The following is a 91,772-nucleotide window of genomic DNA, read 5'->3' as shown; positions in this document are numbered from 1 at the left end:
CCGGGCCAATGCGCCATGGCACATGCCAACTATTTGGGGAGCGCACGCGCCATGGCGCTTAGTGCCCCGCCACTGGCCTACTTTTGCGCCGCCACGTGGCCGGTTTTGTCTCCGCCGTTGACAGTATCGCGGTTCCCGCCATCGACGCGCTGACGGCAAGGTTGACCACCGACAACAAAACGACGCTCGCGCCGCAAATTTGCGCCAGCCGGGCGCCTTCGCGCAAGGCAAGGCGCCCCTCGGTCGTGCCATCGTAAGCCAGAAGGATTGTGCCGTACATTTAAGAAAGTTCCAGGTTGATATTCCACAAATTCCGATTTAGCTAGCATCCTATCAGATAGGATGCAATCAAGGCATATGGCGGAAGACGTGGAATTTGCGGCCGAGCTCGGTAAAGTCGCCAGGCGCTGGCGGACCCGGCTGGATTCGCGCCTGCGTGCCCTCGGGCTCACCCAGGCGCGCTGGATGGCGCTTCTGGAGCTATCACGTGCGGATGGCCTGACACAGCGCGAACTCGCCGCGACGCTGGGCGTGGAGGGGCCGACGCTGGTGCGCCTGCTCGATGGACTCGAGGAACAGGGCCTGATCGAGCGGCAATCTTGTCCGGATGACCGTCGGGTGAATCGCCTCCGCCTGACCGAGGCCGCCGGTCCCGTCCTGAGCGAGATCCGCCAGATTGCCGATACAACGCGGAAGGAGCTTCTCGATGGGTTGGCCACAGATGATCTGAACGCCGCGCGACGTGTGCTTGCCATGATTGCCGAACGTTTGGAGCGGACCGAGTGAACAAGATTACCGAACTCCAGAAGGACGCTGCCGCGCAAAAGGTCGACCGGGTCGAGCCACAGGATGAGGCTGCGCCGTCAGAAATGCCTGCGGCACCGCCTCTTCGGCGTCGCGTGCGACCGCTGCGCATAGGCATTCTCGTATTGGCAATCGCTGCGCTCACCGTCTTCGGCGGGCGCTGGCTCGCCGCTCGCTGGTCCCGCGTCTCGATCGACGACGCCCGCATCGCCGCCACTCTCGTCACAGTCTCCAGCGAGGTGAGTGGCGAGATACAGGAGATCACGGTCACGGCGGGTGAGCGCATCGCAGCGGGCGAGCTTCTGGTGTCCATCGATCCGGAGCAGGCCGAGCTCGTCGTGGCGGGCACCGAGTCGCGGATCGCGGATCGCGGCACTCGGCGCGCAGATCGGGCAGCTTCGCGCACAACAGGACATGATCCTTGCGCAGATCCAGAGCCGACTTGCCGCCGCGAGGGCTCAGATCGACGCAGCCGAGGCGAACCATACCGCAGCTGAAGCGGAATTACGCAACGCTCAAAGTCATTTCGACCGGATCGCCACCTTGGCAAGTCGGCAGATTGCAACCCCGCAAAACGAAGAGGACGCTCAGGGAAGGCTCGATGCCGCGCGCCAACAGGAACTGGCGACGGCCGCAGCGATCGCGGCCGCCCGCGCCAATCTGGACATCGTCAAGTCTGACGCCGGGCAGATCGCCGTCATTGATCACCAGGTCGCGCGGATCGAGGCCGAAATGACCGGCCTCGAGGCGGAGCGGGCGCAGAGGCTGATCGACCTGCGAAACAGGGAGGTGTTGGCGACTTTCGACGGCATGGTTGATGCCACCTTCGTCGATCAGGGAGAGTACGTCACACCGGGCACCCGGCTCCTGATCTATCATCGTCCAGACGAGGTCTGGGTAGACGCGAACGTGAAGGAGACGGATCTGCGCAGGATCAGCATCGGCGCACCAGTGTTGATTTCTGTCGACGCCTATCCGGGCCGTGAGTTTCGCGGCCAGGTCGAACGGATCGGCGGCGCGGCGACCAGCCAGTTCGCGCTGCTCCCGAGCCCCAACCCAAGCGGCAATTTCACCAAGGTGACTCAGCGGGTGCCGATCAGGGTCTCGGTCGAGACGGAAGGAGTGGTTCTGTCGCCCGGAATGATGGTGGTATTGAGCATCGATGTCGCAGACTGACGCGCTTTTCCGGAAATATGGTCCAATTTACCGGGCCTATGCAACCGCCACGGTGATGATAGCGACGGTGTCGGTTGTCTTGTCGACGACGATCGTGAATGTCGCAATCCCTGACGTGATGGGCGCCTTCGGCATCAGTGCAGTGCAGGCACAGTGGCTCTCGACCGGCTTTCTCGCGGCGATGACCGCGACCATGCTGCTGGGCGACTGGGCCGACCGGGCCTTCGGTCTGCGGCTGTCGCTGAACGTGGCGCTGGCGGTGTTCATCTTGGGTTCGGTGCTTGGCGGGATCGCGCCAAACGAGAGTGTCCTGACGCTTGCGCGCGTGGTGCAGGGCGCAGCCGCGGGAGTGGTGCAGCCGTTGAGCATGATCCTGCTTTTTCGCGTCTTTCCCCCCGAAAAGCGCGGAGCCGCGATGGGCATCTTCGGCATTGGCGTGGTGCTGGCCCCGGCACTCGGACCGTGGATCGGCGGCTTGCTGATCGACGCATTCGACTGGCGCTGGGTGTTCTACCTGGGTCTGCCGCCGGGCATCGCGGCGATCGTGCTTGCCAATCTGTTCGTGCCGGGTCGTGATGCTACCGGACCGCGCCCCGGTTTCGACTGGACCGGCCTCGGGCTACTCGTGATCTTTCTCGCGTCCCTGCTCAACGCGCTCACCAACGCGCAACGGCTGGGGTGGAGTTCCGACCCGATCCTTCTCCAGTTCGCGATCGCCGCCGCTGCCGCGACCGGCTTCGTCATGTGGGAACTGCGTACGTCCAAGCCGATGCTCGACTTGCGGCTCTTCCGCAACGTGCCTTTTGCCTCAGCGGCCGTTGTCTCCTTCATCATGGGCGCCGGGCTCTTCGGTTCGACCTACCTGGTGCCTCTGTTCGTGCAAACGATCCAGGGTTTCACGCCGACCCAGGCAGGGCTTCTGCTCATGCCTTCGGGTTTCGTTCTGGTGCTCGTGTTCCCGTTGGCCGGGCGGCTCTCCGACAAGCTGCCCGCAGCCCTGTTGATCGGGGGCGGCATGGCGCTTTTCGCTTGGTCCTCCTGGCTGTCAGCGGCCGTCGAGATCAATACCGGGTTCTGGACGTTGGCGTGGTGGACGATCTTGTCGCGGGTGGGGCTCGGCTTCGTCTTCCCGGCCATCTCGGCCGGGCCGTTGAAGACACTGCCCCGCGACCTGATCGGACAGGGCTCGGGCGCCATAAACTTCATCCGGCAACTCGGCGGCGCCTTTGGCGTCAACCTGCTTTCCGTATTCATGGAGCGCCGGACGATGCTGCACGCAGACGCCCTCGCCGCGACGCAGACCAGCGACAATCCGGCCACGATGACCTTCCTTCGGGAAGTCGGCAGTCTCCTGCATGGTACTGGCCTGCCTGACTCGCAGGTGGCGGCGGCAGCTGCGCAGTTCCTTGGGAGAACTGTGGTCATCCAGGCGAACACCGCGGCGTTTCGCGACGGGTTCCTCGTTGTCACGCTGATCTTCCTGATAGCGTTGATTCCGACGGCGATCATGCACTATGCCTCTGTGCGTACACCGTCCCCCGCAGCTGTGCCACCGCTTGCGGGGAGTGGTGCAGGTGATCCTGCCCGGTCGCGGACGCTCACTCCGCAGCATAACTGAAAACCCGGCCACGAACCCTTGCGCGGTGGCTTGTTCAGCAAGATTGGCTCTTTGGGCGTGTCGTTTACGCCTGTCCTGTCAAAGCGGTTTTGTTTGCCAGCAGGAAATCCCGGACCGACTCCGCCTTCTGCCCGGTCAGTTTTTCAACCTCATGCGAGGCAACATCAAGATTTTCCGTAGCAATGGCGACGTCGAAGGATGAGAAGACATCCGCGACGAACTCCGGCAGGCCGTTCTTGACCATAGCCTCGACAAGCGCATCGCGCGTGATCGAGACATAGGGGATCTTCTTTCCGGAAACTTTGGACAGGATCGCGGCGATCTCGGCATGGCCGACGACCTCGGGTCCGGTGATGTCGCGCAGGGTCGATCCGGTCTCGGACAACAGGGCCGCGGCGGCAGCGCGGGCGCAATCTTCGCGCGTGACATAGCCTGCTTTGCCTTCGCCTGCTGCCGCGTATAGCGCCCCCGCATTGATTGCCTGCTGTCCGCTCTGCAACAAGAGATCGGCATAAAGGCAGTTGCGCAGGATCGTGTGCGGGATGCCGGTCTGCTTGATCAGCGCCTCGGTCTCACGGTGATCGGCGGCAAAGGTTATCGGGCTGCTTTCATCCGGGTTGGTGAGCGACGTATATACGATATGCGAAACACCGGCGTCCTGCGCGGCGGCGATCGCGTTACGGTGCGCGGCAAGCCGTTTGCCCGGCTCAAGGTCGTCCGTCGAGATGATCAGCAGCCGCCCGCCGCCGGCAAAGGCCGCGCCAAGAGTGGCCGGGTCATTGAAATCGCCTGCCCTGACGTCGACCCCACGCCCCAGAAGGGCCGCGAGCTTTTCCGGCGTGCGGGTGATTGCAACAAGGGGCTCGGCCCCCTGCGCCAGCAGGTTCTCGATGACTTGACTGCCGAGTTGGCCGGAGGCACCGGTCACGATGAAGGGGCCTTTGATGTCAATTGACATGACTTTGTGTTCCTGTTCCAAGTTTCTGTTCAACCGAAGCGAAAGGCGCTTTCGATAGCGCCAAGAACGTGATCCTCCAGCGTCTTGCGACCGATATCGTCGCCCGCCGCACCCGCCACGACGTGCAGCGGGATGAGATGCTCTTCGCGCGGATGGGCATCGCGGCCGCCGGGTGCGTCCGACCAGTGCGTCAGCCTGCGGTTGCGGTCCTCGGGATCGGGGCAGGTCATCGCCTCGGTCAGCCAGGCGTCGAACGCGCCGCCAACGATGTCGCCCCGCGGCCCGCAGCGCAGGCTCCGCATCATCACGCCCATGTTGTGATAGGTGTTGCCGCTGCCGAGGATCAGCACGCCCTCGTCGCGAAGGGGGGCCAGGGCCTGGCCAAGCGCGATATGGCGCCCGGGGTCGAGATCGCTGGCAACCGACAGCTGGACGCAGGGAATGTCGGCCTCTGGAAAGGCGACCTTGAGCGGCACGAAGACGCCGTGGTCAAACCCCCGTTCGGCATCCTTTGCGGCGGGGAGACCCGCGGCGCGGATCAGGTCATGCACGCGCTCCGCCAGCGCCGGATCGCCGGGGGCGGGCCAGGTCAACTCGTAGGTCTGGGGCGGGAAACCGCCGTAGTCGAACAGAAGCGGTGGGGCGGGGTTGGTCTGCATGGTAAAGGCGGGCTCTTCCCAATGACCCGAGATCACCAAGAGCGCCCTGGGGCGCTCAGGCAGCGTGCCCGGCAGATCCTGCAGGAACTGCCGGTGCCGGTCCCACTCATCGGGCGGGTTCCAGTCCATGAAGAAGCATGGGCCGCCCCCGTGGGGAATTAAGAGCGTGGGTTGGCGGGCCATGTCCGTTTGTCCTTCCCGGTTTGCAGGGAGACCTCGCGTGTCTCGTGAAGACACTGAATAGTTGATGCATGGCGAAAAATAAAGTAGGAACGGAAAAGTAACAGCATAGCCCGAGGGTGAACAGCGATGCCCAAGGTCCCGCCACAGTGCCCGATGGACTCGATTTTGCGTCTGCTCATGGGACCCTGGACCACCTACATCATCTGGGTCCTGAGTGATCAGGGGCCGCAAAGGTTCGGGGCGCTGAAGCGAGCTGTGCCGGGGATATCAACCCGAATGCTGACTGAGCGTCTGCGGATGCTGCAAGGCGCTGACGTCATCTGGCGCGAACAGGCTGAGACCATTCCGCCTGCGGTGACCTATGGCCTGACGTCGCGCGGCAACGACTTGCGAAGCGTTCTCGACGCACTGGGAGAGATTGCACATAATTGGGAACACGAGGGCGTCTTCGCAGGCGAGGGAGGTGGTCGGCATGAGGGTCAGTAAAGTTGACGATGTGCTCAGAGGGGCCAGGACCGTTTTCCTGAAATGTGGCTTCGAAGGTGCCAGCGTCGATGCGATTGCCGAGGAAGCGAAAGTATCCAAGGCAACCCTTTATGCTCATTGTTCAAGCAAGGAACAGCTCTTTCTGATCGTTGTGCAAGCGGAGTGCGACAGGCTCTCGGCCGAAATATCTCGACCGCTATCAAGCAGAGAAGATCCGCGAAGCGTCCTGGAAGAGCTCTCACGGCGCATGATCGACCTTGTGATGGATGATGACTACATTCGTCTATTGCGTTCCTGCATTGGTGCGGTTTCGGTTCTGCCCGAGGCAGGCGACATATACATGGAAGCGGGTCCGAAGCGGGCTACCGGAATTGTCGCGCGGATCCTTCAAGGCATGCGCGACGCGGGATCTCTGCACGTGCAGGATTGCCATACTGCTGCCGGTCAGTTCATTCATCTCTCCCTGTCCGGCGTCATCATGCCGAGACTGTTGGCGCTCGAGCCTCGGATCGATGCATCAGAACATTCCACGAAAGCTACTGACGCCTTTCTAGACGTCTATTCCGCGGACAATAGCTCGATTTAGCGGGAGGAGGACACCCAGGTGGCTTCATGTACTCTTGACAGCAGGCGCCACGCCTTTCTGACGCGATGTGCACCAGACGCTTGACTTAGGTGGTAACGAGACATAGCTGCCTGTCGAACCTAACCGTCCGGATGGTACAGAAATGAAAGGGCGCCTACTCGCTGCGGGAGAAGGAAAGACCTCGCGGAGGATCCTCGAGGCGGCGCGTGCGATTGCCGCGCGTGAAGGGGCTGGAAAAATAACGATTGACGCCGTCGCAAAGGAGTCCGGCCTGAGCAAGGGCGGGGTGCTATACAACTATCCGACGAAGAAAGCCCTGCTATCCGGACTTTTGAACCAAATGCTCTCGGCGCATCGCGTGCTCCTTAACGATCTGCCCGAGCGGCTGTCCTCGCGCACATTGCGAGGACATCTTGAAATCATCACCCGATCCAAGGATGTCGACGATGACCTGTCCATGGCGATACTCGCCGCCGCGGCCTCGGATCCACAGCTGCTAGATCCACTCCGCGTTGAGCTGACCGGCGATCTTGAGCGCATCCTGTCCGACACGAAGGACGCTCCGGGTGCCATGATTACCGTCCTTGCGATCCAAGGGCTGAGGTTCCAGAAGCTTTTGAAGCTTCCGGATGGCGGCGCGGACATCGGGGAACGCGTCATCGAACGATTGAGGACCATGATCAATGAACTCGAATAGAAAGACACGACGTTTGAAGCAATTAATGTCTGTTGTCTTGGTCGCAGGCGTGGCTGCCGTTGCAATTCCGTTCGCTCCGTCGTTCCTGACCGACGTGCTTGCTCAGACCGCGACGGGCACCACGGAGGCAGATGTTGACACACGGCCTGGGGGGAACGCGGAACGACCGGTCACAGTCGAAGTCACCCGTGTGATCAGTCGCTCCGTCAATCAATCCCGCACCGTCGCAGGTCGCGTCGAACCTGCCCGGACAGTGGATTTTGCGTTTCAGATATCGGGGCAGATCGTTCGGCTCGCGGTGGAGCCCGGCGATACGGTCCGCGCGGGCGACGTTATTGCCGAGCTCGATCCGGTCGATTTCGAGCTTACGGTCCACCGGGCGCAAGCGTCCTTCGATCTCTCGAAGTCCGAGCTTAATCGCGCGGCCGGTCTCGCCGCGCGGGGTGTCGCGGCCGACGCCCGGCTCGAGACTGCGCGCGCCCAATTCGCGCAGGCAGATGTCGCGCTGCGAGAGGCACGGCGGCGTCTCTCACAGACCCAGATCGTCGCGCCGTTCGACGCGATCGTGGCGCGCACCTTCGTCGAGGAATACGTCAACATTACTTCGGCCGCCCCAGTCGCACGCTTGCAGGACCTCAACGAGATGCTAGTCGTGATATCGCTGCCGGAGGAACTTGCGGCCATTGCGCGAGCGACACCCGGCGCCTTCCACATCGTGGCGAGTTTCCCAGCCGTGCCGGGCTACACGGCACCTCTCGTACTCCGGTCCTTTGCGACCGATGCCGACCAGACGGCGCAGACCTATGATCTGGAATTCGCCATCACCGGCGATATCGACCCGCGCCTGCTGCCAGGAATGACTGCGGATGTGCGCATTGCCATTGCGGCAGAAGAAAGTCGCCCACAAGCCATCATCGTTCCGGTTTCAGCGGTGGACACGACGAGCCGACCCAATCCTTCTATTTGGGTCTACAATGAATCATCCGGCCAGGTCTCGCGCAGGTCGGTCCAGCTTGGGCTTCCCGTTGATGACGAGGTTGTCATTCTGGGCGGTCTGGAGGGCAACGAACTGGTCGTGTCTGGCGGCTGGTGGCGGCTCAGCGACGATCAGGCAGTCGTCGTTTCGGGTTTGTGATCCTACCCTTTTAACAGGACGAAAATAGTTCATGGCACTCAGCATTTCACGCGCCAGCATCAAGCGTCCCGTCGCGGTATGGCTTGCGATCATCTTCTGCCTGTTCGGTGGCTACTGGGGGCTGAACACGGTCGGCCGTCTGGAAGATCCGAGCTTTACCCTCAAGACCGCGCTCGTCTTCGTGCCCTATCCCGGCGCCACGGCCGTCGAGGTCGAGGAGGAAGTCGCTGACGTCATTGAGAATGCTTTGCAGCAGATGAAGCAGCTGGACAGGGTCGAATCCAAGTCGATGCCGGGCATGGCGCAGATTACTGTTGACATCGTGGACACCTATGGTCGTGACGAAATCCCGCAGGTCTGGGACGAAATGCGACGCCGAATCCGAGATGTGGAGGGGGAGCTTCCGGCGGGCGCGCGCGCACCCATCATAAACGACGACTTTGGCGACGTCTTCGGCATGTTCTACGCTGTGACGACCGAAGGTCTGACCCCACAGCAGCAGCGTGATCTGGCGAGGTCGTTGCGAGTCGGACTCGTCACTGTCGACGGGGTCGCAAATGTCGAGGTTCAGGGCCTCGCCGAAGAATTGGTCACCATTTCGATCCCATCCGCCCGCCTCACTGGACTTGGGATTCCGCCCAACCAGATACTTGGTCTTCTTACGGACGAGAACCAGGTGTTCACCAATGGCGAGATAACCGAGGGCCCTGCTCGTATCGGCCTGTCGGTTCCGCCGGGTTATGTAACACCCGAAGGGCTTGAAGAACTGCGGCTTGGCGTGGCTGGAGAGGTCGGACAAGTGGCGGTCAACGACATCGCCCGTGTCACTCGCGATGAGGCCGAACAGCCAAGCCAGATCATCCGCCAGAACGGAGCAGCAGCCTTCACTCTCGGCGTGTCGGCGTTGACAAACCGGAACGTCGTCGAGGTCGGCGCTGCGGTCTCGGACCGGATCGAACAGCTGAGGGCCGCGTTGCCCGAGGGGGTAGAGATCACCCCTATCTATGAACAGCATGTTGTGGTCGACGAGGCGGTTTCGAGTTTTCTTGTCAGCCTAGGGCAGTCCATCGCCATCGTCGTCGGGGCGCTGATGCTGACCATGGGCTGGCGGGCGGGCCTTGTGGTGGGGGCAACGCTCGGGCTCACCGTTTTCTCCACGCTGTTCTTCATGTCGGTGTTCGGGATCCAGATGGAACGGATCAGCCTGGGCGCCCTGATCATCGCAATGGGAATGCTGGTTGATAACGCCATCGTCATCACCGAGGGAATGGTGATCGGCATGGCGCGGGGAAAGAGCGCGGAAGACGCGGCGGTCGAAACAGAAGGTTCCACATCCATCCCCTTGCTCGGCGCGACCGTGATCGGGATCATGGCCTTTTCCGGGATTGGTCTGTCGCCCGATGCGACGGGCGAGTTCCTGTTTTCTTTGTTCGCGGTGATCGCCATATCGCTGCTCATGAGCTGGGTTCTTGCCGTAACCGTCACGCCGTATCTTGGCAAGCTGCTGCTCAAGGCCCCCAAGAACATTTCGGATGATCCCTACAAGGGCGCTTTCTATGGGGTTTATCGCGGGTTTCTGTGGCTGGCGCTGCGCGCCCGTATCCCGGTCGTGCTGACAATCTTGGGGATCACCGTCTGGTCGGTGATGGCCTTCGGTCAGGTCAAGCAGGCCTTTTTCCCGGCGTCGAACACCCCGATTTTCTATGTCCAATTCCAGATGCCGCAAGGGACCGACATCAATGTCACCGATCGCGAAATGCGACGTCTGGAACAAATGTTTCTGGCCGAAGAGGGTGTAACAGATGTGACGACCCTGGTGGGGCGTGGTGCAAGCCGCTTCATGCTGACATACAACCCAGAGCAGGCGGATGCCAGCTATGGCCAGCTCATCGTCCGGGTTGCGGACGCCGCGATGATCCCGGCGATCGCCAGCAGACTCAACGAAGACTTGCCCGCTGAATTCCCCCACGCTCTGATCCGCGTCGAAGAGATCGTGTTCGGACCGCCAGCCGGTGCCGATGTTGCAGTTCGTTTTTCGGGACCCGATCCTGTCATCCTGCGCCAGCTCGCGGATGAGGCGACAAGCATTTTCGAGGATGCTGGCACGATCACCAATCCGCGCACCAACTGGCGCCAACGGGAAATTCTCATCGAACCTGTCGTAGACGAGTCGCGGATGCGGCTGGCCGGCGCTACGCGCAGCGCGATTGCGGACACCATTCGCTTTGGAACCTCCGGCTTGCGCGTTGGCGAGCTGAGAGAGGGAGACGAGGTGGTCCCGATTCTTCTCCGACTTCCCGAGAGCGAACGTGACGGCATCGGCCACGTCCGCGACCTGTCCGTTTGGTCCGCGGGGGCGGGATCCTATGTTCCAATGGCCAACCTGGTGGAACGCTTCGAAACACGCCTCGCCGAGGCGCTCATTCACCGGCGCGACCGCGAACGGACGATCACCGCCCTTGGTGGCGCGCGCAGCGACCTCACCGCTGATGAAGCTTTCCGCAGTGTCCGCGCCGAGATCGAGGCCATTCCGCTTCCGGAAGGTTACTCGATGGAATGGGGTGGCGAATTCGAAAGCGCCGGGGAGGCGCAGCAAAGCCTTGGCAAACAGCTTCCCCTAGGCTTCCTGGTCATGCTGACGATTTCAATCTTGATGTTCAACAAGATCCGCCAACCGCTGATCCTTTGGCTTGTCGTCCCCATGTCCGTGACGGGCATGGTCCTGGGGCTGTTGCTCACCGGATTGCCTTTCACCTTTACGGCATTGCTCGGCTTCCTCTCGCTATCCGGGATGCTGATGAAGAACGCGATTGTTCTGGTCGAAGAGATCGACTTGCAACGTGCAGATGGTGTTGCGGATTACGAGGCCGTGATGAATGGATCGGTCAGCCGTCTGCGCCCGGTGGTGCTCGCGGCCGGCACGACGATTTTCGGCATGATCCCACTGCTGCCGGATGCGTTTTTCGCGTCTATGGCGGTGACGATCATGGGCGGCCTTGCCTTCGCTTCGGTCTTGACGCTGGTGGCCGTGCCGGTGCTTTACGCGCTCCTCTTTCGGATCCGTCCTCCGAGGCGGGAGATGAATCCAGCCACGTTGCATTCGAAGGTGACCTCTTCCTGACTTTGCGAACTGGTCGATATCACGTGATTAAGGTGACGACTTTGTGGGTTAACATTCTCTCTGTCTGACCGCAAATTTCTAAAAGACAGCAATCATTGACCCTTTCCCGAGCCATTCGAATCGCACTCACGGCTTGAATTTGGTCCGCCTCTTCGCTAATAATCTAACACCTGTTAGATTATTAGCGAAGAGATCATATGACCTCCCCACTTCATCAGCTGAAAATCATCGAACTCGGTCATGTTATTGCTGGACCACTCTCGACCTCGCTGCTTTCTGATTTTGGGGCAGACGTCATCAAGATTGAGGCACCCAACCGGACGGACATGATGCGCGATCTCGGACCAAAGGCCGGGGACGGAGTTGGCGTTTGGTGGAAAACTCTGGGCCGCAACAAAAAAATTCTGAGCCTCGACTGGAAGTCGGGCGAAGGACGGGACATCCTGCGCAGACTGGTTGAAAGCGCCGACGTACTTGTTGAAAATTTCCGGCCAGGCGTGCTTGAACGTGCGGGTGTCGGGCCTGAAACCCTGCATAAGTGGAACCCGGATTTAGTTATTCTGCGCGTTTCGGGTTACGGTCAGGACGGCCCGATGCGGGACGTGCCCGCTTTCGGGCGCGCGGCAGAGGCGTTGAGTGGCCTAGCCCATCTGACTGGTTTTGCGGACGGGCCACCGATGCACCCCGGATTTCCAGCGGCCGACAGCACGACAGGGTTGATGGGTGCTTTGGGGATCATGATCGCGCTGTTTGCCCGGGAAAAAGGGATTGCGCGTGGTCAGGTCGTCGATCTTGCGGTGTTCGAGGCGCTGCTTCGACTGATGGACTATCCCGTGCCCGCATTGACGGGCGCGAACCTCTCGCCGCGACGCAACGGGCTGCGCCAGCCGATGGATTTTGCGCCGGGGGGCACGTTCCGAACCTCTGATGGGGTGTGGGTGACCGTTTCGGCTGGCAGCGCAGAAACAGCGCAACGCCTGTTGCGGGCGGTCGGCGGAGATGCGCTGGCCGATGATCCGCGGTTCGCTACACTCGACGAGATGTCGCAGCATATGGCCGTGGTCTTCGACGCCATAAATGATTTCGTCACGCAACACACGCTTGCGGAAGTCGAGGCGGAGTTTGCCCGCTATGATGCGGTTGCCTCTCGTGTGCTGAGCGTCGAGGAGATCATGACGAATGAGCAGATACGTCATCGCGGCGACATCGTATCGGTTGAGGGCGAGCAAACGCAGGTGATTGGACCTATCCCGCATCTCAGCGCCACCCCCGGTGAGTTGCGCTGGCTAGGGCGGCCGCCGGGCGCGGACAGCCGAAGCATTCTGCGCAATCTTGGATATGAAGATGACCGGATCACTGCCCTGTGTGAGGCAGGGTTTGTAGGTGTGGATGGGAGCGAGACACAATGACATTTCGAATGACGGGTGAACAAAAGGAAATTCGAGATCAGATCCTGCGTATATGTGCGCAGTTTGATGGCGACTACTGGCTGGACCGGGATCGGAACGGGGGTTTCCCGCATGATTTGCACAGGGCGATGGCAGATGGTGGCTGGCTTGGCATTGCCATGCCGGAAGACGTAGGCGGTGCTGGTCTGGGGATCACCGAAGCGACCATCATGATGCAGGCGATTGCCGAATCGGGGGCTGGCGCCAGCGGGGCCTCGGCCATCCACATGAACATTTTCGGGCTCAACCCGGTAGTCAAGTTCGGAACCGATGAACAGCGCGCTCGCATGCTGCCCCCTCTGATCGCCGGCGATCAAAAAGCTTGTTTCGCTGTAACCGAGCCGACGACCGGGCTGGATACCACCAAGCTGAAAACCATAGCTGTGCGGCAGGGGGACAGGTACGTCGTTCATGGTCAAAAGGTCTGGATTTCGACCGCGCAGGTGGCCCACAAGATGTTGCTTCTGGCCAGAACGACACGGCTTGAAGACGTGACTAACCCGACCGAGGGTTTGAGCCTGTTCTATACGGATCTGGACCGCAATTTCGTGGATGTTCGCGAAATCGAAAAAATGGGCCGGAAAGCCGTTGACTCGAACGAGATGTTCATCGACGGACTGCCAATCCCGGCCGAAGACTTGATTGGGGAAGAGGGCAAGGGTTTCCGACAGATTCTGCATGGGCTGAACCCGGAACGCATCCTCGTTGCCGGCGAATGCATCGGCATCGCACGCAATGCATTGGTGCGCGCCGCGCAATACGCCAACGAGCGTGTGGTCTTTGGGCGGCCGATCGGCCAGAATCAGGGCATCCAGCATCCGCTGGCAATGGCATGGGCACGGGTGGAAGCTGCCAATCTCATGGTGATGCATGCCGCCGCCCTCTATGATTCGGGAGAGGCGTGCGGAGTGGAAGCCAACGCTGCCAAGCTACTGGCCGCAGATGCCGCGGTCGAGGCGACCGAAGCAGCGCAGATTACCTTTGGCGGGTTTGGATACGCCAAGGAATATCATGTGGAGCGTCTGGTAAGAGAGGCACTACTTTTCCGCATCGTTCCCGTGACACCACAGATGCTTTTGTCGTTCATCGCCGAAAAAGCGTTAGGGCTTCCAAAGTCTTACTGACCAGAGGTGATCACTATAGCAAAACGCATTCTTGTCTTGCATAGTTTTCTAACACGCGTTAGATTATCCGCAACGAACCCGAACGGGACACAGGGAGGAGGCGTCATGACTAAGACGCAGTACGGGTCTTCGCGAGGAGACTTGGCGTCACGCGCAACCGTGTATGCAAGCGACTTGTTTGCGGGTAAAACCGTTGCTGTGACGGGCGCCGGCGGTGGCTTGGGTCTTTCCATTGCGGTGCTGTTCGCTAGGTTGGGTGCCAATCTAGCGATCAATGGACGCGACGCGGTAAAGCTGGCCTCGGCCAAGGAATTTCTCGAAACTTTTGGTGGCATGGTGTTTGCCAAGCCTATGACGATCCGGGATCCCGGACAGGTCGAGGACTTCGTTGGCGAGGTCAACCGTGAATTCGGATCGATTGACGTTCTGGTGAACAATGCCGGGGGTCAGTTTCCCCAAGCAGCGTTGGACTTTTCTCCGAAGGGCTGGAACGCGGTCATCGACACCAACCTCAACGGGACCTGGTGGATGATGCAATGCACCGCACGACACTGGGTCAAGCAAAAGCGACCCGGTTCCATCGTGAATATCGTGGCCGACATCTGGCGCGGCATGCCGGGCATCGCGCATACCTGTGCGGCGCGAGCAGGGGTGATATACTTGTCAAAATCGGTCGCGGTAGAGTGGGCGCCGCATGGGATTCGCGTGAACTGCGTGGCGCCCGGATGTTGTGAAAGCAACGGCTTTCACAACTATCCCGACGATGGCGCGGCCACCTTCCAGGACTCAAATCCGATGCGCCACGCCGGCGACGAATGGGATATCGCCGAAGGCGTTGTTTATATGGCGGCAAATTCGGGGAAATTCGTAACCGGTGAAGTTCTGAATATCGACGGTGGGCAGCAGTTGTGGGGAGATCCCTGGCCTACAGGTCGACCGGATTACTTCCGGATATCTTGATACGTGCATTGCCTGGGGGAAAACGGGGGCCATATGACGACACTAAGTAATAAGCCGATACTGGAATGCACAGGGATCGAACGCCGTTTTGGCGGTATCGTTGCTGTCACCGGTGTCGATCTTGTCATCCAGCGAGGGGAAATCTTCGGCCTTGTTGGGCCGAATGGCAGTGGCAAGACGACGCTTACCAATGCAATCACCGGGTTCTACCCGCCAAACGAGGGGACTGTCCGGTTGGCCGGAAAGAACATCACCGGCACGGCACCCCACAAGGTTGCAAAGCTCGGTGTGGCCCGGACGTTTCAGAACCTCGCGCTCTTCAATGGGATGAGCGTTCTCGATAATATCCTGCTCGGCCGGCACATTCATATGCACCCAGGAGTTTTCCGCACGGCGTTCTATTGGTGGGCGGCCCGCCCTGAAGAAGTCGAGAACCGCAAAATCGTCGAGGAGGTGATCGAGTTCCTGCAGCTCGAGAGCATCCGGTACGAACTGGTCGACGGCCTTCCGATCGGGCTGAAAAAGCGGGTCGAACTTGCGCGGGCCCTGGTGGCAGAGCCGCAGATGTTGATCCTTGACGAGCCGATGGCGGGTATGAACCAGGAGGAGAAGGGGTATATGTCCCGCTTCATTCTGGACGCGCGGGATGAACGCGGCGTTAGTGTCCTGCTTATCGAACATCATATGGACGTCATCATCGGTATTTGTGATCGGGTGCTGGCACTCAACTACGGCGAAATGATCGCCAGCGGTATCCCGAAGGATGTTGTAAAAGATCCGAGGGTTATCGAGGCATATATTGGAGGATCGCATGGTTGAAGCAGCAAAATCGCAGTTTTCCGCCAGCGAAACGATCGGGGCATTGCTGGCACGGAACGCGTCAAGCTACGGGTCGAATATTGCTATTCGCGAAAAAGAGCGTGGAATCTGGAAAGAAACCACCTGGGCAGAGTACGCCGAAGAAGTACTGGCCTGCGCTGCCGGGCTTGAGAAGATTGGCGTAAAGCCCGGCAAGGCTGTGCTCATTCTGGGCGACAACCGTGCGCGGCTATATGGAGGCATGCTCGCGATTTCGCTACTCGGGGCTTATGCAATGCCGGCTTATCCTGGCGCAACGATCGAAGAGCTTCAGCATTTCCTGAGCGAGGTCGAGATCGTAGCAGCCATAGCAGAAGATCAGGAGCAGGTGGACAAACTCCTCGAGCTACGGAGTGCGAGCGCGAGTGGCATAGCTCATGTTATATACGATGAAACACGCGGCTTGGGATCCTATGAAGACGATGGACTAATGTCATGGGATCACCTGATTAAAGTCGGACTGGATTATCTCAACTTGGATCCACACCGCCGCGATGAACTTCTGAACAGAGCAAAACCCGAGGACCCGGCAATCTTCCTGCATTCGTCGGGAACCACGGGCAAACCGAAGGGTATCGTACTGAGCCAAAAAAACGTTCTTGCCGCAGCTCGCAACGGCCACGCGGCGGGAGTGTACGGAGAGGATGAGGACATCCTCGCATATCTCCCGATGGCCTGGGTCGGCGATTATGCCATCACGGTGGCGGCGGCGCTGATGTTCCGGTTCACAGTGAACGTACCGGAGAGGCAGGAAACGGTCGTGCGGGACATGCGGGAAATCGCACCGACCTTTTATTTGGCGGCACCCAGGAGCTGGGACCAAATGTTAACTACGATCCAAGTCGGCATGGAGAACTCAACCCCGTTGAAAAAGTGGTTTTACCACTTCTTCATGGACCGGGCGATTGCCGCCGAGACGCGCAAGCTGAACGGCCACAGTGGCGGTGCGTTGGAACCACTGGGCCGTTTTCTGGGGGAGGCGCTCATTTTCGGTCCAATCAAGGATCAATTCGGCATGAGTCGCCTGAGGAGTGCGTTTACCGGTGGCGAGGCAATTGGCGAAGATACCTTCGTGTTCTATCGCGCCCTCGGGATCAAGCTGCGCCAGTTCTACGGCCAGACGGAGAACAGTGCGATCACCGCGATGCAAGCCCCTAACGAAGTGCGCCTGCATACCGTCGGTAAACCCGCGCCCGGTGTCGAGGTGAAGATCGATGAGAGCGGCGAAATTCTCTTGCGCTCGGAAAGCGTGTTTGATGGCTACTTCAACAAACCGGAGGCGAGCGCTGAAGCCTTGGTGAGCGGGTGGTTGCATACCGGTGACGCCGGCTATCTGGAGGATAATGGCCAGCTTGTGGTTCTGGGGCGCGTCTCCGAGGTCATGCATACGGCGGGCGGTGAACGCTACGTGCCAAACTATATAGAGAACCGGCTGAAATTTAGTCCGTATATCAAGGATGCGGCCGTTGTCGGAGCGGGGCGGGATGAGCTGACTGCGATGATCTGCGTGGATTTTGAAGCTGTCGGTCATTGGGCCGAGGTGAACGGTGTGCCATATGTGTCCTATTCAGATTTGTCTCAGCGCGACGAAGTCGCGGCGCTAATACGCCCGGCTTTCGAACGGGTAAACAAGGCCGTCACCGAGCCACTGCACCTGAAGCGCTTTGTCTGCCTTCCAAAGGAATTTGACCCGGACGACGGCGAGATCACTCGAACCCGAAAATTGCGTCGCAAGGTCGTAGAGGAACGCTATGCCGACGTTATCGCGGCACTCTACGACGGTTCAGCCGAGGTCCATGTGAGTGCCCAGGTGGCTTACGAGACCGGAGAAATGGGGAAGGTTGAAAGAAACCTTCCCATAAGGGAGGTTTAAATGGATTGGGTTTTTTTATCAGAGCTTGCGATCAACGGTGCCCTGACGGGTCTGTTGTATTCACTTTTTGCCATCGGCCTGGTCCTGGTCTACAAGGCATCCTCGGTGCCCAATCTGGCGCAGGGCGGGCTGACAATGGTCGGGGCTTATGTGGTTCTTGCCCTAGCGCGCGATCTGGGAATGCCGTTATGGCTAGCTATTCCGCTTGCTGCGGTCGTCATGTTCGGTCTGGGGTTTGGCATTGAAAGGGTGGCGCTTCGGCGTCTCGCGGGCCGTCCGGTCGTCATGATCCTGATGCTGACACTTGGCCTCGACATCTTCCTGCGGGGCACAACGCTTGCAATCTGGGGTGGGACGTCGCGTTCGATGGAACTCGGTGTCAGCTATGAACCATTGTTCCTGGGCGACATCTTCATCAGCCGCATCCATCTGGTCGGCGCCGGCGTTGCGCTTGCCCTGTTCGTCGCTTTCATGGTGTTCTTTCGAACCCGGACCGGGATCAAATTGCGGGCGATCGCGGATGATTACATGGCATCATGGTCTGTCGGAATTTCGGTCGAGCGCGGTGTCGGGCTGTCCTGGGCCCTCGCTTCTGTGGTGGCTGTGGCGGCAGGTGTCATTTGGGGCGAAATCCAGGGTGTCGATCAGGCACTGTCGCTTCTGCTTCTCAAGGGTCTGACTGTCGCTGTTCTGGGTGGTCTCGACAGCATATTAGGCGCGATCGTTGCTGGTATCATTCTGGGCGTAGTCGAAAATGTCGGTGCGGAATTTCTTGATCCGCTTGTCGGAGGCGGCAGCCGCGAACTCATCGTCGCCGCGGTCCTGATTCTTACGGTCATGATCCGTCCGCACGGACTGTTCGGCCGTCACGACATCGAAAGGGTGTAAAATGTTCTATCGACTCTCGGGTGTCTACCACTCCAGCTTGATCTCGGATAGCCGCATGTTCAAAGTTCCGGCAGACCGGAACTTGGCGGTGTTCCTTCTGTTGATCGGACTTGCGGCACCGTTTATCCTACCGTCACTTTACCTTAACAGTTACATTTTGCCTTGGCTGATCTGGACAGCCGCCGCTTTAGGACTGAACTTGGTGACAGGCTGGGCCGGACAGCTCCATCTCGGATATGCCGCAGTAATGGCCGTTGGTGCCTATTCGGCCATACACGCCGTGCGGCTCGGGGTGCCTTGGGAAATCGCCTTGGTCATTGGCGGGTTGGCGGCATCAGTGATCGGCAGTCTGTTCGCCTTTGCCGCATTGCGGGTCAAAGGTCTTTATCTCGCGCTCACGACCCTCGCGATGCAATTCGTGATGGACTGGGTATTGACCCACTCCCCAACGATTTCCGGCGGGTCACACGCATCACTTCAGGCTCCAACTTTGGCGCTGTTAGGACAGCAGATCACCTCTGATGCCGGCTATTATTATGTCGCACTTGGCTGGTGCGTCTTGGTCACAATCTTCATGCTAAACCTCAAGCGCACTGGGCTGGGACGTGCACTTGTCGCAGTGCGTGAGAAGGATTTTGCTGCGGCGATCCTCGGCGTAAACAGCTTCTACTACAAGATCCTAGCCTTCGCGGCATCGTCTTTCATTGCCGGTGTCAGCGGGGCCCTGCTGGTAGCGACCTTCTACTTTCTGGCCGCACCCGAACAGTTTTCGGTAAACGTATCAATCCAGGTATTGGCGATGGTGATCGTAGGCGGACTTGGCAGCATCATCGGGTCCTATTTCGGAGTTGCGTTGATCCTGCTCGTGCCGGGGCTGGTGAACGGGCTCGTCGTGACAGCGAGCGAAGAGCTCGGCATGCAGGTCAATGTGGAAACGCTCGCTCATATCCCCAATGCGGTCTACGGCGCGTTGATCGTCATCATTCTCATGATCGAACCGCTAGGTCTCGGAAAACTCTACGGCAATATCAGAGACTATCTTATGACCTGGCCCTTCGATCAGCTCAGAAAGTAAAGAGGAATGCCGATGCAAGAGAAAGCCCAAGGCCAGTCCATTCTGTCGATGAATAGCATCGAGGTGCTGTACGACAACGTAATGCTGGCGATCAAAGGCGTTTCTGTTCAGGTGCCGAAGGGCGGAATGGTCGCGCTTCTGGGCTCCAACGGAGCCGGAAAAAGCACAACATTGAAGGCGATCAGTGGTCTTCTGAAGGCAGAACGCGGCCATATCAGCCGGGGTGAGATAAAGTTTGACGGGACCGACATCACAGAGATGCTGGCGCAGAAACGTGTCGAAATGGGCATCTGTCACGTCATCGAAGGACGGCGCGTTTTCGAGCATCTGACTCCAGACGAGAACCTGACTGCGGCCGCACCGATGGGAATGTCCCGATCTGAATTGAGTGTGGAAAAGGATAAAATATACGACTATTTTCCCAGGCTTGCCGAGCGCCGTAATTCGCAGGCGGGTTATCTGTCGGGCGGCGAACAGCAAATGCTTGCCATTGGCCGAGCTCTTGTGACCCAACCGAGTCTTCTGATGCTCGATGAGCCGAGTCTTGGGCTAGCGCCATTCTTGGTGGCTGAAATTTTCGGCATCCTTCAAAAAATCAACCGCGAGGAGGGTTTGTCGGTGCTTTTGGTTGAACAGAATGCCTTGGCCGCGCTGGAAATCGTTTCGGAAGGTTATCTGATCGAAAACGGCCGCGTGGTCATGCATGGTACAGCCGAGGCGCTCAAATCCAACTCCGACATCCAGGAATTCTACCTTGGCGGCGGAGAAGGTACCAACTTTCACAATGTCAAACATTACAGCCGACGCAAGCGTTGGCTGAGTTAAGTCACTAGACAGAGATTGTTCAGGGAGGAAAAGATGAAGAAACTTACCAAGGCACTAGCTGTTTTTTCTATGATGGGGAGCTGGATGGCCGGAACACAGGCTCTGGCGGAGCCATTCAAGGTCGGGGTTTGCTATGATCTTAGCAAGGCCTATACATTCGCCACGCCGCAGGTGTCGCAGGCAGCGATGGATGTGGCGAAGCTGATCAACATGCAGGGTGGTATCGGTGGAGAGCCGGTAGAGGTTATCGTTCGTGATCACGGAAACGAGCCACAGCGCGGCATCGAGTGTTATTCCAGGCTGAGCCGGGAAGGGGTTTTCGTCTTCGACACGCTGTCGACGCCTGTATCTTTGGCGATCCTGCCACGCGCGATGGAAGACGGGCGGATTCTGATGCAGTCACTGGTGGGTCGGGGCGATGCGGTGGATGGAACCGTTTTCGAATGGGTCTATCCCGTCGGCCCGACATATTGGGGGCAGGTGGCAAACGATATCGGATATATCAAGCAGCTACATGACGACGATCTCTCGGACGTCAAGATCGGCTACATTTATTTCGACTACCCGTTCGGGCAGGAGCCGATCGAGATTCTCAAAACGCTGTCGGAGAAAGAGGGTTTCGAACTTCTGCTTTACCCCGTGCCGCTGCCGGGCAGCGATCAATCCGGTGCATGGTCGAAGATGCGTCGTGACAATCCCGACCATGTGATCTCATGGATGCTTGGTGGTGCGCATGTCGTCGCTTCGAAGGAAATGCAACGCAATCGCATTCCGATGGACAAGTATATTTCCGTAAACTGGCTGAATGAAGTCGACATCGCCAATATTGGCGCCGAGGCCGCCACCGGGCTCAAGCGCGGCACAAATGTCGTGGGTGGTCAGGACGTGCCCCTGCGTCTGGAGATCATCAATAAACTCTATGACGAGGGAGAGGGCTCCGGTCCGCTCGTGAACACGCAGGACGTCTATTACAACACAGGTCTGGCGATGTATTCGATCATCTTCGAGGCTGCCCGCAGGGCCGCAGACATGGAGGGGATGCCGATCACGGCGGAATCCTATAAAAAGGGCCTAGAGTCGCTGGAAAACTACGACGCCAACGGTCTGATGGCACCAATCACGGTCACAGCCGAGGATCACGGCGGCGGCGGCAAGACGCGTATCGAGATGTGGGATGGCGAAACCTGGGTTCCGCAGACTGACTGGATCGCGGCGTACGGAGAAGTTGTTTGGGACGTCGTTAGGGAAAGTTCTTCGAAGTACGGGGAATGAAGAATGGCAACTGAACGCAAAATGCGTGGGGCTGAGAATCAGTATTGGAACTATGAGCCCTGCGTTCAACAACGGGAGAGAGAAACATGAAAACCAAACGGAAAGTATGGACTATTGCCATCGCCGCTGCGTTGGCAACCAGCGGGGCGATCGCATCAGCTCAGGAAAATGAGCCGATCAAGTTCGGCCTCTGCTTTGACCTCAGCAAGTCATACACATTCATTTCGCCACAGGTCGCACAGGCGGCCCAAGATCTTGCGATGTACACCAATGAAAACGGTGGCATCGAGGGGCACCCGGTTGAAATCATCGTGCGCGACCACGGCAATGAGCCGCAGCGGGGCGTGGAATGCTATGAGCAGCTGAAGCGTGAGGGCGTTTTTATCTACAACTTCCTGTCTACGCCGGTCACGAACGCGGCTTTGCCGCGTGCCATGAAGGATGGAAACATTTTGATGCAATCTTTCGTCGGCCGTGGTGACGCAGTCGACGGCGAGGTTTTCGGATGGGTCTTCCCTGTCGGTCCGACCTATTGGCAGCAGGCGGCGAACGATGTTGCCTTCATCAAGGGCCAAATGGGGGGCGATCTGAGCGATGCCAAGATCGGCTTCATCTATCTGGACTATCCTTTCGGGCAGGAGCCGATCGAGATTCTTAAGACGCTTGCCGAGATGGAAGGCTTCCAACTGGAACTCTATCCGGTTCCGCTGCCGGGGTCGGATCAGTCCGGCGCATGGAGCAAGATTCGCCGAGACAAGCCTGACTATGTGATCAGCTGGCTATTGGCCGGTGGGCATGTTGTTGCGTCCAAGGAAATGCGTCGTAACGGTTTCCCAATCGACCGCTACTTGTCGGTGAACTGGATGAACGAGGTCGATATAAATAACATCGGCGCGGAAGAGGCAAAAGGCATCTTGCGCGGGACTAACGTGGCCGGCGGGCAAGACGTGCCGATCGTCAAGACGATGCTCGACACCTACTATGCAAACGGAAAGGGCAGTGGGCCGGAAAGCCTGGTTCGTGACGTATACTACAATCTCGGCCTTGCGGTCTATACGACGGGTTTCGAAGCTGCTCGGCTTGCGATCCAGGAGAACGGTTGGCCGTTGACGCCCGAGAGCATGAAATCGGGCTACGAGGCGATAGAAAACTTCGACGCCAATGGCTTGATGGCCCCTGTGACCGTAACGCCCCAGGATCACGGTGGCGGTGGCAAGACACGCATTGAACAATGGGACGGGGCAAACTGGGTTCCTTTGACCGACTGGAGCGCGGACTACATCGATGTGGTGTGGGAAGTGATCAAGGAAAGCTCGGCGAAGTTCACTGTCGAATAGATGGCAGCTCCCCCGTGGCGATCATGTCGCGGGGGAGCAACAACCGCGTGTTCAAGTTAAAACGATGCTGGAGAAACGAAGTGGAAACCATGAGCCCGATCAAGCTTACAATTGAAGACGGAATCGCGACCGTCTGTATCAATCGGCCCGAGCGCAAGAACGCGTTGTCTGTGGACGCAACGAACGGGCTGACAGATGCTTGGAAGAAAATCGGAGCGGATGACACCGTCCGCGTGGCGATACTTACCTCGACCGATTGCGGTGTCTTCAGTGCCGGGCTGGATTTGAAGGAAGCTTCGCAGATAGCGCGTGATGAAGGAGTCGATATTCTGACGAAAATGCGTGACCCGTTTCATGAAACCATGCGCGCCTGCAAGAAGCCGATCATCGCCGCGATGACTGGATCGCTGATGGCGGGGGGCATGATGCTGACCCTCAATTGCGACCTGCGCGTCGGCCTCAAGGGAACAAAGGTTGGTATTACAGAGGTGAAGATTGGCCGGGGGTCGCCTTGGGCGGCGCCGGCGCTGTCGATGCTGCCGCAACCCATTCTCATGGAAATCCTTCTGACCGGCGATCTGATGCCGATTGAGCGACTGCATGATTACGGGTTCACCAATTATCTCGAGGATACGCCGGACGCGGTGCGCGCGCGGGCGTTGGATCTCGCCAAGCGGATTGCCGGGGGCGCGCCGCTTTCCGTGATCGCCGCCAAAGGCGGCGTTCGCGCCACCATGGATCTGGGCTGCGCAGGCGGTCTGGAAGAAGGTAAGCGCCTGCACGAGGTCGTTTACGCCAGCAATGACGCAATCGAGGGCCCCAGAGCATTCGCCGAAAAGCGCGCCCCGGTGTGGACCGGAACCTGAGGGAGATTGGCATGACCGAGTTGATGCGCCTAGACCGGGACGGCCCCATCGGCATCCTACGCTTTACCCAGCCCGGGAAACGTAACCCCTACAGCATCGGGTTTGTCGAGGATCTCGTAACATGCCTGCGGCAGGCGGAGCGGGACGACACGCTACGCGCAGTTGTCATGACCGGTGGCGATCATTTCAGCAGCGGTGGGGATCTGGTCGGCTTTCAGTCTGAGATTGCCAAAGGCGCGAGAGCCACATCGGAAATGGTGGACAAGGTTCATGATGGCGGGCGCGCCGCGTATCTCTTTCGGAAACCCCTGATCTCCGCCGTCTGCGGTGTCGCCTTCGGTGCCGGCCTGAGCCTGGCCCTGTCGGCGGATATCGTCGTAGCGGCCGAAGATGCCCGGCTGTGCGAGGTTTTTGCCCGTGTCGGCGGCTGCCCTGACACCGGGTCGAGCTGGCTTCTTCAGCAACGCGCCGGCGCGGGCGTGGCGCGGATGCTTGTTCTCACGGGGCGCGAGATCGACGGGCGCACCGCCCGCGACCTGCGCGTCGTCGAGGAATGTGTGCCGGCCGGACAGGTCGAGGCCCGCGCGCTTGAGATCGCGCGCGAGATTGCACAGCATCCGATGTTCGGCGTTCAAACCGCCAAGCGTGTGATGCGCGCGTCGGCGGAATGTAGTTATCTTGAGGCTCTGGACATCGAGCGTGACTGCCAAAGTGTTCTGCTGTGCGCGCATGACTTTCCCGAAGCTATGAAAGCGTTTTCGGAGAAGCGCAAACCCCAATTCACGGACCGATAAGTCGGTCGAAACCATATCGAAGAACTCAAGGGAGACCACGCCAATGAAGGTACTCGTGCCTGTCAAACGTGTGATCGACTACAACGTGAAGGTCCGCGTCAAGGCGGACGGAAGCGGTGTCGATCTCGCCAATGTCAAAATGTCCATGAACCCTTTCGACGAGATCGCGGTGGAAGAGGCGATCCGGCTCAAGGAAGCGGGCAAGGCTGATGAGGTCGTGGTGGTTTCCATCGGCGTCAAGCAAGCGCAGGAAACCCTGCGCACCGCGCTGGCCATGGGCGCCGACCGCGCCATTCTGGTCGTGGCTACGGACGATGTTCACAACGACATCGAACCGCTGGCCGTGGCCAAGATCCTGAAAGCCGTCATCGCCGAGGAAGCCCCCGGTCTGGTGATCGCGGGCAAGCAGGCCATCGACAATGACATGAACGCAACCGGCCAGATGCTCTCGGCCCTGCTGGGCTGGTCGCAGGCGGCTTTCGCCTCGCATCTGGACATTCAGGGCGATCACGCGCTGGTCACCCGCGAAGTGGATGGCGGTCTGCAAACGATCAAGGTCAAGCTGCCGTCCATCGTCACCGCCGACCTGCGCCTGAACGAGCCGCGCTACGCATCGCTGCCGAACATCATGAAGGCCAAGAAAAAGCAACTCGATGAAAAGACCGCCGCCGATTACGGCGTCGATGTCACCCCGCGCCTGACCGTGGTCAAGACCACGGATCCCGCAGCGCGCGCGGCAGGCATCAAGGTGGGCTCGGTCGATGAGCTTGTGGCGAAACTCAAGGAAGTGGGGGCTGTATAATGGCTGTTCTTCTGATTGGTGAAGTAACCGATGGCACGCTGGCGCTGGACGCCACCGCCAAGGCCGTCACTGCGGCCAAGCAATTGGGCGAAGTGACCGTGCTCTGCACCGGCGCATCGGCCAAGGGTGCCGCGGATGAGGCGGCCAAGATTGCAGGCGTCTCCAAGGTGCTTGTCGCCGAAGACGCGCTCTATGGGCACCGTCTGGCTGAACCCGTCGCCGCGCTGATCGCCAGCATGGCCTCGGGGTATTCGCATATCGTGGCCCCCTCCACGACGGATGCGAAAAACATCATGCCGCGCGTCGCCGCTCTGCTGGATGTCATGATCCTGTCCGACGTCGTGGGCGTGGTCGATGCAGACACGTTCGAACGTCCGATCTATGCAGGCAACGCGATCCAGACCGTCAAATCCACTGACAGCGTCAAGGTCATGACGATCCGCACCTCGACCTTCGATCTGGCCCCGATGGGCGGCTCTGCCTCGGTTGAGGCCATTGCCACGGGTGACAATCCCGGCCTGTCCGAATGGGTCGAAGACAAGGTAGCCGCCTCGGACCGCCCCGAACTGACCAGCGCAGGCGTGGTCGTGTCCGGTGGGCGCGGTGTCGGCTCGGAAGCCGACTTCGCCCTGATCGAGAAGCTGGCCGACAAGCTGGGTGCCGCCGTCGGCGCGTCCCGCGCCGCGGTCGACTCAGGCTATGCCCCCAACGACTGGCAGGTGGGCCAGACCGGCAAGGTCGTGGCGCCGGATCTTTATGTCGCGGTGGGCATCTCTGGCGCGATCCAGCATCTGGCCGGCATGAAGGACAGCAAGATCATCGTCGCCATCAACAAGGACGAAGAAGCCCCGATCTTCCAGGTCGCCGACTACGGCCTTGTCGCGGATCTTTTCACCGCGGTGCCGGAATTGATCGAGAAACTCAGTTGATTCGGGGCGCACAGCGTTTGAAAGGTCCGCCTTGCGCGGAGCTTATCATGAACGGGAGCAACCAGTAGGGGAACCGGCTCTTGGGAGGATATTTGCTTAATCTGACGCATCGCTTGAACCTGTTCCTCCTCATTTTCAAGACAAGACACCTGATAGATTTCAACAGATCAAGTCGCCTTTGTAGGAAAAAAACATGTCTCTGATCAAGAACTCCCCAAACTGGGTTTCCGATGAACACAAGATGTTCGCGGAGAGTACCCGCAAACTTTTTGATGCCGAGATGGCGCCAAATGTCGACAAATGGGCGTCACAAGGCATCGTCGACCGAGAGTTCTGGAAGGTCGTCGGCGAGCAGGGCGTCATGGGCGGATCCATTGCGGAGGAGTATGGTGGATTCGGGGGCGGTATTGGGTTTGACGCGATCACTGTCTATGAACAAGGGCGCACCGGAGATACCGGCTGGGGTTACGGCATCCAGAGCATCGTAATTCACTATCTGAACACCTACGGCAGTGAAGAGCAAAAGAAAAAGTGGCTGCCGCGGTTGATTAGCGGTGAAAGCGTCGCCGCTATCGCCATGACAGAACCGGGCACCGGCTCGGACCTTCAGAGCGTTCAGACCTATGCAGAACGAGACGGCAATCACTACAAGATCAACGGGTCGAAGATTTTCATAACCAACGGTCATACCGCCGACATAGTCGTAGTGGTGGCCAAGACGGACAGAAGCGCAGGGGCCAAGGGTGTGTCGCTGATCGTTCTGGAGGCCAAGGACGCAGAAGGATTCCGGCGTGGGCGGAACCTAAAGAAGCTTGGCATGAAGGGCTCTGACACGGCCGAGCTGTTTTTTGAGGATGTGCGCGTCCCCACAGCCAACCTGCTAGGTACTGAGGAAGGGCAGGGGTTCTATCAGCTGATGAAGCAATTGCCCTGGGAGCGATTGATGATCGGAATCACCGCGCTTGGTTTCATCGACTTCGCGATCGATGAGACCGTAAAATACGTTCAGGATCGCAAGGCGTTCGGCAAGCGGATCATGGATTTCCAGAACACGCGGTTCAAACTGGCGGAATGCAAGACCAAAGCCGAACTGCTGCGTAGCTTCGTCAATGACGGCATTGCCCGAATAGAGGCTGGCGAGCTTGATGCCGCCACCGCGTCAATGGCGAAATGGTGGGGCAGTCAGACGCAGAACGAAGTCATGCATGAATGTCTGCAACTGCATGGCGGATACGGTTACATGATGGAATTCCCGATCGCGCGTCTTTACGCCGACAGCCGGGTGCAGATGATTTATGGCGGCACCAACGAAATCATGAAGGAACTGATCGCTCGTTCGCTGGATGTCTGATCGGTCCGGGTGGGGTTACTCTTCGGCCGGGCCCAAGATCTCTTCGCTGTGCTCGCCCAACCGAGGGGCTGGTCGGTGGTCGTGTCGCGCCGGGGTTGCCGAAAATCGAACCGGTGGGCGTGTTGTCCAGATGGCACCTTCCGTTGGATGAGCAATCTGCTGAAAGAAACCGGTGGCGGCAAGATGGGGGTCGCTGGGCAGATCTGACAGGTTTCGGACTGGCATGGCGGGAATATCGGCCTGCTCCATCAGGGCAAGCCATTCTTTTGTGGTCCGTGTCAGCGCGAGCTGCGCCACCATATCGTAAACCGCGCCTATGTTGCGGCTGCGGGTGTCCATGTCGGTCACCCACAAGTGGCCGAGCATGTCTTCCCGCCCGACTGCCTTGAAAAAGCGTGCCCATTGAACGTTGGTGTAGGGCAGAATAGTGATAAACCCGTCCGAAGTCTGAACCGGGCGGCGATGAGGGACAAGCATGCGGGCATAGCCGAAATCTTGCGGGTTGTCCTCGAATGTGGCACCATCCATATGTTCGGTCAGCAGGAACGACGTCAGCGTCTCAAACATCGGCACTTCGACATGCTGGGGCACGCCCGTGCGCTCACGATGGAACAAGGCGGCCATGACAGCATAGGCCGCAGTGACGCCGCCAAGCTTGTCGGCAAGGATCGTCGGGGCATAGGCCGGCGCAGCTTCGGGATCGCGCAATGATGCCAAGCTGGCCAACCCCGAGACCGATTGGACGATGTCGTCGAAGGCAGGTTTGGCCGCATAGGGCCCGTCCTGCCCAAAGCCGGTGGCGGATACCGTAATCAGTCTCGGATTCTCGCGGCGCAACGTTTCGGGGTCAAGGGACAATCTGGCAAGCGCCGCGGGCCGGATGCTGGAGATCATCACATCGGCATCGGCCAGCAGCTTGCGCAGCCGATCGCGATCATTTGGCGTCTTGAGGTCTAGAATGACGCTGCGTTTGTTGCGGTTTGCACCCAGAAAGGCGGCACCCATCAGCTTGTTGCGGGACGGCTGGACCTGGCGCAAAAGATCTCCCTCGGGGCTTTCCACCTTGATCACATCGGCCCCCAGATCGCCCAGCATTTGCGTGGCCAAAGGCCCGAAAACAACAGAAGTAAGATCGACAATCTTCACGCCATCAAGGATCGCGGGTTTCTGCGCAGCGGTCATTTACGCGCGTATCCTGTTTTATGACGAGGGTCGAACTCGGTGCGGATGGCTTTGCCGTCTGCGTCGAAAGCCGGGCAAGGGCCAAGTGTCGTCTCTCCGACGCTGCGCCGGATCGGGGGCGCAGGGACGTTGATTTCGCCAGATGGCGTGCTGATGACGGACCGGTCGAGTTGGGGGTGGTCGGACAGGGACGCCACATCGTTCACCGCCCCGTATGCAATGCCCGCCGCGTCAAGCCGCTTTAGCATCCCGGCGCGGTCATGAGAGGCGAACACGGCCTTGATGAGCGCTTCGAGCGCGGGCTTGTTCAGCAGCCGCGTCGAGTTGTCGTGAAAACGTGGATCGGTTGCCAGGGCGGTATCCCCAAGGATGTTGTCGCAAAAGCTCACCCACTCACCGCTGTGCTGTACGGCTATCACGATAAGCTGGCCGTCCCTGCACTCATAGGCGCCGTAGGGGCAGATCATCGTGTGGTTAAGACCGACGCGGGGCGTCGGTTTGGAAAGATAGTCGTGATAGAGCAGCGGAACCGACATCCAGTCGGCCATCACGTCGAACATGGCCACCGAAACGCCGCTGCCTGTGCCGGAGCGCTCACGCCCGATCAGCGCTTCGCAGATCCCGGCATGAGCTGTCATGCCCGTGGCGATGTCGCAGACCGACACGCCAACCCGCCCCGGACCGTCCGGCGTGCCGGTCACCGATGCCAGGCCGCTTTCGCATTGCACCAGAAGGTCATAAGCCTTGGCGTTGCGCATCGGGCCGTCTTCACCGTATCCGGTGATATCGCAGGTCACAAGCCGCGGGAACTTCTCTCGCAAGGTCGTCGAATCCAGACCCAGCTTTGCAAGGGCGCCCGGCAAAAGATTTTGGATGAACACATCCGCGTTTTCCAGCATTTTCAGCAGGATATCGCGATCTTCTGCTGCTTTGATGTCTAGTGCGACCGATTCCTTGCCCCGGTTCAGCCATGTAAAATAGGCGCTTTCGCCGTTGGCAACAGTATCATAGGCGCGCGCGAAATCGCCCACGCCCTTGCGTTCGACCTTGATCACCCGCGCACCGGCATCGGCAAGCCGCGAAGAGCAAAAAGGCGCCGCCACCGCCTGTTCGAGCGCGATGACGAGCTTGCCGGAAAGGGGCGCTGAATTTGAACTTGACATGGCGTTCTCTCACGTGATCCTAGGAGCTTGACAGAATCTAACAGGTGTTAGAAACATAATCAATACGATTAACCAGGAATGGGCCATTTGAGGAGAATGCCGGTGCCGGACGCCACAGGACCAGACCAGATATTCCAACGCGCGCTGACAAACGGAGAGATCGTGCTGCCCAGATGCGATGATTGCGGAGCCTATCATTTCTTTCCAAGGGTCTTGTGTCCGCACTGCCATGGGACCGCGATCTCTTGGCATCCCGCCAGCGGTAAGGGCCGGGTCCATACTACCACTGTCGTGCGTCAGAAGCTCGAGCGCGGCGGCGACTATAACGTGTGCGTGGTGGAACTGGAGGAAGGCGTTCGGATGATGAGCCGAGTCGAGGGCATTGCCCCCCGTGACATTGTCATCGACATGGTCGTGACCGCCTTCGTGGGCGGGGCCGAGGGGCAACCGGCCGTGTTGTTCAAACCGGCGGAGGTATAGGCCATGACACCCAAACTTCGGGGAAAATCCGCCATTGTGGGAACCGGGCACGCGGGTTTTGGCGAGGCGCATGGGCTTACGGCCTATGATGTCATGGCGCAATCCGCGCTTGCGGCGCTTGGCGATGCGGGGCTGAAGCTGTCTGATGTGGACGGTCTGTTCTGCACCATGATGGAAGACAGCATGCCGGCGCTGATGGCGGCCGAATATCTGGGTATTCAGCCCAGGTTCATCGACGGCACCATGACGGGCGGTTCGTCCTTCGTGAATTACTTGACCTCCGCCACAATGGCGCTGGAGGCCGGCCTGTGTGATGTGGCGCTGATCGTTTATGGCTCCAACCAGCGCACCGCGTCGGGCAGGCTTGTGACGGCATCGCGCCCGCCCGCCTATGAGGCGCCGTATAATCCGCGCTATCCGATTTCCGCCTATGCGATGGCGGCGGCACGGCACATGCATGAATTTGGCACCACCCGCGAACAGCTGGCCGATGTGGCCGTGGCCGCGCGGGCTTGGGCGCAGCACAACCCTGAGGCATTCGAGCGCGGCCCGCTGAGTCTTGAGGATGTTTTGGGCGCGCGTATGGTGGCCGATCCGTTGACGGTGCGCGATTGTTGTCTTGTCACCGATGGCGGCGGGGCGATCGTGATGGTTCGCGCCGACCGCGCCAAGGACTTCCCGAAGGCCCCGGTTTACGTTTTGGGCAGCGCGGCGGAAAGCTCGCACCGGCAAATATCGCAGATGAAGGATTTCACCGTGACCGCCGCTCGCGAGTCGGGCGCACGCGCCTTTGACGCGGCTGGCGTGTCGCCCGCTGACATTCAGGTGGTCGAGCTGTACGATGCGTTCACCATCAATACGATCCTGTTTCTGGAAGATCTCGGCTTTTGTGCCAAGGGCGAGGGCGGTGCCTTTGTCGAGGGCGGGCGCATCGCGCCGGGCGGGGTCTTGCCGGTGAATACCAATGGTGGGGGTCTGTCCTGTGTGCACCCCGGCATGTATGGCATTTTCACCGTGATCGAGGCGGCGCGGCAGATCCGTGGCGATGCGCCCGGCATTCAGTTGAGGGATGTCGACCTGGCGCTGGCCCATGGGAACGGCGGTGTGCTGTCCAGTCAGGTCACGGCAATCTTGGGTTCGCAAAACACCCTCTAAGAACAAACCAGGGAGGAAAGATCATGCCATTGGATTTCGACGCGCTATCGAACTGGGACTTCGAAGAGATCGAGCAGACACTGACCGAGCGGGATACGATCCTTTATGCGCTCGGCCTCGGGTTTGGCGAGGATCCGACCGACAGGAAAGAGTTGGCCTTTGTCTATGAAGCTGGGCTGAGGGCGGTTCCCTCAATGGCGGTCACGATGGGGTACCCGGGCTTCTGGCTGCGCGACCCCAAGACCGGCGTGAACTGGCAGAAGGTGCTGCATGGTGAACAATGGCTAGACATCTACAAGCCGCTGCCGGTGAACGGCAACATCATCGGCCGCAGCCGGATCGACTTTATTTCCGACAAGGGCGAGGGCAAAGGTGCCGTCATCTACCAGAGCCGCGACATCATCAATGCCGATAGCGGCGAAAAGCTGGCTCGCGTGGCGATGTCGGCCTTCTGCCGTGGCGATGGTGGGTTCGGTGGCGAAAACAGGCCCGGCCCGGCCCCGGCGGCCTTGCCCGACCGCGCGCCCGATCATGTCTGCGATATCGAAACACTGCCGCGCCAGGCGCTGGTTTACCGCCTTAGCGGTGACATGAACCCGCTTCATGCCGACCCGGATGTGGCGCGTTCGGTCGGGTTCGACCGCCCGATCCTGCACGGCCTTGCGACCTATGGTCTGGCGGCGCGGGCGATCCTCAAATCGCTGCTCGATTATGACGCCGCCCGGCTTGTCGGGCTGGACGTGCGGTTTTCCGCCCCGGTCTATCCCGGCGAGACCGTGCGGTTTGAGATCTGGGAAGAGGGTGGCGAGGCCCGGTTCCGCGCTTCGATCCCGGCCCGCGACGTGGTGGTTCTAAACAATGGGGCTGCGCGTTTCGCGTGAGGGAGGGAGGATGACACAGCCGCTCAAGGATATCTTGGTGCTGGATTTCAGCACCCTTCTTCCCGGCCCGATGGCCACGCTCATGTTATCCGAAGCCGGGGCCGAGGTTATCAAGTTCGAGCGTCCGGGCACGGGTGAGGACGCACGCCTGACCGCGCCGAAAATAGACGGGGAGAGCATTGGCTTCGCTGTTTTGAATCACGGCAAGCGGTCGGTGGCAATCGACCTCAAGTCAAAGGGCGCAATGAATGTTCTGCGCCCTTTGCTTGAAAAGGCCGATGTTCTGGTAGAGCAATTTCGCCCCGGAGTGATGGACCGGCTCGGTCTGGGATACGAGGCCGTGCGCGAGATCAATCCCGGTCTCATCTATTGTTCGATCACCGGTTATGGACAGACCGGCCCGAAGGCTTCGACTGCCGGGCACGATCTCAATTATGTGGGCGATGCGGGGATTCTGTCGCTGAGCCGGGGACCGGATCAGCAGCCAACCATGCCCTTCGGGTTGGTCGCTGATATCGGGGGCGGAACCTATCCGGCGGTGGTCAATATCCTGCTGGCCCTGATTGCGCGGCAGGCAAGCGGTCAGGGAACGCATCTGGATATCGCCATGTCCGAGGGGGCGTTTGCCTTTGCCTACTGGGCCCAAGCAGATGGCGTGATCGCCGGCAATGACATCGCAAGCGGCAGCAGCCGTCTGACCGGCGGCCTAGCGCGCTATCGTCTCTATACCGCGGCGGACGGCCGTCAGATCGCCGTCGGGGCGATCGAGGAAAAGTTCTGGCAGTTGTTCTGCGATGTCATCGGCCTGCCGCAGGAGCTTCGTGATGACTGGTCCGACCCCAATGCCAGTGTTGCGGAAGTGGCGCGTCGTCTGGGCGACCATCCCTCGACCCATTGGGAGTCTTTGCTGGCCGCTGCGGACTGTTGTTGTTCCGTCGTGAAAACGCCAGCCGAAGCTGCGGCCGATCCGCATTTTATCGCACGCGGCGTGTTCGCGCGGAAGCTGAACATTTCTGGTCGGGAGGTACCGGCGCTGCCGCTGCCAATTGCTCCGGAATTCCGTTGTGCGGCAACTTCGGCCGGTCGTGCTGCGGCTTTGGGGGAAGACAATACCCGCTTTGGCCAGGACTTGCGAAAAACAGAATAAATCTCGTTGACCCGCAGGTTTTCAGATTGTAATCTAACATTTGTTAGAAAAAGATGGAGAGGTCCATTGGCCCAACCCCACGACGACCTGCCGACAGAAGCTGCGCGCTTTGTCTTGCCCGCGCACTTTGTCGAGAGCGACAGCCTCGAAGTGCAGGGTTTCATCACATCGGCTTTGCGCGATCTTCCTGTGGACGCGACCAATCGAGATAAGGCGATCCGCCTGTTCGAAGCGGTTCGCGACGATATCCGTTACGACCCGTATTGTTTTGCGCTGGATGAAGATTCTTATCGTGCCAGCCGGATCGCCGGGGCGGAGGCAGCCTTCTGCGTCCCCAAGGCAATCCTACTTGCGGCCTGTCTGCGCGCCGTCGGTATCCCCGCCGCTTTGGGATTCGCGGATGTGCGCAACCACCTGAATACTCCCAAGCTGCAGGAGCTGATGGGGACCGATCTCTTTATCTATCACGGTTATGTTCAACTGTGGCTGGGTGGTGAATCCTATAAGGTCACACCCGCTTTCAACATAGAGCTGTGTGAAAGATTCGGGGTCAAGCCTCTGGTTTTTGACGGCTATCACGATGCTCTTTTCCACGAATTCGACGAGAAAGACCAGCGCCACATGGAATATGTGAACGACCGGGGTCTTTATGTCGATGCGCCGATGACGGAATTCCTGACGGCCTTCAAGGAAACCTACCCGAAACTGGAAGAGTTCAACCGGGTGAGAATCTCCAAAGATTCGAGCGGGTATGATTCAGGTTTCGCAAAGGAGGGGGCCACTTGAAATATCTTGACGATTTCGAGTCGGGCCAGGTCTTTCACTTTCGCAGCGCCCCGATGAGCTCACAGTCCATAAAGGCCTTTGCCCAGGAGTGGGACCCGCAACGGCTGCACACCGACGAAGACTATGCGACCGCGATACATGGCAGCCTGATCGCCTCGGGATTTCAGACCCTGCTTGAGGTGTTCAAACCTGTCGTGACGGAATTGTTGGTCAATGTGGCCAATATCGGCGGCATGGGCTTCGAGAATCTGCGCTGGCTGCTGCCTGTCCGCCCGGATGAACCCCTCGATATCGAAATGACGATCAACTCGGTCACGCCGTCCAAAAGCAAGCCAGATCGAGGTGTTTTGCACTATACGCTCAGCGTCAGGAACCCTAATGGCGAGGTGGTTCTTTCAGCTGACGTCCCATTGATGATGAAGCGAAAACGAAATGACACAGGTTGATATGCAATCCAGCGAACAAGAAGAAGACCTTCGCCTGCTGCGCGAAAGCGCGCGCACGCTGTTTGACCGCGCGGGCGGAAGTGGACGGTCGCGAAAGCTCCGCGATGCCGGGGGCGAATTTGACCCGGGTATGGTCCGGAAATTGGCCGAAGCCGGTGTTTTTGGCGTGGCCGTGCCCGAAGAACAAGGGGGGCTTGGCATGGGCCTGGCTGCCGGTGGCGTTATCGCCGAAGAGGTCGGCCGCGTGATCGCCCCGGAACCGGTCGTGGCGACGATTGGTCTTGGCCTAGGCCTTCTGCGCCGCCTTTGCCCGGAGCATCCGAAGCTGGAACAGCTTATCGGCGGCGAGGCATCGCTGGCCGTTGCCTGGCAGGAACGTGGTCCGGGCGGCGCTCCCGCTGATGCGACCTGCCGGTATGCGGACGGAAAGCTGACCGGCGGCAAGGCCTGGGTGGTTGGCGCGGCAGAAACGCAGGGTTTCCTTGTTGTAGCCGAAGCAGATGGTGGCCCGGTTCTGGTTCTGGCCGAGGCCAGCGCGGATGGGCTTGTTACGACCAGGCGGGCGCAGGCCGATGGCAGTTCCTTGGGCGAGCTTTCCTTTTCAGGAACGCCGGCTGCGGAGCTGGCCTGCGGTGCCGCGGTTCAGAGAGCGCTGTCCGAGGCTGTGGCCGACGCAACGGCGCTTGCCGCAGCCGAGCTTGTCGGCCTGAGCCAGCGCGCCTTCGAGATTACGCTCGACTACATCAAGACGCGCGAGCAGTTCGACAAGCCGATCGGATCCTTCCAGGTCATCCAGCACCGCGCCGTCGACCTGAACGTGATGTGCGAGGTCGCGCAGGCCGCAGTGCGCGAAGTTCTGATGCGGATGGATAGCGAAACGGACGCAAGTATCCGCGCACGTCTGGCCAGCCGGGCCAAGGCACGGGCGGTCACGGCCGCCAGGAAAGTCACCCGCGACGCCATCCAGCTGCACGGCGCGGTCGGCTACACCGATGAATTCGATATCGGGCTTTATCTGAACCGGGCGCTGGTGCTGTCGGCCTGGCTGGGCGACGACGCCTATCACCGTCGGATCTGGTTTGACGCGCGCGAAGAAGAGGGGGCCGCACAATGACCGACTGGAACGCAATGAGCGATGCGGAATTCCGCAAAGAGGTGCGCGGGTTCCTCGAGGCCGAGTACCCCGAAGAGCTGCGCCATCTGCCGCACCGCCCCAAGTTCGCCGAGATTGAACATTGGCATCGCAAGCTGCACACCAAGGGATGGGTTGCGCCGGCCTGGCCCGCGGAATACGGCGGTATGGGGCTGAATGCCGCCAAGCTGCTGATCTTCTACGAAGAGCAGCAGCGCTGGGGTGTCAATCGTGGTCGAGACATGGGTGTGCAGATGGTCGGCCCCCTGATCATCAAGTTCGGCACTCAGAAACAAAAAAACTATTGGCTGCCGCGAATCCTCAGTTGCGAAGACATCTGGTGCCAAGGGTATTCGGAACCCGGTGCCGGGTCCGATCTGGCCAACCTGCGCACACGCGCAGAGATTGACGGCGACGACTTTGTCATAAACGGACAGAAGATCTGGACCACGATGGCGCATGACGCCACGCACATCTTCATGCTGGTCCGCACCGATCCGGACGCGCCCAAAAAACAACAGGGAATCAGCTTTGTCCTTGCGCCGATGGATCAACCGGGTGTCGAGGTGCGCACGATCACCACGCTTTCGGGGGAAACGGAATTTTGCGAGGTTTTCTTCGACAATGCCCGTACACCCCGCGAAAACCTCGTGGGCGAGTTGAACAAGGGCTGGACCATGGCCAAGGCGCTCCTGAGCTTCGAGCGCATCTTCATCGGCTCGCCCAGCCTGGCCCAGAACGCGTTGGGGCAGCTTGAGAGCTTCGCACGGGGCCGTGGCGCTTTTGACGATCCTGTGTTCCGCGACCGCTTTGCGCAAGCCGCGCTTGATGTCGAGGATCACGCGGCGCTTTACTCCCGTTTCGCCGACCAACTGAAGCGCGGCGAAACGCTGGGCGCCGATGTCTCGATGCTCAAGATCTGGGTGACCGAGTGCTTTCAGCGCATCACCGAGCTGATGATCGAGGCAGCCGGACCCGATGGCGGCACCGTCGGCCCGCTTCAGGTCGGCAATGTAAGCGTCGATGTCCTTGCGAGTTTCTACAAGGCCAGACCGACGACGATCTATGGAGGGTCGAACGAGATCCAGCGAAACATCCTGTCCAAGGCCGTTCTCGGATTGCCTGACTGAACCTAATACCCTGAGGAGGAAAAGAACCATGTCCGATCGTTACGCAAAATATCACAAGATGAAATTCGACTACCCGGCTGATCGCGTCCTGCGCATCACGTTCGACCGCCCTGAGACCTTCAATTCCGTAGATGCGGAAACCCACACTCAGATGACAGATATGTGGATCGATATCGATCGTGACCCCGACATCAATGCGGTCATAGTCACCGGCGCGGGCAAGGCATTCTCGGCCGGCGGCGATTTCAGCCTGATCGAAAACATGATCGGCAATTCGTACGAGATCATGAAGACGTGGAAAGAGGCCAAAGACCTCGTCTACAACATCATCAACTGCAACAAGCCGATTATTTCCGCCATCAACGGCCCTGCCGCCGGTGCCGGCCTTGTGGTGGCCATCCTGGCCGACATCTCGATCGCCGGTAAGAAGGCCAAGATCGTCGATGGTCACCCGCGTCTGGGCGTTGCCGCTGGCGATGTCGCGGCGATCATCTGGCCATTGCTGACCTCGATGGCCAAGGCGAAATACTATCTGATGACTTGTAAGCCGGTTTCGGGCGAAGAGGCCGAGCGCATCGGCCTAGTGTCAATGTGCGTCGAAGATGACGAGTTGCAGCAAATCGCTTTGGATACGGCCGTCGAGCTCGCCAACGGCTCGCAAAGCGCGATCCGCTGGACCAAATATTCGCTGAACAACTGGCTGCGCCAGGCTGGCCCGATCTTCGATGCCTCGACTGCGCTTGAAATGCTCGGGTTCATGGGCGAAGACGTCAAGGAAGGGGTACTGTCGCATCGCGAGAAGCGCGCGCCGAACTTCCGCAAGGACTGCCCGCTTTAAGCCACGACTGAACAGGGAGGCATGATCATGTCTGAAGACATCTACAAGGACATAGCTCAAGCCTATGCCGCCGCAGCCGAAAGGGCATCTGGGCTGAAATCACGATTTGCGGCTGCCGGATTCGATCCGGCGGCCGTCAGGTCCTTGGCAGATCTGTCACGGCTGCCGGTGATGAAGAAGGAAGAGCTTCTCAAGCTCCAGCGCGCCAATCCGCCCTTCGGCGGGTTTCTCGCTGCCGATCTAAAGGATGTCGGCCGGATCTACGTGTCGCCCGGCCCGATCTTCGAGCCGTCGCTTTCGGGCGGCGGTGGCCACGGCTTGGACCTTCTATTCAGATCGGCCAGCGTGGGTGCGGGCGACATCATTCTGAACACCTGGATGTATCACCTCGTGCCGGCGGGGCTTTTGTTCGACGAAGCGGCACAGGCCGCCGGGGCCACCGTAATTCCCGGCGGCGTCGGCAATACCGAGCTTCAGGCGCAGATCATCGTCGAAACCGGCGTCACTTCGATCTGCGCATCCACCGCGTTTTTCCTGACGCTGGCGGACAAGGTGATCGAAACCTATGGCCGCGACGCTTGGAAGGTGAAAACGGCCTTCCTCGGTGGTGAGATGGGCGACTGGATGGCCAAGCGCCGCCGGATCGAGGCAGACTATGGCGTGTCGACCTGGGCTGCCTATGCCACTGCGGATTTGGGCCTTGTCGGCTATGAGGATGGCGGCGACGGCTATGTGGTTCATCCCGACCGCGTGGTGCAAATCTGCGATCCGATCAGTGGAGAACAGGTCGCTCACGGGGAACCGGGTGAGGTTGTTGTGACCGCGCGCGATGCCACCTGGCCGATGATTCGGTTTGGCACCGGAGACAGCGCCTTTGCGCTGGGGAGTAACGCGGATGGCACCGTCAGCCGAATTTCTGCACTGCAGGGCCGAGTCGGCGCAGCGGTCAAAGTGCGCGAGATTTTCGTTTATCCGCGCGTGATCGAAGAAGTTGTCATCGGTACGCCGGGCGCAAAGGCCGCGCAGGCCGTGGTAACGCGCGAGAACGATCGCGACATGATCCGCATCTCGCTTGTGCTGGAAGACGGTGCCGATGCCTCGGCCGCAATCATCGCCGCTGCCGAGGCCTTCAAGTCGCATTCCAGGATCCGCGCCGACGCGGTGAGCGTGGTGCCGGAGTTGCCGGAGAATGCCGATCTGATCGTCAACGACAAGGACGGATGAGGCGCGGACCCGGACCGCGCTGATTTTCCGGGCAGATCGCAAGGCGGCCGACCAAATCCGGCTGATATGACTGTCTTGACCGAAACGGGTTTGCGCAAAGTTGCCGGCGCTCAGCTGCAGAGCGCGTCCTTCGCGGCACGGGATTCCCGGTCGACGTAGTCCGCCGTTGTCGTCACCGCGTGAACCGCTCCGATGCCCTGACCGCAGCCCCAAATGTCGCGCCATGCCTTCGGGCGGACGTCGCCGGTGGAGAGGTTTAGCTTGTTGCCTTCGCCGGTCAGGTTTTCCGGATCCAGGCCTACTGACCGGATCGAAGGTTTGAGGTAATTAGCATTCACCCCGGTGAAATGGCTGGTGTAGAGAATGTCCTCGGCCGCGCTGTCCACGATCATCTGCTTGTAGCTTTCGGCGGCGACAGCTTCGGTCGTGGCGATGAAGAGCGAACCGATATAGCCAAAATCCGCGCCCATGGCACGAGCCGCCAGGATGGCGCGCCCGGTGGCGATGGACCCGGACAAGGCCAGCGGGCCATCGAACCATTCGCGGATTTCCTGAACCAACGCAAAGGGCGACAGGGCGCCGGCGTGCCCCCCGGCCCCGGCGCAGACCGCGATAATTCCGTCGGCCCCCTTGTCGATGGCCTTCCGGGCAAACCGATTGTTGATCACGTCGTGAAGCACGATTCCGCCGCAGTCATGCTCCGCCTGGTTGACGTCTTCGAAGCCAACCTGATGGAAATCCAGAACCGGCTGAGCTAAAAGAACAAATGAGAAATTGCGCTTCAGCGTGAGTTCACACTGCAAAGTCGCCCCGGAAGCGGCTTTCTGGCGGCAGAACGAGATTCATCATGAATGTGCTCAATCCGCGCAAGAGCCGCGAGAACGGGCCGTTCAATTGACTTTCGCCGGACTCGCTCCCTAACCTTAAAGGTGGAAGTGCTGCGGGTGCCGGACCGGCGAACGCTAATCGGCACGGTGAGTTTGCAAGGGAAAGATAACGGCATGGAAACTGTAGGTCTTGGGTTTTGCTATGAGGATCTGCCGGTGGGGCGCAAGTTTCGGACCATCGGCCGCACCGTGACCGAAGCCGACATCACGAATTTCATCAATGCCACCGGTATGCTTGAGGTGTTGTTCATCAACGCCGAATTCCGCGAGAAGGAATCCAGCATTCCGGGCTTCGCCGCTCCTGGCGCGCTGGTCTACACCTTCATGGAAGGGCTGCTGACCCAGTCCACGATGCAGCACACGGGCTTTGCCTTTCTGGAAATGGAACTCAAGGTTCTGGGGCCGACTTTTGCCGGTGACACGGTCCATTGCGAGGTCGAGGTGACGGAATCGCGTCGCTCGAAAAGCCGCCCGAACCGGGGCCTCGTCCGGACCCGCAACCGCGTGTTCAAGCAAACTGGAGAGCAGGTGCTGGAATACACACCTTTGCGGATGATCAAGGCCCGCACGACAGATAAGGAACCGGGAACAAGCTGAGCTTGTCTCTTTTGCGAGCGCAAAAGCAGTCCGGTCCGGAAATGGCGCTTGGACTGCCGCAAGGGCTCTGCTAGTACCCGGTCGCATTGCGACACTGGAGACCAACGCCATGAAAACCGCGCAGTCTGACCGAAAAGGATCTGCCGAGCGTGCGTCAGAGGGGCCACGCTCGCTGACGCGGATCCTGGCGCTCTTCGATCTGATGGGGCAAAGCAACCGGCGCATGACGCTATCGGAACTCAGCAGCGCACTGGATTGTCCCAAGAGCAGTTTGCTGTTGCTGCTGCGCCCTCTCGCAGAGAAGGGCTATCTGATGCGCGAGAAGGACACCTATTTACTAGGGCCGCGGATTTTCCAGTTCGCGCAGACCATCCTAGCAAACCACCCTTTCGAGTCAGTCCTGCGCGGGGTGATGAGCGATCTGGTCAGACAGACCGGCGAGACGGTTCTGTACGCGGTCCGGGACGGCGATCGCGTCGTCTATTCATCGGTCCTGGAAAGCCCGCAGCCGGTCCGCTACGTCGCCCAGACCGGCCTTGATCGGCCATTGTTCTGTTCGGCATCGGGCCTTGTGATGCTGGCCCATGACACGCCGCAGGAACTGGACGACTACTTTCGGCGGACGGAACTGAAGCCGCTTACGCCCAATTCGGTCACTGACGAAAAAGAACTGCGGCGCATGATTTCAGAGATCCGTATGGTCGGGTATTCTAGGACGGTGGGAACGGCCCATGTCGATGCGGCGGGGATTGGTGTTCCGGTCTTTCGTTCCGACGGGCATCTGGCAGGGGCGCTGGTGATCGGTGCCCCCGTGGAACGCGCTACCCGCAACCGGCAACTCTGCCTGGCAGCCGCCAAGGCGTGCGCCGGTCAACTCTCGACTGCACTCGGCTATCGTCCCGATCTGAACGTATCCGCCGTGCATTAGGTTCTCTCTACCGCACTCCCAGCCCGCGCGCGATGATGCCGCGCAGGATTTCGCGGGTGCCCCCCCGCAGAGAGAACGACGGCACGGCGAGCTGCGTATAGGCCAGCACCGCCGCATAGCTGTCGCGCGCGCTAGGAACGGCGGGGCGGGACAGCAGGCTGCGGGCCAGCCGCGGCATGTCCTGCTCGAAGAGCGCACCCAGATCCTTGACGATGGCAGCCTGTAGCGAGGGGTTCTTGCCCTCGTTCAGCATCCCCGCGACAGACCGCGACATTTTCCGCAGCACCATCAGATGCGCCGACAGGCGGCCGATCTCGGCCTGTTGCGCCTCGGTTGCGCCCTCGCGCAGCACGCGGATCAACTCCTCGATCAGCGCGAAGGATGACAGGAAGCGTTCAGGGCCGCAACGTTCGAAAGCCAGCTCGCTCATGACTTGGGTCCAGCCCTCGCCCTTCTCGCCCAGAAGCGCCTCCGAGGGCAGAAATGTATTGTCGAAGATGACCTGGTTGAAATGATGCTCGCCCAGCAGGTCGATGATCGGGCTGATCGCGATGTTTTCGGTGCGCTTGAGGTCAATGAGGAACTGGCTCATGCCGCCGTGGCGGTCGTCGCTCTTGCCGGTGCGGCAGAACAGGATCATGTAATCGGCCATATGCGCGTAGGTCGTCCAGACCTTGGTTCCGTTCACCCGGAACCCGCCCTCGACCTCGGTCGCGACGGTGCGCGTCGCGGCCAGGTCCGAGCCGGCATTCGGCTCGCTCATGCCGATGCAGAAACAAAGCTCGCCCGCGGCGATACGGGGCACGATCCGGCGTTTCTGTTCTTCGGTCCCCTTGGCCAAGATCAGCGGGCCACTCTGCCGGTCGGCGATCCAGTGCGAGATGACCGGCGCGCCGGCGGCCAGCAGCTCTTCGGACACGACATAGCGCTCCAGTGCGCTGCGCGCATGGCCGCCGTATTCCTTGGGAAAGGTCATGCCGACCCAGCCGCGCTGTGCCAGCTTGCGCGAAAAGTCGCGGCTGAATCCATTCCAAGACTCCGCACGCTTCTCGGGCGGGAAATCGGCAAGCTCACTGGCCAGAAACGCGCGGACCTCTTGGCGCAGATCATCATGATCGGCACCGGACGGGGGCGGGGAAAATGCGGTAGGTGTCATGCTGAGGCGCCCTTTGCAGTGCTGTCCGTGATGAAATGCCAGAAGGTGTCCCGGGGGCTCGACAGCGCGGCACGGCCCAGCTCCCTCGTCCAGTCAAGTTCGGTGCCGAACTCGTCGCGCCAGCTCCAGATCCGTTTAGTGAAATGGTGCAGTGCGAATTCCTGAGTATACCCGATCGCCCCATGAATCTGGTGGGCCAGCGCCCCGACCGTTTCTGCGGCTTCCCCGGTGCGGCTCTTGGCGGCGGCAACGGTCAGCGCAAAGGAGGGCGTGTCATAGCTGTCGGCGGCCATCTCTGCGGCGACTCGAGAGGCGGCGGTTTCTCCGGCCATGGTTGCGAGGTATTGCTGAATCGCCTGAAACTTGCCGATCGGCCGCCCAAACTGGACCCGGTCGTTGGCGTAGTCGACGGTCATCCGAAGGATGGTTTCCAGCGCCCCCGCCGTGGCTAGGCTGCGGATCATCGCGCCCAGCCCGCGCATCCCGCCAGCTGACCGGCCCAGCGGTGCGATATCGGCCCCGGTCAGATCAAGATCGACCTCGGCATCGTCGCGGGGCATCCCGGAGATATCCTGCGCCGGGCCGAGGGTCAGATGTTTCACCGGCAGCGACAGCACATGATCGGTTCCGTCAATCGCGGCGATGGTCACGATCTGGTCTGCCCATCGGGCAAAGGGCACCATCTTGAGCCGTCCACGGGCTCGAAAGCCCGTCGCGCTGCTTTCCAGCACCAGCGTGTCGCCTTCGGCGATGGTCAGCCTGCCGCCGGGCATGTCCAGCCCTGCGCGCGCCAGCACCGCGTTTGCGATCAGGGTTTCGGCAAGCGGCAAGGGCAGGCCATGCGCCCCGGCGATGCGCACCAGCCCGAGCGCCTCGGCAGCAGGCACGCCAAATCCGCCATCGGCCTCGGGCACCAGAGCCATGGTCAGCCCCGCCTCCTCAATCCGCTTCCAGAGCGCCTCGGGGCATTGTCCGGCCGAGGCGCTCTCGCGCAGTGCATGGGTGACATGGTCGCGGAAAAGCCGCTCGGCCATGTCATAGATCATCGACTCCATCAGGTTGTCCTTTCAGACGGTGCGGAATTGGCTGTTGCCGGGCTGCGCATTGATTCGGGGTGCCGCTAATCGCCGGTCTCTGAGCGCTGTAGGGAAGCGGCGGCAGATGCAGCCGCGCGCGCAGATACCGCCGGAATGCCGCGGCGGCAGGCGGCACTCCCCCGTCGCGGCCGTATTTCTCAAGGCAATCGGCGATCTTGTCCCGAATCTCGGCGGGGGTGGCCGGGTCCGAGGGCGAACCCGGATGCGCCGCAACCGCGGTTTCGGCCAGGGTCTGGTTGCCCTTGCGCAGGCGGACATGGACCTGCCCGTGATCCACGCCGAGGCGGTTCTTCCCAGCATCCGGTTCGGTTTCGATGCTGACCATGCCCATCAGGCGGCGGATCTCCGGGCGCCGGGGCCTGTCCCCTTCGAAATCCGCCAACCCGACCTGGCCCTGATGCAGCGCCACCGAAAGGGTATAGGCGGCGCAGAACTTGGCCTCCATTCCGTCCTTCGGATCGGTGACGTGAAGCGGCGCCATGACGCCTTTGGGCACCGTCATCTCGATTGCCACGCCTTCGGGCACCGCGTCTCCGCCTCGGTCGGCGTAAAGATGGCGCCCTGCGGCGATCATCCGGTGCGTGAGATAGCAGCAGGGATACAGCTTGCGGGACACGGAGCTCAGGTCGATCCTCGGCTCCACGTCCGCCGGATCCGCCGCAAGCCCCTCCGGGCTAGCGTAAAGATCGAAGAACCCGCGCGGCGCGAAAATATCGGGCGCGCCGGTGATGCCGGCCTCGGCCATGCGGGCCGCGCGCAAACCGGCGAGCGCGGCGTTTCCGACCTGGATCGGTTTCGCCATGGTGCCGAAATTGATCTGTGACCCGCCGGCCAGCGACGCTGCCAGCGAGAGCGCGTTGCGGATCGCCGCTTCGTCGAGGTCGAGTTGATGCGCGACCGCCGCCGCTGCCGCCAGAGCGCCGATTGTCGAAGTGGCGTGCCAGCCCTTGTCGTAGTGACCAAAGCCCAGGACCTGCCCCAGCGCGATATTGACCGCCGTTCCCACCGCGAGCGCGGAGGCCACGCGGCTGGCCGTGTCTGGCCGCGCGTCCGCCATCGCCATCAGCGCCGGCACGAAAATGACGCTGGGATGGGTGACGCTGAGCGTGTGGACATCGTCGAAATCGAGCGCATGACCGGCGACCGCGTTGAGGAACGCCGCCCGTTCGATGCCGTCCTTCTTGCAGGTCTCCGCCGGGTCGACCGGCCCGCCACCGTCCAGTACCGCCAACCGGCGGACTACCGGCTCGTGCCAGCCGCCATAGATGACGGCGACCGTATCCTCCACGCATAGCGCGGCCTGCTCGGCATCAGCCTCGCCCAGCCGGTGCGGTGCGGCGACGAACCGCGACAAGCGGGAGGTGAAATCACTTATCATGTCCTGATCCTCACTGAAACCGCACATTGCCTCATGTTTGGCGGCACTATCAACTCTGGTTACCACCCATTTGCACATAAGTGTTGGAGTAGGAGAATCGCGTTGTGATCCTTGCGGCGCTGAGGCAGTTTTGAAGATGCTCCCTATCTACATCCGTGCCGGATCTGACTCCAGCGTATCCAGAATTCTGCGAGTAAAGTGAAGAACTTGGCTAAAGGTGTCGGCGTGAACGGTCGGGAAGACAAGGGCGCAATCACGAAGAGACATGTAGAGATGCCGGTGTGCCGTCATCCGTCAGACGAGATTTCCGCAAACACTCCGAAACGGGGCTGGGGGCGCAGCCGGGGTGTTCGGTCGCCGTCTCTGCGCTCGCGATATGAGCGCTTTGCGCGTCCCTGCGGATGGAGATGCAATAGTCTACATCACTTACCGTGCCTTCTGCCCGACGCGCTGGCCTCAGTCGGCGATTCGCCGGCACACCGGACGCCTTTGGGAAATTGGGGCTGATGTCGTCCAGTGAGCTCCTGAAACGCTCCGGCACGCGCAACCTGATTGCCGCAGTCTGTTTGCTGTGCTGTTTGGGCGGTGCCATAGTGCAGGGTGGCTTCGGCTACAGCGGCGTTGCCATCGCGGTCGTGCCGCTTTTCGGCGTCTATCTTGCGATCGGGGCTCGCAACATCGCCCGCGTCGGATGGGTGCTGCTTGGTTTCGCCCTCGCAGTTGCGTTTCTGGCGCTGGCCGAAGGGGTCGAAACCGGCGTTTTCGTGGAATCGGCGGAGCGTGTCGTGTTCATGTCCGCGCTGCTGACGGCTGTCGCTTTCCTGCGCATCGCGGCTACCAACGACCGGGTTGTGGAAGGGGCCGGGGAGTTCCTGACCTTGCAGCCTCCGGGCCGTCGCTACGCGTCTCTGGGGGCGGGCGGGCACCTGTTCGGCGTGCTTTTGAACCTTGGCGGGCTTGGCGTGATGCTGGAGGTCATCATGAAGGGCCTGCACGCGCATCGTCAGGAGATGAATGAATTCGTCTACGCCGCGCGGAAGCGGCGTATGGTCAGCGCCTGCATGCGGGGGTTTTCCTAGCTCACTTTCTGGACACCGTTCGGCATCGCTCTCAACCTGTTGATCCTCACCATACCGGGACTCGAATGGGTGGATATGGCACCTTACGGCATCGCGTTGGCCGGGGTTCTCTTTCTGCTTGGCTGGCTTTTCGACACCGTGGAATGGCGGCGCCCACCCTCGGCGCGGGGCCGGGCGCCGGCGCTGACCGGGAATCTGCCGAGATGGAGCCGGTGGGCGGTCCTGATCGTTGCGGGCCATGTGCTTTTCCTCGGGGCCACCATATTATTCCTGGACAGGGCGACCCAATACAGCTTCCAGACCGTCCTGATCACCATCGTTCCGGTCTATGCGCTTTTATGGTCCGGGCTGCGCGGCGGTCTTGGCGGCATTTCCGACACGTCGCGCCGATTCGTTGCCCAGTCACCGGGATTCGCCACCGAGATGAGCGTGATCGCCTCGGCGGGGTTTATCGGGCTTGTTGCCCTGGAGATCGTGCCGGTCGAATGGATCGCGGATCACCTTGGCTGGATCGCCGCGCGGCCGGTCCTGACCGTTGTGCTGTTGATCTTTACGGTGTTCCTGACCGGGCTTGCGGGCGTGCACCCGATGATCTCGGTGGTTCTGCTGGCGGAAGTGGTGAACCGAATTGGCGTAGAGGGCCTGTCGCCACTCGCTCTGGGCCTGTCCCTAGCAGGCGGCTGGAGCAGCATCGTCTGCATGGGACCCGCAATCACCGCTGTTGTCTATGCTTCTGCCATCGTGCGGGAATCGCCCGTAACGATAGGAATGCGCTGGAATGGAATGTTCGGGGTTTCGAGCATTCTGCTCGTTGCTCTGATCGTCGCCACGGGTCTGCTTTAAACCGTTAGAGCGCCGGGAGGATGTCGGCGCATATCTCCGCACATATGTGTTCGATCATGCGTCGCCGGTGCCGAAGAGAGACGAAATGCGCGAAATGCAATATCTTTGATCTGCGCGGTGACCTGAATTCCCGCGCGACAACAGAAACGACGGGGCGCAACTCATACGATGGACGGCCAAAGGATACTTACGCGTGACAGCAAAGTCATGGGCATGGAGGACGCTGCGCTTCTGGCCAGGGATGCTTTGCGGGACCGTCCTGAGCTCTGCCTCGGCGGGTTGTTCAAACAGGGGCGGCCGGTCGCGTTGGTGCGCGCCTTGTTGGCGGCGGGCGCCGATGGCCTGCATCTCTATTCCTCGCCCGGCGCGGGGTATGACATCGACCTGATGATCGCCGCCGGGGCGGTCGAACAGGTGTTCATTCCCGGCGTCACGCTTGAAAACCGTCTCTGCCCCAATTTCCGAAGCGCGGTCGAGGCGGGGCAGGTGACCGCCCACGCGCTGGACGCGCTGACCGTGGTGGGCGGGCTCATGGCCTCGGCACACGGGGTGCCGTTTCAGCCGATCGACGCGCTGCGCGGCTCCGACGTGCTGAAGCACAATCCGCTGCTGCGCGAGATCGGCTGCCCCTTCACCGGGCGGCGCATTCACGCGGTCGGGCCGATCCGCCCCCGCGTCACCTTTCTGCATGCGCAGGAAGCCGACCGCTGGGGGAACCTGCGCCATCTGAGCACGATGGTCTATGCCGATCAGCTGATGGCGCGCGCGTCGGATATGGTGATTGCCAGCGTGGACCGGATCGTGCCGGACGAGGTGGTTTTGGACGATCCGTCGCGGGTCACGGTGCCGGCGCATTATGTCGATGCGATGGTCGAGGTGCCTTACGGCGCACACCCGACCGCGAGCTTTCCCAACTATGCGATGGACGAGGAGCATATCGAAGCCTACGCCGATCTTGGGGATGCCGCGCGCGCCGGCGACCGCGCGGGGCTGGAGGCCTATATCGCGCGCCATGTCACCGAGCCAAAAAGCCAGGATGACTATATTGTGGCAATCGGGGGAGCCCGGTATCTCGCGCGGCTGGAAGCGGAGGCGCAGGACAGATGAGCGCGGCGGCCTCACCCTTGGAGCAGATGGTCGTGGTGCTGGCCCGCGACCTGGCTGATGGCGAACTGGGCGCGGCGGGTGCCGCCGCCTTGGTCCCGATGGCGGCGATCGCGCTGGCGCGCGAGATGCACGCCCCCAACCTGACAGTCGGCGGAGAGATGTTCTTCAACCCGCAGCCGGGGCGTCTTTATCCCTCGATGCTGGACGACCGGGCGCTTGGCCGCTGCGAGGCGGCCGAAACATTCATCGAACTTTTTGGCCACAGCCATCATGGCCTGGACTTCTTCTTTCACAGCGGTTTGCAGCATGACGCTTACGGCAACATCAACCTGCACCATGTCGGCGGGACGCTGCACGCGCCAAAGATGCGCGGGCCGGGGGCTGCCAACCTGTCCTACTGCCACACCTCCACGCGGTTCTACATCTGCCCCACGGTGCATAGCGCGCGCAACTTCGTGGAAAAGGTGGACTTCATCACCATACCGGGGCATCTTTCTGGTCCCGAAGCGAAACGGACGGCCGGACTGACCAAGGAAGGGCCGCGGTTTGTGGTGACACCGCGCGCCGTTATGGATTTCGACGCGATAACGCTGCGGATGCGGTTAAGATCGGTCCATGCGGGCAACACGCCGGAAGAGGTCCAGCGTCATACGGGCTTCGATCTGGCGATAAGGGACGACGTGCCGCAGACGCGGCCGCCAACGGAGGAAGAACTTCGCGTCCTGAGAGAGCGGATCGACACATCGGGGGCCCTGCGCGCCTGATCGTGTCGGCTGCAACCAACTGTTCAACAACAACTGGGAGGAAGAAATGTTCGAACGTAAGTTGACCAAATACTGGGCGGCAATCGGCACCGCGGCGGCGCTGGCTGCCATGCTTGCCGGCGGGGTGGTCTCCGCCAAGGACATCACGATGGGTACGACCAGCCCGACATCCAGCCACTTCACGATTTCCGTCGCGATGAGCAAGGCGATCGAGACCGGCATTGCAGATACCACCGTCAACGTGATCGAGACCGGCGCCAGCGTTGACAATGTGCTGCGCCTGGCGCGGGACGAAATTGATCTCGGTCTTGCCACCACGGACATTCTGATTTCGGCCCGAAATGGCACTGGCAAGTTCGAAGGCAACGCCATTCCCGACACGGTTGCACTATATCCCTACAGCGCCTCAATCCTGCTGATTGCCGTGACCGAGGAGTCGGGCGTGACGACGCTCGGCGAACTGGACGGGAAGAAGTTCAATCCCGGCATCCGGGGATCCGCCGCCGAGACCTTGACGACCAATGTGCTGTCGATGTTCGACATCAACGCCGATCTGGTGCATGGTGCCGTGGGTGACGCGGTGGAAGGCATCAAGAACCGCCAGATCATCGGCTACAGCAAATACGGGGCCGCGGACGCTGTCGATGCCTCTCTTCAGGAGTTGATGACCAGTAACAAGATGCGGTTGATCGGCTTCACCGAAGAGCAGGAGAAAGCCGCGACAGATGATATGGAGGGCACCGGGTTCACAACCCTTCCCGCGGGGCTGATTCCGGATTCCGAGGCGATCCGGGTGCCCAAGCTGAACGTTTTCTTCCTGACCCGCACCGGCGTGATGGATGATGAGACCGCCTATGACATCGCCCGCAGCATTCACCAGAACATGGCGTTGCTGGTCGAAGCCTGGCCGCAACTCGCCGATTACGACATCGCCGCGGATGCCGTCGAGACGATGGAGTCGGGTGTCGCCTATCATCCGGGTGCGGAACGCTACTGGAGAGAAGTAGCCGGAAACTGAACCGGCATCTCGGTCGACTAGAAGGGTCACGCGAACTGACCAGGCGGGGTGCCGAGCACACCTCGCCGACTTGGGAGAGAACATGACACAGACTTTGACCGCCAGATCGTTCAGGGAACGGCGCGGAGAGCAGGCACTCGGTCTACTTTTCGCGGCATTCGTCGCGCTGCATTTCTACAATTCCCTGTTCGGACAGTTCGCCCCGCTGGTTCAACGCCCGATTTTCATCGGTTTCGGAATCGGCGGCGCGTTCTTTCTTCATGCCTGGCGGGTGTCCCGGACCGGCAATCGAAGCGGGCTGGAACAGATCGTGGACATCGCGCTCGGGATGTTGGCCATGGGTGTATGCCTTTATGTGATCGTGAACCGGGATCGCTTTTCCGATATTATGGTGCACTACGGACCGCTCGACAAGGTGGCCGCCTTGCTGGCCATCGTGCTGACGCTCGAAGCGGCGCGCCGGGTCATCGGCTGGTTCCTGCCGCTGCTGGCGCTTTGCACCTTGCTCTACTTCTATTTCGGCTACGATCTGATTGACGGGGGCTGGCGCCCGCCGCGTGTCTCTGCACGGACGGCGGTTGAAACGTTCTACAGCTCCACCACCGGAATCTTCGGCTATCTCGCGGATATCGGGGCTCGGGTCATCGTGATCTATGTGCTTCTGGGGGCGCTGCTGCTGTCCACGGGCGCAACAGATGCCTTCATGAAAATGGCCACATGGATCGCCGGGCGCTCTTACGGCGGCCCTGCAAAGGTCTGTGCCCTGTCTTCGGCAATGTTCGGGACGGTCACCGGTTCTGCCGTGGCCAATGTCATGGCGACGGGTTCGGTCACCATTCCCACGATGAAGCGGCTCGGGTATCCGTCGGCCTTTGCCGGCGCGGTCGAGGCGGTGGCTTCCTCTGCGGGCCAGCTTACGCCGCCCGTGATGGGGGCGGCGGCCTTCATCATGGCCGAATTCCTGAACATTCCCTATACTCAGATTGCCATTGCGGCGATCGGTCCGGCGTTTCTCTACTATCTTGCCGTATGGCTCGGGGTGGATCTCTATGCGCGCCGGACAGGGCTGCAACCGACGCCAAGGAGCGAAATACCCAGGCCGGCGGAATTCCTGGCCCTCGACAAGTCGATCCCGCTGTTTCTTCCCATCGCCGCGATGATCTATCTCTTGTTCAACGGCTACACGCCGAGCTATGCTGGGGCCGGCGCGATCATCATGCTGGTCATGGCCTGCGCTCTGGTGCGTCCTTTCGGCCACGAGGCCAGAGAGCAAGGCGTGGTGGCCTGCTGGACAACGCTGGCCCGCGATATCTACCAGGGGATGGTGGAAGCAGGACGGGCGCTGGTGATGATCGCCGCGCTGCTGGCCTGCGCCGCCATCGTCGTCAAGGTTCTGACCGCGACAGGTGCCGGGGTGAAAATCTCCAACCTGCTGTTCTCGATGTCTGATCACGGGCTGATCGTCGCATTGGTGCTGGCGGCGTTGCTGGCAATCCTGCTGGGCATGGATGTTCCGACGACAGCCTCCTACGTCCTGGCGGCGGCGATTGCCGCGCCGAGCCTCGTGCGTCTTGGCCTGCCCGAACTAACGGCGCATCTTTTCGTCTTTTATTATGCGATTCTGTCGGCCATCACGCCACCTGTCTGTTCAAGTGTATACGCGGCGGCGGCGCTAGCTGGGGCCAATTTCTGGAAAGTGGCGTGGCGGGCGCTGATGCTGGCCGGGGCGATCTATGTGGTGCCGTTCCTGTTTGTCTTCAGGCCGGGTATCCTGGCGCAGGGGAACACCGGGCAGATCTTCATGGATCTTGCGGTGGCGAGCGCTGCGGTCTTCGCCGTCAGCGTCGGAACGAGCGGCTGGTTCCGGGGAAGGCTGTCGGGATTCGGCAGGGTGCTGTTCCTGTCTGTTGCTGCGTTACTGTTCTATGCAGCGCCGTCGACCGACATTATTGGCGCGGTGGCGCTGGTCGGGCTGCTGGCGTGGCGGTATTTGCAACCGGCACCGCAAATCAACCGCATCGAATGACGCACCGATTGCCAATGCGAAGGGCCGCCGCAGACGTTCTGCGGCGGCCCTTTGATGTTCGGCCCCGAGGAGCCGCTGCGTCTGGTTTCAAGTCATCCTGAAATACGGAAAGGTGACCTCGTCGCTGGCCTTGACGAACGTCACCTCCACCTTGGCTCCGATCCGCACTTTCTCGGGATCGTCGGTTTCAATCCGGCTCATCATCCGGGGGCCTTCCTCCAGTTCGATCAACGCCACGACGTAAGGCACGTCATCCGCAAAGGCCGGGCCTGCCGGGCGGCGGGCGATGGTGAAGGTATGCACCTTGCCACGACCGCTGACCGTGTCGAAACGCAGCTTGTCGGAATGGCAGTACGGGCAGATCGCGCGCGGATAGAAATGATGCTTGCCGCAATCGCCGCAGAGCGGGATATCCAGGCGGCCCGCGCGCGCGGCCTCCCAATAGGGGGCGCTGTCATGGTCTATAACCGGAAGCGGTTTTTCAGTGCTCATCAGCTCAATCCTTCTGCAAAATCACTGTCGCACCAGAGGACAGCGTGCCCCCCGTGCCATGCACCAGGGCGGTTTCGGCGCCCTTAACCTGACGTTCGCCGCATTCGCCGCGCAGCTGTCGGGCGGCCTCGATCAGCAGGAACATGCCATACATGCCCGGATGCAGCGCGGACAGGCCGCCGCCATTGGTGTTCATGGGAAAGCCGCCGCCCGGTGCCGTGCGCTGGCCGGAGACGAAATCGCCGCCTTCGCCGATCCTGCAGAACCCCAACGCTTCGAGTGTCAGCAGGACCGTGATGGTGAAGCTGTCATAGACCTCGACAACGTCGATATCGGAATGGCTGACACCGGCCATCTTCATAGCGCGCTCCCCGGCCTTCTGCGCCGGCAGCAGGCGGGCGAGGTCCGGCATCTCGCCGATGGCCCAATGGGTGTGCGCCTCGCCATAGCCCTTGACCGCGACGGGCTTAGTCTTGAGGTCTTTCGCCCGTTCGGCTGTCGTCATCACGATGGCGCCGGCCCCGTCGGTGACAAGGCAGCAGTCCAACAGGTGCAGCGGCTCCGAGATCATCCCGCTGGACAGCACGTCGTCGATTGAAAGCGGTTCGCGCCGCGTTGCCGCGGGGTTCAGTTGCGCCCATTTCCGGGTGGCGACGGCAATTTCGGCCAGGTTCTCGGAGGTGGTTGCGAATTGATGCATGTGGCGTTGCGCGGCCATCGCGTAACCGCCCACCGGCGTCGGCATGCCGTAGGGAGTTTCATGCTGCATCGACAGGACCGAGGGGCGACCACCCAGGTTGCGGCTGCGCAGCGATTTCTGATCCGAGCTGTAGACGATCAACGCCACTTCGCAATAGCCCTCGCGCAGCGCCATCGCGGCATGGGCGACATGCGCCTCGAAGGCCGAACCGCCGATATTGGTGCCATCGACATAGGTCGGCATGATGCCGAGATACTCGCCCAGCGTCACGGTGGCGAGCTGGCCCGGTCCGGGCACCCCCCACATGCCCGCGGTCAAAAGCCCATCGACATCGTCAAGCCTCAGACCCGCTTCCTCGACGGCGGCCTTTGCCACCAGCGCGGCATGGCCCAGGACCGACGCCTTGGTGACGAATTTGCCGTCCTCAATTGGCGCATCGGCAATGCCGACGATCACCGGATCGCGTCCGTTCTTCATATGCTCCTTCTCCTTGCTATCCGGTCGTCCCGTTGAGGACCCGACGCTCAGTTGGGTCGCATGGTCTTGGCGATGAGGGTGCGCTGGATTTGCGACGTCCCGCCGCCGATGGTGCTTTGCATCCCTTCACGAAAATACCGCTCCATGTCCGAGTCCGGCAGCATGGAATGGCCGCCAAGGATCTGCATGCCGTCGCGCGTGACAGTTTGCAAGGTCTCGGAGGCGAACAGTTTTGCCATAGACACTTCGCGTGTACAGGGTCTCTTGGCCGCGGCCAGGTTGGCGGCACGATAGACCAGCAGCCGTGCGGCATCGACCTGGGTTTGCATGTCGGCGAGCATGTGGCGGATCACCTGAAAGTCATAGATCGGCCGGTCGAACTGGACACGCTCATGCGCATAGCGCAGGGCGTCGTCCACCGCGGTCTGGGCGTTGCCGACATAGGCGGCCGCCACCGCGATACGCTCCAGCTCCAGGTGGTCGGTGATGATCTTCCAGCCCTCGTTCTCCTTGCCCAGCAACGCTTCGGCGGGCAGTTTCACGTCGTCCACGAAGATTTCGGTGGTGCCGGTCGCACGCCGTGCCAGGGTTGGCAGCTTGCGAATGTCCAGACCCTCGGTGTCGTTGGGGATCAGGAAGACCGACAGCCCCTTGTGCTTGGGCGCGTCCGGGTCAGTCCGGGTCAGCATGGCGATGATCGCGTTGTCCGCCGCCGCGCCCGAACACCAGAGTTTCTGCCCCTTGACCACCCAGCCTTCGCCTTCGCGCCGCGCGCGGGTCTTGGCCGATGCCGCGTCGGACCCAGAGCCGGGTTCGGAAATCGAGATCGAGAAACGGATGTCGCCATCGAGGAATGGCTGAATATAGCGTTCCTTCTGCGCGGGGGTGCCGAACTTCTCGATATTCATCGCGGTGAAGGTGGCCACCATCAGACCGGTGGAGAAGTCGAAGCCGTATTTCGCCAGCCCTTCGCACATCAGCGCATAGTCCAAGATGTCGCCGCCAAGGCCGCCGCTCTCCTCCGAGAACAGGATGCCGAGCCAGCCCTGCTTGGCCACCTTTTCATAGGCCTCATAGGGATATTCGCGGTCGCGGTCACATTTGCGGATGTAGTCGCGGCCGATCTCTTCGTCGATGAATCGTTCGACGGTCGCCCGCCACATCTCCTGTTCGGGTGTCAGAAAATTCATGCGCTTTCTCCTTGATTCTCGCCATGCGCGGCCCGGATCTTGGGCGGCTCTCCGGGGCGGTCGAGCCGGGACTTGCGGATCAGCAGGCTGAACAGGCAGCGCATCACCGTTTCGTCGCGTTGGTTGATGGCTTCCAGCTTGCTGGTCACAACGCCGTGCTTGTCGTCGTGATCCTTCAACTTCTCGATTTCCACGCGCGCCCAGAGGGTGTCGCCAATGAAGGTGGGCCGCAGAAAGCGCAGTTTGTCGCAGCCATAGAAGGCGGCAAGCACCGAACTGTCGAACGGAATCATAGCATTGACGATGGAAAACACCAGGCTGCCCTGCACAAGCCGCTGACCATAGAGCGAGCTCTTGGCATGTTCGACATTGGAATGCAGTTCCAGCCAGTTGCCCGTGAGCATGCAGAAATTCACTACGTCCGATTCGGTCATGGTGCGTCCGATCGAGACGCCGGTCTGACCGAGGGACAATTCGCCATATGGCTTGCGTATCATGCGTCGTGCTCCTTATCACTTGCCGTCGCGGGCTCCAGGACGATCAGGGCGTCGGCGGCGATCAGTCCCTTGCTGTCGGCCCGGACCATCACAGGGTTTATTTCGATTTCCGAGATCAGGTCGGCGTTTTCGGCGAAGAAAACAGATATGCGTGAAATCAGCTGCGCCAAAGCGTCGCGATCGGCCGGTTCCTTGCCGCGCAGCCCCTTCAGCAGGCTTGCGCCGGGACCCGAGTCCAGCATCGCCGCGGTGGTTTGCATATCTGACGGTGCGAGGCGAATCTCTGCCGCGTCGATCAGTTCCACCAGAATGCCGCCCGGACCCGCCAGAACGATCGGGCCGAAGGTCCTGTCGCGTTTGCAGCCGATGATCCATTCGGCCACCGCGCCCTCCTCCATGGCCTCGATCAGCGGCGTGCCGCTGGGAATCTGTTCGCCCATCTCGGCGGCGGCCTGCCTTGCCGCCTCCGGGGAAAGCCCCAACCGCACAAGACCATGATCGGATTTGTGCGGGTAGTCGTCATGACACAGCTTTGCGACGCAGCGCCCGCCCGCGGGGTTGCGCTCTGGCACGGGCACGCCGATCTGCCGGAGCAGGTCCTTCGCGTCCGCCTCGTGGACCACCTTGCGCCCGATGCGCTGCCAATGCTCCAATGTTTCTCTGGGGGTCATGCTACTTCTCCCTGCATCGCCATCAGCGCCGCGAGGCCCGACGCCGCCCTGGCAGGCGAATCATAGACCGGAACCGCGCGTTCCCGCAGGGCCTCACCCGATGCGTTGCTGCGCGCCGCACCCGTCCATACGATCAAAATCGGCTTGTCGGTGCCGTCATAGGCCTCGGCCAGCGCGTCGATGAACTGTTGATCCGGCACAAATGTGATTATTGCGACGGCGATATCGACGCGTGGATCCGCGGCGATGGCTTCGAGGCAGCGCCCCACATAGGTGGGATTCGCCAAAACCACCCCGGTCAGATCGACCGGGTTCTTCACCGAGCCATAAAACGGGACATAGCGCGACAGTGCGGTCTGCGTCGCCTCGTCAAGCACCGGCACCTCGAAGCCTGCGACCTCGGCAAGGTCTGTCATCTCGACGCCGAGCCCCCCAGTGACAGAGATGATGCCGACACGGTTGCCCACAGGCCGCCGCCCCGCGGCCAGCGCCGTCACTGCATCGACAGCGGCCACGGATTCGCGGGCACGGATGACGCCGGTTTCGCGGAAGATCGCGCTGATGACCCGGTCATCGCCGGCCATTGCGCCAGTATGGGACTGGACCGCCCGCGATCCGGCGCGGCTGCGCCCGCCCTTGACGACGACGACATGCTTTCCGGCCTGCGTAAGGCGACGCGCGGCCTCGGCAAAACGGCGCCCGTCGCGCAATTCCTCGACGTAACACAAGACCACGCGGGTCTGCGGATCGTTCCCCAGATAATCCAGCAGATCCGCCGCTGTCAGGTCCGTCTCGTTGCCACTGGACACGATGGCATTGATGCCGACGCCACGTTCGCCAAGGCGCAATGCCATAAGGCCCGCGAGGGCACCTGACTGAGAGATCATCGCAACAGGGCCGGGCCGCAGGCCGTCGAACATCGGGCTGAAGGTTAGCTGGAGATCCGAAGTCGGCCGCACGACGCCTTCGCAATTCGGTCCGACAAGACGAAACGGCGCGTCCCGCATGATCCGGCGCAAGCGCGCCTCGTTTTCATTTCCCTCTTCGCCGGCTTCGGAGAAGCCGGAAGTCACGCCAACGACCACCTTCACTTCGAGCGTTGCGCAGATTTCCAGCGCATCCAGCGCGATATCGACGGGCGTGGCCAGAACAACCACGTCGATCGGGCCGTCGATTTCCTGCAATGTGCGCGCGGCGGGAAGGCCTTCGATCTCGCCACCGGCAGGGTTCACAGGAATGATCCGACCGCGGCAGCCATTGCTTTTCAACAAGGCGAGCACCGCTTGCCCGAGCTTTCCCTTGGTGCGCGAAGCGCCGACCACAGCAATGGTGCGGGGATCGAACAAACCATCCAGTGCCTCCGCAACCGTAGGTCGGCGGCGGGGCAATTGATTCGTGTCTGGCGCTGACATTTCTTCCTCCGTCAAGAAAATTTTTCTCTCTGTCCGCGCGATCTAACAACTGTTCGATTGCGCTCGCAATTCATTTCAAATCCGATCAGACTGACGCCGCCAGTCCCGAAAATTCGGGCTTGACGACTGCGAATTGGCGATAGGGGAGGAACTGCGTGAGCACGAGTGACGGGCCGCTGAGCGATGTGAGGGTAATTGAAATGGGGCATGTGATTGCCGCGCCGATGTGCGGCGCGCTGCTCTCCGATTTTGGTGCCGACGTGATCAAGATCGAACGGCCGGGGGAGGGCGACATGCTGCGCGTTCTGAGCGTGCGCGCCAAGGATGGGGTGGGTGTCTGGTGGAAAACACTGGCCCGAAACAAGCGGCTGCTGGCGCTGGACTGGAAATCCGACGAGGGACACAAGGTTCTGCGCCGCCTGGTGGAAAACGCCCATGTGCTGATCGAGAATTTTCGTCCCGGCGTGTTGGAGCGGGCGGGACTGGCGCCGGAGGTTCTGCATGAGTGGAACCCGGACCTGGTGATCGTGCGGATCTCGGGCTATGGCCAGACTGGGCCGCGTGCATCCTGGCCGGGATTTGGCCGGGCCGGCGAGGCGATGAGCGGGCTGGCCCACATGACAGGTTTTGCGGACGACGCGCCGATGCACCCCGGATTTCCGGCGGCGGATTCGACGACCGGGCTGATGGCGGCCTATGGCGCGATGATGGCGCTCCATGCGGTGCGCAACGGCAGCGCCCGCGGCCAGGTGGTTGATCTGGCAATATTCGAGCCGCTGTTGCGCCTGATCGACTACCACGTGCCGACGCGCACCGGCGCGGGGCTGCGGGTTGATCGCAACGGGCTGCAGGCGCCAAATTCCTACGCCCCGGCGGGGGTGTTCCGCGCCAAGGACGGAAAATGGGTCACCATAAGCGCTGGAAGCGCTGCGACGGGGCGGCGGCTGCTGGAAGCCGCAGGCGGTGCGGAATGGGCGGCAGAGCCGCAATTCCTGACGCTGGACGGCTTCGCCGAGCACATGGATGATATCGTGAAACAGCTGGGAGCTTTCGTCGCGCAGCTTGGGGCGCAGGAAGCGATCGACATCTTCCGCGAGCATGATGCCGTGGCGGCGATGGTCTATGACGTCGATGACATTCTCGCAGACCCCCAGATCGCCGCGCGGGGCGACATCGTGGGTGTCGAGGGTGACGACACCAAGGTTGTCGGCCCGGTCCCTAAACTTGACAAGACGCCCGGACGCCTGCGCTGGCTTGGCCGCAGCGAGCTGGGGGCGGACAGCCGCACGGTGCTGGAAGAGCTCGGTTACGACTCTGGCCAGATCGACGGTCTTGTCGAAATAGGAACGGTCGGCGAACCCGGCCATTGATCCAAGCATACGAAGATTGAGGAGGAAATCGTGACCTATCAGATGACAGCGGAGCAAGAAGGCATCCGCGATGCGATCCTGAAGATTTGCGCCGAATTCGACGATGAGTTCTGGCTCAACCGGGATCGGGAGGGCGGGTTCCCGCATGAATTGCACCAGAAGCTGGCCCGCGACGGCTGGCTTGGCATCGCGATACCCGAAGAATACGGCGGCGCCGGTCTTGGTATCGTCGATGCCGCCATCATGATGCAGGCCATTGCGGAATCCGGGGGCGGCAACAGTGCGGCCTCGGCTGTGCACATGAACATCTTCGGCCTGAACCCGGTGGTCAAGTTCGGCACCCATGACCAGAAGAAGAAGTATCTTCCGCCCCTGGTGGCGGGAGAGCAGCGCGCCTGTTTCGGCGTGACCGAACCGACCACCGGCCTCGACACCACCAAGCTCAAGACCCGCGCCGTGCGCCAGGGTGATCGCTATGTGGTGCATGGGCAGAAGGTCTGGATCTCGACGGCGCAGGTGGCCGACAAGATCCTGCTTCTGGCGCGCACGACGCCGCTGGAGGAGGTCAAAAAACCGACCGAAGGGCTGAGCCTCTTCTATACCGATCTTGACCGCACGTTCGTCACGGTTCGGGAAATCGAGAAGATGGGCCGCAAATGCGTCGATTCGAACGAGTTGTTCATCGACGGGCTTCCCATCCCCGCCGAGGATCTGATCGGCGAGGAGGGTCAGGGGTTCCGGCAGATCCTGCACGGGCTGAATCCCGAACGGGTGCTGATCGCCGCAGAGGCCGTCGGCATCGGGCGCAACGCGCTGCGGCGTGCGGCGAAGTACGCCAGCGAGCGGGTCGTCTTCGGGCGGCCGATCGGCCAGAATCAAGGTATCCAGCACCCCCTTGCCGCCTGCTGGGCAGAGCTGGAGGCCGCCAATCTGATGGCCATGCACGCCGGCGCCCTTTATGACGCAGGCAAACCCTGCGGCAACGAGGCTAACGCAGGCAAATATCTCGCTGCGGAAGCGGCGGTCAAGGCGACGCAGACGGCGCAACTTACCTTCGGCGGCTTCGGCTATGCGAAGGAATACCATGTCGAGCGCCTGGTGCGGGAGGCCATCCTGTTCCGCATCGCGCCGGTGACACCCCAACTCGTGCTTTCGTTCATCGCCGAGCATGCGCTTGGTCTGCCGAAGTCCTATTAATCCTGAGTTTCAAGAGAGGTACCATGCGAATTAACTGAATGGATGCCAATTTCGCCCCACGATCTGTTGCCGTGATAGGCGCTTCAAGCGACCCCAGGCGCATCGGCGGGCGGCCAGTGGACTTTCTCAGGCGGCGCGGGTTCGCGGGCCCGATCCTGCCAATCAACCCGAAATCCGCCGAGGTGCAGGGCCTGCCCGCCTATCCGTCGCTTGCCGAGGCACCGCTGGTTCCGGATCTGGCGGTGATCGCGCTGCCTGCTTCGCTGGCCGCCAAGGCGATCGAGGAATGCGCCGCCCGTGGCGTGGGCGGGGCGGTGATCTTCAGCTCCGGTTTCTCCGAGGTCGATGCCGAAGGCGCGGCGCTTCAGGCGCGCATGGTCGATATCGCCCGTGAAGCGGGGATGCGGCTGGTCGGGCCGAACTGCCTTGGCATCGCAAATGTCCGCCAAAACCTTTTGCCGTGTCCGCAAATCGTGTTGGTTAGCCTTCGTGTTTTCACATTCGGCCAATATCCCTCCGTAAACCATTCCGGAGATGCCTTTGAGAAACCACGATTTTCGCCGGTTCCTGGACCGAATTTCTCACCTGAGTCCTGCACAAATAGCGGTAGCTGGGACCGCCTTTCAGGAGGTTCGCAGGAGATCCGAAGCGCTTGCCGAAATCGAAACACGAACAGAGCAAGAACACAAGTGCCCGTTTTGCGACTGCGAGGCGCGCCAGAAATGGGGCACAACGAAAACGAAGGTCCAGCGATATCGCTGCTCTGGCTGCCTCAAAACCTACTCGGGGCGAACAACCTCGATCATTCGTTATATTCACCGCCCTGATCTTTTCCTGGAAGTTCTCCGTGACATGATGGGAGATGCACCGCCTTCGCCGGTTCGACGCCTCGCCGATGCCTTGGGCGTGAATAAATACACCATCTGGCGCTGGCGCATGATCATTCTCGATGGATTGTCTGGATCATCTTCTGAAGTCTTCGCAGGTATCGTCGAGGTAGATGAAACCTTTCAGCGGGAGTCGCGAAAGGGATCGCGTGAATGGGTCAATCATCTGCGCAATCCTGCAAGCCACCCTGCGCTTGCATGAGTATGGCAAGGAGGGTATTCCCATGATGCGAGGGCTGTCGCGCTGGCAGGTGCCCATTCTGACGCCGGTAGATCGGAACGGCGCCCGTCGGGCCGAACGCATTCCAAACCGAACAGACAAGACGATTGAGGCCGCGCTTGCGCCGTTCGTGGCCCCAGATACCGTCCTGTGCTCTGATGGCCTTTCTGGCTACAAGAACTTCACTTCGCGCAGGCAAATAACTCATGTCGAAATCAAACCGAAACAGACATCAACCGGCATCTCGTCAGCCTACCACATCCAGAATACTAACTCGCTCCACCAACTATATAAGACCTTTATCCGGCCTTTCCGCGGCCCAGCCAGCAAGTATCTCGAAGGCTATATTTGCTGGTTCATTGCGAGGTCCTTGAAACGCGATCCAGTTGAGGTTTTTCGAACAATATGAGAGTTCACAAGTGGCGATATCAGGCCAGACTGGCATTTCGCGGGGGTAGCGGGGGTAACTGAGTAATACCAATGTCTGAAACGCAATGACTGCCCTGCGTCCACCTTCGCCGGGGGCTGCAATGCGCACAGATGGGTGCTAATGTAGGTTCAGCCGCCTTTCGTATTGGGATACACCAAAGAAAGACCGAGTATGACCAATCTCTACGACACCATCGGTCTAAATTATGCCGAGCTACGACGTCCCGACATGAGGATCGCGGCCCCGATACACGCAGCACTTGGCAAAGCGAGCACCGTCTTGAACGTAGGTGCTGGAGCAGGGTCTTACGAACCAACAGATCGAACCGTAATAGCGCTTGAGCCGTCCAGTGCGATGATTGCGCAGAGACCTGCTTCAGGAGCACCGGTAGTGCAGGGGGTGGTTGAAAATCTGCCATTTGCTGACGGAGCATTCGACGCTGTAATGGGAGTTCTTACAGTGCACCACTGGACCGATAAAGCGAGAGGCATGAGTGAGATGCGTCGCGTGTCACGTGGACCAATAGTGATCCTGACCTATGATCCGGCTTTTCACGATTTTTGGTTGCTTGACTACTTTCCAGAGCTTGCCACTATTGATGCAGGAGTTATGCCAAAACTTGACCACTACGCGGAATGGCTCGGCCCAGTCAGCGTGACTCCAGTCCTCGTTCCTCATGATTGCACGGACGGATTTGGGGCGGCTTACTGGCGTAGACCAGCTGCCTATCTCGATGCGAGAGTTCGAGCTGCGATGTCCTCATTCTGGAAGATTGGAGACGTGTCTCCTGGTGTCGAGAGGCTTCGGTGCGACCTCGAAAGTGGCCAGTGGGATCAAAAATATGGGTATCTTCGTCAACTTGAGGGACGTGATTGCGGTTACCGTTTGGTGGTTGCGCCGTAAGATGAACGCATTTGTGGCAATCCAGACGGCTTCCCAAGATTTCCTCGGAAGAGGTCGCGGGGTATATTATCTGACCCGCAAATGGCTCTAAGCCAAGCCGCACTACCCAAAGAAATGGACTGATTGGCCTGCCTCGATTTTCCTACAGCTATTTTACCCAACACGATTTGCGGACACGGCAAAACCTTTATGCGACATTCACACCGGGGGTCGATAAACATCTGCCCCGGCCCGGCGGCGTGTCGATTATCAGTCAGAACGGTGCCTTCGGATCCTATTGCATGACGCTGGTGCGGATGCGCGGCCTAGGAGTCAACATCTGGGCGACGACGGGCAATTCCTGCGATGTCGATTTTGCCGATGCCGTGGCTTATTGCGCCGAGGATGAAGATACCAAGGTGATCATGGGCTATCTTGAGGGCTCGACGGACCGCGACCGTCTGGTCGAAGCGCTGGAACTCGCGCGGGCCAAATCCAAGCCGGTGATCATGATGAAGGTCGGGCGCAGCGCGGTTGGCGCCGAGGCGGCGCAGTCGCACACTGCATCCCTCGCGGGCTCTGATACCATCTATGATGCGGCCTTCCGTCAATACGGTGTCTACCGTGCCCGGTCGGTGGATGAGATGTTCGACGTCACCTACGCCTGTTCGGAGTCCGCTTCGCTGATGAAAGGCGACCGGCTGGGCATCGTGACCATCTAGGGCGGTGTCGGGGTGCTGATGGCTGATGAGGCCGAGGACTGCGGCCTAGAAGTGCCGGCCCTGCCGGATCATGCACAAAAGAAGCTCAAGGAGGTTCTGCCCTTCGCAGGCGTGCGGAACCCGGTGGACGTGACGGCGCAACTTGTGAACCAGATCGACCTGCTGGAAACCAACATGGATGTGTTGTTCGGCGACGGCCATATCGACGCTGCGATCATCTTCATGTCCACGGTCGGACTGGTCGCGGACCTGAACGAGGCGATCCGGGCCATTCTGGAAAGAACCCGTGTGAAGTTTCCCGGCAAACCCTTGCTGTTCTGCTCGCTGACCGAGCCGGAAGGGCGCGCCGCCTACGAACCCACCGGGTTCATCGTCTTCGAGGAGCCGACCCGTGCGGTGCGTGCGATGGCCGGATTGCGCTATTTCGCACGCTCCTTTAGGCGCGCAGGCGAATCCGATCCCATTCCCGAACTGTCAGGCCTGTCGCCCTTCCCGGACGCAATGGTTAACGAGATCGAGGCAAAGGCCCTGCTCGCCGAGGCCGGTATCGCGATCGTGCGCGAAACGCTTGCGGCGACCCCGGCGGCAGCCGGCGCCGCGGCCGATAGCATGGGCTATCCGGTTGTTCTCAAAATCGCGTCGCCCGACATTCTGCACAAATCCGATATCGGAGGTGTCGCGCTGAACCTGCGCTCGGCCGAGGAGGTCCGCACTGCGGGCGCGCGCATCCTGAAGCTGGCCGCCGAGAAGATGCCGGAGGCGAGGCTCGACGGTCTGGTGGTGGCGGAGCAGGCCGCGCCCGGTCTGGAAGCGATCCTGGGCGTGACACAGGATCCGGCTTTCGGCCCGGTGGTCATGTTCGGCCTGGGCGGGGTGCTGGTCGAGGCCATGGGAGACGTGTCCTTCCGGGTTGCGCCCTTCGGCCCGGCCGAAGCACGCCGCATGATCGACGAAATCCGCAGCCGAAAACTTTTGGACGCTTTCCGGGGCGCGCTCGAACGTGACATCGACGCCATCGCCGAGGCCCTGGCGCGTCTGTCGGCGTATGCAGCCCACCACGGGGCAGCGCTTGTGGCCATTGATGTCAATCCGATGATCGTCGGTGTCCGTGGCGAGGGTGCCCTAGCCGTGGACGCAGTGGTCATCCCGGCCGGGCGAGGAGGCGACTGACACCCGGCCCGACACGCTCCGTTCACCTGGTCTCGTTCAGCGCGCGACAAGCCGAAAACGAACCATTGACAGGATTTGCATGCGTGGGCATCCTTTTGTGAATGGCGTTCATATACGTGCACACAGGGGGGGGGTTATGGGAGACACGGTTCGAACTTCGATTCAGGGGGGCGGGGATCACATCGTAAAATCGGTCGCCCGAACCTGTCAAACATTGGTATATTTCGACGAGGTGCGCCGGCCGCTGTCGGTCGTGGAAGTGTCCAGAAAACTGGGCTATCCGCAGTCGAGCACCTCGGCGCTGCTCAAGAGTCTGGTAAAGCTCGGCTTTCTGACGCATGATGCCCAGAAGAAGAACTACTTTCCCACCGAGCGCGTCCCCTTGCTTGGTTCCTGGATGAACCCTGACCTGTTTGGCGAAGGCATCATACAGCGGCTGCTCAAGACAATTTCGGAACGGACGCAGCATGTGGTGGTTCTGGCCACAAAGAACGGTGACGAAGCCGAGTATCTGCAAGTGATCCGTCCGAAGAAATCGCCGATCCACCACATTTCACTCGGTGCGCGGCGCCCACTGGGAAACTCTGGCGTGGGGCGGGTTCTGATGAGCCGTTTCAGCGAAGAAGAGGTGGGCCGCCTGCTCCGAAAGATCAATGCCTATCGCGCGCCCGGCACGCCGGCGGTGGACGTGAAAGCCTTTCTCGACTCGTTGGCCGAGACCCGTGCAAAGGGGTATTATCTTTCGACCGATCAGGTCGTGAAAGGTGCCGGCTTGATCTCGATGCCGTTTCCCAACCATCTCAGCTCGCGCCTTTTCGCTGTCGGGGTTGGCGCCCCGACAGATGTGATCCTGCGATCTGAGAAGGAGATTGTTAAGATCATGTGTGAGGAGATTGTTCACACCCTGGGCAAGAACGGTCAGGCGCTCAAATCCCGCACACGTCAGCTGCGCATGCCGTGAACTGATCCGGCGGGTTCTACCCTGCGCGTCGGTATTGGACTGGATAACCTGAAGGGGTGAACACCAGTTCGGGGTGCTGTGGGGATGGCATCCGTCCCAGACAGCACCCCGATTGTAACGGGTATCGGTCGAAAGCGTTCGCCCGGTCAGTGGGCTGCCCCCATCGAGTGGTCCGGTGTAAATGTTAGTGCATGGTCGGCCTCTGGTCTATTGAGACGATGCTTTCGGGTGCTGGTGGCCGGTATCCCAGAGCGCTGTGCGGTCTGACTGTGTTGTAGTGGCGCCGCCACTTCTCGATCAGAATCTGGGCCTCGCGTAGCGAGTAGAAGACCTCACCGTTCAGAAGCTCGTCCCGGAACCTGGCATTGAAGCTTTCGCAGTAGCCGTTTTCCCAGGGTGATCCTGGTTCGATGAAAGCCGTCTTGGCACCGACTGCTCCGATCCAAGCTCGCACCTTTTTGGCGATAAATTCCGCGCCGTAGCACGTCGGGAAGAAGGGCTGCTGGTAGGTTATGGCCGCCTGCGCAGCCTCTAAATTGCGCAGCGGGTGGCCATAGCCGGGTCTCAGGTCTCAACAGTGGTTTTGCACAACCACACTGCTGAGGAGACCGGCTATGACCGCTACCCATTCTACCCCTACGACCGTGTTGGTCGCTATCGACATTTCCAAGCATCGGCACGAGGTGCTGATTGGCATCCCGGGCAAAAAGCGCCGCCGCCGCATGACAATTACGAACACCCTGGAGGATTTTCAGCGCCTGTCAGCAGCTCTTACCAGCTATGACCTGCCAGTGAGGATCGGGTTTGAGGCGACCGGCAATTATCACCGTGCCTTGGCCCACCATCTTGGCCTGGCCGGATTTGACCTGAAGCTGGTCTCTTCCGTGGGCTTGGCCAGAACGCGCGAGGCCCTGCACAATAGCTGGGATAAGAACGATCCCAAGGACGCCCAGGTCATTTTGCATATGCTGGAGATCGGGGCCGTGCAATTCTTCCACGACCCGCTGGTGACCGGGACAGCCGATATCCAGGAACTGTCGAAGACCCACGAGATAGTTTCGCGCTCGAAGACTGAGTTGTGGCACCGCATCCTCACGCATTACCTGCCGCTCTACTTCCCTGAGGCGGAGCGATTTCACCGCAATTCCCGCACCGACTGGTTTCTCGCATTCCTTGAGAAGTATCCCACACCACACATGATCAAGGCCATGGACCGGGAGGCTTTCGTCGCCGATGCTTGGCAGGTTGTCGGCCGCAAGGTTTCCAAAGAACGTATGCTTTCAGACATTTACGACACGGCGGTTGAATCTGTAGGCCTGCCGGTTCACCCGGACTCCGATGCGGTCCGCATGTTCCGTCTCGTGTTAGCCGAGGGCCGCAGTCTGATCCGACAGCGCGATGAGATCGAGGCACGGGCCGTCGAGCTTCTGTCCGATCTCCCCGACTTTCAGCTGCTGACGACCATTCCCGGCATCGGCCCGATCAACGCTATGACCATCCTGGCCGAGGCCGGTGACCTGCGTCGCTTCCGGCACCATCGACAGTTCCTGAAGTTCTGCGGCATGGACCTCGCCACAACGCAATCCGGCATGTTCCGTGGCCAGAGCCGCATCTCGAAGTATGGCAACGCCCGGCTGCGCCGCACGCTCTGGATGGCCGGTCAAACAGCCGTGCTAAAGCGGACCAACAGCTTCCGGGACAAGTTCGAGCGATACATCTCGAAGGATCGACACAATGCCCATCTACGCCGAAAGGCTTACACCGCGATCGCGGCCAAGATGGCGCGCGCCGTACACGCCGTGGTCAATCACGGCGCACCCTATCGCCCCTTCTTCGAAGGGGTGAGCCCAGGCGGAAGGACCTCTCTCTGTAGCAGCCGTGGAGGCAATTCGCTGACCTCGTAGATAATGTTTGGGCCTTCTGCTTGGGATTTGGGATCTCGTATTGAGGACGGTGAGGGCCGCAACCGCGCGTACCCTGTGTTTGCTATGGAAGAGATCATTTCTTGACGGCAGAGCCCGTCTGGGCAACGATTCAGGGCATCCGGTTCGCCGGATGCCCCCATGACCTGCTGACTTAAACAGCCAAAAGTTCCCGACATAGGACGTTGTCGGATCTTATGTATTCCGGCGGACCGCGCAGGATGAACAGGTCGGTCAAGGCGTCGACCACGTCGACGGAATTAAGCCTGCGTTTGACGCGGATCACCATGGCCTCCTTCGTGAACTCATCGATGATGTTGAGGGTGCGAAACAGCCGCCCGTCATGCGTTCGGTCCTGCACGAAATCATAGGACCAGACATGGTTTGGGCGTTCTGGCCGGAGACGGACACACGACCCGTCATTCAGCCAGAGCCTTCCCTTCTTAGCCTGTTTCTGTGGGACTTTAAGCCCCTCCCGCCGCCAAATCCGCTCTACGCGCTTATCGTCTAATCGGTCAATGCAATTTCCAGGTCTTCTATGTCGCGGTGCTCCCATTGCGTTGTCGTCTTCGAGGTCAGGTGTTCAGAACTGCCTCACAATGGCGCCATGCTTGAAAGTCTCTCGATGTGATTCACGCTGTCATCGCCGATGTCGGGGGCGTGCAGCAAAGCGCGTCGCGAGATGACTTTGGCCAGACCCGGAACGTGCCTGGCGTTCGGTTGTCTCAAAATTATGTGGTGAAGCTCCTGTTCTCGAACATCGTGTTTGTTTTCCACATGGTCAGAAGCGTAACGGCCAGCTTGCGCGCCAGTGCGACGCGGGCTTTCCAGCTCCCGGATCGGGCGCTCAGTCGCAAACCCCACTGCTTCAATGCAATCGAAGGCGAAGCGCGATACAGGATCACTGTGGCAGCCTCGAATAGCAGCTTGCGGGTCAAGCGATCTCCCGTCTTTGATATCCGCCCGCCGATGTCGACCTCGCCCGACTGATAGCGCTTGGGCGTCAGCCCAAGATAGGCACCGACGTCGCAGGCTGACCGGAACCGAGTTGGGTCGTCCACAGCCGTCACGAAGGCGATCGCCGTAAGACTGCCGACACCGGGGGCACTTGAGACGATACGGCAAGCCTCGTCTTCTCGTGCGAAGCGAGCGAGTTGCCGGTCAAATGCCCGGCGCTGGTCCTTGAGCCCGGACAGCACGGACAGCAGGCTTTCAAACAGATCGCGCAAAACGGCATCGACTGGCAACGCGCGGCGCACTGACTGCTCGAAGACCTGCCCTTTACCCGTCGACAGCTGTAATCCGAAAGTCTTGGCCAAGCCTCTGATCTGATTGATCATCGTCGTGCACATGCGCACGATACGCTCCCGCGCCGTCAGAACGGCACGCATGCGGTAACGTTCAAAGGACTTGATCGCCACCGGTTCATACCAGCCGCTGTGCACCAAACGGGCAAGCCCGAAGGCATCGTTGCGATCCGTTTTGTTGGCTTGCAGTTTCAATGCGGCAGCAGCACGCCGTGCGTGAATGCAATCGACTGTGATCCCTTTCTCCCGCAGGGCATGCCAAAGCCAGACGGCTTGAGGGCCCGTTTCCATACCTGCCCGCACCAGATCCGGGGCCTTCTCACGCATGATCGCTGCAATCGTCTCGGCCGAACTGGGCACGCTGCCTTCCCAAACACGTTGGCCGGGATCGTCCAAAACCGCAGACGGCAGTTTCCTTCATAGACACGTCGAGTCCCACAAAATGCTTCATCTTCTCCTCCATGCTGATGAAAGCGGTAGCGTAGCACGAGAGCTGTCCCTCAGATTACGCCATGTGATTTACATGCCAGCCGCTGTTGTTCAGCATCCCAGTAATCATGCGATATCCGTAACGCCCGAACTCTCGCGTCAGTTCAATGATGTCCTCGGTCAGCCGTTCTTCGTCCGGAAAACCGAGGGGTATCTTGCGCTGCGTCGAGCGATGCTGTCCCAATGTGCGGCAGGCCCGGCGCTCGGATACGCCAAGGGTCTGCCGCACATGTTCGATGCACTGGCGGCGGCGAGCGGGGCTTAGAAGTTTCCCCGAGCGGCCTCGGTCAGGATCATCTTGTCCAGCGTCAGATCTGACACGGCGCGCCTCAACCGTGTATTCTCTGTCTCCAGCGCCTTCAGCCGCTTCAACTGATCACGGCTCATGCCACCATATTCTTTGCGCCATCGATAATAGGTCTGCTGCGTGACGCCGATCTGCCGAACAGCCTCAGCGATCGAGTTGCCCTGTCCTTGCAGAACTTCAACCTGCCGCAGCTTCAGCACGATCTCTTCCGGTTTGTCTCGCTTTCCAGCCATCTCTTGGTCCTCCTGAAATCGGGATAAGACTATCCCACTTGGTGGACCACTTCAGTGGGGGCACTCAATCAGACCTGTCGGCTTTTCACATTGCAGTTGGATCAGATGAACAGATCCGCCTGAGTCCGGTTGACCAGGCTTTGCGACGCCAGCTTCCTGCATCAATCCGGTCTGCCCGGCCACACTCTGCATCACGGCCGAACGGACGGCAGATCGAAGGGCATAATTCACCGAGCCATGCGGGAATTTGGGTGATGGCGTGATTTGAAAGGCGGCGTGTTGTGGTGCGTGTTGACGCCGACCAGAACCTCACGAGGAGCAATACGCCTATGAAGAACGATACAACGATCCTGCCCTTTCGCCAATCGGGTTCGATAGCTGACCCCTTGACCGAGCTTGCGCGTGAAGGCGCACGACGGATGCTTGCTGAGGCGCTGAAAAAACCGCGCCGCCAAATGATGCGCATCACCCAAATTCAGGCATAGCTCTTTAATTCACCCCTCGGCGGATTTCTACGCGTCTGGTCATTCGGTCTTCGCCCTCTCCTAAACCCCGCGGCCCGAATGTGACCCGGCGCCGCAGAGACGCCGGGCCGAACGCGGTTTGCCGTCAATCCTTTGCCAGCGCGGCCCGGAAGGCTTCCAGGATCTCGGTTCCGGGCTTGCCCTGGCCATCCAGTTCCGCCGCCCATTCCGAACCCACTGTCGACAGGATCTCAACCAGCTTCTGGGTATCCTCGGCGGGCAGGTCAACGAAGGTTACGCCGGCATTCGCGATCTGCAGCTTGACCTCCGCGTTCTGCTGGTCGGCGGTGGCGCAGCCCTCCATGGTCAAGTCTGCGCCGATCTCGGTCATAGCCTGCTGGACATCCTCGGGAAGACTGTTCCACTTTTGCAGACTGATGACGTAGGTCGCCACGAAGGAACCGAAGTTCAGATCCTGCGTTCCCCAGTCGAGAAATACCTCCATGCCGTAGGGAGGGACGCTCGGATAAGGGAAGAGCCCGGCATCGACGGTTCCGCGTGACAGCGCCTCGCGCACTTCCGGTGCCGGCATCTGCACCGGCACGCCGCCAATCTTCTGCACGGTCAGGTCCAGCGCGCCGCCGGTGCTGCGGATTTTCAGGCCCTTCATGCTTTCCAGCCCGGTGATTTCGCGACTTGACGTCAGCAGGTTATAGGGCGGCAGCACCATCGCCATCAGCAAGCGTACGCCATTCGGTGCAAATTCTGCCTGGTCAAGCGCGCCGCCGGGCTTGGCGATCCCCCAAAAGGCCATTGTGCCCTCGCATGAGGTTGAGAAGGCCTCCGGCAATTGCCCTACCGCAGACAGGGGCATCTTATCGCTGACATAGGAGGGGCCGACATAGCCGATGTCTGACACGCCCGTCTGCGTGAGCGATAGCAGGTCTTTCGCCTTGCCGAGCTGCTGCGCGGGAAAATAGGCGAACTCGGTCTGCCCGGTGCGCGCGCTCACCTTTTCCATGAACGGTACGATCAGGCTCTCGGCGATGTAGTGGCCGGTCGGTAGGCTGTCGGCGGCGCGCAGTTCGATCTGCTGCGCCGAGGCCGGCAGAACGGCGAGCGGCAGAAGTGCAAGGGCCAGAGCCCCGACTGCCGGACGAAAAGTCGCGGAGTGGTTGGATTGCGTGATCATGACTTGATACTCCTTCTGGTTTCTTCGGTTATGGCCCGGCGCGGGGGCGCGGCGGACTTCAATTCATCGTCGAGGGCAGCCACAGCACGATCACAGGAAAAGCGGTAAGCAGAGCGATCACTACGAAATGTGCCAGCACATGCGGGAAGGTCCCCCGGAAGATCTCGCCAAGTGGCCGCCGCGTATATCTGGCCACCACGAAGACGTTCATGCCCAGCGGTGGCGTGACCATGCCCACCTCAGCCGTCACCACCACGATCACTCCGAACCAGACGGGATCGAAGCCCAGCGACAGGACCAGAGGCAAAAGCACGGGCACGGTTAGGATGAGGATGGCTATCTGGTCCATGAAGGCGCCAAGAAAGATGTAGATGATGAGAATCAGCACCATCACGGCCATCGGCGACATGCCCAGGCCCCCAATCCATTCTGTCAGGTCATTTGTCACCTGCGTCAGCGTGAAGAAATAGCCAAAGATATGGGCGCCGAGGACCACAAAAAGTATCATGCAAGAGGTCTGCGCCGCCCGCCGCAGGCATCCCCAAGCTGCGCTCGGCCCCAGCTTGCCTTCTCGCAGCGCCAGCAGCATCGCGCCGAAAGCGCCGATGCCCGAGGCCTCGGTAGGTGTGGCGATCCCCGAATAGATCGTGCCGGTGACAGCCAGGAACAGAACCAGCATCGGCCCGACACGTGACAGCGACGCCAGTTTTTCGCGAAATCTATAGGACTGGCCGACAGGCGCGGCGGACGGGTCGATGCGGACCAGAACGGCAATCGTGACCATGATGGTGAACATCACGAGGAACCCCGGAATCACCCCCGCCACCAGAAGCTGACCCACCGACACATCGGCGATGATGCCATACAGGATCAGCGCCACCGACGGTGGGATCAGCATGGCCAGGGTGCCGGATATCGCCACCACGCCGCAGGCCATCCTGGGGTCATAGCCCTCGTCAATCATGGCAGGGATCGAGGTTGAGGCAAGCGTTGCCGCCGCCGCCGTGCTCGATCCCGAGATCGCACCGAAACCCGCCCCCGCCACCGCGGTCGCCATGGCCAGGCCGCCGCGTAGGCGCCCGACCCAGATGGTGGCCGCTCGGAAAAGATCCTGCGCCACGCCCGAAATGATCACGAACTCTGCCATCAGGATGAACATTGGGATGGTAATGATCTCGTAAGAATTCGCCGTGCTCAGCGGCGCCGTCTTGAGGATGCCGCCAAGCACCGCCATTCCGCCGAACATGTAAAGCCCCAGCGAGCCCGATATCGCCATTGCCAGGGCCACTGGCAGTCCGATCACAAGTAACGCGGCCAGAAGGGCGACAACCACTGCCACCGTCACAGGACATCCTCCCCACGGGGGCAGGATGTCTCGGGCGGCGGCGGCATCTCGACCAGATCGTGATGCGAGAAGACGGAGAGCCCATGCCCGCCCGCCCGGTAAAACAGGCGGAGCGTCAGAAGTGCGGTGCCGACGGTCACGATCAGATAGGCGGGCCATGTCGGCCAGGGAATCAGCGCGGCGATCCGTTCCTGTCCTTGAGAGGCGCCGAGGAAGCGGCCCCAAGCCTCCAGCCCGATCAGGGCCATGACCACCGTGCCTGCGGCGTAGCCCACCGCCAGCCCAAGGTGCCGGAACCTGCGTGGAAGCACGCTCTGGAACAGGTCGATCGCCACGTGGCCGTGATGATGCAGCGTGTCGGGCAGCATCAGAAAAAACGTCGCCACCAGAAGATAAAGCCCGATAAGATCATAGGACCAGCCCAGCGGCATCGACAACGCGTAGCGCATCGCGACGTCCACGACCACGATCAGCATGATCGCCGCCAGCGCGACACAGGCCAGCGCAGCCAGCCCGGCCTCTACCACCGCCAGCCCGCGCGAGGCGGCGGACATGGCACGAGCAACTGACCATCCACCTTTTTCCTGCGGTTTCATTGCATCCACGATCCCCGCTTGGCGGCCTTCCTGTCTGTTTTCCGACGGCGACTTCCCGCAGCAGAAACGACGGCCCATTCCTCTTCCCAACGTCAAGGTTAACAAGGGCCCCTTGCATGTCAACGCTTCTCGTGCAAATAATCCGAAAATACGGTTTAATAGTCCTCTGTAACGCCGAGGGGCCGACGCCGAAGATGGGAAATCGGGGGGGAGAGAACCATGTTTCAAATGCTCGACGATGTGCGCGTCGTGGAGCTGGGCCACATTCTCCTGGCCCCCTACGCCACCCAGTTCTTGGGGGATTTTGGCGCTGATGTGATCAAGGTCGAAGCGCCGGAGGGCGACTATTACCGGCGGCTCGGGGTTTCTCGCGCGCCGGGCATGACGGCACAGTGGATAGCGGTGAACCGCAATAAGCGCAGCATCGCGCTCGATCTGAAATCCACCGAGGGGCGCGCGGCACTGCTGGAAATGCTGGGCCAAGCGGATGTCGTTGTCCACAACATGCGGGTACCGGCGATCGAGCGGCTGGGCTTAGGATATGACGTCGTGCGGGCGGTCAACCCGAGCATTGTTTATTGCGCCGCGATCGGGTTCGGGCAGGGCGGCCCATATGCCGACCTGCCGGCCTTCGACGACCTGATCCAAGCCCGCTCGGGGCTGGCCGAGGCCAATGGGCGAAACGCCGGCGCCCCGGCCTTCGTGCCGATGGTGGCCGCCGACAAGATCACTGGCCTGGTGCTGGGTCAGGCCATGCTGGCCGGGCTCTTCCGCCAGCGCGCCACCGGCGAAGGCTGCTACATCGAGACGCCGATGTTTGAAACCATGGTCTCGGTGATGCTCAGTCAGCACTTCGGCGGCGCGTCCTACCGGCCGCCGGAAGGAGGGTTCGGCTACGCGCGCGTGATGAACCCGTTCCGCAAGCCGGCGAAAACCCTCGACGGCTACATCGCGCACGGGGTTTACAAGTTCGACCAGTGGCAGCGGTTCCTGCGCGCGGTGGGCCGTGACGAAGTAGTCGATGGCCCGATGATGACCGATCCCGTCACCGCGCAACGGCACTTCCCCGAGCTCTACGAGATCGTCGTCGCGCAAATCCTGCCGCAACGAACCACTGCAGAGTGGCAGGCGCTGTTCGACGCGCTCGACATTCCGAACGCTCCGGTGACGGCGATGGAGGAACTGCCCGACGATCCGCATGTCCGCGCGGTCGGCCTGATCGAGGATTACGTTCATCCCCAACAGGGACCGATGCGCCGCGTGCGCAGTCCTTACACGATGCGCGGCGTGCAGACGGTTCCCGACCTTCCGGCGCCCGCGCTTGGCGCGCAAGGCCGTGAGATCCTGGAAGAGTTCGGCTTCTTGCCGGAACGGATTGCCGAGCTGATCGAGGCCGGTATCCTTGCGCTGCCCGAGCAGGATCCGCCGGAACCGGCCGCCGCCGACCCGGCAGGAACGACGCGCGGTTCCGGCGGCCGGCCGTGACCGGCGAAGTTAGCGCCTCAGCCCCGGAGGGGGCGGCGGCCAAGGTTTCCACCCGGCAACGCGACGGCATCCCGCTGTATATAAAACTCGCAAGCCTCTTTCGTGAAAAGATCCGGCGCGGAAAATGGCCGACGCTCAGTCAACTGCCCACATTGCCGGTGCTGCGCGATGAATATGGCGTGGCCCGAGAAACGATCCGCCAGGCATTGGGAGTGCTACGCAGCGAGGGCCTGATCGACAGTGCGCGCGGGCGGGGCACATTCGTCACCGCAGCGGCCGAACGGCTGGCGGACCCCGCGCCCACCTATGATCCGCTGACGCTCGGAGAGCAGGTGCGCATCGACATCCTGTCGCACGCGCCCTGTGCGCAGCTTCCAGAACTGGGTCGCGACCTGACCGGTTTGGAAACGCCGCTGATTCATGTGCGTAAGCGCCATCACGCGGGGGCGCAGCCCTATTCGCTGGTAGACCTGTGGCTGCCGCAGCGCTACTTCGACATGCTGCCCAAGGGGGCCGACCGCACGCGGCTCTATTCTCAACTGCTGCGCGATCACATCGGCCTGTCGGGCCTGTCGGGCGACCAGTTCATCACCATCATCCGGGCCGACATCGCGACGGCGCGCCTGCTGGGGGTCTCGCTCAGCGAACCGGTGGCCCATGTGGTCTCGCGCCTGTTCGATGCCCAGGGTAAGCCGGTGATGGCCCATTGCGTCCAGATCCGCAGCGACGTCTTTGCCGCCGAGCGCCGGTTTGGCGATCTCGCCACGGGCGATCCCGGTTCCTGGAGGCCGCACACGACACCACCCCCCGAAACCGGGGACAAAGCGCAAGCATGACAGCAGGAGGAGTGACGTCATGGATTTCGATTTGACCGAGGAACAACGGGCCATCCGCGACGCGGTAGCCAAAATCTGCACCCGATTCGATGATGCCTATTGGCTTGAACGCGAACGCAGCGGCACCTTCCCCGACGATTTCGCGGCCGAGATTGCGAAGGGCGGCTTTTACGGCATCACCATACCCGAGGAATACGGCGGCTCGGGCCTGGGCATCACCGAGGCGTCGCTGGTCATGCAGGAGATCGGCCGTTACGGAGCGGCGGCCAGTTCATCGGTTCATATCAACATATTCGGGCTGCAACCGGTGGTAGGTTTCGGCACTCCAGAGCAGAAGGCCCGGATGCTGCCGCCGCTGATCCGGGGCGAGCACCGCACCTGCTTCGGTGTGACCGAACCGGACGCGGGTCTCGATACCACGCATATATCCACCTTCGCGCGCCGCCGCGAGGGCGGGGGATACGCGGTGAATGGTCGCAAAGTCTGGACTTCGACGGCGCAGCGCGCCGACCACATCCTGCTGGTCACCCGCACCACCCCGATCGAGGAGTGCAAGCGGCCGACCGATGGCATGTCGATATTCTACACCGATTTCGACCACAGCAAGATCGACGTGCACGAGATTCACAAGATGGCTCGCAACGCTGTGGATTCGAACGCCATCTTTATCGACGGGCTCGAAGTGCCGGAGGAGGACCGGATCGGCGCCGAGGGCGAGGGCTTCAAGGTGCTGCTGCACGGGCTGAACGCCGAGCGGATCGTGGTTGCCGCGGCGGCGGTCGGCTTCGGAATGTATGTGCTGGAGAAGGCGGCGGCCTATGCGCGCGAACGCATCGTCTTCGGCCGCCCGATCGGGCAGAACCAGTCGATCCAGCATCCGCTCGCCGCAGTGTGGATGCGTTTGCAGGCGGCGGAACTGATGACCTACAAGGCCGCTACCCTTTACGATCAGGGCCGCCCCTGCGGACTGGAGGCGAATACGGCACGCAACCTCGCCGGCTCGGCGGCCTACGAGGCGGCGTTCCGCGCGGTGCGCACCCATGGCGGCTTCGGTTTCGCACAGGAGTACCACGTCGAGCGGTATTTCCGCGAAAGCGTGCTGAACTTCATCGCCCCAGTCAGCGAGGAACTGATCCTCTCTCACGTGGCCGAGAAAGCGCTGGGGATGCCCAAGTCCTACTGACCGGCAATCGCCGCACCAACGCCGCCGCGGCCTCGGTCGGCGCAATCGCATGTATGTGCGATCTGGCGGCCTCGGCCGAGCAAGTCGATGACGGTAGAGACGGACATCGGCGAAATGGGTTTCATCGACATGATCTAGTTCACCGCTACGGGAAAAAACCCAATTCAAGCACCCGCGCGATAACCAACGCGATCATCCGTACGGCCTCACCCCCTTTGCCATCGCCTCGCGGATGACCATTCTCGGTGTGCCGAATAACTTCGGGGTGCAGTGGCGGCAGGTCTTATGGGTGCGGGGGGCACTGCTTGGGCACCGTACCGGACATGCCCGTCCTCCGCGGGATCTCCGGCGAGAACGGGTTCGTCGGCCGACACTGGCGGTTCATGACGGTCGTCGAGTCCGCCACGCGTACGGAGTTCGCCCGTTTTTCCATGTTCCATAGCTCATCTCCTTTGTTGATAAGCGTTCACAGAAGAGCACTGGCCGTTCAGCTTGATGGCTTTAAGCTCCACGGCAGTAGGTGACCTGCCACAGAACTTTCATCCAGCCGCGATTTGAGCCCGGTTAGTGATACGCCGACTGGCGCTGCTGGAGCTACTGACAGATGCGCGGAACTTTAGAATGGTGCAGCGCAGCTTTCGGTTGCGATGCCCAAGTCCTCGGCGAACGCCTTGGGCGTCTGGTAGCCGAGGCCCGAATGCGGCTTCCTCGTTGTACAACTGAACACCAGAACACCCACGTTATCGATTGGCGCGAGGTTCTTCTATCGATGACGTCCATGGTTTGGCCGGTCGGTTTATCTCCATAAAGTGATCGACAAACCTGGTGTGGCGATGTTTCGATGCAATCTCACTGGCGGCCGGGCGGACCGGTCTCTGGAAGTCCAGTCTGGATGTTTGACCGGGTAGCATCTGCCGACTGTCGCGGTATCGATGATCAGGATGCCCTGACGGTGCTTGCAGAGTTGGTCCGCGATGCTGGCCGTAGCTTATTCGACAAATTCGCTTCCTCTTGGCCCCTCCGCTCGGGTCGAGGCAAGGTTTGGATCGACCTGCTTAACGCCATTGGGCCGGAACGATCACGCCGTGGCTGCACCGCGTGTGCCGTACCGGCCCGGGCGCATTTCAGAACGCGTTCAACCCGGTCAGGTTGCGCCCGATGACCAGCTTCTGGATTTCGGTGGTGCCGTCCGGGATCGGCATGACCTTGGCATTGCGGAAGTGCCGTTCGACGGGAAACTCTTTGGTGATACCATTGCCGCCGTGAATCTGCACGGCCTTGCCGGCGATTTCGACTGCCATTTCAGTCGCATACCATTTCGCCATCGAGGTCTGCGTGTCGCAGCGCACGCCCAGTTCCAGAAGTTGCAGCCCACGCTGGCACAACAGGCGCGCAGCATCCAGATGCGTGGCCATGTCGGCTAGGTAGCCCTGGATCAACTGGTGCCCGCCGATCGGCTTGCCGTGCTGCTCGCGCTCTTTCGAATAAGAGACTGCGCACTCCAGCGCCGCTTGTGCAATACCGACGCTTGTCAGCCCCACAAAGACCCGCGCGCTCTCAAAAAGCTTCAATGTCTGGAACAGGCCCCCGCCTGCATTTCCCAGAACATGTTCGGCGCTGGTTTCCGCACGGTCAAAGAACAATTCGCAGGTCGAGGCGCCGACAAGCCCCATCTTGCGCAGCTCGCGGCTTTCATAACCGCCCTTGTCGCGATCCACGATAACCATCGAAATGCCACCGTCCAAATTGCAGACAACGATGGCGAAATCCGATTGCGCACCGTTGGAAATCCACAGCTTCTGTCCGCTGACAAAAATCCTGTCGCCGTGGCGCTCCGCGCGGGTCTTGACCTCACGCACGTTCGAGCCGACGGAGGGTTCGGAAATGCAAGTGGCGCAAATGCGCTCACTGCGCAGGAGCGGTTTGAGATAAGCCTCTTTCTGCGCCGCGTCGCCCATCAGGTTGAGCGCGAATGCGGCATGACCCTGAATCAGAACGGCGATCGCCAGATCGGCCCAAACCCGCGCCAGTTCCTCGTAGAGGATACCATAGGTCAAGCGGTCGATCCCCGCGCCACCGTCCTCTTCGGGAAGCAAGCCGCTGATGAGCCCGAATTCCTCGACCTTGGTGAACAAGCCCTTGAGGGTTTCCGCATCCGGAGGATGGCCCAGATCTTCGTATTTTTCCACTAGCGGAGCGAATTCCGCATTGGCCATCTTGCGGAAGTTTTCCAGCAACATGCGCTGGTCGTCGGTATAAATCGCCTGTGCGGCAGCAATCACATTTTCCATTTTCTTTTCCTTGTTTCAGCGGCCCAGAATGGTGACGCAGGCGGCGGCTTCCTCGACGCCGTGCAAGCCGCCGCCATTTTCGGCGATGGCGTTCTGTGCGCCGTCAACCTGGCGTGCGCCAGCCTCGCCGCGTAGTTGCGTGACCAGTTCGAATATCTGGCCAATCCCGGTGGCACCCACCGGGTGGCCCTTGGATTCCAGCCCGCCCGAGGTGTTCACCGGGATGCGCCCGCCGATCGTTGTCTCGCCGCGGAGGCTGGCCGGGCCACCTTCGCCGAACGGGACAAAGCCCAGGTTCTCTATCTGGATGACCTCGCCCACGGCGGTTGCGTCGTGCACTTCGGCGAGGGACATGTCATCGGGGCCAAGCCCGGCTTGTTCATAGGCTTGCAGGGCGGCAAGGCGGGTCAGGTGGTTTTCGTGATCCTCGGGCGCGCGGTCGGTGCCCGAGCGCAGGACCGCTGCCTTGACCCTGATCGCGCGGGTCCGGTCGATGCCCAGCCGTTTGAGGCCCTCGCCCGTACAAAGCACCGCCGCCGCCGCTCCGTCGGAAATCGGGGCGCACATGGGAAGGGTCAGCGGGTAGGTGATGGGCGGCGCGGCGAGCACCTGATCAATGCTCATGCTGTCGCGATATTGCGCCAGCGGATTATGTACCGAGTGCCCGTGGTTCTTGGCGGACACGGCCGCGAAGTGTTCCTGTGTCGTGCCAAAGGTTTTCATGTGCAGCCGCGCGAAGCCGGCATAGACATCCATGAACACGCTATATGGCTTGGACGATTTCGAGCCTTCGGGTTCCTCCACCCCGGCACCCAGATCGGCCAGGCGCTGCGCGACCGCTTCGCCATTGCTCACGTCCCAGCCGCTGTCGAAGGCCGAGAACATCAGCGCGCGATCATCGGAATACATCTTTTCCGCACCCACGGCGAGGCAGCAATCGCCGTTGCCGGCCTTGAGAAAATCGACCGCCAGCTTGAAACCAGTCGCGCCGCTGGCGCAGGCGTTCTCGACATTCACCACTGGAACGCCCTGAATGCCGATCTCGCGCAGCGCTATCTCTCCGCGGATCATGTGTTGGCCCTCCATGTGGCCCTGCACGGCGTTCGAGAAAAACGCGCCTTCGATGCGCTTTGCCGAGAGTCCGGCATCGGCAAGAGCGCCGGTGACGGCCTCGCGGGTCATGTCCTTGATGGACTTGTCCCGAAACTTTCCGAACGGCGTCATGCCGACGCCGATGACATATATGTCCTGCATCATTCGTCCTCCTGTATCAGTATCCGCGAAACCGAGGCTTGCGCTTCTCATTGAACGCCGCCAGCCCTTCGTGCATGTCCCAGGATCGCATATGAGCGCGCAGATTTAGCATCTCTTCGGCGAGCGCGGCAGGCTCGTCTACGTTCAGCGACCGGTTGGCGACCGACTTCATGCGGCGCAGCACGGCCGGGCTCTTGTCGGACAGCTTGTCGGCAAAGGCCTGCACCGTCTCGCGAAGCTGGGCGTCCGCAACCACCTTGTTGACCAATCCCCACTCCATCATCTCCCGCGCCGAGACATTTTCGCCCGAGAAGAGCAGGTACTTCGCGCGGTTCAGTCCGACCCGGCGCGGCAGGATCGCCGCGCCGCCCGCACCGGGAAAGACACCGAAATTGGAATGGGCATCGCCCATCTGCGCGCTTTCGGCGGCAAAGACCAGATCGCAGGACATCACCATTTCCAGCCCGCCCGCCATGGCCAGCCCGTTGACGGCGGCGATCACAGGCTTGGGGCCATGGCGTATCAGCCCGAACGTGTGCTCGACCAGGTCGAGCAGGTCGGGCTCTCCGGGTTCGTGACTTGCGCTGGCCACTTCCTTGAGATCGGCCCCCGCGCAGAACGCACGGCCCGAGCCGGTCAGGACAATGGCGCGAACGGCGTCGTCGGCAATCGCGGCTTCAAGCGCATTTGTCATATCGCGCAGCATCTGCATCGACATGGCGTTCAACTGCTCGGTGCGCTGGAAGGCAATCCATTCGGTTCTGGCCACACGTTCGACGGTAAGGGTGCTGGGTGTTTCAGTCATTGTAACCCTCGGAATAAAAACAACATTTGCTGAATTGGGCTTGCCTTTTAGCGCGGATTGCGTTGCACTGAGCTGGATACGCGCGCGGAAGAAACAAGACCTGGAGCCTGATATGAGCACTGCACCACTGGCCGGATTGAAAATCCTCAGCCTCGCGGAACAATTCCCCGGACCCTACGCGACGATGCTTCTGTCGGATATGGGTGCCGAGGTGATCATGGTCGAACGGCCCGGCGTCGGCGATCCCGCGCGGCAGTTTCCGCCGCTTTTTCGGGCGCTCAACCGGGGCAAGCGCAGCGTGGCGCTCGATCTGAAATCCGCCGAGGGGATCGCGCGGTTTCGTGAGATGGTCAGCAAATCCGATGTCATCGTCGAAGGCTTTCGCCCCGGCAAGCTGGCAGCACTTGGCGCCGGGTTCGAGGACATGCGCAAGATCAATCCGCGGCTGGTCTATGTGTCGATCTCGGGATACGGGCAAGACGGCCCCTATCGCGACAGGGCGGGGCATGACCTCAGCTATGAAGGCGTCGGTGGTCTTCTGGCCGATCAGGCCGAGGCCGGGCAACCGGGGCCGGTGCCGACCCTGCCGCTTGCGGATATCGGCGCCGCGCTGTTTGCGGCGATCGCGATCCTCTCGGCTGTGGTATCCAGCCAGCGGACGGGGCAGGGCCGTTACGTCGATGTCTCGATGACGGATGCGGTGGTCTCGATGCTCACGGCCTTCCTTGTGCCCGCGGCCAATGGCACGCCGCTGGGCGAGTTCATCTCTGAGCCGGGCTATGGCGTGTTCACCTGCAAGGACGGCAAACTGCTGACGCTGTCCATCGCGCATGAGGACTGGTTCTGGCATCCGTTCTGCGAGGCGATCGACAAACCGGACCTCGCCGGGATGAAAAGCCGCGACCGTGTCACGCGCAAGGACGAGTTGCGGGAGGAGATTGCGGCGGTTCTTGTCGGCAAGACGCGCGCGGACTGGGGCGGTCTCTTTGACAAGGCCGGCGTACCCTGGGGCCCTGTCAATTCGCTGGCCGAGGCCATGAACGATCCGCATGTGCGCGCCCGCCGGTTGCTGCGCACCATCGCGCACGATGGCGGCAAGACAGAGACTTTTCTGGTCCAACCCCTGAAATTCGACGGTTTCGAAACCGAGATTTCGGGGCTGCCGCCGGAGATCGGCGCCGATAATAAACGCTTGTTCGAGGGCGGCCCCAATTGATTGCGACTGCCCATATTCGGCTCTAGCAAGCAAATGAATAACCGCCATTCACCGGATAGGTCTGGCCGGTGATCCAGCTTGCTGCATCCGAGCAAAGAAACAGGATCATGCCTGCCGCGTCTTCCGGCTCACCCAGCCGCCGGACTACATATTGCGAAAGCGCCCGCTTTTCGGTCTCCGCATCCGGGATCAGATCGGCGACCGCCGGGGTTCTGGTGCCGCCTAGAGCGACGCAGTTTGCGGTAACTCCGAACCGGCCACCGGCCTTTGCAATGGCGCGCATGAAGCCCGCCGCCCCGGCCTTGGCACCGGAATAGACCGCCAGGTGCGGCTCGCCCACCCGGCCTGCGTCGGAAATGACCGTCACGATGCGTCCGTAGCCACCCTTGACCATCATCGGCATGGCGTGGCGGGTGCAGTTCAGCACGCCATCGAAATTGGTGGCCATCCAGCGCCGCCATTCGGCGGGGTTTGATTCCCAGAACGGTACAAGATCGTCGAGCCGTGACGTCGGCCCGGCATTACCAGCATTATTGACCAGAATTTCCACGCTACCAAAGACGCGCTGCGCCTCGGAAAAGGCCGCGCCCACAGCATCGAAATCCGACACGTCAAAGGCCATCGGTAGCGCCTTTGCACCAGCCGCTTCCACTTCCGCCGCGACGCTTTCGGCCCGCGCGGCGTGGAAATCGTTGACCACAACGGCACCCGCGCCATGTTCGGCGAGATAAAGCGCGACCTGACGACCCACGCCTTGTCCGGCCCCGGTTACAAGTGCGGTATGACCCTTGATGTCCAGCAATTCAGTCATTGTATTTCCCCTCCTATCCGAGCCATCTCTTGCGGCGCCGATAATGCTTGATTTCGCGATAGCTCTTGCGTTCACCGGAGGCGGTGACACCAAGATAGAATTCTCTGATGTCTTCGTTGCCGGCGAGCTTGTGGGCGGGGCCATCCAAGACGATGCGCCCGTTTTCCATCACATAGGCGTAATCGGCGATCGACAGGGCGGCGGCGCTGTTTTGTTCAACAAGAAAGAAGGTCGTGCCTTCGCGCTTGAGCTGTTTGAGAACTTCGTAGACGTCACGGACCATCATCGGCGCCAGACCCAGCGACGGCTCGTCGATGGCGATGATCTTGGGCCTCGCCATCATGGCCCGGCCGATCAAAAGCAGTTGCTGCTCACCGCCGGACATGAACCCCGAGGTGCGGTTGCGCAGGTCCGCAAGACGCGGCATCAGGCTGTAGACATGAGCCAGACGGTTTTTCAGTTCGGTGGAATTGGTCACCATATGCCCGCCGACAATCAGGTTTTGTTCCGATGTCAGGTGACGCAGCACGCGTCGGCCCTCCATCACATGGATAAGGCCATTCTTTACCACATTCGACGCTTCCATGTTCTGAATCGGCGTGCCGTTCAGGACGATCGAACCGGCGGACACGGTTCCGTCTTCGGATTTCAGAGTTCCGGAAATCGCCTTGAGCGTCGTGCTTTTCCCTGCCCCGTTTCCACCGAGAAGCGCAACACACTGACCCTCGCGCACGGTCATTGAGATCCCTTTGAGCGCCAGAATGACGTCGGAATAGGTCACTTCCACGTTATTGAGTTCGAGCATAACTTCGGGTCCGGATCCAGAGAAAGGGTCGGGCACCACGATCGCGGTGCCCGGGTTTTGTTCACCACTTGCTCAAATCGGGAACATCGACGCCGGTCGCCGCGATGGTGATCTTCCCGTCCTTAACCGTGCCCACGTTCACCTTGAGTCCTTTCAGAGGAAAGGGGGCTTCTGGGGTGAAAGTGAGACTCGGAAGGAAGCCATGGGTTTCCTCCGAGGTGATCGGCTTGGCAAAGAGCGCCTCGCGCACCAGCTCGCCCGTCAGACCTTCGGCACCGTTCTCCTCGATCGCGTGCTCGATCACGGCCACGGTATAGAGGGCCTGGGAAATCCCCATGGCCGTCACGACATTCCAGGGCGCCTTGAGCCCGTAATCCGAAACTAGGGTCTGGTAGAACTGCCGCGCTTCTGTGTCCTCATCGGCCGCGATCACCATGCCGTAGGCCTCAAAGTCGCCTTCAAGCTGCGCCAGCCCGCCAAGCGCTTTGCCCGAGGCAGGCAGCCCGTTATGCGAGCTCATCATGATCGGGATGTCGGCCCCGTTGGCCTGCAACCCGCGTTTCGCGGCGACCACGATCGAGGTGTTGGTCTGGATGATCACCGCTTCGGCCCCCGACCGCGCGACGCGACGCATTTGCGCGGTCAGGTCGGTCGGCTGCACGTCGGTATAGATGACCTCAACCAAATCGGCGGCCTCGGGATGCTCTTCGGCATAGACTTCGAGCCCCTTTCCCATATCGACATAGGCAGGGGATGCCTCGGAGGACAGGACCGCGAATTTAATGGGTTCGTCGCCGCCACGTTGTTCGCGCATCCAAGCCAGAAAGCCTGCGGCTTCATGCGAATAGGTCGGGCGCGGATTAAATATCCAGGAATCGGGCTGCCAGGCAAAGCCATAGGCGGCCGTGGCCATGAACATCGGGATCTTGTCTTCGGGTAAGCGTTCGGAAAGGGCCGCCACGTCCGGCCCGCCAAGGCCGACCACGGCGATCGGCGCCAGCTCCGACTTGATTCCGGGCCACAGGCTGGCGACCTGTGCGGCATCATATCGGGTCTCGTAGTTCTTGTAGTTCAGCTTGACGCCGAGTTCCTTGCCGCTGGTCGCGTTCCACCAGTCGAAAACGACCTCCCGGCTTGAGGCCAAGATCGGCATGATGTCGGCATAGGGGCCAGAAAAGTCCGACAGAAGCGCAAGGTTATATGTGGTCTCCGCCTGTGCCTTCATTGGTAGCGCCGTGGCGAGCGCCAGCGTTCCGGCGGCCAGCAGCCCCCCAAGGCCCGATTTGCTGAGGTATGTCATTTTCATTCTCCTCCCAGGTTATAGACCGCCCCGAAATCAATAGGGGAACGGCCAGATACGATAAGACGATTTCAGGATATTCCAGCGGTGCATCACCCCCTTGGGTTCAAGGATCATGAACAAGGCAATCACGCCACCAAGAATGACGTTCATGCCCGCGAACACGATATCGCCTCCCAGAAACGAGGCGGAATCGGCGATATTCGGGCCGACTGTGGCAATAACTTCCTGGATGGTGCGAATGACGAAGACACCGACCAGCGCCCCGACGATCGACCCCATTCCACCGACGATGATCATCGCCACGAAAAAGATGGAATGGAACAGGGTGAATTGATCGACCCCGACAAAGCGGATCATGTAGGCCCAGAGTGCCCCGCCGACACCAGCATAGAAGGCGCCGATCAGAAAGGCATTCGCCTTGGTAGCCGCTACATTGATCCCCATGATGCCTGCGGCCACGTCATCGTCCCTGACCGCGATGAAGGCGCGACCGAAGCGCGACCGGATGATCCCGAACGCGCCTGCGATCATGATCGCGGCAACCGCAAGGTTCATGTAGAATTGCTGGGTCTCGGTGACGAAGCGCAGCCCGAATATCTCTGCTGCCGGCACGGTGACTCCATTTGAGCCACCTAGCCAGGAGGATGGCAGGTTCAGGACTGCAAAATGAAAGATGAACTGTGCCGCGAGAGTCGTCAGCGCCAGATAGAACCCCTTGATCCGAGTCGCCGTCAAACCGAAGAGAAAGCCGAACAGCGCAGCCGCGAACCCGGCCAACGGTATGGTCAACAGGAACGTGAGACCGGTCTTGGAGGCCAGTATCGAAGCGGTATAGGCGCCCACCCCCATGAATGCGGCCTGGCCCAGATTGATCTGGCCCGCATAGCCGGTGCAAATCTGGAGTCCGACGGCGATCACGGCGCTGATCAGCATCATGTTCAGCACGGCGATGATACGCCCGCTCACAAGATAGGGCATCGCCAGCATAACCACGAGGAACAGCGCCAGGCAAACCGCCTGCCAGCGCGTGCGCACGAGACGTCTGTCGGCGCGATAGCTTGTGGGAAAAATGCCGGAAGGATCCATGAATTAAACCCGCTCGATTGTGCGCCAGCCGAACAGACCCGTGGGCCGGATCAGCAGAATGGCAAGCATGATGATATAGGGCACGACACTGCCGAGCGAGCCGCCGATGATCGGATCGAGGTAGTTGGTGGTCAGGCTCTGGATTACACCGATGATGATTCCCGCCAGGACAAGTCCGCCGATCGACTCCAACCCGGCGAACAATGCAACCGGCAGTGCCGCAAAACCGATATCCGAGGCCAGAAAGGTCAGCGACTTGCCGCTGAGGAAGATCATCGCTCCTATCGTGGACAGGATTGCGCCGAGAATCCAGGCAAAGGCAATAGAGCCTTTCACCGAAATCCCCATCGAAGCAGCGACGACGTGATCTTCGGCCACTGCCGTCATCCGCAGGCCTGAACGGGTCCAGTTGAAGAACCAGGACAGGCCAACGGCGGCAACGATGGTGATGATCCCCCCGATAAGCAAGTTCATCGGAATCAGCATATCGCCGAGTAAGAGCGGCTTCAGCGGAAAGATGATCGGGAATGGCCGGACGGAAGCCCCAAACAGCAGCAGGACGACGCCACGCAGCAGGATCAGCAGGCCGACAGTCACCATCACCATCGAGAACACCGATTCACCGATCAGCTTGGTGAGGAAAATCCGTTCGATCAGATAGCCGACAAGACCCGCAAGAACCAAGGATAGCGGGATCGACAGCCACAGGCTCAGGCCGAGCTGCATGGTTGTGAACCAGACGATGAAACCGCCGATGATCACCAGTTCGCCCTGCGCGAAATTGAACACCTTGCTAGCGCGGTAGATCACGACGAACCCCATGGCCACCAGCGCGTAAAGCAGGCCGATCAAGGCCCCGGTGATGATGTCATTGATGAAATAGACCATTTTTGCCGACCTCCCTTAAATTTGCGACCGCCGCCCGGCAGCCTTCGATCCGCTCTCGACATCCGATACACGCACCTCGGCCCTGAGCACGCCCTGGCGGCCATCCTGATAAGTAACGGCAATCTCAAGGTCGATCTTGTCGGAACCGCTGTAAATAGCCTCGACGAGCGTGGCATACCGATCTTCCAGGAATGCGCGCCGGAGTTTCCGGCTGCGGGTCAGCTCGCCTTCGTCCGGGTCCAGTTCCTTGGGGAAATTCGCGAACCGCACGACCCGAGAACCTTCGGGCAGCAAGGCGTTGATGCGCGAAACCTCGCCTTTGATAAGGTCCAGAACCTCGGCTTTTTGCGACAGGTCGGTATAGGTCGAGAAGCTGATATTGTTCTCTTCGGCCCAGCGGCTGAGGACCTCGATGTCGATATTGATCAGCGCTCCGACAAAATCCCGGGTTTCGTCGCCCAGCGTCATAAGATCCTTGATGTAGGGGCTGTAGCGCAGCCGTGTTTCGATAAACTGCGGCGGATAACTGTGGCCGTTCGCTAGGCGGCGCATGTCCTTGACGCGGTCGTAGAATACCAGCTCTCCGTCATCGGTCATCGAAACCGCATCGCCGGTGGCATACCAACCGTCTTCGGTCAGCACCTCGGCGGTCTCGTCCGGTTTGCCATAATATCCGCCAAAGCCCGAGCCGCCGCGGACCTGCAACTCACTTTGCGGCGTTATGCGGTATTCCAACGGATCGCCATAAGCGGTATTGCTTTGCATCCAGCTGCCGCTTGTTTCCAGCTGATAACTTTCGCTGACATGCGCGGTCAGAAGGCCGATTTCGGTCGCGCCATAGACGTTGCGCAGCTTGACCCCCATGGCGTGGAACATGCGAAAGACTTCGGGGGCCATCAGAGCACCGCCGCTCATCGCATTTTTTGCCTTGCCAAGGCCCAAATTGTCGCGCAGGTGATGCAGCACCAGCGCCTCGGCAAAGGGAAGTCGCAGGCGCGAGGCGAGGCTGGGACTGCGCCCTTCCAAGCGTTCGACATAAACGTCACGGCCGATTTTCATACCCCAATTGTACATCAAGTTGCGGAACTTGCCCGCGCCCAACATCCGGGCCTGCACGATCGACGCAAGGTTTTCCCACTGGCGCGGACTGAACACCAGCGCGTCAACCGCCAGTTCGCGGATGTTGGTCAGCACATCTTCGGGGCCTTCGGGAAAATTGACGACCATGGGCGCGATCAAACCGATCGACAGGCCGAAAATCTGTTCCGTGACCCAGGCAGGCGAAATGTACGTCAAGTATTCGGTGCCTGGCGCGATTTCGATTGCCCCCATCACACGTGAGCAGTTGTCGAACAGATAACGATAGCTGATGACAACGCCCTTCGGTTTTCCCGTGGTCCCGGAGGTATAGGACAGCAAGGCGGTATCGTCCGCCCGTCCGCGTTTGACGTGTTCTTCAAATCTGGCAGGCTCCTTGGCGTGAATCTGACGTCCTGCCGCGCTAAGGCTTTCAAATGAATGCAAAAGGGGATGATCATAGCTCCAAAGACCAGAATCATCCCAGTAAACGATCGCCAAGGCACCCGAGTACTTGCCCGCGATCTCGATGCATTTATCGACCTGCTCCTGATCCTGCGCCAGAAAAATCCGCGTTTGCGAGTCTTCGGCCAGATACAGGATCTCTTCGGCGTTCTGATCCGGATAGACGGACAGGACTTTGCCGCCCAATGACTGAACGGCGTATTCAGCCCAGAAATGTTCGGGTTCGTTTTCCCCGATCAACATGACGGATTCGCCCGCCGACAGGCCCAGGTTCTCCAACCCGAGAGCCAGGGCACGAACTCTGTCAATCACATCGGCCCAGGTGAATTCCCGCCAGATGCCCAGGCGCTTGTGGCGTTCGGCGAGGTTGTTCGGCATGGACGTTGCACGCGCGAGCAAAACCTGCGGCAGGGTTTCGCTGTGTGTCACTGCCGGGTCTGAAAAGACCATTGCTGTTCGTTGTTTTGTCATCCCGCTAACCCAGATATGCCTTGATCACAGCCGGGTTCTTCTGGATTTCTTCGGGCGTGCCTTCGGCGATGACCCGCCCGAAGTCCAGCACTACGATCCGGTCAGCAAGGTCCATAACAACGCCCATGTCGTGCTCGACCAGAACCACTGGAATCTTGCGCGCCTCGCGCACATCGAGAATGAAGCGCGCGAGGTCTTCTTTCTCTTCCGAGTTCATGCCAGCCATCGGTTCATCCATCAGCAGGATGGATGGTTCCTGCGCCAATGCGCGGCCCAGATCGACACGTTTGCGCAGCCCGTAGCCCAATGTGCCCACTGGCCGGTTGCGGATTGCTTCGATCTCCAGAAAGTCAATAATCTCTTCGGCGGCTTCGCGATGCTCTGATTCCTCCCGCATCACGAGCCCAAACTGGAAAAAGGCCTGGATCACATTCGATTTCATCAGCATGTGACGACCGATCATGATGTTTTCCACCACGGTCTGCCCGGCAAAGAGATGGGTGCCCTGAAACGTACGCGCCAGTCCGCGCCGGGCGATCTGGTCAACACGCAGGCCGGTAACGTCCTGCCCGGACAACTCGACACGGCCCTTCTGCGGACGATAGAAACCCGCAGTAACGTTCAGAAGTGATGTTTTTCCGGCACCGTTCGGACCGATGATCGCAAGCAATTCATCGTCGTTCACGGTAATGCTCACATCGTCGAGCGCCGTCACACCGCCAAATTTCAAAGTTGCACTGCGCACAGCAAGCGGCGATGTGACGATCCCCCCATTCGTGGTCATGACTCAGCCCGTGCCTTTTGCCGACAGCCCATGGAACGGCACATAACCTGACCGAACGGTGATCCGCAAGTGACGAGGTTTCCTCGCATTTTTCTCCTCCCACCTCTTATTTCAGAGGGCTGCTTGCCGGAGGTGCCAAGCCGCTTTCTGATACCTAACATATGTTAGAAAGTTAAATCAACAATTGAATCCGCCGCCAAGCAGAACCGCTCAGACAGTCGCGTATTCTGCGGTAAAACTTCGAAGACCGTTTTGATCCTGACACCAGACTGTCCCGGAGGTTTCGGCCCCTTCTCTATGCAACTGCAATTCGCAGGGCAGGGTCAGCGGTGCAAGTCCCCGGAAAGAAAACCGGTGGGGCGACGACTTCAAGGCTTCCGCCGCCAGATTCAGAAGAAGCGTCGCCTGCAATGGGCCATGCACAACAAGCCCGGCATAGGCTTCGGTTTCGGTGGCGTAGACGTGGTCATAGTGGATGCGATGGGCATTGAACGTCAGCGCCGAATAGCGAAACAGCAGCACCGGATCCGGTGCAAGGCTCGATCTGAGCGTGGTGGGGTCAACCGCGTCAGGTGCGTTCTTGACCGGGCGGGGCACAGAAATCTCACGATAGACAATCGATTGCTTCTCCCGAATACAAAGCCGGCCGCCGCTCGAATACTCGTGTTCTACGGTCACAAAGACCAACGTTCCGCTGTGGCCCTGCTTGGCTGTTATATCCCCGATCACCGAGCGGCGGGTGACGGCTTCGCCGATCGTCAGCGGCGTGAAATGTGTAACATCGCCGCCGGCCCACATGCGGGCGGGCAGCGGGACAGGGGGCAGAAATCCACCCCTTGCGGCATGGCCATCGTCTGACAGGGCGGCAGCTGGCACGGTATCAAGGGCAATACACCAATGAACCCCCAGCGGGACATCACCTGCTCCGCCCCAAAGATGCGGACCGAACGTGGCACGGAATTTGTCGATCAGACCGTGCGTCAGGACGTCTTCTTTGGTTTCAGTGCGTCCTAGCCAGGGTGCCAGCGCGTCAAGGTCGATCTCATTCATGGTCCCTGGCCTCAGAACGACCGCGGCATACCCAGGATATGCTCGCCGACATAGGACAGGATGAGGTTGGTCGAGATCGGGGCCACCTGATACAGTCGGGCCTCGCGGAACTTGCGCTCGACATCGTATTCGCGCGCAAAGCCGAAGCCGCCATGAGTCTGGATGCAGGCATTGGCCGCTTCCCAGCTGGCATCGGCGGCCAGTAGTTTTGCCATGTTCGCCTGTGCCCCGCAATCCTGCCCGGCGTCAAAGCGTCTTGCGGCCTCGAAGCGCATCAGGTTGGCGGCCTCGACGTTCACATAGGCCTTGGCGATAGGAAACTGCACGCCCTGATTCTGACCGATCGGGCGATCGAAGACAATACGCTCGCCGGCATAGGCGCGGGCCTTGTCCACAAACCAGTATCCGTCCCCGATACATTCCCCGGCGATCAGCGTGCGCTCGGCGTTGAGCCCGTCAAGAATGTGGTAAAATCCGCGGCCTTCGGTTCCGATCAGGTTCTCGGCGGGAATCTCCAGGTTGTCGAAGAACACTTCATTGGTTTCGTGGCCCGGCATGTT

Annotated in this window: 87 protein-coding genes and 4 pseudogenes (1 of these 91 only partly in view); 57 read left to right on the top strand and 34 right to left on the bottom strand. The window is 60.6% G+C overall.

All coding sequences use genetic code 11. From position 1 onward, the window contains the following. Positions 1-58 precede the first annotated feature (58 nt). A complete protein-coding gene (locus PVW27_RS11970; protein WP_274557995.1) occupies positions 59-280 on the bottom strand; it encodes a universal stress protein in 222 nt (73 codons plus the stop codon). Positions 281-357: 77 nt separating this feature from the next. On the opposite strand from PVW27_RS11970, the gene PVW27_RS11965 reads away from it, so the two are divergent. Genes PVW27_RS11965 through PVW27_RS11950 form a run of 4 tightly spaced genes read left to right on the top strand, consistent with a single transcriptional unit; the run spans position 358 to position 3,598 of the window. After that, positions 358-786 (top strand): MarR family transcriptional regulator, encoded by a 429-nt coding sequence (locus PVW27_RS11965; protein ID WP_274557993.1) that lies wholly within the window; start codon positions 358-360, stop codon positions 784-786. Next, complete coding sequence (locus tag PVW27_RS11960; RefSeq protein WP_274557991.1) at positions 783-1,301, top strand: biotin/lipoyl-binding protein; 519 nt, start codon at positions 783-785, stop codon at positions 1,299-1,301. The genes PVW27_RS11965 and PVW27_RS11960 overlap by 4 nt, the downstream gene beginning before the upstream one ends. Continuing rightward, positions 1,219-1,980 carry an HlyD family secretion protein gene (locus tag PVW27_RS11955; protein ID WP_274557990.1) on the top strand — a complete coding sequence of 254 codons (762 nt, stop codon included), beginning with the start codon at positions 1,219-1,221 and terminating at the stop codon, positions 1,978-1,980. The genes PVW27_RS11960 and PVW27_RS11955 overlap by 83 nt, the downstream gene beginning before the upstream one ends. Then, complete coding sequence (locus tag PVW27_RS11950; protein WP_274557988.1) at positions 1,967-3,598, top strand: DHA2 family efflux MFS transporter permease subunit; 1,632 nt, start codon at positions 1,967-1,969, stop codon at positions 3,596-3,598. Before PVW27_RS11955 ends, PVW27_RS11950 begins: the two co-directional genes overlap by 14 nt. 64 nt (positions 3,599-3,662) lie before the next feature. On the opposite strand, the gene PVW27_RS11945 is transcribed toward PVW27_RS11950, so the two are convergent. Continuing rightward, positions 3,663-4,556, bottom strand: a complete 894-nt coding sequence (locus tag PVW27_RS11945) for an SDR family oxidoreductase (protein ID WP_274557986.1) — start codon at positions 4,554-4,556, stop codon at positions 3,663-3,665. A 29-nt stretch (positions 4,557-4,585) separates the two neighbouring features. Continuing rightward, positions 4,586-5,344 (bottom strand): DODA-type extradiol aromatic ring-opening family dioxygenase, encoded by a 759-nt coding sequence (locus tag PVW27_RS11940; protein WP_274557985.1) that lies wholly within the window; start codon positions 5,342-5,344, stop codon positions 4,586-4,588. Positions 5,345-5,524: 180 nt separating this feature from the next. Here PVW27_RS11940 and PVW27_RS11935 point away from each other — a divergent pair, with 180 nt between their 5' ends. From PVW27_RS11935 to PVW27_RS11840, 20 genes are all read left to right on the top strand, one after another. Then, complete coding sequence (locus PVW27_RS11935; RefSeq protein WP_338019955.1) at positions 5,525-5,884, top strand: winged helix-turn-helix transcriptional regulator; 360 nt, start codon at positions 5,525-5,527, stop codon at positions 5,882-5,884. Next, positions 5,871-6,470, top strand: a complete 600-nt coding sequence (locus tag PVW27_RS11930; protein ID WP_274557983.1) for a TetR/AcrR family transcriptional regulator — start codon at positions 5,871-5,873, stop codon at positions 6,468-6,470. The genes PVW27_RS11935 and PVW27_RS11930 overlap by 14 nt, the downstream gene beginning before the upstream one ends. 142 nt (positions 6,471-6,612) lie before the next feature. Further along, positions 6,613-7,167, top strand: a complete 555-nt coding sequence (locus PVW27_RS11925) for a TetR family transcriptional regulator (protein ID WP_274557981.1) — start codon at positions 6,613-6,615, stop codon at positions 7,165-7,167. Beyond that, the gene (locus PVW27_RS11920) at positions 7,154-8,302 is read left to right on the top strand and encodes an efflux RND transporter periplasmic adaptor subunit (protein WP_274557979.1); all 1,149 of its coding nucleotides are present in this window, start codon (positions 7,154-7,156) and stop codon (positions 8,300-8,302) included. The genes PVW27_RS11925 and PVW27_RS11920 overlap by 14 nt, the downstream gene beginning before the upstream one ends. A gap of 31 nt (positions 8,303-8,333) precedes the next feature. Continuing rightward, a complete protein-coding gene (locus tag PVW27_RS11915) occupies positions 8,334-11,423 on the top strand; it encodes an efflux RND transporter permease subunit (protein ID WP_274557977.1) in 3,090 nt (1,029 codons plus the stop codon). 197 nt (positions 11,424-11,620) lie between these two features. After that, positions 11,621-12,832 (top strand): CaiB/BaiF CoA transferase family protein, encoded by a 1,212-nt coding sequence (locus PVW27_RS11910; protein ID WP_274557975.1) that lies wholly within the window; start codon positions 11,621-11,623, stop codon positions 12,830-12,832. An 8-nt stretch (positions 12,833-12,840) separates the two neighbouring features. After that, positions 12,841-13,995, top strand: a complete 1,155-nt coding sequence (locus PVW27_RS11905; RefSeq protein WP_274557973.1) for an acyl-CoA dehydrogenase family protein — start codon at positions 12,841-12,843, stop codon at positions 13,993-13,995. Between the two features lie 105 nt (positions 13,996-14,100). Further along, positions 14,101-14,955: an SDR family oxidoreductase gene (locus PVW27_RS11900; protein WP_274557971.1), complete on the top strand. Its 855-nt coding sequence runs from the start codon at positions 14,101-14,103 to the stop codon at positions 14,953-14,955. 33 nt (positions 14,956-14,988) lie between these two features. Beyond that, complete coding sequence (locus PVW27_RS11895) at positions 14,989-15,774, top strand: ABC transporter ATP-binding protein (protein WP_047998078.1); 786 nt, start codon at positions 14,989-14,991, stop codon at positions 15,772-15,774. Further along, positions 15,767-17,686, top strand: a complete 1,920-nt coding sequence (locus PVW27_RS11890) for an AMP-dependent synthetase/ligase (RefSeq protein ID WP_274557969.1) — start codon at positions 15,767-15,769, stop codon at positions 17,684-17,686. The genes PVW27_RS11895 and PVW27_RS11890 overlap by 8 nt, the downstream gene beginning before the upstream one ends. Then, complete coding sequence (locus PVW27_RS11885) at positions 17,687-18,574, top strand: branched-chain amino acid ABC transporter permease (RefSeq protein ID WP_274557967.1); 888 nt, start codon at positions 17,687-17,689, stop codon at positions 18,572-18,574. It abuts the gene before it with no gap. Between the two features lies 1 nt (position 18,575). Next, positions 18,576-19,649 carry a branched-chain amino acid ABC transporter permease gene (locus PVW27_RS11880; protein WP_274557965.1) on the top strand — a complete coding sequence of 358 codons (1,074 nt, stop codon included), beginning with the start codon at positions 18,576-18,578 and terminating at the stop codon, positions 19,647-19,649. Positions 19,650-19,661: 12 nt separating this feature from the next. Beyond that, a complete protein-coding gene (locus tag PVW27_RS11875) occupies positions 19,662-20,474 on the top strand; it encodes an ABC transporter ATP-binding protein (RefSeq protein ID WP_274557963.1) in 813 nt (270 codons plus the stop codon). A gap of 33 nt (positions 20,475-20,507) precedes the next feature. Further along, the gene (locus PVW27_RS11870; protein WP_338019954.1) at positions 20,508-21,746 is read left to right on the top strand and encodes an ABC transporter substrate-binding protein; all 1,239 of its coding nucleotides are present in this window, start codon (positions 20,508-20,510) and stop codon (positions 21,744-21,746) included. An 86-nt stretch (positions 21,747-21,832) separates the two neighbouring features. Further along, complete coding sequence (locus tag PVW27_RS11865; protein ID WP_274557960.1) at positions 21,833-23,083, top strand: ABC transporter substrate-binding protein; 1,251 nt, start codon at positions 21,833-21,835, stop codon at positions 23,081-23,083. 89 nt (positions 23,084-23,172) lie between these two features. Beyond that, positions 23,173-23,949 carry an enoyl-CoA hydratase/isomerase family protein gene (locus PVW27_RS11860; protein ID WP_047998071.1) on the top strand — a complete coding sequence of 259 codons (777 nt, stop codon included), beginning with the start codon at positions 23,173-23,175 and terminating at the stop codon, positions 23,947-23,949. Between the two features lie 11 nt (positions 23,950-23,960). Beyond that, positions 23,961-24,743 carry an enoyl-CoA hydratase/isomerase family protein gene (locus tag PVW27_RS11855; protein ID WP_047998070.1) on the top strand — a complete coding sequence of 261 codons (783 nt, stop codon included), beginning with the start codon at positions 23,961-23,963 and terminating at the stop codon, positions 24,741-24,743. A 43-nt stretch (positions 24,744-24,786) separates the two neighbouring features. Further along, positions 24,787-25,545: an electron transfer flavoprotein subunit beta/FixA family protein gene (locus tag PVW27_RS11850; protein WP_274557957.1), complete on the top strand. Its 759-nt coding sequence runs from the start codon at positions 24,787-24,789 to the stop codon at positions 25,543-25,545. Next, on the top strand, positions 25,545-26,474 hold the full coding sequence (locus PVW27_RS11845; protein ID WP_274557955.1) for an electron transfer flavoprotein subunit alpha/FixB family protein: 930 nt from the start codon (positions 25,545-25,547) through the stop codon (positions 26,472-26,474). Before PVW27_RS11850 ends, PVW27_RS11845 begins: the two co-directional genes overlap by 1 nt. A gap of 193 nt (positions 26,475-26,667) precedes the next feature. Further along, the gene (locus PVW27_RS11840; protein ID WP_114294360.1) at positions 26,668-27,825 is read left to right on the top strand and encodes an acyl-CoA dehydrogenase family protein; all 1,158 of its coding nucleotides are present in this window, start codon (positions 26,668-26,670) and stop codon (positions 27,823-27,825) included. A 15-nt stretch (positions 27,826-27,840) separates the two neighbouring features. Here the strand turns inward: PVW27_RS11840 and PVW27_RS11835 are convergent, their stop codons facing one another. Together PVW27_RS11835 and PVW27_RS11830 are read right to left on the bottom strand one after the other, a co-directional pair. Next, positions 27,841-29,007 carry a CaiB/BaiF CoA transferase family protein gene (locus PVW27_RS11835; protein ID WP_047998066.1) on the bottom strand — a complete coding sequence of 389 codons (1,167 nt, stop codon included), beginning with the start codon at positions 29,005-29,007 and terminating at the stop codon, positions 27,841-27,843. After that, positions 29,004-30,170 carry a CaiB/BaiF CoA transferase family protein gene (locus tag PVW27_RS11830; protein WP_073068803.1) on the bottom strand — a complete coding sequence of 389 codons (1,167 nt, stop codon included), beginning with the start codon at positions 30,168-30,170 and terminating at the stop codon, positions 29,004-29,006. Before PVW27_RS11830 ends, PVW27_RS11835 begins: the two co-directional genes overlap by 4 nt. Before the next feature lie 78 nt (positions 30,171-30,248). Between PVW27_RS11830 and PVW27_RS11825 the strand changes: the two genes are divergently transcribed. The 10 genes from PVW27_RS11825 to PVW27_RS11780 all read left to right on the top strand — a co-directional run bounded on the left by PVW27_RS11825 (position 30,249) and on the right by PVW27_RS11780 (position 39,389). Continuing rightward, positions 30,249-30,650: a Zn-ribbon domain-containing OB-fold protein gene (locus PVW27_RS11825; protein WP_338019953.1), complete on the top strand. Its 402-nt coding sequence runs from the start codon at positions 30,249-30,251 to the stop codon at positions 30,648-30,650. A 3-nt stretch (positions 30,651-30,653) separates the two neighbouring features. Then, the gene (locus PVW27_RS11820; RefSeq protein WP_073068800.1) at positions 30,654-31,805 is read left to right on the top strand and encodes a thiolase; all 1,152 of its coding nucleotides are present in this window, start codon (positions 30,654-30,656) and stop codon (positions 31,803-31,805) included. 23 nt (positions 31,806-31,828) lie between these two features. After that, entirely contained in the window at positions 31,829-32,686 is an 858-nt protein-coding gene (locus PVW27_RS11815; RefSeq protein ID WP_197089319.1) for a MaoC/PaaZ C-terminal domain-containing protein, read from the top strand. A 10-nt stretch (positions 32,687-32,696) separates the two neighbouring features. Beyond that, positions 32,697-33,833 carry a CaiB/BaiF CoA transferase family protein gene (locus PVW27_RS11810; protein WP_274557945.1) on the top strand — a complete coding sequence of 379 codons (1,137 nt, stop codon included), beginning with the start codon at positions 32,697-32,699 and terminating at the stop codon, positions 33,831-33,833. A gap of 66 nt (positions 33,834-33,899) precedes the next feature. Next, positions 33,900-34,619, top strand: a complete 720-nt coding sequence (locus PVW27_RS11805; protein WP_274557944.1) for a transglutaminase-like domain-containing protein — start codon at positions 33,900-33,902, stop codon at positions 34,617-34,619. Continuing rightward, the gene (locus PVW27_RS11800) at positions 34,616-35,065 is read left to right on the top strand and encodes a MaoC family dehydratase (protein ID WP_274557942.1); all 450 of its coding nucleotides are present in this window, start codon (positions 34,616-34,618) and stop codon (positions 35,063-35,065) included. Before PVW27_RS11805 ends, PVW27_RS11800 begins: the two co-directional genes overlap by 4 nt. Further along, positions 35,052-36,179, top strand: a complete 1,128-nt coding sequence (locus tag PVW27_RS11795; RefSeq protein ID WP_274557940.1) for an acyl-CoA dehydrogenase family protein — start codon at positions 35,052-35,054, stop codon at positions 36,177-36,179. Before PVW27_RS11800 ends, PVW27_RS11795 begins: the two co-directional genes overlap by 14 nt. Further along, the gene (locus tag PVW27_RS11790; protein WP_047998058.1) at positions 36,176-37,327 is read left to right on the top strand and encodes an acyl-CoA dehydrogenase family protein; all 1,152 of its coding nucleotides are present in this window, start codon (positions 36,176-36,178) and stop codon (positions 37,325-37,327) included. The genes PVW27_RS11795 and PVW27_RS11790 overlap by 4 nt, the downstream gene beginning before the upstream one ends. A gap of 28 nt (positions 37,328-37,355) precedes the next feature. After that, positions 37,356-38,165 carry an enoyl-CoA hydratase/isomerase family protein gene (locus PVW27_RS11785; protein ID WP_047998057.1) on the top strand — a complete coding sequence of 270 codons (810 nt, stop codon included), beginning with the start codon at positions 37,356-37,358 and terminating at the stop codon, positions 38,163-38,165. A 27-nt stretch (positions 38,166-38,192) separates the two neighbouring features. Further along, positions 38,193-39,389 (top strand): phenylacetate--CoA ligase family protein, encoded by a 1,197-nt coding sequence (locus tag PVW27_RS11780; RefSeq protein WP_274557937.1) that lies wholly within the window; start codon positions 38,193-38,195, stop codon positions 39,387-39,389. A gap of 110 nt (positions 39,390-39,499) precedes the next feature. On the opposite strand, the pseudogene PVW27_RS11775 reads toward PVW27_RS11780, so the two are convergent. Beyond that, positions 39,500-40,105, bottom strand: a pseudogene (locus tag PVW27_RS11775) (NAD(P)H-dependent flavin oxidoreductase); the annotation flags it as partial. Between the two features lie 285 nt (positions 40,106-40,390). Here PVW27_RS11775 and PVW27_RS11770 point away from each other — a divergent pair. Together PVW27_RS11770 and PVW27_RS11765 are read left to right on the top strand one after the other, a co-directional pair. Further along, positions 40,391-40,873, top strand: coding sequence for a MaoC family dehydratase (locus PVW27_RS11770; protein WP_274557936.1), 483 nt, complete (start codon positions 40,391-40,393; stop codon positions 40,871-40,873). A gap of 109 nt (positions 40,874-40,982) precedes the next feature. Then, a complete protein-coding gene (locus PVW27_RS11765; protein ID WP_274557934.1) occupies positions 40,983-41,801 on the top strand; it encodes an IclR family transcriptional regulator in 819 nt (272 codons plus the stop codon). A gap of 7 nt (positions 41,802-41,808) precedes the next feature. Here the strand turns inward: PVW27_RS11765 and PVW27_RS11760 are convergent, their stop codons facing one another. The 3 genes from PVW27_RS11760 to PVW27_RS11750 are packed head-to-tail and all read right to left on the bottom strand — an operon-like array spanning position 41,809 to position 45,432. Next, on the bottom strand, positions 41,809-42,957 hold the full coding sequence (locus tag PVW27_RS11760) for an acyl-CoA dehydrogenase family protein (RefSeq protein WP_274557932.1): 1,149 nt from the start codon (positions 42,955-42,957) through the stop codon (positions 41,809-41,811). After that, positions 42,954-44,012, bottom strand: a complete 1,059-nt coding sequence (locus PVW27_RS11755) for an acyl-CoA dehydrogenase family protein (RefSeq protein WP_274557930.1) — start codon at positions 44,010-44,012, stop codon at positions 42,954-42,956. Before PVW27_RS11755 ends, PVW27_RS11760 begins: the two co-directional genes overlap by 4 nt. Next, entirely contained in the window at positions 43,993-45,432 is a 1,440-nt protein-coding gene (locus PVW27_RS11750) for an MmgE/PrpD family protein (RefSeq protein ID WP_274557928.1), read from the bottom strand. Before PVW27_RS11750 ends, PVW27_RS11755 begins: the two co-directional genes overlap by 20 nt. Before the next feature lie 506 nt (positions 45,433-45,938). Between PVW27_RS11750 and PVW27_RS11745 the strand changes: the two genes are divergently transcribed. The 6 genes from PVW27_RS11745 to PVW27_RS11720 all read left to right on the top strand — a co-directional run bounded on the left by PVW27_RS11745 (position 45,939) and on the right by PVW27_RS11720 (position 52,269). Continuing rightward, positions 45,939-46,511, top strand: a complete 573-nt coding sequence (locus PVW27_RS11745) for a hypothetical protein (protein WP_274557927.1) — start codon at positions 45,939-45,941, stop codon at positions 46,509-46,511. A gap of 69 nt (positions 46,512-46,580) precedes the next feature. After that, the gene (locus tag PVW27_RS11740; protein WP_274557925.1) at positions 46,581-47,354 is read left to right on the top strand and encodes a hypothetical protein; all 774 of its coding nucleotides are present in this window, start codon (positions 46,581-46,583) and stop codon (positions 47,352-47,354) included. Between the two features lie 213 nt (positions 47,355-47,567). Next, positions 47,568-48,461, top strand: a complete 894-nt coding sequence (locus PVW27_RS11735) for a CoA transferase subunit A (RefSeq protein WP_274557924.1) — start codon at positions 47,568-47,570, stop codon at positions 48,459-48,461. Next, positions 48,458-49,225, top strand: a complete 768-nt coding sequence (locus tag PVW27_RS11730; protein ID WP_274557922.1) for a CoA-transferase — start codon at positions 48,458-48,460, stop codon at positions 49,223-49,225. The genes PVW27_RS11735 and PVW27_RS11730 overlap by 4 nt, the downstream gene beginning before the upstream one ends. A 46-nt stretch (positions 49,226-49,271) precedes the next feature. After that, positions 49,272-50,243: a TAXI family TRAP transporter solute-binding subunit gene (locus tag PVW27_RS11725; RefSeq protein WP_274557920.1), complete on the top strand. Its 972-nt coding sequence runs from the start codon at positions 49,272-49,274 to the stop codon at positions 50,241-50,243. Positions 50,244-50,325: 82 nt separating this feature from the next. Further along, on the top strand, positions 50,326-52,269 hold the full coding sequence (locus PVW27_RS11720; protein ID WP_274557919.1) for a TRAP transporter permease: 1,944 nt from the start codon (positions 50,326-50,328) through the stop codon (positions 52,267-52,269). A gap of 87 nt (positions 52,270-52,356) precedes the next feature. Here PVW27_RS11720 and PVW27_RS11715 read toward each other — a convergent pair whose 3' ends face one another. From PVW27_RS11715 to PVW27_RS11690, 6 genes are read right to left on the bottom strand one after another with little or no spacing between them, the layout of a single operon-like run. After that, the gene (locus PVW27_RS11715) at positions 52,357-52,761 is read right to left on the bottom strand and encodes a Zn-ribbon domain-containing OB-fold protein (protein WP_274557917.1); all 405 of its coding nucleotides are present in this window, start codon (positions 52,759-52,761) and stop codon (positions 52,357-52,359) included. 4 nt (positions 52,762-52,765) lie between these two features. Next, on the bottom strand, positions 52,766-53,938 hold the full coding sequence (locus PVW27_RS11710; RefSeq protein WP_274557915.1) for an acetyl-CoA acetyltransferase: 1,173 nt from the start codon (positions 53,936-53,938) through the stop codon (positions 52,766-52,768). Between the two features lie 47 nt (positions 53,939-53,985). Next, positions 53,986-55,128 (bottom strand): acyl-CoA dehydrogenase family protein, encoded by a 1,143-nt coding sequence (locus PVW27_RS11705; RefSeq protein WP_274557913.1) that lies wholly within the window; start codon positions 55,126-55,128, stop codon positions 53,986-53,988. Beyond that, positions 55,125-55,562, bottom strand: coding sequence for a MaoC/PaaZ C-terminal domain-containing protein (locus tag PVW27_RS11700; RefSeq protein ID WP_274557911.1), 438 nt, complete (start codon positions 55,560-55,562; stop codon positions 55,125-55,127). Before PVW27_RS11700 ends, PVW27_RS11705 begins: the two co-directional genes overlap by 4 nt. A 59-nt stretch (positions 55,563-55,621) precedes the next feature. After that, on the bottom strand, positions 55,622-56,278 hold the full coding sequence (locus tag PVW27_RS11695; protein WP_274557910.1) for an acetate--CoA ligase family protein: 657 nt from the start codon (positions 56,276-56,278) through the stop codon (positions 55,622-55,624). Positions 56,279-56,292: 14 nt separating this feature from the next. Beyond that, entirely contained in the window at positions 56,293-57,708 is a 1,416-nt protein-coding gene (locus PVW27_RS11690; RefSeq protein WP_274557908.1) for an acetate--CoA ligase family protein, read from the bottom strand. Positions 57,709-57,863: 155 nt separating this feature from the next. Between PVW27_RS11690 and PVW27_RS11685 the strand changes: the two genes are divergently transcribed. The 9 genes from PVW27_RS11685 (at position 57,864) to PVW27_RS11645 (ending at position 65,547) form a co-directional block, all read left to right on the top strand. Further along, a complete protein-coding gene (locus PVW27_RS11685) occupies positions 57,864-59,078 on the top strand; it encodes a CaiB/BaiF CoA transferase family protein (RefSeq protein ID WP_274557906.1) in 1,215 nt (404 codons plus the stop codon). Between the two features lie 30 nt (positions 59,079-59,108). Further along, a complete protein-coding gene (locus tag PVW27_RS11680; RefSeq protein WP_274557905.1) occupies positions 59,109-60,275 on the top strand; it encodes an acyl-CoA dehydrogenase family protein in 1,167 nt (388 codons plus the stop codon). A gap of 38 nt (positions 60,276-60,313) precedes the next feature. Then, positions 60,314-61,102 (top strand): CoA-binding protein, encoded by a 789-nt coding sequence (locus tag PVW27_RS11675; RefSeq protein WP_274557903.1) that lies wholly within the window; start codon positions 60,314-60,316, stop codon positions 61,100-61,102. 25 nt (positions 61,103-61,127) lie between these two features. Beyond that, positions 61,128-61,364, top strand: coding sequence for a hypothetical protein (locus PVW27_RS11670; RefSeq protein ID WP_274557902.1), 237 nt, complete (start codon positions 61,128-61,130; stop codon positions 61,362-61,364). A gap of 22 nt (positions 61,365-61,386) precedes the next feature. Further along, complete coding sequence (locus tag PVW27_RS11665) at positions 61,387-61,791, top strand: IS1595 family transposase (protein WP_274557901.1); 405 nt, start codon at positions 61,387-61,389, stop codon at positions 61,789-61,791. A gap of 192 nt (positions 61,792-61,983) precedes the next feature. Then, positions 61,984-62,715 (top strand): class I SAM-dependent methyltransferase, encoded by a 732-nt coding sequence (locus tag PVW27_RS11660; RefSeq protein WP_274557900.1) that lies wholly within the window; start codon positions 61,984-61,986, stop codon positions 62,713-62,715. 239 nt (positions 62,716-62,954) lie between these two features. Next, positions 62,955-63,416 carry a hypothetical protein gene (locus PVW27_RS11655; RefSeq protein ID WP_274557898.1) on the top strand — a complete coding sequence of 154 codons (462 nt, stop codon included), beginning with the start codon at positions 62,955-62,957 and terminating at the stop codon, positions 63,414-63,416. Between the two features lie 18 nt (positions 63,417-63,434). After that, the gene (locus PVW27_RS11650; protein ID WP_274557897.1) at positions 63,435-64,586 is read left to right on the top strand and encodes an acetate--CoA ligase family protein; all 1,152 of its coding nucleotides are present in this window, start codon (positions 63,435-63,437) and stop codon (positions 64,584-64,586) included. Positions 64,587-64,722: 136 nt separating this feature from the next. Continuing rightward, a complete protein-coding gene (locus tag PVW27_RS11645) occupies positions 64,723-65,547 on the top strand; it encodes an IclR family transcriptional regulator (protein WP_274557895.1) in 825 nt (274 codons plus the stop codon). 184 nt (positions 65,548-65,731) lie between these two features. Here PVW27_RS11645 and PVW27_RS11640 read toward each other — a convergent pair. Beyond that, positions 65,732-66,025, bottom strand: a pseudogene (locus PVW27_RS11640) (integrase core domain-containing protein); the annotation flags it as partial. A gap of 136 nt (positions 66,026-66,161) precedes the next feature. Here PVW27_RS11640 and PVW27_RS11635 point away from each other — a divergent pair. Further along, positions 66,162-67,451, top strand: a complete 1,290-nt coding sequence (locus tag PVW27_RS11635; protein WP_274557893.1) for an IS110 family transposase — start codon at positions 66,162-66,164, stop codon at positions 67,449-67,451. Between the two features lie 202 nt (positions 67,452-67,653). On the opposite strand, the pseudogene PVW27_RS11630 reads toward PVW27_RS11635, so the two are convergent. From PVW27_RS11630 to PVW27_RS11620, 3 genes and pseudogenes are all read right to left on the bottom strand, one after another. Next, positions 67,654-67,980, bottom strand: a pseudogene (locus PVW27_RS11630) (DDE-type integrase/transposase/recombinase); the annotation flags it as partial. 220 nt (positions 67,981-68,200) lie between these two features. After that, on the bottom strand, positions 68,201-69,136 hold the full coding sequence (locus tag PVW27_RS11625) for an IS110 family transposase (RefSeq protein WP_274557891.1): 936 nt from the start codon (positions 69,134-69,136) through the stop codon (positions 68,201-68,203). A 157-nt stretch (positions 69,137-69,293) separates the two neighbouring features. Continuing rightward, positions 69,294-69,805, bottom strand: a pseudogene (locus PVW27_RS11620) (transposase); the annotation flags it as partial. Between the two features lie 329 nt (positions 69,806-70,134). Here PVW27_RS11620 and PVW27_RS11615 point away from each other — a divergent pair. Beyond that, a complete protein-coding gene (locus tag PVW27_RS11615; protein ID WP_432762085.1) occupies positions 70,135-70,290 on the top strand; it encodes a hypothetical protein in 156 nt (51 codons plus the stop codon). Positions 70,291-70,414: 124 nt separating this feature from the next. Here PVW27_RS11615 and PVW27_RS11610 read toward each other — a convergent pair whose 3' ends face one another. From PVW27_RS11610 to PVW27_RS11600, 3 genes are read right to left on the bottom strand one after another with little or no spacing between them, the layout of a single operon-like run. Beyond that, positions 70,415-71,461, bottom strand: a complete 1,047-nt coding sequence (locus PVW27_RS11610) for a TRAP transporter substrate-binding protein (RefSeq protein ID WP_274557889.1) — start codon at positions 71,459-71,461, stop codon at positions 70,415-70,417. Between the two features lie 58 nt (positions 71,462-71,519). Next, positions 71,520-72,806, bottom strand: a complete 1,287-nt coding sequence (locus tag PVW27_RS11605; RefSeq protein WP_274557887.1) for a TRAP transporter large permease — start codon at positions 72,804-72,806, stop codon at positions 71,520-71,522. Continuing rightward, positions 72,803-73,402, bottom strand: coding sequence for a TRAP transporter small permease (locus PVW27_RS11600; protein WP_274557886.1), 600 nt, complete (start codon positions 73,400-73,402; stop codon positions 72,803-72,805). Before PVW27_RS11600 ends, PVW27_RS11605 begins: the two co-directional genes overlap by 4 nt. A 219-nt stretch (positions 73,403-73,621) precedes the next feature. On the opposite strand from PVW27_RS11600, the gene PVW27_RS11595 reads away from it, so the two are divergent. From PVW27_RS11595 to PVW27_RS11585, 3 genes are read left to right on the top strand one after another with little or no spacing between them, the layout of a single operon-like run. After that, a complete protein-coding gene (locus PVW27_RS11595; protein ID WP_274557884.1) occupies positions 73,622-74,887 on the top strand; it encodes a CaiB/BaiF CoA transferase family protein in 1,266 nt (421 codons plus the stop codon). Further along, positions 74,884-75,723, top strand: a complete 840-nt coding sequence (locus PVW27_RS11590; RefSeq protein ID WP_274557882.1) for a GntR family transcriptional regulator — start codon at positions 74,884-74,886, stop codon at positions 75,721-75,723. The genes PVW27_RS11595 and PVW27_RS11590 overlap by 4 nt, the downstream gene beginning before the upstream one ends. 19 nt (positions 75,724-75,742) lie before the next feature. Further along, the gene (locus PVW27_RS11585; RefSeq protein WP_274557880.1) at positions 75,743-76,906 is read left to right on the top strand and encodes an acyl-CoA dehydrogenase family protein; all 1,164 of its coding nucleotides are present in this window, start codon (positions 75,743-75,745) and stop codon (positions 76,904-76,906) included. A 1,124-nt stretch (positions 76,907-78,030) separates the two neighbouring features. On the opposite strand, the gene PVW27_RS11580 is transcribed toward PVW27_RS11585, so the two are convergent. The 3 genes from PVW27_RS11580 to PVW27_RS11570 are packed head-to-tail and all read right to left on the bottom strand — an operon-like array spanning position 78,031 to position 81,256. Then, positions 78,031-79,197 (bottom strand): acyl-CoA dehydrogenase family protein, encoded by a 1,167-nt coding sequence (locus tag PVW27_RS11580; protein WP_047998054.1) that lies wholly within the window; start codon positions 79,195-79,197, stop codon positions 78,031-78,033. 15 nt (positions 79,198-79,212) lie between these two features. Further along, complete coding sequence (locus PVW27_RS11575) at positions 79,213-80,454, bottom strand: thiolase family protein (RefSeq protein ID WP_274557878.1); 1,242 nt, start codon at positions 80,452-80,454, stop codon at positions 79,213-79,215. 13 nt (positions 80,455-80,467) lie between these two features. Beyond that, positions 80,468-81,256 (bottom strand): enoyl-CoA hydratase/isomerase family protein, encoded by a 789-nt coding sequence (locus PVW27_RS11570; protein ID WP_053079188.1) that lies wholly within the window; start codon positions 81,254-81,256, stop codon positions 80,468-80,470. A gap of 112 nt (positions 81,257-81,368) precedes the next feature. Between PVW27_RS11570 and PVW27_RS11565 the strand changes: the two genes are divergently transcribed. After that, positions 81,369-82,472, top strand: coding sequence for a CaiB/BaiF CoA transferase family protein (locus tag PVW27_RS11565; RefSeq protein ID WP_274557874.1), 1,104 nt, complete (start codon positions 81,369-81,371; stop codon positions 82,470-82,472). Between the two features lie 22 nt (positions 82,473-82,494). Here the strand turns inward: PVW27_RS11565 and PVW27_RS11560 are convergent, their stop codons facing one another. From PVW27_RS11560 to PVW27_RS11520, 9 genes are all read right to left on the bottom strand, one after another. Next, complete coding sequence (locus PVW27_RS11560) at positions 82,495-83,283, bottom strand: SDR family NAD(P)-dependent oxidoreductase (protein ID WP_047998052.1); 789 nt, start codon at positions 83,281-83,283, stop codon at positions 82,495-82,497. 13 nt (positions 83,284-83,296) lie between these two features. Then, complete coding sequence (locus PVW27_RS11555; protein ID WP_047998051.1) at positions 83,297-84,088, bottom strand: ABC transporter ATP-binding protein; 792 nt, start codon at positions 84,086-84,088, stop codon at positions 83,297-83,299. 61 nt (positions 84,089-84,149) lie between these two features. Further along, positions 84,150-85,388: an ABC transporter substrate-binding protein gene (locus PVW27_RS11550; RefSeq protein ID WP_114294390.1), complete on the bottom strand. Its 1,239-nt coding sequence runs from the start codon at positions 85,386-85,388 to the stop codon at positions 84,150-84,152. A 36-nt stretch (positions 85,389-85,424) separates the two neighbouring features. After that, on the bottom strand, positions 85,425-86,477 hold the full coding sequence (locus PVW27_RS11545; protein ID WP_274557867.1) for a branched-chain amino acid ABC transporter permease: 1,053 nt from the start codon (positions 86,475-86,477) through the stop codon (positions 85,425-85,427). Between the two features lie 3 nt (positions 86,478-86,480). Continuing rightward, positions 86,481-87,365: a branched-chain amino acid ABC transporter permease gene (locus PVW27_RS11540; RefSeq protein WP_047998048.1), complete on the bottom strand. Its 885-nt coding sequence runs from the start codon at positions 87,363-87,365 to the stop codon at positions 86,481-86,483. Between the two features lie 15 nt (positions 87,366-87,380). Continuing rightward, the gene (locus tag PVW27_RS11535; protein WP_274557864.1) at positions 87,381-89,285 is read right to left on the bottom strand and encodes an AMP-binding protein; all 1,905 of its coding nucleotides are present in this window, start codon (positions 89,283-89,285) and stop codon (positions 87,381-87,383) included. 97 nt (positions 89,286-89,382) lie between these two features. Then, positions 89,383-90,162, bottom strand: coding sequence for an ABC transporter ATP-binding protein (locus PVW27_RS11530; protein WP_047998046.1), 780 nt, complete (start codon positions 90,160-90,162; stop codon positions 89,383-89,385). A gap of 210 nt (positions 90,163-90,372) precedes the next feature. After that, complete coding sequence (locus tag PVW27_RS11525) at positions 90,373-91,212, bottom strand: FAS1-like dehydratase domain-containing protein (RefSeq protein ID WP_274557863.1); 840 nt, start codon at positions 91,210-91,212, stop codon at positions 90,373-90,375. A gap of 11 nt (positions 91,213-91,223) precedes the next feature. After that, positions 91,224-91,772, bottom strand: partial view of an acyl-CoA dehydrogenase family protein gene (locus tag PVW27_RS11520; RefSeq protein WP_073068775.1) — the 3' end only. 615 nt of this gene lie beyond the right edge of the window; only the last 549 of its 1,164 coding nucleotides appear in the window; its start codon lies off the right edge, out of view; the stop codon is at positions 91,224-91,226.

This window comes from Seohaeicola sp. 4SK31 (assembly GCF_028802875.1).
In the GTDB taxonomy this organism is placed as follows: Bacteria; Pseudomonadota; Alphaproteobacteria; order Rhodobacterales; family Rhodobacteraceae; genus Seohaeicola.
This window is presented reverse-complemented; position numbering and strand designations above follow the sequence as displayed.

Excerpts from the sequence above, each read along its gene's own strand:
- PVW27_RS11970 (WP_274557995.1), bottom strand. The coding sequence starts at position 280 with ATGTACGGCACAATCCTTCTGGCTTACGATGGCACGACCGAGGGGCGC.
- PVW27_RS11965 (WP_274557993.1), top strand. The coding sequence starts at position 358 with ATGGCGGAAGACGTGGAATTTGCGGCCGAGCTCGGTAAAGTCGCCAGG.
- PVW27_RS11955 (WP_274557990.1), top strand. The coding sequence starts at position 1,219 with ATGATCCTTGCGCAGATCCAGAGCCGACTTGCCGCCGCGAGGGCTCAG.
- PVW27_RS11950 (WP_274557988.1), top strand. The coding sequence starts at position 1,967 with ATGTCGCAGACTGACGCGCTTTTCCGGAAATATGGTCCAATTTACCGG.
- PVW27_RS11945 (WP_274557986.1), bottom strand. The coding sequence starts at position 4,556 with ATGTCAATTGACATCAAAGGCCCCTTCATCGTGACCGGTGCCTCCGGC.
- PVW27_RS11940 (WP_274557985.1), bottom strand. The coding sequence starts at position 5,344 with ATGGACTGGAACCCGCCCGATGAGTGGGACCGGCACCGGCAGTTCCTG.
- PVW27_RS11935 (WP_338019955.1), top strand. The coding sequence starts at position 5,525 with ATGCCCAAGGTCCCGCCACAGTGCCCGATGGACTCGATTTTGCGTCTG.
- PVW27_RS11930 (WP_274557983.1), top strand. The coding sequence starts at position 5,871 with ATGAGGGTCAGTAAAGTTGACGATGTGCTCAGAGGGGCCAGGACCGTT.
- PVW27_RS11925 (WP_274557981.1), top strand. The coding sequence starts at position 6,613 with ATGAAAGGGCGCCTACTCGCTGCGGGAGAAGGAAAGACCTCGCGGAGG.
- PVW27_RS11920 (WP_274557979.1), top strand. The coding sequence starts at position 7,154 with ATGAACTCGAATAGAAAGACACGACGTTTGAAGCAATTAATGTCTGTT.
- PVW27_RS11915 (WP_274557977.1), top strand. The coding sequence starts at position 8,334 with ATGGCACTCAGCATTTCACGCGCCAGCATCAAGCGTCCCGTCGCGGTA.
- PVW27_RS11910 (WP_274557975.1), top strand. The coding sequence starts at position 11,621 with ATGACCTCCCCACTTCATCAGCTGAAAATCATCGAACTCGGTCATGTT.
- PVW27_RS11905 (WP_274557973.1), top strand. The coding sequence starts at position 12,841 with ATGACGGGTGAACAAAAGGAAATTCGAGATCAGATCCTGCGTATATGT.
- PVW27_RS11900 (WP_274557971.1), top strand. The coding sequence starts at position 14,101 with ATGACTAAGACGCAGTACGGGTCTTCGCGAGGAGACTTGGCGTCACGC.
- PVW27_RS11895 (WP_047998078.1), top strand. The coding sequence starts at position 14,989 with ATGACGACACTAAGTAATAAGCCGATACTGGAATGCACAGGGATCGAA.
- PVW27_RS11890 (WP_274557969.1), top strand. The coding sequence starts at position 15,767 with ATGGTTGAAGCAGCAAAATCGCAGTTTTCCGCCAGCGAAACGATCGGG.
- PVW27_RS11885 (WP_274557967.1), top strand. The coding sequence starts at position 17,687 with ATGGATTGGGTTTTTTTATCAGAGCTTGCGATCAACGGTGCCCTGACG.
- PVW27_RS11880 (WP_274557965.1), top strand. The coding sequence starts at position 18,576 with ATGTTCTATCGACTCTCGGGTGTCTACCACTCCAGCTTGATCTCGGAT.
- PVW27_RS11875 (WP_274557963.1), top strand. The coding sequence starts at position 19,662 with ATGCAAGAGAAAGCCCAAGGCCAGTCCATTCTGTCGATGAATAGCATC.
- PVW27_RS11870 (WP_338019954.1), top strand. The coding sequence starts at position 20,508 with ATGAAGAAACTTACCAAGGCACTAGCTGTTTTTTCTATGATGGGGAGC.
- PVW27_RS11865 (WP_274557960.1), top strand. The coding sequence starts at position 21,833 with ATGAAAACCAAACGGAAAGTATGGACTATTGCCATCGCCGCTGCGTTG.
- PVW27_RS11860 (WP_047998071.1), top strand. The coding sequence starts at position 23,173 with ATGAGCCCGATCAAGCTTACAATTGAAGACGGAATCGCGACCGTCTGT.
- PVW27_RS11855 (WP_047998070.1), top strand. The coding sequence starts at position 23,961 with ATGACCGAGTTGATGCGCCTAGACCGGGACGGCCCCATCGGCATCCTA.
- PVW27_RS11850 (WP_274557957.1), top strand. The coding sequence starts at position 24,787 with ATGAAGGTACTCGTGCCTGTCAAACGTGTGATCGACTACAACGTGAAG.
- PVW27_RS11845 (WP_274557955.1), top strand. The coding sequence starts at position 25,545 with ATGGCTGTTCTTCTGATTGGTGAAGTAACCGATGGCACGCTGGCGCTG.
- PVW27_RS11840 (WP_114294360.1), top strand. The coding sequence starts at position 26,668 with ATGTCTCTGATCAAGAACTCCCCAAACTGGGTTTCCGATGAACACAAG.
- PVW27_RS11835 (WP_047998066.1), bottom strand. The coding sequence starts at position 29,007 with ATGACCGCTGCGCAGAAACCCGCGATCCTTGATGGCGTGAAGATTGTC.
- PVW27_RS11830 (WP_073068803.1), bottom strand. The coding sequence starts at position 30,170 with ATGTCAAGTTCAAATTCAGCGCCCCTTTCCGGCAAGCTCGTCATCGCG.
- PVW27_RS11825 (WP_338019953.1), top strand. The coding sequence starts at position 30,249 with ATGGGCCATTTGAGGAGAATGCCGGTGCCGGACGCCACAGGACCAGAC.
- PVW27_RS11820 (WP_073068800.1), top strand. The coding sequence starts at position 30,654 with ATGACACCCAAACTTCGGGGAAAATCCGCCATTGTGGGAACCGGGCAC.
- PVW27_RS11815 (WP_197089319.1), top strand. The coding sequence starts at position 31,829 with ATGCCATTGGATTTCGACGCGCTATCGAACTGGGACTTCGAAGAGATC.
- PVW27_RS11810 (WP_274557945.1), top strand. The coding sequence starts at position 32,697 with ATGACACAGCCGCTCAAGGATATCTTGGTGCTGGATTTCAGCACCCTT.
- PVW27_RS11795 (WP_274557940.1), top strand. The coding sequence starts at position 35,052 with ATGACACAGGTTGATATGCAATCCAGCGAACAAGAAGAAGACCTTCGC.
- PVW27_RS11790 (WP_047998058.1), top strand. The coding sequence starts at position 36,176 with ATGACCGACTGGAACGCAATGAGCGATGCGGAATTCCGCAAAGAGGTG.
- PVW27_RS11785 (WP_047998057.1), top strand. The coding sequence starts at position 37,356 with ATGTCCGATCGTTACGCAAAATATCACAAGATGAAATTCGACTACCCG.
- PVW27_RS11780 (WP_274557937.1), top strand. The coding sequence starts at position 38,193 with ATGTCTGAAGACATCTACAAGGACATAGCTCAAGCCTATGCCGCCGCA.
- PVW27_RS11770 (WP_274557936.1), top strand. The coding sequence starts at position 40,391 with ATGGAAACTGTAGGTCTTGGGTTTTGCTATGAGGATCTGCCGGTGGGG.
- PVW27_RS11765 (WP_274557934.1), top strand. The coding sequence starts at position 40,983 with ATGAAAACCGCGCAGTCTGACCGAAAAGGATCTGCCGAGCGTGCGTCA.
- PVW27_RS11760 (WP_274557932.1), bottom strand. The coding sequence starts at position 42,957 with ATGACACCTACCGCATTTTCCCCGCCCCCGTCCGGTGCCGATCATGAT.
- PVW27_RS11755 (WP_274557930.1), bottom strand. The coding sequence starts at position 44,012 with ATGGAGTCGATGATCTATGACATGGCCGAGCGGCTTTTCCGCGACCAT.
- PVW27_RS11750 (WP_274557928.1), bottom strand. The coding sequence starts at position 45,432 with ATGATAAGTGATTTCACCTCCCGCTTGTCGCGGTTCGTCGCCGCACCG.
- PVW27_RS11745 (WP_274557927.1), top strand. The coding sequence starts at position 45,939 with ATGTCGTCCAGTGAGCTCCTGAAACGCTCCGGCACGCGCAACCTGATT.
- PVW27_RS11735 (WP_274557924.1), top strand. The coding sequence starts at position 47,568 with ATGGAGGACGCTGCGCTTCTGGCCAGGGATGCTTTGCGGGACCGTCCT.
- PVW27_RS11730 (WP_274557922.1), top strand. The coding sequence starts at position 48,458 with ATGAGCGCGGCGGCCTCACCCTTGGAGCAGATGGTCGTGGTGCTGGCC.
- PVW27_RS11725 (WP_274557920.1), top strand. The coding sequence starts at position 49,272 with ATGTTCGAACGTAAGTTGACCAAATACTGGGCGGCAATCGGCACCGCG.
- PVW27_RS11720 (WP_274557919.1), top strand. The coding sequence starts at position 50,326 with ATGACACAGACTTTGACCGCCAGATCGTTCAGGGAACGGCGCGGAGAG.
- PVW27_RS11715 (WP_274557917.1), bottom strand. The coding sequence starts at position 52,761 with ATGAGCACTGAAAAACCGCTTCCGGTTATAGACCATGACAGCGCCCCC.
- PVW27_RS11710 (WP_274557915.1), bottom strand. The coding sequence starts at position 53,938 with ATGAAGAACGGACGCGATCCGGTGATCGTCGGCATTGCCGATGCGCCA.
- PVW27_RS11705 (WP_274557913.1), bottom strand. The coding sequence starts at position 55,128 with ATGAATTTTCTGACACCCGAACAGGAGATGTGGCGGGCGACCGTCGAA.
- PVW27_RS11700 (WP_274557911.1), bottom strand. The coding sequence starts at position 55,562 with ATGACCGAATCGGACGTAGTGAATTTCTGCATGCTCACGGGCAACTGG.
- PVW27_RS11690 (WP_274557908.1), bottom strand. The coding sequence starts at position 57,708 with ATGTCAGCGCCAGACACGAATCAATTGCCCCGCCGCCGACCTACGGTT.
- PVW27_RS11675 (WP_274557903.1), top strand. The coding sequence starts at position 60,314 with ATGGATGCCAATTTCGCCCCACGATCTGTTGCCGTGATAGGCGCTTCA.
- PVW27_RS11670 (WP_274557902.1), top strand. The coding sequence starts at position 61,128 with ATGATGGGAGATGCACCGCCTTCGCCGGTTCGACGCCTCGCCGATGCC.
- PVW27_RS11665 (WP_274557901.1), top strand. The coding sequence starts at position 61,387 with ATGATGCGAGGGCTGTCGCGCTGGCAGGTGCCCATTCTGACGCCGGTA.
- PVW27_RS11660 (WP_274557900.1), top strand. The coding sequence starts at position 61,984 with ATGACCAATCTCTACGACACCATCGGTCTAAATTATGCCGAGCTACGA.
- PVW27_RS11650 (WP_274557897.1), top strand. The coding sequence starts at position 63,435 with ATGGCTGATGAGGCCGAGGACTGCGGCCTAGAAGTGCCGGCCCTGCCG.
- PVW27_RS11645 (WP_274557895.1), top strand. The coding sequence starts at position 64,723 with ATGGGAGACACGGTTCGAACTTCGATTCAGGGGGGCGGGGATCACATC.
- PVW27_RS11635 (WP_274557893.1), top strand. The coding sequence starts at position 66,162 with ATGACCGCTACCCATTCTACCCCTACGACCGTGTTGGTCGCTATCGAC.
- PVW27_RS11615 (WP_432762085.1), top strand. The coding sequence starts at position 70,135 with ATGAAGAACGATACAACGATCCTGCCCTTTCGCCAATCGGGTTCGATA.
- PVW27_RS11610 (WP_274557889.1), bottom strand. The coding sequence starts at position 71,461 with ATGATCACGCAATCCAACCACTCCGCGACTTTTCGTCCGGCAGTCGGG.
- PVW27_RS11600 (WP_274557886.1), bottom strand. The coding sequence starts at position 73,402 with ATGAAACCGCAGGAAAAAGGTGGATGGTCAGTTGCTCGTGCCATGTCC.
- PVW27_RS11595 (WP_274557884.1), top strand. The coding sequence starts at position 73,622 with ATGTTTCAAATGCTCGACGATGTGCGCGTCGTGGAGCTGGGCCACATT.
- PVW27_RS11585 (WP_274557880.1), top strand. The coding sequence starts at position 75,743 with ATGGATTTCGATTTGACCGAGGAACAACGGGCCATCCGCGACGCGGTA.
- PVW27_RS11580 (WP_047998054.1), bottom strand. The coding sequence starts at position 79,197 with ATGGAAAATGTGATTGCTGCCGCACAGGCGATTTATACCGACGACCAG.
- PVW27_RS11575 (WP_274557878.1), bottom strand. The coding sequence starts at position 80,454 with ATGATGCAGGACATATATGTCATCGGCGTCGGCATGACGCCGTTCGGA.
- PVW27_RS11570 (WP_053079188.1), bottom strand. The coding sequence starts at position 81,256 with ATGACTGAAACACCCAGCACCCTTACCGTCGAACGTGTGGCCAGAACC.
- PVW27_RS11565 (WP_274557874.1), top strand. The coding sequence starts at position 81,369 with ATGAGCACTGCACCACTGGCCGGATTGAAAATCCTCAGCCTCGCGGAA.
- PVW27_RS11560 (WP_047998052.1), bottom strand. The coding sequence starts at position 83,283 with ATGACTGAATTGCTGGACATCAAGGGTCATACCGCACTTGTAACCGGG.
- PVW27_RS11555 (WP_047998051.1), bottom strand. The coding sequence starts at position 84,088 with ATGCTCGAACTCAATAACGTGGAAGTGACCTATTCCGACGTCATTCTG.
- PVW27_RS11550 (WP_114294390.1), bottom strand. The coding sequence starts at position 85,388 with ATGACATACCTCAGCAAATCGGGCCTTGGGGGGCTGCTGGCCGCCGGA.
- PVW27_RS11545 (WP_274557867.1), bottom strand. The coding sequence starts at position 86,477 with ATGGATCCTTCCGGCATTTTTCCCACAAGCTATCGCGCCGACAGACGT.
- PVW27_RS11540 (WP_047998048.1), bottom strand. The coding sequence starts at position 87,365 with ATGGTCTATTTCATCAATGACATCATCACCGGGGCCTTGATCGGCCTG.
- PVW27_RS11535 (WP_274557864.1), bottom strand. The coding sequence starts at position 89,285 with ATGCCGAACAACCTCGCCGAACGCCACAAGCGCCTGGGCATCTGGCGG.
- PVW27_RS11530 (WP_047998046.1), bottom strand. The coding sequence starts at position 90,162 with ATGACCACGAATGGGGGGATCGTCACATCGCCGCTTGCTGTGCGCAGT.
- PVW27_RS11525 (WP_274557863.1), bottom strand. The coding sequence starts at position 91,212 with ATGAATGAGATCGACCTTGACGCGCTGGCACCCTGGCTAGGACGCACT.